The organism is Nocardia aurantiaca (genome assembly GCF_009708175.1).
Classification (GTDB): Bacteria; Actinomycetota; Actinomycetes; order Mycobacteriales; family Mycobacteriaceae; genus Nocardia; species Nocardia aurantiaca.
The window spans coordinates 1-115,343 of sequence record NZ_WMBB01000013.1 but is presented as its reverse complement, the minus strand read 5'-3'; the positions used below and the strand labels follow the sequence as shown (position 1 = coordinate 115,343).

The following is a 115,343-nucleotide window of genomic DNA, read 5'->3' as shown; positions in this document are numbered from 1 at the left end:
GGACGGCCTGCTGTTCGGGTCGGAACCGAAGGCGATTCTGGCAAATCCGCTGGCGCCCGCGGTGGTCGATGCCGACGGACTGCGCGAGCTGTTCGCCTTCACCAAGGCCCCGGGCTGGGCACTGTGGAAGGGAATGTCCGAGCTCCTGCCCGGCACGGTGATGACCGTGGACCGCAGGGGAATCCGGCAGCGCACCTATTGGCGGCTGACCGCCCGGGCGCACCACGATGACACCGAGCGGACGGTGACCCGGGTGCGCGATCTGCTCACCGACATCGTCGATCGCCAACTGGTGGCCGACGTCCCACGCTGTGTCCTGCTGTCCGGCGGACTGGATTCCAGCGCCCTCACCGGCCTGGCCGCCCGGCAACTGGCCCGCCGGGGCGAGCGATTGCGCACCTTCGCGGTGGATTTCGTGAACCAGGAGGAGAATTTCGTCCCCGACGAGATCCGCGACACCCCCGATTCCCCGTTCGTGCGCGATGTGGCTCGCTCGGTAGGTTCGGAACACCGTGATGTCGTGCTGAATCCGGCCGAGCTGTCCGATCTCTCGGTGCGCCGGGCCGTGATCGGCGCGCGCGACATCCCACTCGGCCTCGGCGATATGGACAGCTCGCTGTATCTGCTGTTCCGGGCGATCCGGGAGCGGTCGACCGTGGCGCTGTCCGGCGAATCCGCCGATGAGGTGTTCGGCGGTTACCGCTGGTTCCACGACGGGACGGCGTTGCGCGCCGAGACCTTTCCCTGGCTGGCCTTCAGCTCGACTCTCACTCTCGAATCACGCTGGGACATCGTGGATCCCGGTCTGCGCGCCCGGCTGGACCTGCCCGCGTACGTGGCCGATCAGTACGCCACAGCCATCGCCGAGGTCGATCATCTGCCGGGCGAATCCGACCTGGAGCGCCGTATGCGCACGGTCTGCCACCTGCATCTGACTCGCTTCGTCCGCCAGTTGCTGGATCGCAAGGACCGCATGTCCATGGCGGTGGGACTGGAAGTGCGCGTGCCGTTCTGCGATCACCGGCTCGTCGAGTACGTGTACAACGCGCCGTGGGAACTCAAGACCTTCGACGGCCGCGAGAAGAGCCTGCTGCGGGCGGCGGCGAAACACGTGCTGCCGCGATCGGTCGTGGACCGCGTCAAGAGCCCGTACCCGTCGACGCAGGACCCGGGGTACGCCGCCAACCTGCAGCAGCACGTGAAAGAACGCTTGGCCGACCATGATTCGCCGCTGTTCCATCTCCTCGACCGCGAGTGGCTGCTGCGGGCCGTGGAAGAGGATTCGGCCCGCATGGCCCCGCAGGTCCGCATCGGCTTGGACCGTGCCATCGACATCGGCACCTGGCTGGATCTGTATTCACCGGAATTGCAATGGAATTGAACTTGTCGTGCGGGAATCGGAAGACGGTTCGTCCTCTTGGTGAGCAGGATCCTGTTCCCGCCGTTCGGGGCTTCCCCCCGACGAACGGCACCGGATGATGTGATCAATAATGCGCCGCCGCTCGCCCCCTCTCGGTGGGCAACGGCGCTGTCGAGAGCGTCGTATCGAGGCTGCGGCGCTCCACTTCCCGCAGCAGCGTGCGCACTCGCGGGTCGCGGGCCAGCCGGGAGTCGAGCACGGTATTGATCACGCCGCGCAGCAGCGAGTACGGCACCCAGGGCAGCGGCGAAAAAGCCTGTGGCGCACGGTGTTCTATGGAGTCGGCAATGGTGCGCGCGGCGTGCTCGGCGGTGATGCGGGTATTGAGCGGCCATGGCAGCAGCGCTTCGATCCGGCGGCCGAGGTCGTCCCGGTCGAGGGTCGAATGGGTCATCTCGGTGTCGACGATCCCGAAATACGCGACGCCCGCGGACGCTCCGTGCGGTGCGAGTTCGACCCGCAATGCCCGCCCCAACTGCTCCACGGCCGCCTTGCTGACCATGTACGGCGCACCGCCCATTCCCGGAGCGAAAGCGGCACATGAGGACACGACCGCGACATGGCCCCGAGCGCTGATGATGTGGTCCAGCGCCGGGTGCACGGTATTGAAAACCCCGGTGAGGTTGATGCCGATGACCCGGTCGAAATCGGCGGGGTCCATGGTCCGCAGCGTCGCCGGCCGGGGCACCACCCCGGCGTTCGCCACCACGATGTCGAGATGCCCGAAGTAGGCCACCACCTGAGGAATCGCCTCCGCCATGGCGGCGCGGTCGGAGACGTCGGCGATCACCGGCAGCGCCCGATCGCCCAGCGAGGCGGCCAGCGCGGTGGCGGCCCTCGCGTCGACATCGACGATGGCCACCGACGCGCCCCGCCGGTACAGGATCCCGGCGAGCTCGCGGCCGATGCCCTGCCCGGCGCCGGTGATCAGGGCGACCCGACCCTTCGGGCGGAAGGGGCCGGGACCGGGGAGACAGCGCGGAGTGGACATCGGCGGCTCATTTCGTAGGGGTCGGCGTCGAATCGGCTTGTCAGCCACGCACGGACCGTACAACGCAACAAATACTATTGTAATGTTGCGGCCACAAATGGATGAGATTGTTGCATCGGATTGGGTGGCTGCTAGCGTGGATCCCGTGACGACCGCGTCGAAAACCCCGCTGACCCGCACGGATACCGATGATATCGAGACCCGCATCCTCGACGCGGCCCTCGTGCAATTCCAGAAGGTCGGGGTCAAGAAGACGACCATCGAGGATGTCGCCAAGCAGGCCGGGGTCGACCGGGTGACGGTCTACCGGCGGCTGGGCTCGCGCGACGACCTGGTTCAGGCCGTCGTCAGCCGGGAGGTCGAGGCGCTGCTGGCCGAGCTGTCGAGCATGCCCGACCGGCACGACGACCTGCCCGGGCTGGTCGCCGACATCTTCGTCACCGTCATCACCCGCTGGCGGGCACATCCGCTGGTGGAGCGGCTGCTCGCGGTCGAGCCTGACCGAATCCTGGTGAAGCTCACCGTGGAAGGCGCGACCACCTTCGCCATGTCGGTCGCGGCCACCGTCCAGGTTCTGGAGCAGGCCGCGCGGAAGGGTCTGTTCGAGCCTCCGGTCGATCTGGCGGCTCGCACCGAAGTCGCCAGCCGCGTGGTCCATTCGCTGATTCTGGTCGGCGGCGGCGCGGCTGCTCTCGAGACTCCGGACGAGCTGGCGGAATTCGCGCGCCGATATCTGGTGCCGATTCTGACGGGATAGGGCGGTAGGGCGGCCGCGCTCATCGAGGACCTGTCCGCCCGACTACAGCACCGCCTGGGTCTGGGTCACCTTGGCGACGAGTTTGCCCGCGTCGTCACGGATTTCGGTCTCCACCACGATGAAGCTGCGCCCGGCGTGCAGCGGCGTGGCGGTGGCGGTGGCGTGACCGGAACGCAGGGCGCGCACGAAGTTCGTCTTCGACTCCACGGTGGTCGTACCCTGTTTGCCCGCCGGCAGATTCAGGTAGGCGCAGACCGCGGCCGTGGCATCGGCCAGCGACATGAGCGCACCGCCGTGCATGGCGTCGCCCAGCGTGCACAGGTTCTCGCGCCATTCCAGTCGGCTGCGCACCAGCTCCGGGCCGCAGTCGAGGACCTGGACGCCGAGGCCCGCGGTGAACGGCATGGTGGAGAACAGCTGGGCGCCCGTCGGATCGGTGGCGATATCGGTGTCGGTCATGAGATCGACTCTGCCCGACGCCCGGACCGGAGTCGATTACCTCACGGGTAATCGACCGGGTTCTCGGTGCTCGTCATGCCGAACATCGGCGTGATTCTCGCGGCCGTCGACCAACACGCCGCGCATCCCGTACCCGGCGGCGATGGCCTCGACGAACGCGGTCGGGACGGAATGGGTATGGGTGATCTCGGACCTCGCGGAGCCTTCAGCGGGGGCTGTTCCGTGACCGGCTCGGGTGGTTCCAGCCGGTGCATCCGATGTGCTCGCGACGATGCCGAGCGGCGCTGACAGCTCGCCGACAGTCCGCGGACGGCCGCCGACGTTCCCCGAGCCCCAGTCGAAGACCGATCGTGAGTGAGGTAGAGGCGGTTTCCGGCCGTAACGGGCGTCCGGTGCACCACCTCAGGTGCGGTTCAGTTTCTTGCTAGCAATTGCGAAGCGCCTGTCGTCAAGGTGAGAGACTGTCTCGTAATACCTGGAAAACCTGCCGAAGGAGCGAACGTGCGTTCAACGAAGACCTGGGGTGGCGCGGTATTGGCATTGGCCGCAACCGTTCTGCTACCGGTAGCCGCGGGCGCCGCCTCCGCCGACCCGGGCATCTCGCTGAACTCCGCCGACGGCCCCCACATCGCCTCCAGCAAGGCCGCCGACGCCCGCACTTTGACCCTGCAGGTCTATTCGGCCGCCATGGACAAGAACATCGAGGTCGATGTGCAGCGCGCCGCCGACCCCTCGCAGCCCGCCCCGGTGCTCTACCTGCTCAATGGCGCGGGCGGCGGCACCGATGCCGCGACCTGGCGGAAGCAGACCGACGTGCTGAACTTTCTGTCCGACAAGAACGTCACCGTGGTGCAGCCGATCGGCGGCCGCTTCAGCTACTACACCGATTGGCGCGCGCCGGATCCCGCTCTGGGCGTGAACAAGTGGAAGACCTTCCTCACCGAGGAACTGCCGCCGCTCATCGACCGGGCGTTGAACACCAACGGCCGCAACGCCATCGCCGGGCTGTCCATGTCGGGCACCTCGGTGCTGCAGCTGCCCATCGCCGCGCCAGGCCTCTACCGGTCGGCGGCCGCCTACAGCGGCTGCGCGCAGATCAGTGATCCCCTCGGCTACAACCTGGTCAGGGCCGTGGTCGCCGTGGGCGGCGGCGACGCCACGAACATGTACGGCCCCGAAGGCGATCCCATGTGGGCCGCCAATGATCCGTACGTGCACGCCGACCAGCTGCGCGGTCTGAACCTGTTCATTTCCGCCGGCTCCGGCGTCCCGGGCGAGTGGGACACCCTCAACGGCCCGCACACATTGCCCGGCCCTGGCGGCTGGGTGAACCAGCTGACCGTCGGCGGCGCCCTCGAGGCCGCCAGCAACTACTGCACCCATAACCTGAAGGCCAAGCTCGACAGTCTCGGTATCCCGGCCACCTACGACTTCACGCCCACCGGCACCCACTCGTGGGGTTACTGGGAGGACGCGCTGAAACAGTCATGGCCCGTCCTGGCTGCCGGTCTGGACCTGCCCGCCTGACCGGTACACGACGAAACCGGCACGCGGAGAAGCGAGCCGGTTTCGTCAGGTCGATGGGTGATTACGCGGTGAGCTCGAAACTCGGGTAGCCATTGTCGCGCTCCTCGTCGCAGTAGCGGCGGTAGTTGTCGAAACCACCGATGTAGGGCATGAATACGCGCTTCTTGCCCTCGATGTTCGCGCCCATGTACCAGGAGTCGGCCTTGACGAACAGGGTGCCCTCGGCGACCTCGACCAGGTGATCGGTCCACGTGGCAGCCGCCTCCGCGCGGGCCACCGCCTTGCGAATCCCCTGGGCGCGGCAGTGTTCCACCAGCGCCAGCACCCAGTCCAGTTGCTGCTCGGAGTGCAGCACCATGTTCGCCATCACCGAGGGGGTGCCGACGCTGTTGACGCTGAACATGTTCGGGAAACCGGGGATGCCGAAGCCCAGGTAGGTGACCGGCCCGTCCGCCCACAGGTCACCGAGGCGGGCGCCGTGCGCACCGTGCAGGTCGATGCGCAGCAGCGCACCGGTCATGGCGTCGAAACCGGTCGCGTAGATCAGGGTGTCGAGTTCGATGAACCGGTCCGCGGTGCGGATGCCGGTCGGAGTGACCTCCTCGATGGCCTCGCGGCGCAGGTTCACCAGCGACACGTTCGGCCGGTTGAACATCTCGTAGTAGCCGGAGTCGGTGCAGATGCGCTTGGTGCCGATGGGGTGGTCGTAGGGGATGAGGTCGTCGGCCACGGCCGGGTCGTCCACCTTGGCGCGGATCTTGGCGACGGCGAACTCGCGCACCAGCTCATTGACGGCCAAATCGCTGTTCTGGTCGGGGAAGACCTTGTTGAACAGCACGCCGCCGCCGTTCCAGCGGTCCTCCAAGGCCCGCGCGCGCTCCTCGGCGGTCAGCTCGAGGGCCTTGGTCTGCAGGGAACGGTGCGGGGTGGCCGCCGGTGCGTAGTAGGAGTTCTCGCGGCGCTGCCGGTAGGTGGCGCGGATCTCGCTCTGCTCCGCGTCGGTCCACGGACGGTTCGGCACCGGGACGCTGAAGTTGGCCGACCGCTGGAAGACGGTGAGCGCCTCGGCTTCCCGGGCGATGATCGGCGCGACCTGGATGCCCGAGGAGCCGGTGCCGATGACGCCGACCCGCTTGCCCGCGAAACCGACGCCCTCCTCCGGCCACCGGGCGGTGAAAAGCTCCTCGCCCGCGAAGGACTCGATGCCGGGGATGTTCGGCTTGATCGGTGCGGACAGGCAGCCGGTCGCGAAAACCACGAACTGGGAGCGGAATTCGTGCCCGCTCTCGGTGCGCAGCGTCCAGACTGCGGCGTCGTCATCGAAGGTGGCGGCGGTGACGCGCTGGTTGAACCGGTAGTGGCGCCTGAGGTCGAAGCGGTCCGCCACGTGGTTGATGTAGGCGAGGATCTCCGGCTGGGCGGCGAAACGCTCGGTCCAGGCCCAGCTCTGCTGCAGGTCCTCGTCGAACGAGTAGGAGTAGTCGACGCTCTCCACATCGCAGCGCGCACCCGGATAGCGGTTCCAGAACCAGGTGCCGCCGACACCCTCGCCCGCCTCCAGGCCCAGCACGTTCAATCCGGCCTTCGCCGCCTGGTGGACGCCGTAGAGTCCGGCGAATCCGGCACCGATGATGATCACATCGAATGGGCTGCCCTGCTCGGGATGCATGCGCGACCTCTCACTATTCGTCTTGCGGTATTTCGAATAGGCATATCCTCACGGCGTATGCGGGTAGTCGGCGATGGCACGTCCCACTGACCAGGAGCCGAGCCCCGAGGGCTCGGCCCGGACGCTCGGAAGGAAGGGCCCGCGTTCCCGGAACGCGAGAGAGGGCCTGCGACCGCCGCTCGGAGTCGGGACGGGCACCAGCCCGCACCTGAGTGAATCTTCGCTATTCGTGGGAAGGTTCGCCGGTCACCATGTGGTCGGCGTGGTTCAAACCTTCGCGGACGAGCCGGGCGAGGTGGCCGTCGCGGATGCGGTAGATGATGCGGCGACCGTCGCGACGGGTGTCGACCAGGCCGGTGAATCGGAGTTTGGCCAGATGCTGGCTGACCGCTGTGCGGGAGGCGCCGCACGCCTCGGTGAGCGCGGTGACGTCGGCCTCGGCGTCGGCGAGGGTCCAGAGGATGTGCAGGCGAGTCGGATCCGCGAGCATGCGGAAGGTCGCGGTCGCCACATCCAGACGGGCCTGATCCGGATCGACGGGGTGCGTGAGGCTGGGGGTGGGGGACTGCGGTCCGGGCTCGCTCACCTGATCACCTTCCTGCCGCTGTCACCGCCTCGAGGCCCACCGGCACATGCGCGGGCCAGACGCGGGCCGCCGTGGTAGTTGCCAGTGTAGCCAGGGCGGCCAGCACGATCGCCGTGGTCGGCAGCCCCGCCAACGCGCCCAGCTTGCCCGCGACCGGGTAGGTCACCAGGAAGCACGCGTGCGACAGCGAGAACTGCGCGGTGAAAATGGCTGTGCGGGTGGCGGGTTCGGACTGGGCGCGCAGCAGGCGGGCAGACGGGGTGTTGATCATCGAGGTCCCCGCGCCGAGTAGTACCCAGGTCAGCGCCAGCACCACGGCGCCGGCGGTACGGGGGAGCAGCGGCGGCAGTGACGCGGCGATCAGGCCCAGCGGCAGCAGTACACAGCCGGTCATCATGAATCGCCGATCCGGCACCGCCGCCAGCAGCCGCGGGGCCGACAGCGCCACCGCCATGGAGCCGAAACCGAAGCAGCCCAGGGCCAGTGCCACCCCGGTGTTGGAGCCGCCCAGCTGATCCCGCACGTACACAACGGTATTCACGATCACCAGCGCGGTGGCCGCGGCCACCACCATGTTCATGGCCAGCAGCCCGCGCAGTACCGGACGGTTCATCATGATGCGCGCGCCCTCGGTGATGCGGTGCAGCAGCGGGGCGGGACGCTCGGGCGCGGCGAGCCGCGGGAGGCGGGTGGTCACCACCAGCAGCGCCGACGCCACGAAACCCGCCGCGGTGCCGACGAACAGCGAGTGATAGCTGATGACCGTCAGCAGCGCGGCCGCCAGCATCGGGCTCAGCAGCGACTCCATGTCATAGGCGAGCCGGGACAGCGACAGGCCACGGGTGTAGTCGTCCTCATCTACCAGCACCGACGGGATGAGCGACTGGAACGCCGGAGTGAAGGTCGCCGAGGCCGATTGCAGCACCGCGATCAGCACGTAGATCTGCCAGGTGTGCGTGACGAACGGCAACATGAGCGCGATCCCCGCGCGTACCGCATCCGCGGACACCAGCACCACCCGCCGGGGCAGCCGCAGGGTGAGCGCCGAGATCACCGGCGCGACGGCCACATACGCCACCATCTTGATGGCCAACGCGGTGCCCAGCACCGCGCCCGCCTGGCCCCCGGCCACCTCGTAGGCGAGCAGGCCCAGCGCGACCGTGAGCAGGCCGGTGCCGACCAGGGCGACCACCTGGGCGGTGAACAGTCTGCGGAACTGGGGATGGCGGAGCACGTCGAGCACACCGCCACTATAGGCCAATAGGTGCGCAGTTGTGCACATGATGTCCGTAAATCCACCGGTGCTCGGGACGTCGTCGAATTCGCTGGGTGATTCGTCGCTATCCTCACCTTCATGGGGAGGAACCTCGCGGCCGGTGCACTGGCCGCCGCCGCGACGCTGACACTGGCCGCGTGCGCGAACCACCCCGCCTCCGCGCCGATGGCCGGCAACCTCTCCCCGCACACCACCGATCACGCCTTCCCAGGCGTCCCGGCCCTGCCGCCGCCCGTCTCCACCCTCCAGCTCTGCGGCGACATCGCCTCCGCCGCAACACCTCCCGACTGCTATCTGTTGTCGCGGGACACCGCCGGGCTGACGTTCGAGGTGCGGCACAACGGCACCGGGACGCAGGGATCGGTCACCATCACCGTGCTCGATCCCGGTGGCGCACAGGTGCAGACGCTCACCGAGAAGTCCGTCGGCACCACCGCGCCGCGGCTGCGCGACCTCGACAACGACGGCCGCGACGAGGTGATCATCCCGATCATGCTGGCCACCGCCAACACCCGCTATGTCATCTACCGCGCCGGCGGCGACGGGCACTTCCAGCGCGCGGGCGAACTGGCGGGCATCGGCATCGACACCACCGCCACCGGATACACCGTGGTCACCGCGCGCGACAGCTACGAGCTCTGGAACATCGAATTCTGGACCTTCGACGCCGACAAGCTACAACCGGTGGTCACCGCCGAGGTCCGGCTGCTCGACGACGGGACCGGGCACGTCGGCGGCAGCGAATGCACCGTGATCGACAGCGGCGGGCTGAACCGCACCGGCCTGACCCTGGACCAGGCCACCGGCCAGTTCTGCGCCGAACCGACGGTGCTGCGGGTCAAGCGCTGACCCGCGGGCACGGCATCCTCGCGCGTACCCGGGACCGTGAACCCGTGGGTTCGCCGGGGGACTCCGGTCGGCCCCGCTGGAGCCATACCGCGTGCCGCTCAACGTGATTCATCGCATGCGATCCGATCGTTCGCATTCGCCATCGCCCGCGCGTCGATGCGATCGAATGCCTACCGCTTGTCTGTGCGACGCGGGCTGCAGCGGGCGTCGGGCGCCGGCCCGGCGGCCCGTGGTCAGATGTGCGCGCCCTTGGTGCGGTTGCAGGCGCGGCAGAGGATCTGCAGGTTGGCGGGGCTGGTGGCGCCGCCGCGGCTGATCGGGATGATGTGGTCGAACTCCAGGTAGTGGCTGTCGCCGCATTCGACGCACTTGCCGCCGTCACGCTGCCAGACCACGGCCTTGACGTCCGGTGGGATGGAACGGGTGTCGCGGCGGCCGGGAGTGAGGGTCAGGCGTTTGGCGATGCGCAGCGCGCCTTCCATGGCGGCGGCCACGTACTCGGGATCGGCCACCTCGAGGATCGCGCCCCCGCGGGCGGAGGTCGCGGACACCTCGACCAGGCCGTCGGCGGCGGTCACCGAAACCACGCGGGCCCAGGGCATTTCGGTGCCGGCGTCCGCGCCGGTGAACCGCAGCTTGCGGTTGCTGACGATAAGACGGCCCTCGGTGCGCTTGGGGCCGCGGGCCATCCGGCGGATATGCACGGCCGGGAGGTTGAGGTGGATGCGCTCATCGGTGTCCAAATGCAGGCCGGTCGTGGGCTGCTGCGGTAGCTCGCCGGAGCGGAGGCGGGTGAGCAGGCGGCCCCGGTGCAGGCGGCGGCGCAGATCCTCGATGACCGGGCCGGACAGGGACAGTTCGGCGACGGTGTCCTCGAAATCGTCCATGTCGGCCTGATCGACGACACCGTCGGCGAAGGTGAAGGCCACCAGGCGTTCCAGATGGTCGTGGGCGGCCGGACGCAGCAGGTCCCGGGCGGCGGTGCGGTCGATGCGCTGATACCGGAGCGCGGCCCACAGGGAGTCCCAGTCGTCGTGCGAGGTTCGGCCGCGCAGGGCGCGCTCGGCGCGGGGACGCCAGCCGCGCAGGTATTCGGCTGTCTCGGCGGCACATTCGCGGCACAGGGGTGCCGAGCCGAACAGCGCCGCGCCGAACAGGCGTCGGCGCGGGATGCCGCAGCGCGGACAGTGGCGTGAATCCTGAGGCGGGACAGGGCGTGTCGCGCCCGTCCAGGTGGTGCCGTCCCACCAGCGCAGCCGGGACGGGTCGCGCGGATCCGGATGCCAGTCCGCCCGTTCGGAATCCGGGGGCGGTGGGGTGCGTCGCGGCTCGGCCTCGACGACGCGCGCCGGATCGATCCGCACGCCGAACTCGCGGACCAGCCCGGCCAAGCTGACTCCGGCATCGGCCAGCGCCCGGAACTCCCAGCCGTCGTCGGCGCGAGTGAACTCGCCCAGCACCAGGGCGGGGGTCGGTTCCGGCGTGCCCACTTCGAACCACGCGACCGGGTGGTCGTGGTCGAACACCGTCAGCCGTAGACCGGCGACCTCGGCGAAACCGCCTGCCACCGAACCGATGACCACGATCCCGGCCACCTCCGGCCCGGTGCGCGGCAGCGACACCGACAGCCGCGCGGTCCCCGTCGCGGGCTCGCGGTCCAGCGTCACCGCCTGCGAGACGTGCCGGGGCGCGTCGAACCAGACGAAATCCCGGTCCGACCGGGCCCGCCCGTGGTCTCCCACCAACACGGCTTGCGCCCGCACCGCATGCTCCGACCGCCACGAAAGGACAACCGTCAGAAGCGATGTCGGAACCGTCGTACGGCCACCCAAGGTCAGTTTCATGGTGATCGAACTATGCCACGACCGTCCGACAAAACCGCATGCCCGGCCCTCACCACCCATGGGGAAAACGTGCGGCACAGTAGAGGGATGACGAACCCCAAGGGGAGCGACCGCCACAACCCCGCCTCGCGCGCCAAACCCTCCTCGTCGCGCGTCCCCACCCCCGGGGACATCCTGGCCGCCGCCCAGGCCGCCGTCGAAGCCGCCCAGACCGCCGCGCAGGCCGCCGTCGAAGTCGCCCAGACCGCCGCCGGTCAGGCCCTCGATTCGGCCCAGGTGACCGCGTCGGCCGCCTTCGACACCGCCGTCCGCCTCCCACCCGCGTCCATCCAGCTCGCGGCCCAGCTCCCCGACCTGATCAGGAGCCTCACCACCGCCGTCGAACGCCTCAACGCCACCATCGACCGCCTCGACCGCACCCTCGCCCTGGCCGAACCCGCCTTCGTCGCCTACGACCGGCTCCTGACCCGCCTCGAATCGGTCACCGCCCTCGGCGAAGAGGTCGTGAGCCGCCTCGACAAACTCCCCGGCGTCTCCCTCCTCGGCCGTATCACCGGCAGTCGCGAAACCGCGGAAGCCGAACCGCCGCAAGGCAAATCCGGCGGCTCCCACCGCAAGTAGGGGCTACCCGGCCGAGGGAATGGGATCGCGGGGTGAGGCGCCGAGGCCGGGGAGGGCGCGGAGGGCGGCGGCCGCCTTCCAGACCATTTCGCGGTATTCGTCGGCGGGGTCGGAGTCGAGGACGACCGCGCCGCCCGCGCCGACCCGCCAGCGGTTGTCGTGGCGGACGGCGGTGCGGATGACGATATTGAGCTCGGCGGTGCCGCCCAGGCCGAGAAAGCCGACGGTGCCGGAATAGATGCCGCGGGCCTCGGTTTCGAGGGAGTCGATGATTTCCAGGGTTCGGAGTTTGGGGGCGCCGGTCATGGAGCCGCCGGGGAAACAGGCTCGCAGACAGTCGATGACGTCCAAGTCGGGACGAAGGGTGCCGCGCACGGTCGAGACCAGCTGATGCAGGGTCGTATAGGTCTCGACGGCCATGAGGTTGGGAACGTGCACCGAGCCGATCTCGCAGACGCGACCCAGATCATTGCGGAGCAGGTCGACGATCATGAGGTTCTCGGCGCGGGTCTTGGGGCTGCGGGCCAGTTCGGCCGCCAGCTCGGCATCCTCGGCGGCGGTCCGGCCGCGCGGAGCGGTGCCCTTGATCGGCTTGCTCTCCACCGTGCGGGAGCGGTTTAGCTTGAGGAAGCGCTCCGGCGAGGAGCACGCCACCTCCAGATCGGCGAAACGCAGGAAGGCAGCGTAAGGGGCCGGATTGCACCGGCGCAGTGTGCGATACACGGTGAGACCGTCGGCGTCGCCGGGGAGATAGGCGCTGTCGGTGAGGCAGATTTCGTACGACTCGCCCGCGAGCAACTGCTCCTGGCAGGCCGCGACATCGGCCAGATAGCGCTCCCGGCCGCGAGTGAGGAACGGCGCGACCGTGCCCTCATCGGCACGCAGCTCGAGTGTCGGCGGATTCTCCCAGGTCGGCAGGGTGTCCACGACGGCTCGGGTGGCGGCGAGCCACTCCTGTGCGGTCGCAACGGCATCCGGCTGGGCCAGGGCCAGCAGGTGGGTGCGGCCCGCCTCGTGATCGACCACGATCAGCCGGTCGGCGAAGATCCACTGCGCGTCCGGCGTCGCGGCGGTATGTACTGCGGCGGCCCCGCAGTCGGCCTTCATCTCGTAGCCGAGATAGCCGACATAGCCGCCGGCGAAATCGAAAGGCACCTCCGGGAAGTCGATCTCGCGTCGGCGCAGCTCGGCGGACAGGTAGTCGAGCACGCCGCCCGACACGGTGCGCTGCCCGGCCGCGGACTCGATCTCGACCCGGCCGCTGCCGACCCGGTACCGCACCACCTCGGCCAGCGGACCGGAGGCGTCGCCCAGGAACGAGAAGCGGTCCAGTCCCGGCTCCACATGCTCGCTGTCGAGCCAGAAGGCATGCGGGGAACCGGCATAGAGCGCATCGAAGACGGCCTCGGCATCGACCGCCCGCTCCACGACCGCCTGCTCGACCCGGTAGCGGACCGGCTCGACGACGGCACGCGAGCCCGCCTCCTCGGCGCCGATCGGTGTGCGCGTCAGTGCCGTTCGCGCGGCCGTGCGACAAATGCCCTGTCGCTCCTGGTATTCGGCGGTCAGCTGCGCGAAGTTGCGCAGCAGCCGCTCCCCGTATTCGCCGGCGATCGACTCGGGATGGAACTGCACACCCCACTGCGGCCGGGTGCGGTGCCGCACGCCCATGATCACGCCGTCCGGCGTGGTCGCGGTGACTTCGAGGACCTCCGGCAGCGGCCGCGCCGCGCACAGCGAGTGGTACCGCACCACCGAGAAATCCTGCGGCACACCGGTGAACAGGTCCCGCTCGTCATGGGTGACACGGTCCTGGTATCCATGCCGGGCCCGTGGCGCCGCGACCACCTCACCACCCGCGGCGATCACCATGCCCTGATGCCCCAGGCACACTCCCAGCAACGGCGACTCCGACCCGGCGATCACCGCTGCGGAGATGCCGAAATCGCGCGGAATGTCCGGCCGCCCGGGTCCGGGGGAGATGACGACGTTGTCGAATCGGTCGAGCCCCAGCTCCTCGATCGACCCCACCTCGTCATTGCGCACGACCACGGGTTCGACCCCGTTCACCTTGCTGATCAGCTGATACAGGTTGTAGGTGAACGAGTCGTAATTATCGATCAAGAGCGTGCGCATTTGACCACGCACATTACGCTCTGTTCAATCTGCACTCCGCCTCGCTCCGGGCGGGGTTCGCGGGCCCGAGGTCTCGATGCTTCCCTCCTCCGCTGCTCCGAGGGCGGGAAGGAGGAGCGAGAATCGAGCGCTCCGCCTTCCCGCGCTCCGCCACGAACGCACTGCGGCGGTTACTGCTGGCGACTGCCTTCAGTTCGTGTGGACCGCTACGGCACAATGGGCGGCATGTCTGTTGCGCAGCCGGTCGAAGTGGATCGTGACGTCGTCGATTTCGCGATCGTCGGAAAGTGGATGGAAGGGCAGGGCTTGCCCGGCGGGGAGTTCGAGGAGGTGAAGCCGCTGGGCGGCGGCACCCAGAACATCATGCTGCGCTTCCGCCGCGGTGGCCGTGAGTACGTGCTGCGGCGCGGACCCAAGCACCTGCGCGCGGCCAGCAACACCGTCATCCAGCGCGAATCCCGCATTCTCGGCGCGCTCGGCGACACCGAGATCCGCGCCCCCAAGGTGATCGCGGCCTGCCCCGACGAATCCGTGCTCGGCGCGTCCTTCTACCTCATGGAGCCGATCATCGGCTTCAACCCGCAGAACGAGCTGCCCGAACTGCACGCCTCTGATCCCGAGGTGCGCCGACAGATGGGGCTGTCCGCGGTCGAGGCCATCGCCCGCCTCGGCTCGCTCGACCACGAGGCGCTCGGCCTGACCGGCTATGGCAAGCCGGAGGGCTTCCTGGAGCGCCAGGTGCCGCGCTGGCTCAAGGAACTCGACTCCTACAGCGCCAACGAGGGCTACCCCGGCCCGGAGATCCCGGGCGTCCAGCGGGTCGGCGACTGGCTCGACCGCAACCGCCCGGTCCAGCCGAGGGCCGGCATCCTGCACGGCGACTGCCACCTCGCCAACATGATGTTCTCCTTCGACGGTCCCGAAGTGGTGGCCATGGTCGACTGGGAGATGTCCACCATCGGCGACCCGCTGCTGGACCTGGGATGGCAGATCGCCACCCGCCCCGAGCCCGGCACCACCGGCGCGGCGCTGGTCGGCAAGCTGGGCGCGGTGGGCGGCCTGCCCACGCCCGAGGAGATGATCGCCCACTACGGGCAGTTCTCCGATCGCGACCTGAGCTCGGTGACCTGGTACACCGTGCTCGCGTGCTTCAAGCTCGGCATCGTGCTGGAGGGCACGCACGCGCGGGCCTTCGCGGGCAAGGCGCCCAAGCAGGTCGGCGACTTCCTGCACGCCATCACCCTCGAGCTGTTCGAGAAGGCGCACAAGCTGATGGAGTGACGGCAAACGTGTCGCCATCTTGTCGCAGGGTGACCGGATATTGGTGGCCGGAAAACTAATGCCACCGTAATTTGGTCGCCATGCCGATCGTTCCCGATACCAAAGACTGGACCTGGGTGCTCGAACGCGCCTGCGCCGACTGCGGATTCGACCCCGACGCCACCGCCTACGAGGCCGTGCCGGGGTCGCTCCGCGACAGCGCCGCCCGGATCAGCGCCGCCCTGGAACGGCCGGACGCCCGGCAGCGTCCCGATGACGCGACCTGGTCGCCGCTCGAATACGCGGCGCACGCCCGCGACGTGTGCCGCATCTTCACCCACCGGCTCGACATCGCCCGCACCGGCGGCCCCCGCCCCGGGCCGATGATCGCCGCCTATGACACCGCGGTCACCATGGGGGACAATGGCATTCCCATGTTCGCCAACTGGGATCAGGATGCCACCGCGGTCGCCGCGAACTACGCCGCCGCCGAAACCGCCACCGTGGCAGCGGAACTCGCGGCGGCCGTCGACACCGTCGCCCACGCCTTCGCGTCCGTGCCGATCGCCGAGCGCGACCGGGCCGCGCTGCGCGGCAACGGCTCCGCGTTCACCGTCGACTCCATGGCGCTGTACTTCCTGCACGACCTCGTGCACCACGCGCACGATGTCGAGCGCTGACGCCTAGACAGGCTCCTGCTGGGTCGTGCAGTGGATGCCGCCGCCGCCCGCCGCGACGGCGTCGACATCGATCTGCACCACCCGGCGGCCCGGAAACAGGCGTGCCAGTGTGGCTTCCGCGTAGGCGTCGGCCCACGGATCCCCGAACTCGGGCGCCACGACGCCGCCATTGCAGACGTAGAAATTCATGTATCCGGCCGCGAACTCGTCGTCGGTGAACTCCTTGCGCGCCTTCATCGGGCCCGGAATCACCTCCACCCGCAGGGGGCGACCCTGAGCATCGGCGGAATTCTGGAGAATGGCCAGGTGGCGGCGGGTGACGCCGTAGTCGTAGCAGTTCGGGTCGTCCTCGCGACCGGCCAGCACCACCCCCGGGCCTGCGAACCGCGCGTAGAAATCGGTGTGGCCATCGGTGACGTCGTGGTCCGCGATGCCGGGCAGCCAGATCACCTTCGAAATCCCCAGCAGCCGAGCGAGTTCCGCCTCCACGTCGGCACGCTGCCAGCCGGGATTGCGATTGTCGTTGAGTACGCAGCTCTCGGTGATGATGGCGGTGCCCGCGCCGTCGACCTCGATACCGCCGCCCTCGAGCACCAGCTCGGTGGTCAGCACCTCGGCGTCGCTGCGCTCGGCCACCAGCGCGGCCAGCCGCGCGTCCTTACGATGGTCCTGCTTGCCGCCCCAGCCGTTGAAGTTGAAATCGACCGCGGCCGAGGCGCCGTCGCCGCGCACGAACACCGGGCCGCTGTCGCGCAGCCACAGATCATCCATCTCCGCCGGCACCAGCGCCACCTGTGAACCGGCCAGGGCGCGCGCCAGATCGAACTCCTCCGGCCGCACCAGCATCGACACCGGCTCGAATTGCGCGACGGCGCGGGCGATGCGCGCCACGTCCTCGCGTATGCGGGGCAGCAGCTCGGCCGTCCACACCCGTTCGTCGGCCCCGAACGCCATCCAGGTTCGTCGATGCGGCTGTCCTTCGTCGGGCATCACCCACGGTTGCGGCGGCATGGACGTATTCCTTTCGGTCAACGACAGCGGAGCAGAGCCTCACGGAGATTGCGCGAACGGACGTCGTCGAGCACCGCCATGCCCAGGCGGTTCATCACATAGCCGAAACCCAGACCGGTTGCCGGATCGGCGAATCCGAACGAGCCGCCATAGCCGGTCGTGCCGTAGGCGCGCTTGTCGGCGCCGAACCGGAAACCGCCGCGAGACTTGCGGAAACCCAGGTGGTAGCGGCTCGGGGTGAGCAGCACCAGATCCTCGGCCGGGACATCGTCGGCGGTGTCGGGGGAGGCCAAGCGGTCCAGTAGGTTTCGATCGATCGGCAACTCACCCGTCCGACCGGCGGCCGCGCCGTACACCCGCGCCAGCGCCCGGGCGGTGCCGACACCGCCGGCGGCCGGGCTCTCCACCGCGAGGAACTCTCGCCGGGCGGCGCGGGCGGGCGCACCCACCTGCGGGCTGTTCAGGGCGCGGAAGGACAGGCCGCGCTTGCTGTAGAGCTGAATTCCGATGCGCACGGGCAGATCCCGCTCGTAGCGCAGAATATCGAGACCCTCGGTCGCCGACAGGGTGGCCACGCGATCGAGCGAAACCTCTTCCGGCAGGCCGATATAGAACTCCGCGCCCAGCGGGGCCGCGATGTCCTCGGCGAAGATGCGTCCCAGCGTGCGATGCCGCGGATCGACGCGACGCAGTAGCTCACCCTGATACAGACCGGCCGTGATCGGGTGGTAGCCGTGCCGGGTTCCCGGCCGCCACAACGGTTTCTGCTCGGCCAGCACGACGGCCATACGATCCAGATCGGCCATGTCGGTGAGCCGGAACGGCCGATCCAGGGCGGCCAGACCGGCCTGGTGGTCCAGCAGCTGCCGCACCGTAATGGATTCCTTGCCGTGCGCGGCGAACTCCGGCCAGTGCAGCGCCACCGGATCCTCGTAGTCCAGCAGGCCCCGCGACACCGCCGACGCCACCGCGAACGCGGTCATGCCCTTGGTCGAGGACCACACCGGTGCCATGGTGTCGCGCTCCCAGGCCAGCCGGCGCTTGCGATCCCGATGCCCCGCCCACAGATCCACCACCGGCCGATCGCCGTCGAACACCGCCACCGCCGCACCGATCTCGCCGTGCCGGGTGAAGTTGCGCTGGAAAGCGTCGGCGACCGGGCCGAAACCCGCGTCCACCTCGCCGTGGATCGTGACCTGCTCACTCATGATGGGTTCGATCGTAACCGGGCGTACGGTCTGTGCGGGGGCATTGCGATGCCAGTGCATAGCTGTGAGCAGTGCGAATCCGCGGTGGACGCGGCACCCTGCCGCCATTTCGGCGGTATGGCCAGGCGGCGCGGCCGTTCATACCCGAACTCCGGCGGATATCCGCATCATTGCTGCGGACCGAGCCCCGTCGTAGCTGCGACCGAGGCAGTCGCACACCCACCTCCGACGGCGAGCACACCGCACTGCGGCGCGGGAGGAATCGAGACCTCGACGCCATCGGAGCGAAGCGGAGGGCAATATCGAACACAGTAGGCTCCATGCGTGCGAGCGCTGGAGCAGATTCGACGGTGGCCGGTCCGGAACGCGGCGGCGGGGGTCGTCGTCCGTGAGAAGGGCGTGGTGGACACCGAGGGCGACACCACGAAGGTATTTCCGCTCGCCTCGGTGACCAAACCCCTTGTGGCGTACGCGGTTCTGGTCGCCGTCGAAGAGGGCGCGATCGAACTGGACCAGCCCGCGGGGCCGCCCGGATCCACCGTGCGGCATCTGCTCGCCCACACCTCCGGGATGGCCTTCGACACCACCGCGGTGCTGGCTCGGCCGGGCGCGAAGCGGATCTACTCCAGTGCCGGGTTCGAGGTGCTCGCGGACTTCGTTGCGGCGCAGACCGGTATCCCGTTCGATCAGTATCTGCGCGAGGCGGTTTTCGAACCGCTGGGCATGACCTCCTCCGCGCTGGTGGGTCCGGCCGGGCATGCGGGCCGGTCCTCGGTCGCAGATCTCCTGCGTTTCGCCGAAGAATTGCTGGAACCGACTGTTCTGAGTACTGAGCTGGTTTCCGAAGCAAGCACAGTGCAATTCCCGGGACGCAGTGGAGTACTGCCCGGCTACGGGTCGCAGCGACCCAACGACTGGGGGCTGGGATTCGAAATCCGCGACCATAAATCGCCACACTGGACGGGAGGAGCGAACTCGCCGCGGACCTTCGGGCACTTCGGGCAGTCCGGAACATTTCTCTGGGTGGACCCGGACGTCGGGATGGCGTGTCTCGCGCTGGCGGACGAGAATTTCGGTGACTGGGCCCGAGCCGCGTGGCCGCCTCTCAGCGACGCCGTGATCGCGGAGTTTGCGCGAGGCCGACACCGGCAATAAGTAACACACGCAACACCGGGCACTCCAGTAAACTCGGGCAACGCCGAGTTCGGGGCAGGGGTCGTTGGGGAAGACGTCCCTCGTCGAGCCGGAGGTGTCAGTGGTGCGCGCGTCTAGTCAGTTCGCGGAGACGACGTCTGGAGTCGTCTATATCCATTCGTCGTCGGCCGCGCTGTGTCCGCACGTCGAATGGGCTCTCACCTCGACGCTCAAAGCACCCGCGAAACTGCGCTGGACCGCGCAGCCCGCCGACCCCGGACAGCTGCGCGCCACCACCGATTGGTGCGGACCGGTCGGCACCGGCGGCCGATTAGCCAGAGCATTGCGAGATTGGCCGGTGCTGTATTTCGAAGTCACCGAGGACCCCAGCGAGGGTGTCGACGGCGAACGCTTCAGCTTCGTCCCCGGCCTCGGACTCTGGAGCGGGGTCACCGGCGCGAGCGGTGATGTCATGGTCGGCGAAATGCGGCTGCGCGCCATCGTCGCCGAGGCCCGCGCCCACGGCCGCGGCTCGGCCGCCGAGATCGCCGCCGAGATCGACCGCGCTCTCGGCACCGCCTGGGACGACATCCTCGAGCCCTACCGCCTCGGCGGCGAGGGAGCGGAGGTCACCTGGTTGCGCCGCGACGTCGGCTGATCCACCCGCTCCACCGCCACCGCGCCGCCGAACCGCGCGAGCCTTCCCCCCGAACGCCCCGAAACGGGCACAATGCCCAGGGAAGGGATAGCCGACGAGGAGGATTCGTGCGGACCACAGCGAACATCGCGGGCGCGGCCCTGATAATGGCAACGGCATTCACCCTGTCGGCCTGCAACGACACCGCCGCCACCGGCGCATCGGCCAGCTCGGCCCACCCCACCCCCGGCACACCCACCGCCGCCTTCCCGGCGGCAGGCCACGAAGCCATCCACTGCGGCACCGGGCCCTGGGGCCTCGCCGTCGTCGTGTCCACCGCCAAGGGAAACGACTTCTGCCCCACCGCCATCTCCGTCGTCACCGCCTACGCCGACGAACGCGCCGAACAATCCACCGGCGACATAGCCGTCACCATCGACACCGTCCGCTGGGTCTGCGGCGAACGCCGATCCGCCCCCGGCTCCTACCAGGAATGCTCGAGCCAAAACGAATCCGCCGACAAGATCCGCCTCCAATCCTGAATCATCCGGCCTGACCGCGGCCTGCGAAAGCGGTCGGCACCAACGAAAAGCGGGCGGTCTCCGGAGAGACCGCCCGCTATTGCGTTGCCGTGTAACCGATTACAGCGGAATGTTCTTGTTGTGCTGAGCCCGCGCCGGGGCGGCAGCCAGGGCGGCGGCAATGGTGGAGCGGGTCTTGGCGGGATCGATGACCTCGTCGACGACGCCGATGGAGATGGCCCGGCCGACACCGCCCGCAATGCGCTCATGCTCCTCGGTGAGGCGCTCGAGCAGGGCCTCGCGCTCCTCCTCCGGAGCGGCCGCGAGAGCCTTCTTGTGCAGGATGCCGACCGCGGCCTTGGCGCCCATGACGGCGACCTCGGAACCCGGCCAGGCGTACACGGCGGTAGCGCCCAGCGAGCGGGCGTTCATCGCGATGTAGGCGCCGCCGTAGATCTTGCGGGTGACCAGGGTGACGCGCGGGACGCGGGCCTCGGCGAAGGCGTGCAGCAGCTTGGCGCCGCGACGCACCACGCCCTCGAACTCCTGGGAGACGCCCGGCAGGTAGCCCGGCACATCGGTGACGACGATCAACGGGATGCCGAAGGCGTTGCACAGGCGCACGAAACGCGAAGCCTTCTCGGCGCTTTCGGAATTGAGGCAGCCGCCCAGGCGGATCGGGTTGTTGGCCAGGACGCCGACGGTGCGGCCGCCGAGCCGGCCCAGGCCGACCACCATGGAGCGGGCGTAGCCGCCCTGCAGTTCCTCGAAAGTGCTTTCGCCGTCGACGTTGTCGAGCAGCTCGTTGATGATCGGCTTGACGTCGTAGGCGCGCTTGGCCGACTCCGGCATCATGGCCTTGAGGTCCACATCGCCGTGTTCGGCGGCGGCCAGGTCGAATTCGCCCTGCTCGGCGAACATCGAGACCAGGCGCCGGGCGCGGTGCAGGGCGTCGGACTCGTCGTCGGCCACGATGTGGCAGACGCCGGACTTCTTGCCGTGGGTGATCGGGCCACCCAGGGTCGCCATGTCGACGCTCTCGCCGGTCACCGTCTTCACGATGTCCGGGCCGGTCACGAAGACGCGGCCTTCCGGCGCCATGATGACGATGTCGGTCAGCGCGGGACCGTAGGCGGCGCCGCCGGCGGCGAAGCCGAGCACCACCGAAATCTGGGGGACCTGGCCGGACGCGCGGACCATGGCCTCGAAGACCAGACCGACCGCGTGCAGCGCCTCCACACCTTCAGCGAGGCGGGCGCCGCCCGAATGCCACAGGCCCACAACGGGAACTTTCGAATCGATCGCCGTATCAATGGCGTCGACGATGTGCTTGCAACCCTCGACGCCCATGGCGCCGCCCATCACGGTGGCATCGGAGCAGTAGGCGACGGTGCGGACGCCGTCGACCTCACCAATGGCGGCGAGCACACCGGACTTGTCGCGGGGGTGGAGCGGGAGAACGGTTCCGGGATCGAAGAAGCGCTGCAACCGACCCAGCGGGTCACGGGGATCGGTCGTGGTGTCCGCATGCGCGGGAGCCATGATGGTCATCGCAAACTCTCCTCAAAGGGAAGTGCGGTCGCTGAGAGCGGCTGCGAATGTCGAAGTCCCGGCAGGGCTTCTCTCGAGAGAACCCAAGGGTGCGGGCTCTCCCTCCCAGACCCTGCCGGGACCGCTTGTCTTACTGACCGGTAAAGCTGGTCCGGATTTCCGGTTTACCGGGACGAATCCGTGTCAGTACCGGCCGAAGGCGAGCGCGACATTGTGCCCACCGAAACCGAAGGAGTTGTTGATCGCGTACTCGATGTCCTGACGGCGAGCCTCGCCGTGCACCACATCCAGGTCGATCGCCGGATCCTGGTTGTCGAGGTTCAGCGTCGGCGGGACGATGCCGTCCCGGATGCTGAGCACCGTGAGAATCGACTCGAGGGCGCCGACGGCGCCGATCGAATGCCCCAGGGCCGACTTGGGCGCGTACACCGAGGCATGCTTGACGCCTGCCTTGTGAATCGCGTTGGCCTCCGCGGTGTCACCCACGGGGGTGGCGGTCGCGTGGGCGTTGACGTGGGTGATGTCCTGGGCGGACAGACCCGCGGTCTGGATCGCGCGCTCCATGGCGCGAGCCGCACCGGTGCCCTCCGGATCGGGAGCCACCAGATGGTATCCGTCGGAGGTAATTCCCGCGCCCATGAGACGGGCGTGGATGGTGGCGCCACGCGCCTTGGCGTGCTCCTCGGTCTCGATGACCATGAGCGCGCCCGCTTCGCCGAAGACGAAGCCGTCGCGATCCTTGTCGAACGGGCGCGAGGCGCCCTTCGGATCGTCGTTGCGGGTCGACATGGCCCGCATCATGGAGAACGCGGCGATCGGAATCGAGTCGATGAATCCCTCGACGCCGCCGGTGACGATCATGTCGGCGTCACCCATGACGATCATTCGCCACGCGTTGGCGATGGCCTCCGAACCTGACGAGCACGCCGAGACCGGAGTGACCACTCCCGCGCGGGCCTTGAGCTCGAGACCGACCACGGCGGACGGACCATTCGGCATGACCATCTGAACGGCCAGCGGCGAAACCTTGCGGTAGCCACCGTTCTTCAGCTTGTCGACCGAATCGATCAGCGCATCGCCGCCGCCGAGACCGGTGCCGATGGACACGCCCAGCCGCAGCGGGTCGACCTCGGGAGAACCGGCGTTCTTCCACACCTCGCGACCGAGCACGGTCGCCAGTCGCTCGACATACGCCATGCGACGGATCTCGACCCGGTCGAGCAGCGTGTCCGGCGACACCTTCAGATGGCCGCCGATTCGAACCGGAAGGTCGTACTCCGCAATGAAGTCGTCCCCGAGCGTGTCGATGCCGCTCTCGCCATTGAGGAGGCCCTTCCACGTCGCATCGACGTCACCGGCGATCGACGTGGTCGCCGCCATGCTCGTTACGACGACGTTGGGAAAGTTCCCGTTCAAGGTGGAAGGAGTGGTCACGGTGTCGGTTCCTACTCGCCCTCGGCGCCGAACTTGGCCTTCAGCTCAGCGGCCGCGTCGGAGTTCTCGGCCTCGAGCTTCTGGATGTACGCCACCGCGTCGCCAACGGTCTTCAGGCTCGCCAGGTCCTCATCGGGGATCTTGACGCCGTACTTGTCCTCGGTCTGGACGGCGATCTCGACCATCGACAGCGAGTCGATGTCCAGGTCGTCGACGAAGGACTTCTCGATTGTCACCTCGGAGGGCTCGATACCGGTCACCTCTTCGATGATCTTGCCGAGCTCTTCGACGATCTGTTCCTGGGTCAGAGCGGCCACTGTGGTGGCTCCCTTCTTGTTTCCTGTGAGGGGTTGGGTTTCTTGTGTTTGCGACCCGATTGCTCCATCGCCGTTGATGGGAGCGGGCCGCGAGTCAAGCTAGCTTGCCGCGGTGAGTTCGGCGAGCGCGGGGAGGTCCGCGGGGGTCTTCAGCGCCAGGTTCGGGGTGCCCTTGAGCTCCCGCTTGGCGATGCCGACCAGGGTGCCCGCCGGCGGCAACTCTGCCACCGCGGAAACCCCTGCCGCACGGATCGTTTCGGTGCACAGGTCCCAGCGCACGGGGCGCGTGACCTGGGCAGCGAGCTTGTCGATCGCATCCTGGCCGGAGCTGACCGGCTGGCCGTCGAAGTTCGACAGCAGGCTCCGGGCCGGCTCACCGGGAGCGATTTTGGCGATAGCCTCCGCTACCGCGTCCTGGGCGGGTGCCATGAACGCGGTGTGGAAGGCGCCCGCGACCGGCAGTGCGCGGACGCGGGCCTTTTCGGGCGGGTTCGCGGCAAGGGCTTCGAGCGCCTCGAGCTTACCCGCTGCCACGATCTGACCCACCGCATTGCGGTTGGCCGGAATCAGGCCGAGTTCCTCGAGACGAGCGAGCACCTCCGCTTCGTCACCACCGAGCACCGCGGACATACCGGTCGGCTCGAGTGCGCAAGCTTTGGCCATTTCCGCTCCGCGGATGGCGGCCAGGGCCACCGCGTCATCGGCGGAGATGACTCCGGCGACGGCAGCGGCGGCGAATTCGCCGACCGAGTGTCCGGCGACGATGGTATCCGCGGGAAGCGATCCCTGCGGGATTTCCGCGAAAGCCAAGAGGGCAGCCGCGACGACGAGCGGCTGGGTGACAGCCGTGTCGACGATTTCATCGGCGGTCGCAGTCGTGCCCAACCGCAGCAGGTCCAGCCCCGAGGCCTTCGACCACAGCGCGACGCGGTCCGCGGCGCCGGGGAGTTCGAGCCAAGGGGTGAGCATGCCGGGTGTCTGAGAGCCCTGTCCAGGGGCGAGCAATGCGATCACGAGTCAAGAAAACACTGTGAGCACGCTCTCACGAGATGTCGGCGCGAATGAAGCTTGCTTGGCAGTTTTGTGAGGAGTCCACAAAAGGCCAAGTGGGGTGACCCGATCGCCCGATCCTCGAATCTCGTTACAGCCCATCCTTCGGGTCTGTGACGGGAGTCATATCAGTGGCAGGAGTGGGTGATTCGTTACGAGTTCGTGTCAGCCTGCCTACTGTGGCAGCGATGCGTAACACATAGGCATCGCGCGGATTCATCGGATCACGTCCCGTGATGTCGGCGATCCGCTTCAGGCGATAGCGCACAGTATTTGGATGAACGAACAGCTGGCGGGCGCAGGTCTCGACGGCTCCACCGCAATCCAGATACGCGTCCAGCGTGTCCGAAAGATCGGCGCTGGCGGCGGCCAACGGTAGCACGAGATGCTCGTTCAGGGCGTCCACGGCCGCACGGTCGCCGAGCAGGGCGCGTTCGGGCAACAGTTCGGAGGCGTGCACCGGGCGCGGCGCACCCCGCCAGCCCACCACCGCCTCCATGCCGGCCATCGCCTCCACCGCGCTGAGGTGCGCCGCGGACAGGGTTCGCATGGTCGGGCCGATCACCACCGGGCTCTCGGAGAAGGCCTCCGCGAGTAGGTCCGCGAGGAATGGGGACGGGTACATCGGGTCCCCGAGATGTCCGCTGACTACCATTACCAGCCGCGAACCCTGCACCACGGCCAGCGCGTTGCGGCCGTGCCGGGCGGCCACCGTATGTACGGAACTGACAACGGCCACCTGATCCTTGGGGGGCGTGCCCACCAGGACCGTGGCGGGCGCGGTGGCGTCCCAATTGAGAGTGGCCGCCCGCGAGAGCATTTCGGGGCCGGTGTCACCGCGCACCACAGCGTCGACGACCAGGGCCTCCAATCGGGTGTCCCACGCGCCGCGGGACTCGGCGGCCGAGGCGTACACCGACGCGGCGGCGAAACCGAGCTCCCGCCCGTAACGCAGCACCGCCTCGGTGAGCGCCACCAGCTGACGGTCGTTGCGCGCCAAGGCCGGCAGCCACTGCTCGAAGAACTCCATGGCCACCCGGACCATGTCGACGGTCTGGCGCAGCGTCAGCCGCCGCGCCAGATCGTCCGGAATCACTTGGAAGGCATCGAGACTGAACCGGATATCCGACTCCGGGTCCTGCAGCCACTCCAGGAAGTTCACCACCGCCGTCTGCACCAGCATCTGGACACCGGCCCGCTGGGCGGCATCCAGATTGGTGAAGAACGGCAACCGATCCTGCATCGAGGCCACGGCCTCGGTGGACAGGCGACCGGAGAACTGCTTGACCCGTTTCAGGAGCGTGTCCGGAAGCGGGTCGCGCGTCTGCCGATTCGGGGAGAGTGCGCCGGTCGGGAGGTAGACCTCATGAGAGGAGGTGCCCTCCTCATTGATCCGGCGCGGCCTCGGCGGTTTACGTTCCACGGTGTTTATGTTCGGTTATGCGTCGCCGCCTTCGGTACCGGGTGCCGCCTTCGGCGCGGCGTTCACGTCGTCGATGGCGTAGCGGCTCGCCGCCTCGGCCACCGTGGCGGGTGCGATCCGGCCCTGAGCAGCGAGACCCTGCAGCGCGGCGACCACGATGGACGCGGCATCCACATTGAACACGCGGCGCGCGGCCGGGCGGGTGTCGGAGAAACCGAAACCGTCGGTGCCCAGCGTGATGTACTCGCCCGGCACCCACTGGCGGATCTGGTCCGGCACCGCACGCACCCAGTCGGAGGCGGCGACGAACGGGCCTTGGGCCTCGGAGAGCACCTCGGTGATGTAGGGCAGGCCCGGATCCTGGTCGGGGTGACGGAGTTTGGCGATCTCCTTGGCCAGGGCCTCCTTGCGGAGCTCACCCCATGAGGTCACCGAGTACACATCCGCCTGCACACCCCACTCCTGCGCCAGCATCTCCTGCGCGCGCAGACCGTCGGGCATGGTGACGCCCGCGACCAGGATGTTGGCGCGCAGCTCGCCGGCGCCGGCGGGCCGGTAGAGGTAGATGCCCTTGAGCAGGCCCGCCACATCCAGATTCTCCGGCTCGGCCGGCTGCACGTAGGGCTCGTTGTAGAGGGTGATGTAGTAGAAGATGTCCTCGCCGCCGAATTCGTGGTGCACCGAATGGGATTCGGGATCGGTGCCGGGCAGCGACTCCTGGTAGCCCTGGGCCACGCCGCCGCCGTACATGCGGCGCATGCCATCGCGCACGATGTGGGCGATCTCGAAGGAGAAGGCCGGGTCGTAGGCGGCGCAGGCCGGGTTGGTCGAGGCCAGCAGAAGCGAGTGACCGTCATTGTGCTGCAGGCCCTCACCGGTCAGTGTGGTTCGCCCGGCGGTTGCCCCGAGTACGAATCCGCGCGCCATCTGGTCCGCCGCCGCCCACAGGCCATCGCCCGTGCGCTGGAAGCCGAACATCGAATAGAAGATGTAGAGCGGGATCATCGGCTCGCCGTGAGTGGCGTAGGAGGTGCCCACCGCGGTGAAGCTCGCGGTGGAACCGGCCTCGTTGATGCCCTCGTGCAGGATCTGGCCGACGCTCGACTCCTTGTAGGCAAGCATCAATTCCGCGTCGACCGAGGTGTACAACTGGCCGTTGCGGTTGTAGATCTTCAAGGAGGGGAACCACGAGTCCATACCGAAGGTGCGGGCCTCGTCGGGGATGATCGGGACGATGCGCTTGCCGATCTCCTTGTCGCGCAACAGCTCCTTCATCAGGCGCACGAACGCCATGGTGGTGGCCACCGGCTGTTTGCCCGAACCCTTGCGGACCGAACGGTAGGACTCGTCACCCGGCAGTTGCAGAGGCTTTGCCAGCGTGCGGCGCTCGGGGACGAAGCCGCCCAGTTGCCTGCGGCGATCCATCATGTACTGGATCTCCGGTGCGTCCTGGCCGGGGTGGTAGTACGGCGGCAGATAGGGGTTGGCCTCGAGCTCCGCGTCGGTGATCGGAATGCGCTGCAGGTCGCGGAACGCCTTCAGATCGTCGAGGGTCATCTTCTTCATCTGGTGCGTGGCGTTGCGGGCCTCGAAGTGCTTGCCCAGGCCGTAGCCCTTGATGGTCTTGGCGAGAATGACCGTCGGCTGGCCCTTGTGCGCCATGGCCGCCGCGTAGGCGGCGTAGATCTTGCGGTAGTCGTGGCCGCCGCGCTTGAGGTTCCAGACCTCGGAATCGGACAGGCCCTTGACGAGCTCCTTGGTGCGCGGATCGCGGCCGAAGAAGTGCTCGCGCACATAGGCGCCGTCATTGGCCTTGTAGGTCTGGTAGTCGCCGTCGGGCGTGGTGTTCATCAGGTTCACCAGGGCGCCGTCGCGGTCGGCTTGCAGCAGGGCGTCCCACTCGCGGCCCCAGACCACCTTGATGACATTCCAGCCGGCGCCGCGGAAGAACGACTCCAGCTCCTGAATGATCTTGCCGTTGCCGCGGACCGGGCCGTCGAGGCGTTGCAGGTTGCAGTTGATGACGAAGGTCAGGTTGTCCAGGCCCTCGTTGGCGGCCACCTGGATCAGGCCGCGCGACTCCGGCTCGTCCATCTCGCCGTCGCCGAGGAAGGCCCACACGTGCTGATCCTCGGTGTTCTTGATGCCGCGGTCGTGCAGGTAGTGGTTGAAGCGGGCCTGATAGATGGCGTTCATCGGGCCCAGACCCATTGACACCGTGGGGAATTCCCAGAAGTCCGGCATCAGGCGCGGGTGCGGGTAGGACGACAGGCCGCGGCCGGGCCCGCCGTGGCTGTACTCCTGGCGGAAACCGTCCATCTGGTCTGTGGTGAGGCGGCCCTCCAGGAAGGCGCGGGCGTAGATGCCGGGAGAGGCGTGGCCCTGAATGAACACCTGGTCGCCGCCGCCCGGGTGGTCCTTACCGCGGAAGAAGTGGTTGAAACCGACCTCGTAGAGCGCCGCGGAGGACGCGTAGGTCGAAATGTGGCCGCCCACACCGATTCCCGGGCGTTGGGCGCGGTGCACCATGATGGCGGCATTCCACCGGATGTAGGCGCGGAAGCGGCGCTCCACCTCCTCGTCGCCGGGGAACCACGGCTCATTCTCGGTGGGGATGGTGTTGACATAGTCGGTGGAGGTCAACGCGGGGATGGCGACATGGCGCTCACCGGCGCGTTCGAGCAGGCGCAGCATGAGGTAGCGGGCGCGGCCGGGGCCCTCGCGGGTGAGCATTTCGTCGAAGGAGTCGAGCCATTCGCTGGTCTCCTCCGGGTCGATGTCCGGCAGGTATGACGCCACCCCCTCGCGAATCACTCGAACCCGGCCTCCCGCCGGGGACTTGCGTGTCGATCCATTGGTGGAATTCGACGAAGTTGGGTGCATCAAGTCGGTCAAGACGTTTGCTCCTCGTACACATGGGGTGGGACATCTGGTGTGGCGTCAATACCCCGGGTATCCGCTGGTGGGCGGCATACCCGTAACGATTGGTCTGGGGCGCATCTCACATCCTTGTCGATGATGCGACCCAGGTCATCATGTCAGCCGGAAATCCAGTACGGTTGCGCAGGGAACCGCCGGGTTGATCGGGAGGAACCAAGTGAAGTTGCTGAACCCGCGTGGGTTCGGGTTGGTGTGCGCGTTCGCGGCCGTGGCGGCGGGGTTGGTACTGGCCGGGTGCGCGAACACGGTCGAGGGTACCGCGACCGCGAATCAGGTTCAGGTGACGTCGTATCGGGCCGAGGCGGCGTCGTCCTCAGCGGCGGCGGCCTCGTCGAAAGCGGCGGCGGCGATCGCCAAGGCGACCTCCGACAACTGCAGTCCGTTCCGCAAGACCACCGGGACCGCCGTCGACCGCTACAACGATTTCGTCGACGCGCACGACGGGAACGCGGCCGACCAGATCGCCAAGCGCGACGCGGCGGCGACGGCGCTCGAGGACGCCGCGAAGACGGTCGAGGCTCAGGTGAGTGCCTCGGGCGCGGACCTGCCGGCGGATCTGGGTCAGAAGTTCACCGACTATGTGACCGCGGCGCGGGGACTGGCGGCGGAGGTGCGCAAGATGACGACGAATTCGTCCGTGGCGCCGCTGAACGACGCGAGCCGCAAGGTCAACGATGCTCTGACCGCGGTCCGCAACGGCTGTCCGTCCTAGTCGGCGGGGCGTTTTGCCCCGGTGATCGGGCAGATCGCCAGGAGCACCCGCACGGTGTCCGATGAATCTCGACGGTCGCACATACGACATTTAGGGTGCGATTTCGGCCGATCGGCTTGCGCTGGGGGCTTTTACCATGTTCGCTTGCAACTACCTATTGTCTGGAGTTGAGGAGGACACCACCGTGGTCGCCGCGGCGGACGCGCAGAACTACGCTCAGAAGCTTGGCATTTCACACGACATGGTGGTTCAGGAACTGGGCTGGGACGAAGATACCGACGACGCGCTTCGCGCCGAGATCGAGGAAGCCACCGGTTCCGAGCTGCTCGACGAAGACACCGACGAGGTGGTCGACGTCGTCCTGCTGTGGTGGCGAGACGGCGACGGTGACCTGGTGGACGAGCTACTCAACGTGATCACCCCGCTCGCCGACGACGGCGTCGTCTGGGTGCTCACCCCCAAGACCGGTCAGCCCGGCCATGTCGACCCGAGCGAGATCGGCGAGTCGGCCACCCCGGCCGGCCTCACCGCGACCACACCCGTGTCCCTGGGCACCTGGACTGGCACCAAGCTCACCCAGCCCAAGACGCCCTCCAAGCAGCGCTGAGGCCTCCACTAAGGTTTCAGTCAACCGAGCGGCCCGGTGGATTCCCCGTGTCTCCACCAACATGTCGCTCGGTGCTGCGCCAGGACCACAGGATGGAGGGGAAAGGTTATGCCGCTCGAGATCGGCACGGTCGCACCGGACTTCACGCTGAAAGACCAGAACAACCAGGAAATCACGCTGTCGAGCTTCCGTGGTGAGAAGAACGTCCTGCTCGTCTTCTACCCCTTGGCGTTCACCGGCATCTGCCAGGGTGAACTGTGCAAGGTCCGCGACGAACTCCCCAAGTTCCAGAACGACAACGCCGAGATCCTCGCCATCTCCGTAGGCCCACCGCCCACCCACAAAATCTGGGCCGCCGAACAGGGCTACACCTTCCCGCTCCTCTCCGACTTCTGGCCCCACGGCGCCGTAGCCCAGTCCTACGGCGTCTTCAACGAGAAATCCGGCTACCCCAACCGCGGCACCTTCGTCGTCGACAAGGACGGCATCATCCGCTTCGCCGAAATGAACGGCCCCGGCGAGCCCCGTGACCAGCACGCTTGGGAAAAAGCCCTCGCCACACTAGATTCATAACCCGTGCCTCCGGACCCCCACGTCCGGCGACACCATCCAACCTCGGCGCCCGCCGGGCAGTTGGGGCGTATAGCTCAGCGGTAGAGCACTGGTTTTACACACCAGCGGTCGGGGGTTCGATCCCCTCTGCGCCCACTTCGTCAGACCCAGCGGAATGTTTTTCGAGCCGAAACGCCAGATCGGCGCGCAGGTTCTTCCTTCGCCCATGCGTTCGAGAACTGTCTATGAGTTGTCCCCAAAATGCCGGTAAGCCTGCGGTCTCTTGTCCCAGGTTCTCGCGATATCGCGACGTGCTCTTACCCAGTGGGTCAAAGTAGCGTAACGCGTACGTCGGGTGTCACTTGTTCGGCCGCTTTGGCGAAGCGGGCGTCCTGCATGGTTGCGATGGCCAGGTAGGCGGCGTCGTAGACCGAAAACATAGTGGCGCATGGCCCAAACCGCTTGCAGCAGGGCGAGATCGGTTCCGATGTATTCGATCTGCATGGCAGTGAGCGCTCCGAAGGCTGCGTCGGCGTCATTGGCGCTCAGACGGTCACCGAGGACGGCCTTGCGCAGGGTGCGCAACACCTCCAGGGGCATATGGGCGGGCGCGATCCAGTCGTCGTCGGCAACCATCGCCGCGCGGGCGGCGTCCCCTTGCGCCGCGGGGCTGACCAGTGCCATCACCATGGCATTCGGGTTGACGACGGCCACTCATCGTCCTCGTGTCCGCTCCGGATCTCCTCGGCCACGTCGTCGGCGTTCATCGCCAGGCTCCGGCGGCCGACAAACTCTCGAGGAGATGGTGGTTGCGCTCGGCTCGGAACTCTCGTTCCAGCAGCGCGCGCAGGTAGACCTGAGTCGACTGGCCTCGGGCGGCGGTTCGCCCGGCGATCGCGTCCCGCACTTCCTCGGGCACGTGTTTTCGTGCGCACCCGGTTGTCTGTCTTTATCCAGTTGCTGGGAGCAGGTCGGATAGTAGTCGGCTTCATACTCGATAGGGCCGAGGTGGCCCATCAGCCGAGAGTTGTTGAACCAGTTGGCCACTCGTGGGTGAGTAGCTGGCATGACGGCCTGGTGAGGGCGGTATGTCCGCCGACTGGTGAGGTCAACCCGCATCGGCGCGCTGTCACGTCCTCCGAGTCGGGGTCCGGCAATGGAGTAGGTTCCAACCACCGGTTTCTCAGCGGGGATCGCGGCCCGCGCCGATGGTTCGGAGGAATCCGACGATCTGGTTGGCCAGTTCTTCTCCGGCGTCTTCTTGCAGGAAGTGCCCGGCATCGCGAATGACGGGATGGTCGTGGCCGTGGGCTCCGCGCATCTCCCGCTGGAAGATGGGGGCCATCGCACCGGTGATCGGGTCGCTGTCGCTGAAGGCCACGAGCATTGGGGTCGGGCTCTCACACAACGTCGCCCATGCGGCGCGGTTCGCCGGGGCCGCGGGGTCGTCGGGACCGGTGGGCACGAGGCCCGGCAATGCGCGGGGGCCGGCGCAATAGGAGTCGTCGGGAAATGGCGCGTCGTATGCGGCTCGAACCGCCTCGTCGAGCGGGCGCCGGCACCCGGATTGCACGAATCCGCCGACGTCGATCGTCGGCTGGGTGCGGATTGCTTCGCGAAACCGCCACCAGACCTTGGGCATCGGGATGTCCCCGGTGGGCAGCCCGGTGTTGGCGACGACCAGACTCGCGAACCGGTCGGGATGTTCAGCGGCCAACCGCAATCCGATCAGCCCACCCCAATCCTGGCCCACCAGCGTCACTTCGGTGAGATCGAGGTGGTCGAACACCAGGGTCCGCACCCACTCCACGTGGCGGGCGTAGGTGTGGTCCTCGATCCGGGTGGGCTTGTCCGAGCGGCCGAAACCCACCAGATCCGGGCAGATCACCCGGTGACCTGCCGCCGCCAGTATCGGAATCATTCGACGGTACAGAAACGACCACGACGGCTCGCCGTGCAGCATCAGCACCGGGTGCGCGTCGGAAGGCCCGCCCTCGACCCACGCCATCCGCATCGTGCCCCCTTCACCGTCGGGCACCTCCGCGTATCGCGGCGCATACGGGAATTGGGGCAGACCGGCGAAACGCTCGTCGGGTGTGCGCAGGGTGTCCATGACTTCGAAGCTAGCTCTCGCTTGACTCGTGCGGCAGCCGAACGCGTGGGCACCCGAGGATGAAATGCCGTACACATCCCGGAATATGCCCCCCCAGCCCTGGATGTGAAGGGGCCGGGTGGGCCCGGAAGCGCACCGCTGACCGGGCCCACCCGTCGCTGGAAGGGATCTGACGGGCTTCTGCGGTCACTTGCCGAGGGGCGGGAGTCGCATCTGCCTGCTGCTGCCACACGCGGTGGCGGTACCGGTGCCGGTGAGGGTTCCGGGCCGATCGGTGTCAACGTGCAGGAGATGGTGCGTCCCGACGCAAGAACCGCTGTTGTGGTGTCTGACGGGCATCACCTCGCTCTCATGGGTTCCACTACGACCGGCAGGGCGCCGACCGTGGCGGGCGGACCGCGCTGGCTCGCCGGCACCGGGCGGGGTCGGCGACCGCGGCGACGGGCAGGCGGCCGCCGTCGGAGACGAACGGGCGGACGCGACCATTGCCGGGGCGTCTTGCGTCGCCGCGGCGGCCGCCAACGGCTGGCGGCGTCACACAGGATGTCGTCGATCTCGGCGAACAGTTTCTCGAGATCGGGATCCAGCGTCAGCAGATCGGCGTCGAGGTGCGAGAGCCCCTCGACACGTTCAGTCGTGCGGTGATCGGTCGAGCACGCCATCACAGGACCTCCTGCGACCTCGATCGTGTTCAGGCGTCGATGGCCTGGTGGGCGTTGCCGGGGCGGGCGATCTCGATCTTGCGGGGTTTGGCCTTCTCGGCGACCGGGATGGTCAACCGCAGCACCCCGTCGCGGTAGTCGGCCCGGATCTGATCGGTGTCGAGATTCTCGCCCAGGAACAACTGGCGGCTGAACACGCCGCGCGTGCGCTCCGCGGCGATCATCGACCGGTCCGGATCCAGTTCCGGGCGCGAGGCCCGCACGGTCACCACATTGCGTTCGACATCCAGATCGAGAGAGTCCGGGTCGACACCGGGCAGGTCGAGTTCGACGAAGAACTCGTCCCCGTCACGCCAGGCGTCCATCGGCATCACCACCGGCCGGGCGGGTGTACCGAAAACCTGCTGAGTCAATCGATCCAGGTCGCGGAAGGGATCGGTGCGCATCAGCATGGTCGCTATCTCCAGTTCACTCCATTCTCGATTGAAGGAAACTTAGATAAACTATGTCATCTGACATAGATAACATTCAGCACTCTAGAGAGGTGAGTGCAAGGTCTGTGGAGAGGTAATCGGAGGGCGAGCAGCAAGTGCGTGAGAACAGGGAGATAGACGCGCCGCCGGCGGAGGAGCGGAGCCACCTACCGCTGTCGGGGCAGGCCGTGTATGCGATCTCGGTGGCCGCCGAGCTGTCCGGCGTCGGGGTCCAGACCCTGCGCCTGTACGAGCAGCACGGGCTGATCACCCCTGCCCGCAGCGGCGGCGGCACCCGCCGCTACAGCGCCGACGACCTCGCCCGGGTCGCGCGCATCACCGCACTGGCCGGACAAGGGATCAACCTGGTCGGCATCAGACGGATCCTCGAACTCGAAGACGCCAACACCGCCCTGCGCGATGCCACCGCGGCGCTCACCGCCGAGAGCGATCGGCCTGCCGACCCGCGGTAGCGGGTCGGGACACCCCGCGCTCGCGCCTGATTCGCTGACCTGCCGAGGCCGGGATGTGGAGAGACCGACACCGTGTGTGGATCCCGAACGCTCCGGGGCGCAGCACTTTTGGTCGCTGCGACGCCGCCATGGGGTCGCGGTCGGTTCGGATCCGCGATTTCGTCGACGACGTCGAGCGCAATGCTCGATCGGCATGGTCATGAGCAGCGGCGTTCCCGACCCTCACGCGGGTCTGCGTGCGAACCCGGTCTGCGCGTAGGGCTGAAGGTCAAGGGGCCCAACGTATCTCAGCCACGCGGGCGGATCGACGCGGATTGTTCGATGGGCGCTGTCCACGCCCGCCCCTATCGGGCGGATTCGGATTCGGTTCGGGCGGTTGGTCAGCGGGTTCGTCGTCCGAGATGCAGGATCGGGAAGGGGCGGCCGTCGGCGTCGATGTCCGAACGGGCGAGGGTGACGAATCCGTGACGCTCGTAGAATCCGACGGCCTGGGGGTTCTGCTCGTTGACGTCGACGAGTAGATCGGGTGTCTCGTCGATCGCTTTGCGCAACAGGGCTGTTCCGACGCCTCGACCGTGCTGGCGGCGGTCGATGAACAGCATCTCCAGCTTGCCGTCGGCGGTGCCGGAGAATCCGACCGGAACGTCGTCGACGGTGGCTACCGTCAGTGTGACCGCGGCCAAGTACTCGTTGGCGATGCGCTCCTCGTAGAAATCGATGTCCTCGGGAGTGAGGAAGTCGTGGGTCGCTTCGACGGCGCTTCGCCAGATCCGCACCAGGGCGGGCCATTCGTCGGGGCCCTCGCACGCGCGGAGGACGGGTGCGGTGTTCTGGCCCAGGTCATCGGTATGTGCGTTGAGAGACATCGTGTTCCATTCGTTGTGCGCACTGACGTGCCCGTTACCGGCAGTGGAAGAGGACTTATTCTCCGGCGTTCCGCACGGCGGGCGGGGACGCCGTATCGATCACCGCGGCCGATGTGCGGGATCCCGGTTCTGCGGCATCACGCGACTCGAGGCCGACGTGCCGGTGGTGGATCAGGGGATCGCCGGTCTTCGCCTTGCTGATCGCGACGAGCTGTTCGTAGTCGACGGCGACGCCGCGCAGGAGGGCATGGACGGCGTCCTCGACGTCGTCGTCGGTGGTGGGAGCGTGGGCGAACAGGGCGCGATAGTGCACGAGTGAGGCCAGCAGGTCGAGGAGTAGGTCGCGGTTGGTGTCCTCCCGCAGATCTCCACGGGCGATGGCCGTGTCGAGGACTTGGGCGACCGCGGCGCGCGGTGGCCGGAACAGTGAGCCCATGAACGTCTCCCGCAGCGCCGGGGTGGCATTGCAGTCGGCGAGCAGCGATGCCAGGGAGTCGGGCGGCAAGCGTCGAAAAATGTTGAGGTGCAATTTGATCGCATCGGACAGGTCGCAGATCGTGCACCCGGTGTCGGGTGCGCGCACCTCGCCGAGACGCGTGGCGAGCGCGTCGAGCACGAGCGCGGGCAGGCTGGGCCAGCGGCGATAGACCGCGGCCCGGTTGCTGCCCGCCGAGCGAGCTATCGCGTCGACCGAGAGCCCGCGGTAGCCGACCTCCATCAGCAGGGTGAGCGCGGCCTCCCGTACGGAGTGATCGATGTTCGGATCGCGCGGTCGTCCCGCACCTGTCGTCGCGGCCAGGGGGGGGTCATGGCCGCCGGATGGACGGCGGGATCGATTGCCTTCAGCGGCGTCACGAGTCGCCGGGCATTGGTGATCGGGACAGCTCCGGCCTTCTCCGTGGCCGGGCTGGTGGTTCTCACGCTCGCCGGGCCGGTCCGATCGACTTCGTGGGCGCTCGTACTGGTCATCGCGATCGGCTTGTTGTTGCTGGGCTGGGGTGTCGGCGCGGTGTGGCCGCACCTGCTGACCGACGTCCTGCTACTGGCCGGTGACGATGATCAGGAGGTCGCGGGAGCGTCTGCGACGACCGTGCAGCTGACCGCGACCGCCTTCGGATCCGCCTGCGCTGGAACGATCACCAATCTGATGGAGTTCGCCGACTCCGCTCACACCGCCGCCGCGGCCCGGATGTTGTTTGCGCTGTCTGTCATTCCCGCGGCGGCGGCATTGATCTTTGCCAGAAGAGTCACGAGTCGGTAGGGCAGGGCGCGGGTGGTAGCGGTGTTCCCGCTGCGACCGGCGGTAGAGAGATCCAGGCACACCGCGCGGGTTTGCTCGGTTCCGGGCCGGGGTATGGCCACCGCGTCCGACGGGGTCCAGCACGCAATCGACCGCGCGTTCAGAGCCAGCTCGCCCACGTGCTCGGCAAAGACTGATACGGGCGACCGGCCTCGAGTTGAGAGCGCTGGCGCGCTCGCCGAAGAAGGCGGCGGCGGACTCCAGCAGCGACCTGATCGCCCGCTAGATCCTGGACCGTGTCCCGCGGCAGGAAAGGCGATGATGATGACCAACCAGAATTACCGAAATATCACGCGTCAGCTGTTCGCCGAGGTCGCGTCGGCGGCGGTGGCGATGGCGACTCCGGTGATGGCGGCGGTTCCGGCCGTGGCCGCGCCGACCCCGGTGTCCGGCATAGTGCAGGTCGATCGGCCTTGGGGATGGGGCGGTCATGCCGTCGCCCCGGCACCCCCGCCACCTCCGCCGGTCCCGCCCCATGGTGGCTGCAACGGTGCCAACTGCGGCGACAACGGCGGAACCTGCGGCGACGGCGGCTGCGGCGACAACGGCGGGACCGGAGGGGGTCCAGCGGTCGCCGACGTCCTCGGCATCCACTACACCGCCCTTCACCGCCACGTCGCACGAGCAGGCGGGACCTGGAACCGCTGAGGTATGGCCGAATCCGCTTTTCGGAGGGGCCGGAACTTTGTCGGACAGCGAGGTTCGGTTATCTCGAGCTGCCTGATTCCGCTCGAACCAGTCGGACTCCACTCCATTGAGTGTGCGATAGTCCATTCCGGAGTGAAGCCGAATCTGGTTGTACCGCAGTTCGATAGGCCTGAACGAGGGTCAGCCGGCTCGGGAGAGACGGCTGTCAGTAGTCCAGGGCGTGTTCTGGTTGGCAGACGTCCAAGGGGGACGGCAAGTAGCGGGCGATGGCGTCCAGGAGTGAGGTCGTGTCGTCAGTGGTGGGGGCTGCGCTGCAAAGGACGGGGACGACGTCACCGATGCGGGTGAGGCAGCGGATGCGGTGATGCAGCTCGTCCACTTCGACGTCTCGCGGGTCGCGGGAGGCATCCAGGGCTTGGGCGGTGACCGTTTCGATGAGGCTGCGATAGTGCTGCTCGGCGACTTTCCAGTGGCTGCCGAGGATTTCGGCGGCCAGCGGTCCCAGCGCCCACATCGAGGCCAGGTCGATGACGCCTTCGAAATCGGTGCCGATGCCGATAGGGAGCTGCAGCGGCACCGGGACAGCGCCGCGAATATCGGTGATCTTTCGGACGTGGCGGTCGAAGGTGGCGGCGGGGTGCTCGAGTCCGGTGATCAGGCAGAGCCGGGCGACCTGGTGGTCGTCGGCGACTCGCAGGATTGTCTCGAGGCGCGGGGCGCTGGTTGCGGCGGCATGGACGACTGCGATCACTCCGTCGGCTACGCGAATGGAGCGCTCCAAATCTGCGATGGGTGCGTGGCTCGATAGCTCGGTGACGCGAATCGTGTGCTCTACGCGGCCTGTCGTCCAACGGATCGTGGTCGTCGTGCCGGACCCGGCCTTGCCGAAGCGGCGGTGCAGTCGGTGGATCACGCGTGTTGTCTCGTCGGGATGACCGATGATCGTGACGTTGCGGATCGACTGTGGGTCAATGGCTTCGGTGCCCATCGCGTTGTGGTACTCCAGATCGACTCGAGGCGGCGGCGCATCCTCAATCTGGAGTCACGGTACCTCTGGTCGCGGATCGCTGGAGCGGAATTCGGCCCCAAAATAGAACGTGTTCCTATACCGTCGGGGCTGTGCAGAAAGAACAACGCCCCGCTGTGGCCGACTGGTTCACCGCGGATGACGGTGTGGTGCGGCTCCTGGGAAGTCGCTGCGATGTTTGCGGCACACCGTACTTCCCGAAGAACGAGCTGGCCTGCCGGAATCCTCAGTGCGCCGGTCCGAAGGACGGGTCCGAGCTCGTCGAGTATCTGTTCTCCACGCGCGGCCGGATCTGGTCGTACGCGGATGCGCGGTACAAACCGCCCGCGCCGTACGTCTCGGCTGATCCATTCGAACCGTATGTCGTCGCGGCGGTCGAGCTCGAGGTCGAGCAGATGGTGATTCTCGGGCAGGTCGTGCGCGGGTTCACGGTGGACGACCTGGCCGTCGGCATGCCTGTCGAGCTGGCCGTCGGCACGCTGTACGAGGACGACGAGGCGGAGCACACGGTGTGGATGTGGAGGCCGGTCAATGACTGACACCAACGATCGCGACATTGCCGTCCTCGGCGCGGGCATGCACCCGTGGGGCAAGTGGGGACGGAATTTCGTCGAGTACGGACTGGTCGCGGCGCGTGCGGCGCTGGCCGATGCCGGGGTGAGCCACCTCGATGTCGGCTATATCGCCGGTGCGGACACCATCCGCAACGGATACCCGGGTTTCGTCTCCGGTGCGACCTTCGCCCAGGCGCTGGGCTGGTCGGGTGCGCGGATCTCGAGCAGCTACGCCGCCTGCGCTTCCGGCGCACAGGCCATTGCCAATGCGCGCGCCCAGATCCTGGCCGGGTTGACCGACGTGGCGCTGGTGATCGGCGCGGATACCACCCCGAAGGGCTTCTTCCAGCCGGTCGGCGGTGAGCGCCGCGATGATCCGGACTGGCTGCGGTTCCATCTGCTCGGCGCCACCAACCCCATCTACTTCGCGCTCTACGCCCGCCGCCGGATGGCGCTGCACGGCGCCACGCTCGAGGATTTCGCCGCGGTCAAGGTGAAGAACGCCAGGCACGGGCTGAACAACCCGAACGCCCGGTATCGCAAGGAGGTTTCGGCCGAAGAGGTCGCCGCCTCGGCGATCGTGTCGGATCCGCTGCGGCTGCTCGACATCTGCGCGACCAGCGACGGCGGGGCAGCGCTGGTGCTGACATCCATGGATTACGCGCGTCGGCACGGTATCGCCGACCCGGTCCGGATCCGGGCGCTGTCGACGGTCACGCCGACGTTCCCGAAGACCGTCCTCGATCTGCCGGACTTCGCGACGGACTCCGCCGTGGCCGTCGAGCCCCCGCCGCGTGCGTTCCGTTCCGCCATCGCGCACGCCGCCTATGAAGAGGCCGGGCTCGGGCCCGCCGACCTGTCCTTCGCGGAGGTCTACGACCTGTCGACCGCTCTGGAATTGGACTGGTACGAGGACATCGGGCTCTGTGAAACCGGCGGCGCGGAGGAATTGCTGCGCAGCGGCGCAACCACATTGGGCGGACGGGTGCCGGTGAATCCCAGTGGTGGGCTCGCCTGTTTCGGTGAGGCGATTCCCGCGCAGGCCATCGCCCAGGTCTGCGAGCTCACGTGGCAGTTGCGCGGCCGGGCCGACGGGCGACAGGTGGAGAACGCCCGCGCGGGCATCGCGGTGAATCAAGGTCTTTTCGGTCACGGTTCGGCGATCATCGCCACCCGCTGACCCGGCTTGCTGCGAAGACCCGGGCATGGCCCGGGTCTTCGCAGCGGTCGCCGTCGCCCAGGCCAGCGGTCGACAGCGGGCGCTGGAGAAGATCGCCGTGCTCGGCGCGGCGGGCGTGCACCGGGGAGTGGGGATGGGCCTGCTGATCATCGCCGCCGCCGGCCGCGACCTCGAGGTAGTCACGGATCGATTCGTCGACGCCGCCACGTGCGCACCGTGATATCGCTCTGAAATCGCGAAATATATTCGGCCGGAACGAGATTCGGCCGTAGACGCCCCCGTTACGGCAGGACGTCGGGAATGATCTGAGGGGCTTGTTCGGCTACCCAGGAACCGGCGAAGGAGCCGGCGTAGTAGCCGATGTAGGTGCCTGCTACACCGCCGATCACGGCGCCGCCGATGGTGCCGATGGGGACGGCGAGGCCGCCGGTCATGGCGGCGAGAGGGGTCGCCAGGGCCGTGCCGGCCGAGCCGCCGAGGACGGCGCCGGTGATGCCGCCGAGGATTTGGCCTGCGGTTTGGCCGATGTAGGTGGCGTTTTCGATGGGGCTGGCGATGGGGGTCGCGGAGGCGATCGCGGCCGCCTCTCGCACCTGCTCGGGGGTGGCAGGGGCGAACGAGTCGATTGCCGGGGAAGCGGTTGCCGCGTCGGGGGAGAAGCTGAGCGGGGTTGACGGCTCGTTGACGGCGGCCGGCGGGGTCGCGGTTGTTTCGGTGAGCGAAGCCCACTGGGTGGCCGCGACCGAATCGGTGACAGCGGCGGGCTGGGCGGTGGCCGGGGCTGCGGTGGCTATGCCTACCGCTGCGGGGACGACTGCGGCTACAGGGAGGCCGAGGAGGAACCTGTGGGGCTTGCTCGGTGCGCGGTGTCGTCCTGCCATGGTCTGCCTCTCCGGGTGCTGCGGGGTGTCATCCCACAATCGGTGGTGGGTTGCGGGGCACAACGGAAATGTGACCGGGTTCGCACAACGTGTTGGCAGCTATGAGGATTCGGCAAGGTGGCGGGGTGGCTCGGGCCGGTCGGCGATTTATTCGCTAATCGGTGGAATCCGCGCGGGGTGGGCGGGATGCGTGGAGGTGGGAGACCAAATGGTCCAAAACGCTCATGTGAATTAGTTATGTTTCATATGCTCTGGCGCGCGGAGCGGGAAGAATGCACCCGCTTCGGCACTGGATAAGAGGAACAGATCTATGAAACGAACCATTCTTGTGGGTGCTGCGGCCTGCGCTCTGTTCGGAGCCAGCTTCGGAACGGCTGCGGCGGAAGGGATTCCGCTGCAGGACGTGGACATCACGCCCGGGTCGGCCGCGGATCTGGGGAACGCCGTGGGGAACGGGTCCGTGGATGTCGGCAGTGCGGCGGCGGGGCTCGGGAGCGCGTTCGGCGGCGGGTACGTGGGCGGGGTGCTCAGCGGGATCTCGTCGCAGTAGGACCGGGCAGGGCGGTCGTCGTGCGCGCGGCGGCCGTCACTGTCGGCGCGCTCGTGCCGACGCCGCATCCATGGCTGGTGCCGCACCTGCTGAACCGGTGGGGCGCGGGCAACCGGTGATCTCGACGCCGCGGATCACGCCGCTGTGCTGCGGCGGTGGGATGGGCTGGGTTCGATACGTTTCGGGTGGCGAATCCACCGCGCAACGATGAAGAGGCGCTTGCGGTTTCGCTGGAACGGTTCCTGTATCGCCGGGATCAGGTGCACGGGCCGTGGGAGCCTCGATGACCTGAAGCCGCATGCCGTCGCTCCGCTGTGGTGGTCCCGGCGGGATCGACGAAGCGGGCTCACCAGCGCGACCTGGATCTCACATGCGGGTATCCGGAGTTTGTGATACCGCGGGGCTGGATAGCATCGGTCTACGTACCGATCCAGGACACCCCCAAGGACTTGTGTTGACTACCGAACATCTTGACCGCTGGAACGCTCACGAGGCCGCGGCGGAGGCGATGATTCCGATTATCGGCAGGCTGTATCGGGACAAGGGGGTGACGATTCTGCTGCACAGCCGTTCGCTGGTGAACAAATCGGTGATCAGCATTCTGCGCACGCATCGGTTCGCGCGGCAGATCGAGGGCGAGGAGCTGTCGATCGACGAGACGCTGCCCTTCCTCGAGGTGCTGAGCGGGCTGGATCTGGGCCCGAGCAAGATCGACCTGGGCCGCCTGGTGATGGCCTACCGCACCGATGATCGCGGGCTGTCGATCGCCGAGTTCACCGCCACCGTGCTGGCCGACGTGATCGACGGCAACAAGTCCGAGCCGCAGGGCCCGCGGGATGTGGTGCTGTACGGCTTCGGCCGCATCGGCCGTCTGGTGGCCCGCCTGCTCATCGAGAAGGTCGGTTCCGGAAACGGGCTGAACCTGCGGGCGGTCGTGGTGCGCAAGGGCGGTGAAGGCGATCTGGCCAAGCGCGCGTCGCTGCTGCGGCGTGATTCGGTGCACGGGCAGTTCAACGGGACCATCAAGGTCGACACCGAGAACAGCACCATCATCGCCAACGGCAATGTGATCCGCTTCATCTACAGCGATTCCCCGGCCGCCATCGACTACACCGAGTACGGGATCAACGACGCGATCCTCATCGACAACACCGGCAAGTGGCGCGACCGCGCGGGCCTCGAGCAGCACCTGCGCCCGGGCATCGCGAAGGTCGTGCTCACCGCGCCCGGTAAGGGCGATGTGCCGAACATCGTGCACGGCGTCAACCACCGCGGGCTGGACCTGTCCGAGCAGATCTACTCGTGTGCCTCGTGCACCACCAACGCGATCGTGCCGCCGCTGAAGGCGATGGACGACGAGTTCGGAATCGTGCGCGGTCACGTGGAGACGGTGCACTCGTTCACCAATGACCAGAACCTGCTGGACAACTTCCACCGGTCCGATCGCCGCGGGCGGTCCGCGCCGTTCAACCTGGTGCTCACCGAGACCGGCGCCCAGTCCGCGGTGAAGAAGGCCATGCCGGACTTCCAGGCCAAGATCACCGGCAGCTCGATTCGCGTTCCCACGCCGGATGTCTCGGTCGCGATTTTGAATCTGCAGCTGAAGCGGGAGACCACGAAGGCCGAGGTGCTCGAGTACCTGCGGCAGGTGTCGCTGTCGGGTCCGTTGAGTCGCAACCTCGACTTCACCGCGGCGACCGATGTGGTGTCGAGTGACTTCATCGGTTCCCGGGCGGCCTCGATCGTGGATGCCAATGCCGCCATCGTGGATGGCGACACCGCGATCCTGTATCTCTGGTACGACAACGAATTCGGCTACTCGTGCCAGGTCGTGCGGACCGTGCAGTACATCTCGGGCATCGAGTACCCGACCTATCCGCGGCTGGGCGAGCGGGACCTCGCCGAGAGCATGCCCGCGCCCGTCGCGGCGGGCTAGCCGATCGATGTGACGAAGGGCCCCGGCGGTGTGACCGCCGGGGCCCTTCGCCGCCTGTCCGGATCAGTGCGGTGTGACCGGCTGCCAGCACACCACGCGCGCGGGTTGCGGCGTGATCGTCGCGCCGGCGGGGATGGGGCACTTGCTCGTATCGGTGGTGCCGTCGAAGCGTCCGCCGATCTGGACCGTGACGCCCGGCCCGTTCTTGCTGGCGCAGTCGATCGGGGTGATCTGGTTGACGTCGGCCTGCATCGAATAGCAGTCGCCCACCTTGACATTGGGGGCGAAGCACAGCGAGTGTTTGCCGTCGGTGAGCACGAAGTAGCCCGCGTCCCGGAGCTTCCCGTCGGGGCAGGTGGCGCCGTTGGTCACCGAGGCGGCCAGTTCGTAGACGGCGGCGCGGTCGTCACATGAGGTGGGGTGGATCTTGCCGATCTGGGCGCCGCGGTAGTCGCTGGACGTCACGCAGTTGCCCACGGCGAGTTCGGGATCGTGGGTGCTCGAGGTGGTGCTGTTCGAGACGGTGGCGACCAGCCCGAGGGCCAGCACCAGCACGCCCGCGATGGCGACGATGGTTCCGGTGTGCTTGGGCATTCCGGTCGAGCCGGTCCCTTCGGCCGCGGGTGTCGCCTTCGTGCGGTTTCGCAGCACGAGGCCCACGACCAGCAGCACCACGCCGGCTGCTGGAATCAGGAGGGTGCCGGCGGAGAAGCTGGAGGAGTCGGCCGAGTCCCCGGCCGCGAGGATCGCGGTCGACCCGATTTGCCCAATGATCACTGTCTTTCAATTCCTTCCGGTCCGGTGACGGACACGGGCAGGAAGGTACCCTGAGCCGGGGACCGGTCGGGCTGTTTTGAAATGAATTCGTTCCGGAAATTTGCGGTGCAGACATCGCCGGTGCGCTTGTCGCCGCGGTCTCCGCGCGGTGGGTCAGGGGTTCTCGCGGGCCGCGTCGGACAGCCAGTTGCGCAGCCAGGCGGTCGCGGTGGTTCCGTTGGCGTCGACCACGTAGTACGGGTAGGACTGGTGGATGCCCGAGGCCAGGAAGTCCTGGACCTGCCGCAGCCACTGCTCACTGGCCGGATTATCGGCCGGCGCGGACAGGATGGCGGCCCCGCCCTGCCAGAGCGCCTCGCTCATGATCGATTGCAGGGTCATCGCATAGCTCGGGATCTGGAGCGGATCCTGGGCCGTCAGCTGGGTGAGCAGACCGGCCGAACGGCCGGCCAGATCGTCATTGGGGACCGAGCAGTAGAGGTCGCCCGCGGCGCAGAAGGTGCGGACCTTGGGACTCAGCCAGCCGAAGCCGCCCGCCCGGGCCCCGCCCGCCCCGGCGCCGGGGACCTGGGGCCCGATCAGGGCGTCGGTGGGGGAGCGGCGCGGATCGGAGAGCAGACCGACGGCGGCCACACGATCGGGCGGGACCACCCCGAGCCCGGTGCCGATCTCCGCGGCCAGGTCGCCCGCGGCGTCGGCGCCCTGGCTGTATCCGATGAGCGCGAAACGTGTTGCGCCGCACCGCGCGGCCATATCGGCCACCATGGCCCGGGCGCTGTTGACGGCGTCGCGTTTGGAGCGTCCGTAAACCTCGCCGTCCCACGGGAAGGCGGTGGCCGGGTAGCTGACGTAGTCGGTGCGGACCGTGTCCGGCAGCCCGCGGGTGACCTGTGCGAGCATCCCCTGTTTCGGTTCGTCGACGGAGGTTTCCCAGGTGCCGGGCACCGCTATGACATTGAGGCTCGGGCAGTCGGCGGGCGCGGCCTGGGCGCGGGGCGCGCCGGCGGCCATGAGAATTTCGGCGGCGGCCGCTACCACGGCCGCGAGGGCGCCGCACGACACTCGGAAGGTTCGCACTGCTCGAAAGGACAAGGCCCACACCCCTTGTTCGAATCGTTCGGACGATTTCTCCACCGCAAGGTTCGTGCTCCGTGCGCAACCCCACGGGATGCCTCCGGGTAGACCACGGTGGGTGCCCGGTATGGGGCGGTGCGTCGGGGCGAACATATCAAGGAACTGGTCGGTCAGGCCGTTGCTCGACACCGAAACGCCGAGAACCGGACAGATCGGATTCGCAATCCTCGTCTCGGGCGGGAGCCGGTCCGTCGGCGCCGCGGCCGAATTCCTTTGAGCCGTATTGATTTCGATGGCGACAATTCCAAGAATTGCGGAGACCGCCTTCGCTGATATCGAAGGGCTGTCGGTGTCACCTGCTCAATTCTGGAATGCCACCCGTTCGCCGGTTCGGCATTGCCGTCAGCGGATTACCGGTGTTGTCGCACGACACGGGACCGGGAATTGTGAGAGCATTTCGGCCTGGGAGTGTCCGGGACGCGATCTCGGAGTGTGAGTCGACGATGCGGCGGACGGCCGGAAGGGAGTCGACGGCGATGACGGGCCGTACGGGAAATATCGACGCGGCATGGACGGTCGCGCTTCCCTCATTCGGCGAAATGCTGCGGCGGATGCGCGATGACAGGGGACTTTCCCGGGAACGCCTCGCATTCGCGGCCGGGGTCAGCGCGAGTTATATCGCGCAGCTGGAAAAGGGCGGCAAAGCGAAGCCGACCCGGGCCGTGGTCGATTCCCTGGTGCGCTGCTTGCGGCAGTGGAATCCATTGTCGGACAGCGATATTCGCTATATGCATGATTTGGCCGGGTTGGAGATCGAGGGATATCCGACCGTCGCGGAGTTGCGGAACTCGATCAGTGCCGACCAGCTGTCCCTGCTCACGTTGCACAGCCCGAAACTGGCCGCCCTGTATGACACCCGCGGAAATGTGCTGGCCGGGAACGAGGATTGGGCGCAGGCGTTCCCGGGACTGCGTGAGGAGGGGAATCTCTATCGGTGGATGCTGGCCGACCCGGCGGCCCGGGAGGTGATGGCCGATTGGGAAACCGATGTCCGGCAGGCGGTCGGCTGTCTCCGCGGAACCGTGGGTTCGACGACCCAGCACGCCGCGTTCGACGAATTGATGCGGGAGCTGGGCGGCTTTGCGGACTTTCGGCGATTCTGGGCCGAGGGCGGAGTGGGTTTCGCGCCGCCCGTGCGCACCATGCGGCTGCGGGATCGGGCCACGGGGGCGCTGCGGAGTTTCCGGATGCAGGTCGGCCTGCTGGATTCCGCGGCGCACCCGGGCCACATCGTCGCGACGATCGGGCTACCCGGCTGATGGCCGCAGGATCACGACCGGGATCTCGCGCTCGGTCCAGGCCTGGTAGGTGTCGAAGTCGGCGTACGCCTCGACCAGCCGCGGCCACAGGCGGGCGCGCTGCTCCGGATCGGCGGTGACCGCATGCACCGGGAATCGGTCGCGCCGGATCTGAATGTGCGTGTCCGGGGCGGCGCACAGATTGCGGTACCACTGCGGATGTTTGGACAGCCCACCCTGGGAGGCCACCACGATGGTGTCGGGTCCATCGGAGATGTACAGCAGCGGAACAGTGTAGACGGTCCCGGTCTTGCGGCCGCGGTGTTCGAGCAGCAGGGTCGGCACCGGTTTGCGGAATCCGGCTCCGATGCGCCATTTCCCGCCGATGCGGCCGCCGGTGCGTCGGTAGATCCAGACCTGGGCTCTGCCGACGTGCTTGAAGATCCTGGGCAGGACGGGATGGTCGAGCTGCGATGGCCGAGGCGGGATGGTGGTCATGGGCTTCCTTTCGCGTCCCATGACCATACATTCGTAGCCATGTGTATGGTCAAGACCGAACGGTAGCCTCGGGCGGGACAATCGCGAGCGAAGGGATGGCGATCCGGGTGCGCACCCATGGATGGTCCGGGGCGGCGCCCGCCGACGACGCGGAGGCCGTCGAACGGATCGTGGCCGCCGCGCGGCGTGCCATCGATCGCTCCGGCGACGAGTTCAGCATTGCCGAGGTGGCGCGCGATCTCGGCGTCACCAGGCAGACGGTCTATCGCTACTTCCCCAGTGTCGAAGCACTTTTGACGGCGACGGCCGTTGCGCAGACGGAACATTTCCTGAATGTGCTGGCCGAGCATCTCGGCGATATCCGCGATCCGGCGACCGCCGTGGTGGAGGGCATCGCCTATACGCTCGAACGCCTGCCGGAGGAGAAGTACCTCGGGCTGCTGTTGCGCCCGGGCCGCGCCAGTGCCTTCTCGGCGGGCGTAACTTCCGATACCGCACGGTCTTTCGGGCGTTCGCTCCTGCACCGCTTCTCGGTGGATTGGGCGGCGGCGGGAATCTCCGATCTGGACGAACTCGTCGAGCACATGCTACGGATCGTGCAGTCGTTCGTGATCGATCCGGGCCGGCCGCCGCGGCGGGGCGCCGAGATTCGCGGCTATCTCTCGAGATGGGTTGCACCCGCGCTGGTTCCGCGCGGAATCAACGGGTGCGAATGCTCCGCACACCGTCGCTGATGCGCGTGGGAGCCGACAGTGCGCGGCCACTGCGTGCACGGCATCATCGCCGCCACTGCGGCAATGCCTTCGCGGCGGACCGCGGCGCCGGAGGGGCCGAAGCCGGGTGCCGTGGCCCGGCCGAGCGGGTGCGCCGGAAGTCGTGCGAGCCGCAACGACGAGCAGAGCCGTCGACCGGACGTGCGGCATGGACTGCCCATATCCCCGCTGAGGAGTGAAGCCGGCGTGGGGTAGAAAAGGTATGGCGTCGTGGAGCGCATCCGTCGATGCCGCCGCCGAGGAGACTTCGTGCGGTCATCACATCTTCGAACGGAGAGGCTGTTTCATGGCGACCTCGGAAGCGCGCGCTCAGATCGGCGTGACCGGCCTGGCGGTCATGGGTAGCAATATCGCCCGGAACTTCGCCCGGCACGGCTACACCGTGGCCCTGCACAACCGCAGTATCGGCAAGACCGACGCCCTGCTCGAGGCGCACGGCGACGAGGGTGATTTCGTGCGCACCGAGACCGTCGAGGAGTTCGTGGCCGCGCTGGAGAAGCCGCGCCGGGTGCTCATCATGGTCAAGGCCGGTGACGCCACCGATGCCGTGATCGAGGAGTTGGCCGCGGCCATGGAGCCGGGCGACATCATCATCGACGGCGGCAACGCCCTCTACACCGACACCATCCGCCGCGAGGCGGCCATGAAGGCGCGCGGCCTGAACTTCGTGGGCGCGGGCATCTCCGGCGGCGAGGAGGGCGCGCTCAACGGGCCCGCCATCATGCCGGGCGGTCCGAAGGAGTCCTACGAGTCGCTGGGCCCCCTGCTGGAATCCATTGCGGCACAGGTCGACGGCACCCCCTGCTGCACCCACATCGGCCCCGACGGGTCCGGCCACTTCGTGAAGATGGTGCACAACGGCATCGAGTACGCCGACATGCAGCTCATCGGCGAGGCCTACCACCTGTTCCGCGACGCGCTGGGCTTCGACGCCAAGCAGATCGCGGATGTGTTCACCCAGTGGAACTCCGGTGAGCTGGAGAGCTACCTGGTGGAGATCACCGCGGAGGTGTTGAACCAGGTCGACGCCAAGACCGGCAAACCGCTGGTCGACGTCATCGTGGACGCCGCCGAGCAGAAGGGCACCGGCCGCTGGACGGTCAAGTCCGCGCTGGACCTGGGTATTCCGGTGACGGGTATCGCCGAGGCCGTCTTCGCCCGCGCCCTGTCCGGCTCCCGCGCCCAGCGCGCCGCCGCCAAGGGCCTGGCCTCCGGCGCCCTGGGCGAAAAGCCCACGGACGTCGCGCAATTCACCGAGGACATTCGCCGGGCCCTCTACGCCTCGAAGATCGTCGCCTACGCCCAGGGCTTCGACCAGATCGCCGCCGGTTCCGCCGAGTACGACTGGGACCTGCACCCCGGCGACCTGGCCACCATCTGGCGCGGCGGCTGCATCATCCGCGCCCGCTTCCTCAACCGCATCAAGGAGGCATACGAGACCGACCCGGCCCTGCCGAGTCTGATCCTCGCCCCCTACTTCCGGGAGGCCATCGAGACCGCCATCGACGGCTGGCGCCGTGTGGTCGTGACCGCCACCCAGCTCGGCATTCCGGTCCCGGCCTTCGCCTCCTCGCTGTCCTACTACGACGCCCTGCGCGCCGAGCGGCTCCCGGCCGCCCTCACCCAGGGCCAGCGCGACTTCTTCGGCGCCCACACCTACGAGCGCATCGACGCCGAGGGCAAGTACCACACGCTGTGGAGCGGCGACCGCAGCGAGGTCCCCGCGTAATTCGCGACCGGGCAAGCGGTTTCACGGCGGAGTTCGTGCCATGGCGGCACGGACTCCGCTCTTCGTCCGGGGCCGGGTCAGATCGGGACGCAGAGCAGCAGAATGATCCGATCCGGGTAGATCTCGCTGTATACCGGTCCGGCTTGGACGCTGTATTCGCGGATCTCACCGGACTGCGGATCGCGCAGGCGATGGGTGCGGACAGGCGGGATGAAGTCGACGCCGCCCTCGGACCAGGAGGCCCGGAACTCGGGGAAGCGGCCGAGATCGTTGACGAGGTCGGTGAAGACCGGTTCGTCGGGGTTGCGGCCGACCGTCCCGCGCAGCCACTGGACGTATCGGCGCGCTTCGGATTCCCAATCCACCTGAACCTTCCTGGCCAGCTCGTTGCCGAACATCCACTCGAAGACATTGCCGTCCTCGAGCAGGCCGGGCAGGGCAGCGTTCCAGGCGTCGTTGGCGTCCAGGACATTTCCGCACGGGTCCACATAGGCCGCGAGCGCCGGTGCGAACAGGACCAGGGCCTGATGCTGGTCCGGGGTGATGGCCGCGTGCAATTCCCCGGGAGCCGGAGTATCGGTCATGCGCAGTCCGGCCAGTTCCAGCAGGTGCCTGCGCTCGGAGGGCGTCAACGGGGACATCAGGTTCAGGCAGCGCAAGAGGGATTCGACGACCGCGCGGCCGGGCTTTTCCCGCTCACCCTTCTCCAAAGCGGTGATGTAGCTGGCGCTCACGCCCGCCGTGTACGCGAGGTACTCGCGCGAGAAGCCGCGTTCGTCGCGCAACCGTCGCAGCGCCTGGCCGAACGTCGGCGCCGTGATTTCCTCAGCAACCCAGTCGCGTTCCGCGTCTCCGGACACCGAAGACCTGCCTTCCCAACACCACTCGTCACCGATTCGCTCGCAGTCACCGACGAGCAACCCCGAGTACGGATGCTGCCATACCTACGCGACCCCGAGCCATCGGTCGGAATATCCCGTTTGTGTTGTTTCCAGGCATTGTGACCGCGGTGCGGCCGTGCTATCACCGTGCAACGGTCGCGCGCGGAATCCGTCGACGCCGATCAAAGAACGATCGGGAAGTCGAGATGGTCGGGACCGTGATCGCTGGACAGGATGACGATGCTGCCCTGCTCGATCTCATCGCCGTTGAAGTGAATGTTGGTGTCGACATCACCATCACCCGACGGCCGATAGGGACCTGATGACCGGTGGCGTGCGGGCGAGAGTGCGCACCCGGATCCGCGCACGAAATCCCCAGGGCTGGAGGACTTTTGCCATTCTATCGAACAGGCCATCATGCAAATCGTTCGAGCTGTGTGGTAATTCGATGGGTGAATTATGTTGTGTGCCAGTATATTTTGAATGCTACTTGTCGGTCTTGCGCACACTTCATGACCGGCTTGGGTTGCGTTCGGCTTACCACACCGCTACCGGATCGTGAACTGGGAAGGTGCTGAGGATCGCCATGGAGTCCGCCCAGAGTTCGGGTTCGGGTCTCGCTCGATGATATTGAGCGGCACTAACTTTCCATGCGTCGAAGTACGCAGTCGAAAGGTTCCGAAATGATCGCTCTGATCCTCGCCGCCGTCGGTCTCATGTCGGGCAGCGCGGTCGCCGCGGGTGCGGCGGGTAGTGCGGGCGCGTTCGCCGGGAACATCTAGGCGGACTACTGATGGAGGTCCGCGGCCATGGCGTCGCGGACCGACGTCTCCGGTTTGCCGAGGAAGGTCGGCTCGGGATGGAACAGGATGGAGTAGACGGCCTTGGTGTCGGCCAGTTGATCGCGCAGCCAGTTCTTGCGGTAGACGTCACCGTGCACCTGGGTATCGTCGCCGACCGCGGTGGCGTCGATGCCGGCCGCGCGGCACAGGGCGACCGTGCGGGGCAGGCTGAAATCCTGGGTGACCGCGACAGCGGAGGCGACGCCGAAGACATCGTGGGCGCGCACGCAGGAGTCGTAGGTGCTGAAACCGGCGTAGTCCAGGGCGATCTTGGCGGCGGGGACGCCGTGTTCGACGAGATAGGCGCGCATGGCCGTGGGCTCGTCGTAGGACGGACGACCGTTGTCGCCGGTGAGCAGGAGAGCCTTCACCTTGCCCGTCTCGAGCAGCGTTCGGCCCAATTCCAGGCGTGCGGCCAGATAGGCGGACGGCTTGCCGTCGGGCTTGACCTCCGCGCCGAACACGATCGCGACATCGGCGGGCGGGACGGTGTCGACGCCGTACAGGTACTGCCGGTTGTCCAGGCGGATCCACACATCCGATCCGATGAGCACGACCAGGGCCAGCGCCACCGCGGCCACGCCGATCTTCGCGATCCTGCGCGCGGACAACTGGGCGGCGGCCCGGGTCCGGGCGGAGCGAAAGATGCTGCGGTACCGCATGATCGTCAAGTCTGCCGGAAAGAATCGAATTGTCCGAACGAGTTTTCCGCCCTGGAACGTCGGTCAGACCGGCTGCACGCCGATCATGGGCAGCATCGTGCGGCGGGCGAACTCCCGTGCGGCAGTCTCATCGGTCAGCGGAATCAGGCCGTCCGGAGTCAGCACCAGCGACTGACCCAGGCGTGCGAACACCTCCGCGACCAGATCGGCGTCGAAGGCCGGCACATCGGCGGCGGCCTGGAGCGCGCGCAGCTTCTCGGCCAGATAGGCACGTCCGACCGCGAGAATGGGCCCGGCTCCGGTGGTCAGACGCGGCAGGATGGTGTCGGGCTCGGTGCGCAGCAGGCGGTGCAGCAGTTGATTGTTCGCCAGCTGGGTGATGAAGGCGACGAAGATCTCGACCAGTTGATCATCTCCGGATTCGCCGGTGGCCGTGGCCTGCTGGACCCGCTTGTCGATCGCGGCGATGAACAGCTGTGCCTCGCGCACACCCACCGCGGCCACCAGATCGTTCTTGGATTCGAAGCGCCGATACAGCGTCGCCGGGCTGATGCCGGCGCGACGCGCTATCTCTCCCATGCTGGTTCGCTTGATCCCGAAGTCGAGGAAGGCCGATAGCGCGCTCTCCAGTAGCTGTTCGCCTTCGGCCCGCGGCTTCTCCAGGATGCGTTGCAGGATGGTGGGCACGGACGACATCGAGTCTCCAGTCGATCGGTTGGCGACCGCGACATTGCGGCGAACGGCCAAGGCGCGCAGCGGCGCGTAGGTCGAGCCGCATTATCGCATCGCCACCGGGTTGCGGTCCGCAGCCCGCCCGAATCAATGCACGCGAGGTTCGTTCAGCGCACGTTGAGGGCGGTCATTTCGCTCTCTATCGCATTGGCCGCGAAATCGCTGCCGTTGGAACGCAGTTCGTGCACCCGGCGCTGCAGCGCCTCGATTCCCCCTGGCTGCGCGGCGATATCGGCCACGCTGATGCGCCGTCGGTGCATACCATCGTGCTCGTACGACACCGTTGAAACCTCCTGCTAGCCCCGAGCTCGCGCACCCGGCGAGCGGCGGCACAGCCCGGGCCGCCGGGAACGCTTCGCACGATGCTAACAGCGGACTTTATGGTCACTTGTTCAGTGTGGGGATTTTCACATACCCCCTTCAGTCACACCTCTTGACCCTGCCGGTGCAGCGCCGTGTTGTGCAGGTAGGCGGTCGCATTCAGGCGAATGTGATCGCGCTCGGCCTCGCTCAGCTCCCGGCGCACCTTGCCCGGAACCCCCGCCACCAGCGAGCCCGGCGGAATCTGCGCGCCCTCCGGCACCAGGGCGTTGGCCGCGATCAGGCTGCCCTCCCCGATCACCGCGCCGTTCAGCACGGTCGCGCCCATGCCGATCAGCACATCGTCGCCGACCGTGCAGCCGTGCAGGATCGCATTGTGCCCCACCGAAACCCCCTCGCCCACGGTGCAGGGGAAGCCCGGATCGGCGTGCAGCACACACCCGTCCTGAATATTGCTGCGGGCGCCGACGGTGATCTGGTCCATATCGCCGCGCAGCACCGCCGAAAACCAGACGTTCACTTCGGCTTCCAGCCGCACCCGGCCGGCCACGGTGGCATTCGGTGCGACCCACGCGCTCTCGTCGATCTGCGGCGCGTGCTCACCCAACTGAATCCTCATGGCCCGAACTTAGCGGCGGAACAGGGCCCGGTGCGCCGCGGGGGTGGTGCCGAGCAGGCGGTGGAAGTGGTGGCGGAGGTTGACGCCGGTGCCCAATCCCGCGGCGGCGGCGATGCGATCCACGGTGTCGTCGGTCGATTCCAGCAGCAGGCGGGCATGGTCCACACGCTGCTGCAGCAACCACTGCTGCGGGCTGGTGCCGGTGCGGTCGCGGAAGCGGCGGGTGAAGGTGCGACGCGACATCAGCGCGGCGCGGGCCCAGCCGTCCAGATCGAGGGGTTCGTCGAGACGCGTTCTGGCCCAGACCATAGCGTGCTCGATCGGATCCTGCTCGGCGGTCTCGGGCACGGCCACCGGAATGTACTGGGCCTGGGAGCCGCTGCGATGCGGGGCCAGCACCAGGCGGCGGGCCAACTCGGCCGCCACCCGGCTGCCGTGATCAGCCCGCACCAGGTGCAGGCAGCAGTCCAGCGCGGCGGCGGTGCCGGCGGAGGTGACGAGGTCGCCGTCATCGGACCACAGGGTGTCCGCGCGCACCCGGACCGCCGGGTAGGCGCGGGCGATCTCGGCGGCGGCGGACCAGTGCGTGGTGATCTCGCGGCCGTCGGCCAGGCCGCTGGCCGCCAACGCCCACGCGCCCAGGCACAGTCCGACAATGCGGGCGCCGCGCGCATGGGCCCGGTGCAGGGCGTCCCGAATGGACTCGGGCAGTGGGAGATCGCGCTCCCAGCTGGGGATGACGATGGTGTCGGCCGTCTCGGTCACCTCCAGGCCGTGGCCGACGACGATATCGAAACCCGCTGGGGTGGAGATGGTTCCGGGTTGCTCGGCGCACACCACCACGCGGTAGGGGCTCCCGTCCGGGCCGCCCGCGCCGACGCGGCCGAACACCAGGGTCGGCACGGACAGGTGGAACGGGCTGATTCCGTCGAAAACCAGGACGGCCACGGTGTGCGGGGCGTCGCATCCGGGGGGCATGGCCCGATTTTATCGAATAGCGGCCTTCGGGCCACTGTCGTGCGGTGGGGTTCGCCGCGAAACTCGGTGGCATGACGAACACGATCGACACCGCAGCCGCCGCGACCACCATCGAACTGCTCCACATCGGCGGTCCCACAGTGCGATTCGGCTACGGCGATCTGGTCTGGCTGACCGATCCGACATTCGACGAGCCGGGCGAATACCCGGGCGGCGTCACCCTCTACAAGCTGAGCGGACCCGCCGTGCCCGCCGCGGAGATCGGACCGGTGGACGTGGTGCTGCTCTCCCACGACCAGCACGCCGACAATCTCGACCGATCCGGGCGGGAGTTCCTCGCGGACGTCGAGACCGTGCTGTCCACGCCGGACGCCGCCGGGCGCATGGAAGGCATTCGGGGACTGGCCACCTGGGAGTCGGTGCGAATCGGCGCGGTGACCGTCACCGGAGTGCCCGCGCTGCACGGACCGGAGGGGTGCGAGCCGTTCACCGGCGTGGTGACCGGCTTCGTGCTCCAGGCCGAGGGGCTGCCGACGGTCTACGTCTCCGGGGACAATGCCTCGGTCGAGTACGTGCGTCGGATCGCGGAACGCTTCGGGCGCATCGATATCGCCATCCTCAATGTGGGCGCGGCCAATACCGACCGCTTCGGCGACCACGACCTGACCCTCAACGGCCGCACCGCGGTCCAGGCCTCGGCGGCGCTGGGTGACGCGGTGATCGTGCCGGTGCACGCCGAGGGCTGGGCGCACTTCTCCGAGCACCTCGACTACCTGACCTACCGGTTCACCGTCGGCGGTCGCGCCGACCGGTTGCGCATCCCGACGCCGGGTGCGGCGCTGGCCGTCACGGTGGCCCCCTGATCTGCCGCGCACCCGCTCGACGAGTCCGGCGGAGCGGATAGCCCGACAATTGCGGGCGACGAAATCGGGCCGTGGCGCTCATGGCGGCGCGTCCCCCGCGGGGGAACGATGGCGGTATGAGAATCGGGGTACCACGGGAGGTCAAGGAACAGGAGTACCGCGTCGCCCTCACCCCGGCCGGCGCCGGGGAACTGGTGCGGCACGGGCACGAGGTGCTGGTCGAGGCAGGAGCGGGAGTCGGGTCCGGCTTCCCCGACGACGCCTACCTCGCGGCGGGAGCGCGGACCGCGCCGCACGCGGACGAGGTGTGGGGTGCCGCGGAACTGGTGCTGAAGGTGAAAGAACCCATCGCCGAAGAGTATTCGCGAATGCGGGAGGGGCAGGTGCTGTTCACCTTCCTGCACCTGGCCGCCTCGCGGGACTGTACGGACGCGATTCTGCGCTCCGGCATCACCGCCATCGCCTACGAGACCGTGCGGGCCCCGGACGGGTCGCTGCCGCTGCTCGCGCCCATGAGCGAGGTGGCGGGCAAGCTCGGCAGCCAGGTCGGGGCCTACCATCTGATGTCCCCCCAGGGCGGGTCGGGCGTGCTGCTCGGTGGGGTGCCGGGGGTGCGGCCCGCGGATGTGGTGGTGCTCGGCGGCGGGGTGGCGGGCAGTAATGCGGCGGTTGTCGCGGTCGGCATGGGGGCGCGAGTCGCCGTGCTGGACACCAATATCGCGCGCCTGCGGGAGCTCGACGCGCGGTTCGGCGGGCGAGTCATCACCATCGGCTCCAATGCGGCCGAGGTCGAGAAGGCCGTGCTGGCAGCGGATCTGGTGATCGGCGCGGTGCTGGTGCCCGGGGCTCGGGCCCCGAAGCTGGTGCCCGACACCCTGGTCGCTCGCATGCGGCCGGGCTCTGTGCTGGTCGATATCGCCATCGACCAGGGCGGGTGCTTCCAGAGCTCGCACCCGACCACCCATACGAAACCCACGTTCCCAGTGGCGGATTCACTGTTCTACTGCGTGGCGAACATGCCGGGCGCGGTACCACACACCTCCACCGTCGCCCTCACCAATGTCACGCTGCCCTACGCCCGCGCCATCGCCGACCTGGGCTGGCGGTCCGCCTGCACCGCCGATCCCGGTCTGGCACAGGGCCTCAACGCGGACGCCGGACAGCTGTATTCACCGGAAGTGGCCGCCGCGCACGGCCTGCGGCCGGTGACACGCGTCGCCTCCTGAGCTGATCCGCACGCCATGACGGGCCTGCGACCGAGGGAATCGGTGGCAGGCCCGTGGCACCGGATCAGGCGTCGGCGCCCAGCGACCAGTCGGGCTCGGCGCCGTCGGCGGGCAGTCCCCGCAACTTGTCGGGATTGCGGACCACGTCGATCTTGGTGATGCGGCCCTCGTCGATGGTGAACGAGAAGACGCCGGTGTGCTTGCCGTCGAACACCACCAGGCCCGGGCGGCCGTTGACCAGCACCGAACGGCCCCACGCGCCACCGACCTCGGACGCTCTCCCCAGGAAGCCGAGCAGAGTGGCGGCGACCTTGTCCGCACCACGCATGGGGTGCAGGAACGCCTGCACCTTGCCGCCGCCGTCGGAGGTGAAGGTGACCTCGGAGTCCAGCAGACCGAGCAGGGCGCTCAGGTCGCCGGACCGCCAGGCCACCGCGAAGGCGGAGACCACCTTCTCATGCTCGTCGGGGCTGGCGGGGAAGCGCGGGGTGCCGTTCTCCACGTGTTTGCGGGCACGCGAGGCCAATTGGCGCACCGCGGCCGGGGTGCGGCCGACCACCTCGGCGACCTCGGGGCCGGACATGCCGAAGACGTCCTGGAGGACGAAGGCGGTGCGCTCGGCGGGGGAGAGGGATTCCAGCACCACCAGCAGGGCGGTGGTGACGCGCTCGTCCTGGGAGACGCGGTCGGCCGGATCGTCCCAGGTGGTGATCTCCGGCTCCGGAAGCCATTCGCCCACATAGTGTTCGCGGCGAGCGCGCGCCGAACCCAGGTGGTCGAGGGCCAGTCGGCCGGTGACGGTGGTCAGCCAGGCGCGCAGGTTCTCGATGTCCGCGCCCTCCGGGCTGGTCTCGTAATAGCGCACCAGGCGCAGCCACGCCTCCTGCACCACATCGTCGGCATCGCTGAGGCTGCCGAGCGTGCTGTACGCGACCCGCCGCAAATAGCCGCGATGCTCCTCGAACTGCCGCGCCAGCGCGGCCTGATCGGGCCCGTTCCGCCGTTCGTCACCGCTCATCGCACCTCACCCTTCACTCACGCCCACCCGGTGGGGCGGACCGTCCACAGCACCGACGAAACAGGTCGGCGGACTGTGACATTCCCATGAGAAAACCCGCCGAAGAAGACTGTCCGATTCGTGAAGCTGAGCTATCGGATCAACGCCGCGGGTAGGCCGCGATCGCGGCGGCGCAGGCCGCGGCCAGCTGAACCGCCTCCGAGAGCCGCACCGCGCGGCGAAGATCGCGCACCCGGGGGACCGGGCCGTCACCGAGCGTGGGGCGCAACTCGGTGCCATGGCGGTATTGGGTGCGACCGCCGAGGGTCACGCCCAGCGCACCCGCCATGGTCGCCTCCGCCACACCGGCATTCGGGCTCGGGTGCTTCCCGGCATCGCGCCGCCAGGCCCGCCACGCATCAGCGGGCCGACCGCCGACCACCGGTGCGAGGACCGTCGTGATGAGGCCGCTGACCCGTGCGGGCACGAGATTCGCGACATCGTCGGTGCGAGCCGCGGCCCAGCCGAAGCGGCTATAGCGATCGTTGCGGTAACCGACCATCGCGTCGAGGGTGTTGATCGCCCGATACGCCAGCAGTCCGGGGACACCCGCGACGGCGCCCCAGAACAGCGGCGCCACAGTCGCATCGGAGGTGTTCTCCGCGATCGACTCCAGCGCGGCCCGGGCCAGGCCGTCGGCGTCCAGCACCTCGGGATCGCGCCCGCACAGCGATGGAAGCAGTGCCCGCGCCCCGTCGATATCCCCGGATTCGAGCCGATCCGCCATCTCACGCCCGGTCCTGGCCAAGGTCGTCCCGCCCAGCACGGTCCAGGTCGCGGCCGCGGTCACCACTACCTCGCCGATTGCTCGCGCCATCCTGCGCTCGGCCCGATTCTTCGTGCGCGACGCCGGTGCGGTCCGGCCCGCCACCAGGCGCCGCAGTCCGATCCCCAGCCCTGCGGCCGTGCCGACCAGCACGACCTCGTGAACCACCCCGGCCGCGCGGCTGTCGCGATAGGTGAGGTCCTCCACCTTCGTCGCGGCCGCACCGAATCCGGCCACCGGATGCCCGCGCCGCGGATCGCCCAGCGTCCGGTCCAGGCCGAACCCGAGCAGCAGCCCGGCCGCGGTAGCCATCCCCATTCGCACCCGGGCGAGGGTAGCCGAGGCTCCGCCACGCTCCGGCCGCGGCCGCTGCGCCAGCCACCACGCCGGGGCTCGGCCCGGGACATCACTCGCGCGCCCTGAACCCGGGCCGCGGGGGTGACGTCAGCGGCGGGTGCCGCCATAGCGGTCGGCGAGGCGGGCCTCGTTCGTCGTGGGTTTCGGCTTCGGGGCCGGGTCGTGGGGTTTCGCCGCTGTTGCGGGAGCGGGCGATTCGGAGGTGACCTCACCGGTCGAGCGGGCGGTGCCGGTCGACCGATCGGCCGCCGGTTGGGCGGCGGCTTCGGCCTTTTCGCGGCGGCGGGCGCGGACTTCGGCCCAGATGAAGTAACCCAGGCCCAGTGGCGCCATCACGCCGAAGGCCAGCCATTGCAGGCCGTAGGACAGGTACGGGCCCGCATCGAGCTGGGGCAGCGGGTCGGGGGTGAACGCGCCGGGCTGGCCGGATTCGAGCTGGAGATAGCCGCCCGGACCGTCGGTGGGGATAGGGGTCAGCGGGATGCCGAGGACCGCGGCCTCCTGCTGGGTGTCGGTCGTATAGACCTGGCGGTAGCCGTCTTCCGTGGTCGGCGGCTTCTTCTCGATCACGCCCTCGGAGGCGCGGATGCGGGCCGACAGGTGCTGGGTGCCGGTGGGCGGGGCCGCGATGGCCGGTGGATGGGTGCCGCCCTCCGCCGCCGCGATCTGGCCGCGATCCACCAGCAGGGTGCGGCCGTCGTCGAGCCGGAAGGCGGCCAGAACGGTGTAGGCGGGCTGGCCGTCGAGGTGGCGCAGTCGCACCAGCACGGTCGAATCCGGGACGTAGGCGCCGTGGGCGGTGACGCGCCGCCACTCGGTGTCCTTGCCGTTGCCCGAGAGCATGGCGGCGATGTCGACCGGATCGGCGTGCACCGAATTCGCGATCCGGTCATTGCGTTCGGAGGTGCGTGTGTTCTTGCCCAGCTGCCACGGGGCCAGCACGCTGAAGCACAGGTAGGCGAACCCGGCGACCACCACGGCGAGAATCAGCCAGCTGGGGCGAAGCAGGAAGGCGAACCGCCGCGGCAGCGAGGTCTTCGAACTCATGCGACCTCACCCACCTGCTCGCGCACCCAGTCCAGCAGGCCCGGCACGGCGGCCTCGATCTGCTCGCGCACCACCGCGAAGTCGGACTGATCGCCGTAGTACGGATCCGGCACCGAGCGGCCGTCGGCGCGCGGATCGAAGCTCCGCAACAACCGCCGCCGATCCGATGGCACCCCCATCCGGGCCAGCGTCCGCTCATGCCCGGTGTCGAGCGCCACCAGCAGATCGGCGTCCCGATGATCGGGCCCGATCATCGCGGCCCGATGCCCGGTCGGATACCCGTATGCCCGCAACTCGCGGTTCGTCCGGTGGTCGGCCTCATCGCCCACATGCCAGCCGCCGGTCCCGGCGCTGCTCACCCGCACACGATCCGCCAGCCCCGCGCGCTCCAGGTGCGCGGCGAAGATCTTCTCGGCCATCGGGGACCGGCAGATATTGCCGGTGCAGATGAAGGTCACATGCAGCTCGCCCACAACAGCCATTCTGTCCGGTGGGTGTCGCACCCGGCCACGTAGGGTGGACGGCTGTGCCGGACGACACCCAGTTCCAGGATTTCGACCATGCCAGGCTGCGGCACCACGGGGACGTGGACGCCCGGCCGGGGATGGTCGACTTCGCGGTGAACGTCCAGGGGAGTGCGCCGCCGGAGTGGTTGCGGGAGCGGCTGGCCGCGCGGCTGGGGCAGCTCGGTCGGTATCCGGGGGAGGACGACGAGCGGGCGGCGCGGGCGGCGGTCGCGGCCCGGCACGGGCGGGCGCTCGAGGACGTGCTGTTGCTGGCCGGCGTGGCGGAAGGCTTCGCCATGCTGCCGCGGCTGGGGTCCAGGCTCGCCGCGGTGATCCACCCCTCGTTCACCGAACCGGAACTGGCGTTGCGGCAGGCGGGGGTGCCGGTCGCCCGGGTCATGCTCGCGCCGCCCTACACCCTCGACGGCGCCGCGGTGCCGGAGAACGCGGATCTGGTGGTGGTGGGCAATCCCACCAATCCGACCTCGGTGCTGCATCCGGCGGACGGCATTCGGGCGCTGCGGCGGCCCGGGCGGATCGTGGTGGTGGACGAGGCGTTCGCCGACGCGGTGCCGGGGGAGGCGGAATCCCTTGCCGGAGAGAGCTGTCCGGATGTGCTCGTGTTCCGCAGCCTCACCAAGACCTGGGCGCTGGCCGGACTGCGCTGCGGTTATGTACTCGGCGCGCCGGAGGTGCTGGCCCGGTTGAACCACGGCCGGCCGCACTGGCCGCTCGGCACCCTGCAACTGGAAGCCATTGCGGCGGTGAGCGAACCGGCCGCCGTGGCCGAGGCACAGCGCAAGGCCGAGACCATCGCCGCCGATCGGGCCGCCATGATCCCGCGGCTGCGGGCGATCGGCATCGAGGTGCGCGAGCCCGCGCGAGGGCCGTTCCTGCTGATTCGGGTGCCGGATGCGGAACTGTTGCGAAAGAAGCTCGCGGACAAGGGAATAGCGGTGCGCCGCGGTGATACGTTCCCCGGGCTGGACCCGGGTTTCCTGCGGGTGGCGGTGCGACCCGCCGCCGAGGTGGATCGGCTGGTCGCGGCGATTCGCGACGTGGGCTTGTGACCAGGAAGACAACGACGAGAGTCGGGAGGTTCGGTTGTGGTGACGACGGTGCGGCTGGCGGATCTCATGGCGGCGTTGGATGCGGCGTATCCGCCCCGGCTGGCCGAATCCTGGGATTCGGTGGGGCTGGTGGCCGGTGACCCGGACGAGCGGGTGTCGCGGGTGCTGTTCGCCGTCGACGCCACCGCCGCCGTCGTGGACGAGGCCATCGAGTGGGGTGCGCAGGCCCTGGTCGTGCACCACCCGCTGCTGCTGCGCGGCGTGGACACGATCGCGGCCAGCACGCCGAAAGGTGCGCTGCTGCACCGGCTCATCCGCTCCGGCTGCGCGCTGTTCACCGCGCACACCAATGCCGACTCCGCCGACCCCGGCGTCTCGGATGCGCTGGCGCACACGATCGGACTGACGGTGACCGGGCCGCTGGACCCGAAACCGCTGACCGCACTGGACAAGTGGGTGGTGGCGGTGCCGGTCACCCACCGCGACGAAGTGCTCGACGCCCTCTTCGCGGCGGGCGCCGGTGTGATCGGCAACTACTCCGACGCCGCCTGGACCGTCGCGGGTACCGGACAGTTCCGGCCTCTCGAGGGGGCGAACCCGGCCCTGGGCGCGGTCGGCGAACTGCACGAGGTCACCGAGGACCGCCTCGAGGTGGTGGCGCCGCCCTCCCGTCGCGCCGCACTGCTGGCCGCGCTTCGCGCGGCCCACCCCTACGAGGAGCCCGTCTACCACGTCACCGAACGTGCGGAGTTGCCCTCCAGCATGGGCATCGGCCGCGTCGGCGAGCTGACCACTCCGGAAACGTTGCGGGACTTCACCGCTCGTGTGCGCGCCGCCCTGCCCGCCACCACCTGGGGCGTGCGCGCCGCGGGCGACCCCGACCGCGTCATCGGCACGGTCGCGGTGTGCGGCGGCGCGGGAGATTCGTTCCTGGGCAAGGTCTCTCGCCTCGGCGTCGACGCCTACGTGACCTCGGATCTGCGCCACCATCCGGCCGACGAGCACCTGCGCGCCGGCGGCCCGGCCCTGATCGACGCCGCCCACTGGGCCACCGAGTTCCCCTGGTGCGCGCAGGCGGAGGGTGTGGTGCGCGCCGCGCTGCCCAGCCTCGAGACCCGTGTCTCGACGCTGCGCACCGACCCGTGGACCATCGGCGCGGCCGGCTGCTGATCAGCCACTTTCTGGTTCGCGGCCGGACGAGGAGAGGCGGAGCGCTCGATTCCGGCCTCCGCTCCGCCCCCCCCGCGCTCGGAGCGCAGGAACGAACGGCTCCATGGACCTGCGCCTTGTGGGAGGGAAGAATCGAGACCTCGGGGCCGCGAACCCGCCCGGAGCGAAGCGTCGGGCAAATTGAACACGGTACGGTGGGAGTCTTACTGTCCATAGCGTCCAGGAGACCTTCGCGTTGAATGCAGAACCATCGATCCAGGCCAAGCTGCTCGACCTCGCTGCCGTCGACGCCGAGCTGACGCGGATCGAGCATCGCCGCAAGGTGCTGCCCGAGCAGCAGGAAGTGGCGCGGCTGGAGGCCGAGCGCACGACCCGCAAGGATGCGGCGGTGAAGGTCGAGATCCTCATCGATGACCTGGACCGCGACATTCGCAAGCTGGAGGGCGAGATCGAGGCCGTCCGCAAGCGTGAGGAGCGCGACCGCGGCATGCTCACCGCGGGGTCGGTCGGGGCCAAGCAGCTCTCCGAACTCCAGCATGAGCTGGGCAGCCTGGAACGCCGTCGCAAGGTTCTGGAAGATGACCTTCTCGAGGTGATGGAGCGCCGCGAGGCGGCCGCCGCCGACCACGACCACGCGGGCGCCAACCTGGACAAGGCCGAGGCGGACCTGGTCGACGCCGAGCGCCGCCGCGACGACGCCCTGGCCGATCTGACCGTGGCCCAGCAGCGCTGTGACTCCGACCGCGCCGCCCTCGTCAACGCCTTCCCCGCCGATCTGCTGGCCGCCTACGACAAGCAGCGCACCGGCTACGGCGTCGGCGCCGCTCTGCTGCAGGCCCGCCGGTGCGGCGCCTGCCGTATCGAACTCGACCGGGGCGAGATCTCCCGCATCACCCAGACGGCTCCCGACGTGGTCGTCCGCTGCCCCGAATGTGGTGCGATCCTGGTGCGCACCAAGCAGTCCGGGCTCTGATTCGGTGGCCGCGCGCACGTGGGGCGCGCGGCACCCCACGTGTCCGCCCGGGCGCGGACCGCGGGGCCGCTCGACGACCGCGACGCCGCGACCCCGGTACGGCTCGAGGCGAGAGATGATCTACGCGGAGAGCGGACCGGAGGGCCGAGGCGGCGGCATACACGGTAATGCGGTTCGCTGTCCGACGCAGCGAGCCTGGGCGCGGTCGGAGGCGGACTTTCAGGCCGGCACGAAAGGTGAACAGCGTTGGTGGACATGGTGATCGTCGAGGCTGACGGAGGGGCGCGCGGAAATCCGGGGCCCGCCGGTTACGGCGCGGTGGTGTGGGACGCCGACCACGTGCGCGTGCTGGCCGAGCGTAAGGAGTTTCTCGGTGTCTCCACCAACAATGTCGCCGAATATCGCGGGCTGATCGCGGGTTTGGAGGCGGCGGCCGAGCTCGGTGCGCGTGAGGTAATCGTGCGTTTGGACTCCAAGCTGGTCGTGGAGCAGATGTCCGGGCGGTGGAAGGTCAAGCACGAGTCGATGATTCCGCTCGCCGATCGGGCGCGGCGGCTGGTGGCCGGGTTCGACCGGGTGAGCTTCGCCTGGATTCCGCGCAAGGACAATTCGCGCGCGGACCGGCTGGCCAACGAGGCCATGGATGACGGGGACACCGTCGCCGAGGTACGCACCGCACTCGCGAGCGAGCGCACTGCCGCGGATGCGGACCCGCGGCCCGGCAGCGTCGCCGCGGATACCGCGGTCGAATCTCGTTCGGCCGTAGGAGCAATCGGTGCGGCACTTGCGGGTGGCGTGGTCGATTCCGCTGCGGTCGGCGTCGCTCGGGCGGCGACGGTCGGGCCCGGGTGGACCGGAGCGGTCGGGCGGCCGACCCGGCTGCTGCTGCTACGCCACGGGCAGACGGAATTGTCGGTGCATCGGCGATATTCGGGACGGGGCAATCCGCCGCTCACCGAATTGGGCTGGCGGCAGGCGGCCGACGCGGCGGCCATGCTCGCGGCCAAGGGCGGGATCGAGGCCATCGTGTCCTCGCCGCTCGGGCGGGCGCGGGATACCGCCGAGGCGGCGGGACGGGCGCTCGGACTGCCGGTGCGTGTGCTGGACGGATTGACCGAGACCGATTTCGGCGCGTGGGAAGGGATGACCTTCCAGGAGGCCCGTGAGCATTATCCGGAGCTGCACGGCCGCTGGCTGGGGGATCCGTCGGTTCCGGCGCCCGGCGGCGAGAGCTTCGACCAGGTGCGGGAGCGGGTCGAGGCGGTGCGGCGGGATCTGGTGGCGCTGTATCCGGGCGCGAATGTGCTTGTGGTCAGCCATGTCACGCCGATCAAGACGCTGCTGCAGTTGGCGCTCGGGGTGGGGCCCTCGCTGCTGTACCGGCTGCACCTGGATCTGGGGTCGCTGTCCATCGCCGAGTTCTATCCGGACGGCGGTTCCTCGGTGCGCCTGGTCAACGACACCTCCTATCTCTGAGAACCCGTGCACCCCAGCGGGTTCGGGTTCAGGGACGCAGCGTGGCCATGAGGAATTCGGTCTGGTCGTAGACGGCCTTCTCGAACCAGTCGTCGAAATAGATCTCGAAATGCCCGATGGGGTAGCGCTTCACGGTGGCGTGCTTGGTGCGTTCCGCGGCCTTGAGGGTCGGGCCCGCGGGTGCCACCGAGTCGTTGTCGCAGATCGCATACAGCACCGGCGCTTTGATGTCCTTGACGTGTCGGGTGGGATTGTCGAACAGCGTCGACAGGCCGATGCGGGCGGCCACCTTCGGCCGGTACCGTGCGCTCTCCTCGGCCAGGCGGCCGAACCCGGCGGGCACGTCGGCGGCGCTCATCAAGGCCGCGGAATGCTTCTTGCCGGCCAGCCGGACATTGATCGGACGGCGAATGATCGGTCCCACCACCTGATCCGTGACCGCCAGCGTGCCGGTCTTGATCAGGCTGATCGGCCCCTTCGCCATGGCCGAGGACCAGCCGCTGGTGAACGGGCACTGCGCCACCACGGCCGCGACGTAGTGATCGTCGGGTGCGACGGCCAGCACGTGCCCGCCGCCGAAAGAACTGCCCCACAGCGCGATTCGGGTGGCGTCGATGCCCCGGATGGTGCGCGCGAAGGCGATGGCCGCATGCCAGTCCTCGCGCTGCCGGGCGATATTGATCACCTGCCGAGGCTCACCCCCGCTGGCCCCGAAATGCCGATAGTCGAAGGCCAGCACCGCGATTCCCGCCGATGCGAAACGCCGGGCATACCGGTCCAATCCCATTTCCCGGTCCGCCCCCAGCCCGTGACCCATGACCACCAGCGGGCGCGGCTTGGGCGGTCCATCCGGGAGATACAGCCACCCTGCGCACTGGTCGCCACCCGAAGGGAACCCCACCTCGACACGCTCCATGACGCCCTACCGTACCCTGGTGTTCGCGGACGAGTCGGTCGGGCGGCCGCGGCTGAGGGAACGGGCACGCTTGGTGCCGCCGCCCTTCGCCGAGGAAAGTCCGGACTCCGGAGAGCAGGGCGGTTGCTAACGGCAACCCGGGGCAACCCGCGGGACAGTGCCACAGAAAACAGACCGCCGGTGGGCCGCACTTCGCGAGAAGTGCACCGCCGGTAAGGGTGAAACGGTGCGGTAAGAGCGCACCAGCGCGCCGGGTGACCGGCGTGGCTCGGTAAACCCCGCCCGGAGCAAGGTCGAAGGCCGCACTCGCGAGAGTGCGACTGCGCAGGCGTTCGAGGGCTGCTCGCCCGAGCCTGCGGGTGGACCGCTCGAGGCACCCGGCAACGGTGTGTCCAGATGGATGGTCGCCACCCGGTGGGTAACCACCGGGGACAGGATCCGGCTTACAGACCGACTCGTTCGCGCTATTTTGCCCTCCGCTGTATCTTCTGCCCTCCGCTTCGCTCCGGGCGGGTTCGCGGCCCTGAGGTCTCGATTCTTCCCTCCTCCGCTCCTCCGCTTCGCTCCCCCGCTCCGTCAGTCCAGAATCGAGACGGCCGCGAACCTTTGGGGGATGTAGTTGGGGGGAGGCGAACCTTTGGGGGATGTAGTTGGGGGGAGGCGAGCCTTTGGGGGATGCCGTTGGGGGAACGCGAACCTTGTGGGTGGGTCCGGTCGTGGGGATTGGCGTCGCGGGGGTGTTCTTCCGGTGCGATGATGGAGGCACACCATCGGGTTTCTGGTGGCGCGGAGATCGTTTCGCGGAGCGAAGATATGGACGTCCTGTATCTGTTGATGGGGTGGCTCGCGGCCATCGTCGTTATTGCGGGGATCGGGCTGGCGGCGGGGGTGCGCGTGGTCACCCAGTACGAAAGAGGCGTGGTTTTCCGGCTGGGGCGGGTGCGCGCGGTGCGGGACCCCGGGATGCGGCTGCTGATTCCGGGCGTGGACAAGATGCAGAAGATCTCCATGCAGGTGGTCACCATGCCGGTGCCCGCGCAGGAGGGCATCACGCGGGACAATGTGACCGTCCGGGTGGACGCGGTCGTCTACTTCCGCGTCATCGACCCCATGCGCGCCCTCGTCGAGGTCCAGGACTATCTGTTCGCGGTCGCACAGGTGGCGCAGACCTCGTTGCGCTCGATCATCGGCAAGAGCGATCTGGATGATCTGCTGTCGAATCGGGAGCAGCTCAACAAGGGCCTGGAACTGATGATCGACAGCCCTGCCGTGAACTGGGGCGTGCACATCGATCGCGTCGAGATCAAGGACGTGGCGCTGCCGGATGCGTTGAAACGCTCCATGTCTCGCCAGGCCGAGGCCGAACGCGAGCGCCGCGCCCGCATCATCTCGGCCGAGGGCGAGCTACAGGCCTCGCAGAAGCTCGCCGCGGCGGCGGCGAACATGGCCCATGCCCCGGCGGCCCTGCAACTGCGCTTCCTGGAGACCGTGGTTCAGGTTGCGGCGGAAAAGAATTCGACCCTGGTGCTGCCGTTCCCGGTGGAACTGCTGCGATTCCTGGAACGCAGCGGGCGGCCACCCGCTCAGGCGGGGCAACCGGAGCAGGACAAGGAGCCGGAGCGGTCGGGCGACGAACAACCGGGCCTTACTCCCGCCGCGGTCGGCGAGTTGATGGCGGCACTCGCCCAACCCGGTATCCGGGAGGCCCTGGCGGCGCTGGAACAGCCCGGTGCGCCGTCGGCGCCGCCCAATGCCTGGGAAAAGTCGCCCGATACGTAGGAAAACACGAACGCGGCCGGGAGCCCGGCGGCGGTGAGGAGTCGGCGTAGCGCGGGCACCGGGTCCGCGCACGCGCGGCGGCAAGAGGATGAGGAAGAAATCATGGCGGGTGTGATTCAGCCGGCGGCCATCGTGGTGCTGTTCGGGATCGCGTACGGATTCAAGTTGTTCAGCGCCAAGTTCCCTGACGGACTGCGCGGTAAGTAAACCTGGAAACGCCAGGTCGGAGAATTCTCCGCGGGTGGGCGGCGTGACCGGCGCCGCTCGCCCATTCGTGTGCGCAGACCAATGGGTTGGATGAGAATTGCGGCGCGCCGCACGGCGTGTAGCGGCGCGGCTCGGCGTGTCGAGTGGGTTATCCGCTCTGAACTGGCACCGAACGTGATGGACGTCATAAAGTGTTGCGCGTTGGAAAGTTCCGTTGCGGTCCGCAACGGGGCGAAGGGCTCAATGATCGTCGAAAGCAGGTCTCGTCTACATGCGAATTGCTCGCAAACTGGCAGTGGGGGCGCTTCTCGCCGCTGCCGCTTCCGTTGTGCTGGGTGCCGGTTCCGCCTCCGCGGTCGCCGTGACCCCGCTGCCGGGTGGGGTACAGGTGGATCTCACCCCGGCGGACACGCAGTGGGTGGCGCAGACCCACATCGGGCAGGCGATCGCGGGCCTGCCGCACCCCTCGGCTGCTTCCTTCGGGGAGGCCCTGGACTCGGCGGCGGCACTGTCGTCCCAGTACCCGGGCGGTCGCGTGGTGTTCACCGTGTACGGTCCGTTCAACGAGCTGAACGGCACCATGCTGGCCCTGCAGTAGGGACAGCCCCCGCAGTGGAACTGCATCAGCGGATCGTGTCGGCGCCGGTGGACTTCGGCGCCGTCCGAACCGAATTCGGACTGGCTTCGGACTACCCGTCCGAGGCCGTCTCGGAGGCCCGCGACGCGGTCGACGCGTTCGCGGGTGCCCGAGCCGATCGGCGGGAGATTCCGCTGGTCACCATCGATCCGCCGGGCTCCATGGATCTGGACCAGGCGCTGTGCCTGGAACGCACCCGGAATGGCGGATTCCTCCTCCACTACGCCATCGCCGATGTGGCCGCGGTGGTCGCCCCCGGCGGGCCGCTGGCCCGCGAATCCCTGGCCCGCGGCCAGACCTTCTACTTCCCCGACGGCACCGTCCCGCTGCACCCGAGAGTGCTGTCCGAGGACCGCGCCAGCCTGCTGCCCGAGGTGGACCGCCCCGCCGCGCTGTGGACCATCGAATGCGACGCGCACGCCGAGGCCGTGCGCTACTCGGTGGCCCGCGCCCTGGTCCGCTCCCGCGCCCGCCTCGACTATCAGAGCGTGCAGGCCGACGCCGACGCCGGCCGCCTGCACCCGTCCATCGCGGCGCTCCCCGATTTCGGGCGCCTGCGCATCGAGGCCGGAATCCGGCGCGGCGCGATCACCCTGCGGCTGCCCGCGCAGACCGTCATCCGTGACGGCGAGCAAACCGGGATCGACCACTGGCAACTGGCCGTCGAACCGCGTACCGCCGCCGACGATTGGAACGAGCAGGTCTCCCTGCTGACCGGCATGTGCGCGGCCCGAATCATGCTCGATGCCAATAACCCGAACGGCTCCGGCCACGTGGGTGTGCTGCGCACCATGCCGGCCCCCGCCGCGAGTGCCATCGAGTCCATGCGCCGCACCGCCGCCGTGGTCGGGGTGCCCTGGTCGCGGGACGAGTCCGCGGGCCGCATGCTGGCCACCCTGGACTGCAATACGCCCGCCGGCCTGGTGCTCATGTCCGAGGCCACCGGCCTGCTGCGCGGCGCGTCCTACACGATCCTCAACGGCCAGGCCCCGGAAACCTTGCGGCACAGCGCGATCGGCGCACCCTATGCGCACGTGACCGCCCCGCTGCGCCGCCTCGCCGACCGCTACGTGACTGAGATCTGCCTGGCGCGCTGCGCGAGAACCGAAGTCCCGCACTGGGTCCGCGATGACCTGACCGCGGTAGCCGACACCATGCGCCGCAGCGACGCCCTCGCCGGCAAGGTGGAACGCGCCTGCGTCGAACTCACCGAGGCCACCGTGCTGTCCCCGCGCCTCGGCACCGACTTCGCCGCCGTGGTTCTGCGCGCGACCAACGGCACCCGCCCCGCCGAGATCTTCATCGCCGACCCGCCCGTCCTCGCCAAGTGCACCGGCGCACTGCCGGAGGGCGGAACAGTGCAGGTCCGGCTCGCCGAGGCGGACCCCGCCACCCGTACGGTCATGTTCAGCTACCCCGCCGGACCAGCCTGTTCGATGCCGTACTCGAAGCCATGACCGTCGAACCGTTTCTATGAGCTCGATCCGGCCACGGGTGTATGCGCGCTCACCGGAATTCATCATGATCGGCTTCGTTTGACCGTGCCGTTCGAGATCGATATCGATCTCACCGAGATCGACCGTCTCTGAGTGTAATTCGCGGCTGGTCCAGCGGGCGGTCGCGGAGGAATTCGATGGCGTCCGGGTATTCCTCGAGGGCCTTGGCCGCCGCTGCTTCCTCCGCGTCGCAGAGGAGTTGATAGCCGGACTCGTCGGCGTCGGTGGCGTGGGTGCGCAGTGTTTTCAGGGCCTCGATGGCGTCGCGGTGATCGCCGAGCACGCCCTGTAGGCGTTTGGCCTGCTTGCCGAGTTCCTCGGCGGGCTTGCCGAGTACGGCGGTCGCGGCTTCGGCCGAATAGCGCAATCGCTTGGCGGCCTTTCGAATATCGTGCAGGTGCTGTATGCGGTCGTCGCCGGACAGACCGGGCTCCGTGCGCACGAGACGGCGCAGGTCCCGGAATTCGTGCCGCAGCACCTTGGTGAAGACCGGTTCGGCGGGATCGTCGGCGTGTGAGGCACGTAGCGGTGGGTCGGTGAGCAATCTGTGCAAGCGGTCGACGAGGGTGCGGTAGCGGTGGCTGTCCAAGGAGTCGACCACCGCCCGATGGGCCCCGGCGTAGTAACCGCGCTCCTCCGCGACCAGTCGCTGACCGAAATCGTCTTGGGGAACCCGCTTCTCGCCCAGCGGAACGGTTTTCTCGTCGGACGGCGCCCCGTTGTCGCCGAGGAGGGCGGCGTACCGCTCAGCTCGCACTTCGGCGTCGCGCGCCACCCCGAGTAGCCCTGCCAGCCAGCGCAATTCGTCGGTGATCTCGCGGACCGGCTTACGCCGCAGTATCCGGCGGTAGGACCGGAGGACGCTGCGCAGTCGCCGGGTGGCCACCCGCATCTTGTGCACCGAGTCCGGAAGGTCTTGGCGCACATCGGGTTCGGCGGTACACAGTCGGTCCACATCGGCGGCTGCTGCGTCGATCAATGCGGAACCGGCTGTGGTGCTCATCTACGTCCTGTACTTGTCCGTGGCCTCCACCAGATGGTGGGTGATGCCGGGTTCGAGAGCGGCGTGACCGGCGTCGGGCACCAGGTGCAGTGCCGAAGCGGGCCAGGCCCGGTGTAGATCCCAGGCGCTGGTCGCCGGGCACACCACGTCGTGGCGGCCCTGCACTATGACGCCGGGAATGTGGGCGATGCGCTCGATATCGCGCAGCAGCTGGCCTTCGTCGAGGAAGCCGTGATTGACGAAGTAGTGGTTCTCGATGCGGGCGAAGGCCAGTGCGAACCGCGGATCGGCGGTTTCGGCGACCCGATCCGGTTGGGGCAGCAGGGAACTCGTGGAACCCTCCCAGGTGGACCACGCGACGGCCGCGTCGGTGGCGAGGGCGGCATCGGGGGAGTGCAGCAGGCGGTGGTAGACCTCGACCAGATCCCGCCCCCGTTCGGCTTCCGGCACCGGCGCCAGGAACTTCTCCCACTCGTCGGGGTACACGTACCCCGCGGAGCCATTGTAGTACCAATCGATTTCCTTGCGCCGCAACAGGAATATCCCGCGCAGCACCAGCTCGGTGACCCGGTCCGGATGCGCCTGCGCGTAGCTCAGCGCCAGCGTCGAACCCCACGAGCCGCCGAACACCAGCCACTGCTGGACGCCGAGATGCGTTCGCAGCCTTTCGATATCGGCCACCAGATGCCAGGTGGTGTTGTGCTCGAGGCCGGCCCCGTCCGCGATGTGCGGCGTGGACCGCCCGCACCCCCGCTGATCGAACAGCACGATCCGGTAGGCCCGCGGATCGAAGAACTGCCGGTGATACGGCGACGTCCCGCCGCCCGGACCGCCGTGCAGGAAGACCGCGGGCTTGCCGTCCGGATTGCCGCTCACCTCGTAGTAGAGCGTCTGGCCGTCGCCGACGTCCAGCATGCCCTGCTCGTAGGGCTCGATCGGCGGGTACAGGGTGCGCATCAGCCCGCCACCAGACCCGCGGCCAGATTCGGGATCTCCAGTGCGGAGATCGCCTGATCGCGCACATCCGAGCAACTCTTGGCGGTGACCCGGTCGACCACGCCCCGGTCGTTCGGCAGGAACAGTCCGTTCTGCGCCGCCCACTGGATCACGGTCGCGTTCAGCGAGATCTTGCCCAGCGTCGGCCCCTGCACCCGCCAATCCGACAGCTGCGGACGCAGCATGTCGCACAGCTGCTTGGCGGCATCGTCGGAGACGTTCAGTGGCGTGGTGCCATTCACCGAGGTGGTCGGTCCGCCCGTGGTGGTCGGTTTGCCCGCCGTCGAGGTCAGCGATGAGGACGAGCCCTGCGGCTGCGTCGATCCAGGCGAAGAGTTGCCGCCACAGGCCGCGGTCAACGCGACGGCACCCATCGCGGCGATCAGCAGCGGCGTACGACGAACCCGGCGACTCGTTCCGCGATCCATGGCTTCCCTTCGGTCGTTCCAGCTCATTGGCTTCCGAGTCTGCCATCAAAAGTTCGCTGTGGACCGAGAAGCAGGGGGCAGGGGCCTCAGCCCCCGGGTTCCATAGCCGAAATGCATGAAGTGCCTCCGTGGTGTGGCGCGGAGGCACTTCAGCTATCCGGGAAGCCGGATCCGGCTCAGTAGCTGTGCTCCGGGCCCGGGAACACACCCCGCCGCACCTCGTCCGCGTAAGTGGCTGCGGCGGTGCGCAATTGACCACCCACATCGGCGAACTGCTTGACGAACTTGGCGGTCTTGCCACCGGTGTAGCCGACCATGTCCTGCCAGACCAGCACCTGCGCATCGCATTCCGCGCCGGCGCCGATGCCGATGGTCGGAATGGTCAGCTTGCGGGTGACCTGCCCGGCCAGCTCGGCGGGCACCATCTCCATGACGACCGAGAAGGCCCCGGCCTCCTGTACCGCGATGGCGTCGGCGATGAGCTGCTCGGCCCCGTCGCCGCGGCCCTGCACCCGGAAACCGCCCAGGGTGTTCACGCTCTGCGGGGTGAAGCCGATGTGCGCCATCACCGGAATGCCGGCGGCGGTCAGCGTGTGGACGGTGTCGGCCACCCGCTCACCGCCCTCCAGCTTCACCGCGTGCGCGCCGCCCTCCTTCATGAAGCGCACGGCCGTGGCCAGTGCCTGCCCGGGGGAGGACTCGTAGCTGCCGAACGGCAGGTCCGCCACGACCAGGGCGTGCGGCGCACCGCGCACCACGCCGCGCACCAACGGGATCAGTTCGTCGACGGTGATCGCGACCGTGGTGTCGTAGCCGTACACCACGTTGGCGGCCGAATCGCCGACCAACAGCACCGGAATCCCGGCCTCTTCGAAGAGGCGGGCAGTCGAGTAGTCGTAGGCGGTCAGCATCGACCACCTCTCACCGGCCTGCTTCATCTGCTGAAGATGCTGCACTCGCGTCTTCCGCCGACGCTCCGCCTCCCCGCGCTTGGGAGTTTTCGGTGCCGCAGACCCGTAAACAGGGGTTTCCGCATCGGATACGGACATCATCGTCCCTTTCGTCGTTTCCTCGAGGCCCATGACCGGGTCCCCGGGTTGTTCTGACGATCCTCAGTCTGCCATTGCGCCCGTCCCCGCCCGAGATGGAATTCCTCACATCCGTGAGGCCGGTCCGGGAGCAAGCACCCAGGCCATCGAAGAAATGCCTACCGGGGGAGATGACTGGCCGAGCCCGCCCTCGAAAGGGCGGGCTCGGCACTGAAAGTGCGGGCGCTAACCGACCGGGCCCTTGGCCAATTGAACCTGGGCCGACCGGGACTGGCCGGCCTCGTCGGTCCACTTCAGGGTGACGGTGTCGCCCGGGTGGTGCTGGTCCATGGTCGAGGTGAGGTCGTTGGCGGAGATGATGGCGTGGTCGTCGAGGCCGGTGATGACGTCGCGGGCCGCCAGGCCGAGTTGATCGGCGGGCCCGCCCTGGACGACGCCGCGGATCTGCGCGCCGCCGCTGACCGAGCTGACCGAGACGCCGATGAAGGCGGTGTCGCCGATGTGCACGCGCTCCGAGGCCCGGCCCGCCTGGATCTGCTTGGCCACCGACAGCGCCTGGTTGATCGGGATGGCGAAGCCCTGCCCGCCGCTGATGCTGAAGCGGAAGCCCTTGGAGGCGGCGGTGTCCATGCCGATGACCTGTCCGGCCGCGTCCACCAGCGGCCCGCCTGAATCGCCCGGCTCGATGGTGGCGGCCACCTGGATGAGACCGGTCAGCTGCTCGGAACTGCCGGTGGAGTCGTCGCTGGCGGTGATGGCCCGATTCAGCGCCGTCACCTTGCCCGCGGCCGCGGTGGGTGTGCCGCGTCCACCCGCATTGCCGACGCCGACCACCGCGTCGCCGACCGCCACCTTGTCCGAATCGCCGAGCGGTGCGGTCTGCAGTCCGGACGCACCGCTCAGTTTGATGACGGCCATGTCCTCGCTCCGGTCGAAGCCCAGCACGGTGGCGTCATAGGTATGCCCGTTGCCCAGATCGGTGACCGAGATCTTGGTCGCGCCCTCGACCACGTGATTGTTGGTGAGCACGACGCCGTCGGAGCTGAGCACGATGCCGGTGCCCGCGCCCTCGCCGTTCTGCAACCCGAGCTCGGTGTTCACGTCCACGATGCCGGGCACCACGTTCCGCACCGCGGAGTCGAGATCTGCTGGGGGCGTGGTGAAATCGATCGGCTGGCTCTGGGTCACCCCGCCCGGCGGCTGCCCGAGCGGATTGCCCGGGAGCGTCGACGGCCCGCAGGCCACCAGTCCCAGGGCCGCGGCCGAGGCCACCGCCGCGGCGGCAGCGGCCCGGATGGTGCGTGAGCGCGATGAGCCGGAACCGGACGCGGTGGACCGATTCGGTGAATGTGGTTGCACGGTCATGACATCCCTCATAGGTAGAACCCCCGATTCCCTCCCATTAAGCATGCCGTGCCTGAGAGCGGCCTGGGGACTTGCCGTGTGAAGGCCCACGTACCCCCGGTGAGGCCGGCTCCGAACCTCTACCGTTGCCGAATCCGTGCCATGCGTGACCTTTCGCACAGCGGCGGAGGTGATGTAAACGGAGACAAGACGCGGACGGGCGGAGCCGATATGCGACAACCGACGGCCTCGAAGGTGTTTTCGGCGGGATGGCACGATCGTGGGATGGCGTTGATGCGAACCGGCCGGATCGTGCTTATGGCGACGGCGTTGGCGATGACCGCGGCTGCGTGCACCAACGTGGTGGACGGCAAGCCCACCGCGACCGCACCGGTAGGGATGGATTCCTTTTACAACCAGACCCTGACCTGGGGCAGCTGTGCCGACTACAGCGAAGACGAGATGCCGAAGAACGCGGAGTGCGCGCGGGTGACGGTGCCGGTCGACTATGCCAACCCCGGCGGCGCCACCGCCAAGATCGCGATCTCGCGAGTCCGGGCCAATGGCAACAAGATCGGCTCGCTGCTGTTCAACCCCGGCGGTCCCGGTGTGACCGGCTTGAACATGGTCACTTTGGGCGACAGCACCACGCTCGCCGACCGCTTTGACCGGATCGGCTTCGACCCGCGCGGCGTCGGCGCCTCGCAGCCCGCCATCAAGTGCATGACCGCGGCCGAGGACGACGCCCAGCGCGCCGAGCCCAACAAGGACAACTCGCCCGCCGGTATCGCCGCCGCGGAGGCCGAGAACAAGGACCTCGCCGACAAATGCGCCCAGCGCACCGGCAAGGACTTCCTGGCCCACGTCGGCACCCGGGAAGTCGTGCAGGATATGGACGTGATCCGCGCGGTGCTCGGTGATTCGAAGCTGACCTATGTGGGCTACTCGTATGGCACCCGCCTCGGCTACGCCTACGCCGAGAAGTTCCCCGACCACGTGCGCGCCCTGGTGCTCGACGGTGCGCTGGACCCGGAGCAGGATCCGGTCAAGGAATCGGTGGCGCAGGCGGCCAGCTTCCAGAAGGCCTTCGACGCCTACGCCGTCGACTGCGCGGCCAAGGAGAAGACCAACTGCCCGCTCGGCGATGATCCGCGGCAGGCCACCAAGAAGTTCCGCGCGCTGGTGGATCCGCTGTGGGGCAAGCCGGTTCCCACCCAGGACCCGCGCGGCCTGCACTACGGCGACGCCATCACCGGCGTGCAGCAGACCCTGTACTCGAACCGCCTGTGGCCGGCGCTCACCAAGGGCCTGCGCGAACTGGCCCAGGGCAGCGGGGACACCTTGCTCGCCCTCGCCGACATGTACGACGGCCGCCACGAAGACGGCAGCTACGACAACAGTTCCGACGCCTTCAATGCCATTCGCTGCGTGGACGATCCGGCTATTACCGACCGGTCTGTCGCCGCCAAGCAGGACGCCGACTACCGCCGCGTCGCCCCCTTCCTCGACGACGGCCACGGCAGCGACGCCGCGCCCCTCGAACTGTGCGCCATCTGGCCGGTGCCCAGTACCAGCACCCCGCACAAACTTTCGATCCAGGGCCTGCCCAAAACCGTGGTGATCTCCACGACCGAGGATCCGGCCACGCCGTACCAGGCCGGAGTCGATCTGGCGCAGCAGCTCGGCGCGTCCCTCATCACCTACAAGGGCGCCCGACACACCGTGTCGCTGTCCGGCGTTCAGTGTGTCGACGACCCGGTGATTTCGTATCTCGTTGATCTGAAGGAGCCCGCGGCGGGCCTCACGTGTTGAGTCGGCGCGACTCGCCGCGCCTGCTGACGTTCATGTAACACGGATTTAACTCCGGGACCCTACGCTCGCGGTCATGGACCGTCAGAAGGAATTCGTGCTCCGGACGCTCGAAGAACGGGATATCCGATTCGTGCGACTGTGGTTCACCGATGTCCTGGGTTATCTCAAGTCCGTCGCGATCGCGCCCGCCGAGCTGGAGGGCGCTTTCGAGGAAGGCATCGGATTCGACGGTTCGGCCATCGAGGGGTTTGCCCGGGTCTCCGAGGCGGACATGGTGGCCAAGCCGGATCCGTCCACCTTCCAGGTGCTGCCGTGGTCCACCTCCAAGGGGCACCAGCACTCCGCGCGCATGTTCTGCGATATCGCCATGCCGGATGGTTCGCCGTCCTGGGCCGACCCTCGGCACGTGCTGCGCCGCCAGCTGAACAAGGCCGGTGACCTGGGCTTCAGCTGCTACGTACATCCGGAGATCGAGTTCTTCCTGCTGAAGCCGGGCCCGCATGACGGTTCCAGCCCGGTCCCGGCCGACAACGGCGGCTTCTTCGACCAGGCCGTGCACGACGAAGCCCCGAACTTCCGCCGCCACGCCATCGACTCGCTGGAATCCATGGGCATCTCCGTGGAATTCAGCCACCATGAGGGCGCGCCGGGCCAGCAGGAGATCGATCTGCGCTACGCGGACGCGCTGTCCATGGCCGACAACGTCATGACCTTCCGCTACCTGATCAAGGAAGTGGCCATCGACGAAGGCGTGCGGGCCAGCTTCATGCCCAAGCCGTTCGCCGACCACCCGGGTTCGGCCATGCACACCCACATGTCGCTGTTCGAGGGCGAGCAGAACGCCTTCGCCGATCCGGACGACCCGGACAACCTGTCGGAGACGGCGCGCGCGTTCATCGCGGGCATTCTCGAGCACGCGCACGAGATCTCCGCGGTCACCAACCAGTGGGTGAACTCCTACAAGCGCCTGATCCACGGTGGCGAGGCCCCGACGGCCGCCTCCTGGGGCCGATCGAATCGGTCTGCGCTGGTGCGGGTTCCGATGTACACCCCGAACAAGTCGGCCTCGCGCCGTGTCGAGATCCGCAGCCCTGACAGCGCCTGCAACCCCTACCTGGCCTTCGCGGTGCTGCTGGCCGCGGGCCTGCGCGGCATCGAGAAGGGCTACACGCTGCCGCCGGAGGCCGAGGACGACGTGTGGTCGCTGACCTCCGCCGAGCGGCGCGCCATGGGCTTCCGTGAGCTGCCGGCCTCGCTGGACGAGGCGCTCAAGGCCATGGAGAAGTCCGAACTGGTCGCCGAGACCCTCGGCGAGCACGTCTTCGACTTCTTCCTGCGCAACAAGCGCCGCGAGTGGGCGGGCTACCGCGCGCAGGTGACGCCCTACGAGCTCAAGGAATATCTGGGGCTGTGATAAAGGAATATCTGGGGCTGTGATAAAGGAATATCTGGGGCTGTGATAAAGGAATATCTGGGGCTGTGATAATTGCCCTCCTGCCCTCCGCTTCGCTCCGGGCGGGTTCGCGGCCCTGTTACCTCGGCCTTCCCTCCTCCGCTCCTCCGCTTCGCTCCCCCGCTCCGTCAGTCCAGGCCGAGGCGGGCCGCGAACTTGGCAGGTTTGCTCTGCGCTTCGTGAGTCCGGGCTGAGGCGGGTCGCGAAGATGGTGGCTTGCCCTTCGATTCGTGGGTCCGGGTTGGGGTGGGCTGCGAAGATGGGAGTTTCAGCCTCCGACCCTGCATGCGCAGGTCTGTGGAGCTGTTCGCTCCCGGCTCCGAGGCGGGAGGTCTATCAAGCCGCGGTTCGGGCCGAGGCGGGCCGGCGGACGCGGCGGCTTCACACGCGCCGCGCCGAGGTGGTGGGCCATACGCACCCGCGTCACTCCATGCTTCAGCATGAGATTCACGTAGGCGTGCGACGCCACCCGAGTGCGGGTGGGTGCGTTCGGGAGTCGGAGCGGCTGCGAGGGGGCAACGATGTCTCGTTCGGGAGGGTTGGGCGGCATGTCGGTTCGACGCGCCATGTAATTTGATTGCATGGTTCGGCCACCGACTGCTCGTTCCGCTGTGCCCGGTGTCGGACGGCTCGGTCTGCTCGAGCCGTCGGCGTCCGACTCTCTGCGAGAGTTGGCGTGGGACAACGTGGACAGCGTTCCGCTGCTGTGGGCGCTGTCGCGTTCCCCCGACGCCGATCTGGCGCTGTTGACGCTCATCCGGCTGCGCGAGCAGCTCGGGAGCGATTGGGCCGCTTTGGATTCCGAATTGCGCCGGGACACCGCGTTGCGTGGGCGGCTGTTCGCGCTCATCGGCTCGTCGAGCGCCTTCGCCGACCATCTGGTCGCTGATCCGCCCTCGTGGCGGCTGTTGCAGCGGTCGAGGCTGCCCCAGCGCGAGGAACTGCTGACCGAGCTGCTGGACGCGGTGCACGCCATCCCGGAGACGGGGCCGAACGCCGGGCCCATGATGCACCGCGCGGGCGTCGCGGGACCGGAAGCGATCGCCTTGCTGCGCAAGCGGTATCGCGATCAGCTCATGCTGCTGGCCGCCATCGATCTGGCCGCCACCGTGGAGAACGAACCGGTCCTGCCATACCAGGAGGTGGGGCAGCATCTCACCGATCTGGCCGACGCGGCGCTCACCGCGGCGCTGTCGGTGGCGATCGCCCGGGTGTGCACCGATCGGGAGGTGCCGGTCCGGCTGGCCGTCATCGCCATGGGCAAATGCGGTGCGCGGGAACTGAATTACGTCTCCGACGTGGACGTCATCTTCGTCGCCGAACCGGCCGACACCACCGCCACCCGGCTGGCCGCCGAGATGATGAGTGTGGGCAGCGCGGCCTTCTTCGAGATCGACGCGGCGCTGCGGCCGGAGGGCAAGGCGGGGGCGCTGGTGCGCACCCTGGACTCGCATATCGCCTACTACAAGCGCTGGGCGCGCACCTGGGAGTTCCAGGCACTGCTCAAGATGCGGCCCGCCACCGGCGATCTCGAACTCGGCGGCGAGTACCGCGGCGCGCTGATGCCCATGGTGTGGGCGGCCTCCGAGCGCCCGGACTTCGTGACGGACGTGCAGGCCATGCGGCGGCGCGTCGAGGACCTGGTGCCCGCGGACCTGCGCGAACGCGAGCTGAAACTGGGGCACGGCAGTCTGCGCGATGTCGAATTCGCCGTCCAGCTACTGCAATTGGTGCACGGCAAGGCCGACGAGCTGCTGCATGTCCAGGGCACCGTCGAGGCGCTGACCGCGCTGGCGACGGGCGGCTATGTGGGCCGCGACGACGCCGCCAACCTCACGGCCTCCTATGAATTCCTGCGGCTGCTCGAACACCGTTTGCAGCTGCAGAGACTCAAGCGCACCCACACGCTGCCCGCCCCCGAGGACGAGGAGGGCATGCGCTGGCTGGCGCGCGCCGCGCACATGCGGCCGGATGGGCGGCAGGACGCGGTCGGGGTGCTGACCAGCGAGATCAAACGCAATGCCGTGCGGGTGCGGCGGCTGCACGCCAAGCTGTTCTACCGGCCGCTGCTGGAATCGGTCGCGCGGCTGGACGCCGACAGTCTGCGGCTCAGCCCGGAGGCGGCGGTGCGGCAGCTGGCCGCGCTGGGCTATGTGGCGCCGGAGAACGCGCTCGGGCATCTGAAAGCGCTGACCGGCGAGGTCGGGCGCAAGGGGCGGATCCAGGCGCTGCTGCTGCCGACGCTGCTCGAATGGCTCGGCGAGACACCGAATCCCGACGCGGGGCTGCTCGCCTACCGGCGCGTGTCGGAGGGGCTGGACAACGAGATCTGGTTCCTGCGCGAACTGCGCGACGAGGGAGCCATCGCGCAGCGGTTGATGATCGTGCTCGGATCCTCGGCGTACCTGCCGGATCTGCTGATCAACGCGCCCGAGACCATCCGCATGTACGCGGACGGGCCGGACGGGCCGCTGCTGTTGGCCACCAAACCAGCCGACGTGGCGCGTGGAATCCTTTCCGGGGCACGGCGTTACGACGATCCGAAGCGGGCGGTGGCGACGGCGCGCTCGCTGCGCCGCCATGAGCTTGCCCGCGTGGCCTCGGCGGACGTGCTGGGCATGCTGGATGTTCCGCAGGTGTGCGAGGCGCTGTCCTCGGTCTGGATCGCCACCCTCGAGGCGGCGCTCCAGGCCGTGATCCGGGCGAGCGAGGCCGATCTCGGCAAGCCCGCGCCCGCCGACCTGGCGGTCATCGGCATGGGCCGGCTCGGCGGCATGGAACTCGGCTACGGCTCCGACGCCGACGTGCTGTTCGTGTGCGATCCGCGCCCCGGCGAGGACGAGACCGTCGCGGTCAAATGGGCCATCGGCGTCGCCGAACAGGTGCAGCGCCTGCTGGGCGCACCGAGCACCGACCCGCCGCTGCAGGTGGACGCCGGTCTGCGCCCCGAGGGCCGCAATGGCGCGCTCGTCCGCACCCTCGCCGCCTACGCCGCCTACTACGGCCAGTGGGCCCAGCCGTGGGAGGTGCAGGCGCTGCTGCGCGCCCACCAGGTCGCGGGTGACCGCGAACTCGGAATCCGCTTCCTGCGCACCATCGATCCCATCCGCTACCCCGAGGGCGGGATGTCCCCGGAGGGCGTGCGCGAGATCCGCCGCATCAAGGCCCGCGTCGACTCCGAACGCCTCCCGCGCGGCGCCAACCCCGCCACCCACACCAAACTGGGTCGCGGCGGCCTCGCCGATGTCGAATGGACGGTCCAGCTCCTCCAGCTCCTCCACGCCCACGAGGTGCCCGAACTCCACAACACCTCCACCCTCGAATCCCTCGACGCCATCGAACGCGCAGAACTCATCGACGCCACCGACGCCGCCCTCCTGCGCGATGCCTGGCTCACCGCCACCAAGGCCCGCAACGCCCTGGTCCTCGTGCGCGGCAAATCCGCCGACCAACTCCCCGGCCCCGGCACCCTGCTGTCCGCCATAGCCCGGGTATACGGCTGGCCCACCGACGACGGCAGTGAATTCCTCGACCACTACATGCGCGTCACCCGCCGCGCGAAGACAGTCGTGGAACGAGTCTTCGGCGGCGAATAGCACACGCCGAACGGGGCGAGATCTCTTCTCGCCCCGGAGGTCCCGATACCGGGACCGGCCGAGCTCGGTCGGCCGATGTCCACAGGTCCATGGATGCCGTGGAGAGCGTGCCGGGCGGCCGGACCGGGCGCTGGACCCACGTCACCGGAGAGCTCCTGTCTCGTTCGGGCGCCAAGCGTGGAGCCGCCGGGTACGAATCCTGGTCTGTTCGAGCCGCCGGACGGTGAGCGACCCGGCCGACGTCGTCTGCGTGGCGGCAAGGACATCGCCGATCAGCCGAGGTCGTCGGGCGGCACCATGAGATCGTTTCGGGCTGCGGGGAATTCGGCTCCGAGGGTGGCTGGGAGATGGGGGAGCGGGGTGCCGAGGAGTTCGTCCTCGCGGTTGCGGATCAGCCAAGGTGGGGTGCGGTGGGCGGAATCGGGGTCGGCGGCGGCGCGGGCGCCCGGGGCGAACATTCCCGCGGGGGCTCCGGCGCCGAGGGGTCCGGCGCCGTCGGGGGATTCGAGTCGTTTCGGCTGGGTGGAGAGTTCGGGGTCGGGCGGGCCGGGGAAGCTGCGGCCGGGGTCGGGGGCGGCGGGGGCCGGGCGGGGTGAGAACGGGGTCGTCGGGCGAATGGGCGGGACGAAGGGGCGGCCGGGGGGTGTTGTGGTGGCGGGCCCGGTTTCGATGTCGGTGGGCTGTGGGGTTTCCGAGCGCTGCCGGTCCCAGGACGGGCGGTTCAGGTCGGCCGGGTTTCGGACATCGGTTCGGGCAGCTGTTCCTGGAATGGCTTGCGCAGCGGCCGGATTGGTGGCCGCTGCGGGATCGTGGACGCCGCCAGGCGCGGCCTGGGTATCGGAGGCCGACGGGGTTCGAAGTGGCGAGGTGTCCGGCGCGGGTGGATTCCCTCCGGAATCGGCTGCGCCGCTGCGGTTCTCGGCTGTGGCATCGGTATTGCCGGGAGTCATGACCTCGAAGAAGGCGGGGATTCCCGCTCCCGCGGGCGGGTAGATCGGGACGTAGTTGGCGTCGAGGGCTGCCAGTGCGAGCTGGTATTGCTCGTTCGCGGCCTTGGCGGCGCCGTGGGTCACCGGTGGCGGCACCGTGTTCCGGACGGCTTCGGCGCCGTAGGCGGCGGCGATCACTCGGTGGCCGGTGCTGTGAGCGATCTCCGCCACGTCGGTCGCGTCGCGGACGAATTGGCGGGCGGCTGCCTCGGCGGCGTCGGCGATATGGCCCGACATGCCAGCGGAGAGGGCGTTCTGCACGGTGGCGTGCAGGGCGCTCAGGGCCCCGAACATGCTGTTCGCGATGCTGATCCAGATCTGGGCCGCGCTGTGCATCGCGCCGGGGTCCATCGCCTGAACCCGGTCATGGATCTGCTGGTGCGAGAATCGCGCGAAATGCTCCAACTGCCGGATGTAATCCGGGTCGATCCCCCGCACGGCAATCCGCGACTGCTCATGCTCGGCTCCCGATTGGCTCAGTCGCGCCCTGCGCCGCAAGGCTTCCGGTTCCATCGGCGTCCTCCCATCGCCCGGTCTCTCTGCACGCTTGGACGCCGGACGCGAGCCGTGGGTTCCACGCCCGCGCGTCGGGAGTGATTCGGTCGCACTCGCGCCGCTGACTTCCGTTGCCGTCAGCCGATATACCGGTGCCGGCCCACGGTCCAGCCCAGGAAGCGCCGGGCGGGTTCCGTTCGGTTCGAAGCCCTACGGCGCGAACCGGCCCCGACCACCATGTGGCGCAGATCTGCCACCGCCGGATCCCGGCGCGGGCCTTTCGCGCCTCAGGGCTTGCGGGCTTGCAGGGTGTAGGTGAGGGGGAGGCGTTCGGGATGGTCGATGAGTCGCCATTCGTGGTCTTCGCCACACACCATGCGGCCGGGGAGTGGTTCCCACGGGACGCTGTCGTGTTCGAGAAGTTGGGTGAGGGTGAGGTCGGCCTGCAGGAGGGCTTCGACGATTTCGCCCAGGCCGTGATTCCACTCGTTGGTGGTGGTGTTCGTAATGGCGGAATCGGTTTCCGCGTACGTGGATTCGCCGGTGAAGACGATCGGGTCGGCGGTTTCGAAGTACGGGTAGCCGATGGTGAGGGCATCGGTGCGGGTCTCGTCGATCGACCAGAGGACGGGATGGCCCTCGCGGAGGAACAGGCGGCCGCCCGGCCGCAGCAGGGCGGCCACGGTCTCGGCCCAGCGGCGGATGTCCGGCAACCAGCACAGCGCCCCGATCCCGGTGTAGACGAGATCGAATCGCGCCGCGCCCAGCGCGGATACGGCGTCGTAGAGATCGGCCTCGACGAAATCGATGGGGGTGGAGGTGGATTCAGCGAGCTTGCGCGCCTCGGTGAGGGAGGCGGGGGAGAAGTCGAGGCCGGTCATGGTCGCGCCGAGTCGGGCCAGTGAGAGCGTGTCGGTGCCGATGTGGCATTGCAAATGCACCGCGTCCAGGCCGCGGATGTCGCCGAGGCGCGGCTGGTCGAAGCGGACGACATGGCTCAGGTGGGACGGGTCGGTCCGGAAACTGTCCAGGGCGTAGTCGCCGGAACCGGCGTGCAGGGGCGCGCGATCGTCCCAGTTGGCCCGGTTGAGGCGGCGGTAGTCGCTCATGATCCTCGACTGTGCCACGGATTCGGGGGCGGCCTCAGCTGATTTTCCGGGTTGCGTGTCGCGGGCGGCGCGCGGTGCTTCGTTCGCGCTGTCGTTGCGAACGCGAACGGCGCCAGCGGATTCGTGCGCCTGGAACCTTCCGGACCGGCGTCCTCGCCATCGGGGTCGCCGGTCCGGCGACCTACGGGTGAGCGCCGCTACGCGTTCGGCAGGCGCGCCTCGAGCCAGCTCACCAGGTCGGTGAGCACCTTGTCCTGCTCGGGCTCGTTGTAGATCTCGTGGTAGAGGCCGTCATAGCGGATGACCGTCTTGTCCTCGGACGCGGCGTTCTTTTCCAGCAGGTCGCTGCCGGTCGGCGAGGCCAGGCCGTCGGAGGTCCCGTGCTGTACCAGCAATGGTGTGGTCAGGCGGTCCAGATGCGACTTCACGAATTCGCCCGCGCGCAGCATCTCACCCGCGGTGCGGGCCGGGACGCCGCCGTGATGCACCAGCGGATCCTCGTCGTAGGCGCACACCACCTCGGGATCACGGCTCACCAGCTTCGAATCCAGCTTCACCACCGGCAGATTCGGCAGATACTTCGACACCAGCGGCGCGGCCAGGCGCTGCACGGCGTTGCCCGCCTCGATGTCGATGGCCGGACCCGACAGCACGATGCCGGTCACCTCCGGCTGATCCCGGGTAGCCAGATAGGCGGTGGTGAGACCACCCATGCTGTGGCCGATGAGGAAGCTCGGCAGGCCCGGGTGGCGGCCGGTGGCGGTGGCGAGCATGGTGCGCACATTGTCGGCGGCGGCGTCCAGCGAGCCGACATTCGCTCGCGCGCCCTCCGACTTCCCGTGCCCGGTGTGGTCCAGGGCGTAGACGGCGAACCCGGATTCGGTCAACCGCTCGGCGACATGCGCGTACCGGCCCGAGTGCTCGGCGTAACCGTGCACGATCACGGCCACGGCGCGGGGTTCGCCGTCGGGCAGCCACGCCTGCCAGAACACGCGACCTCCCGCGCCTTGGAAATCACCGTTCTCAGTGCGGGTCATGGCCGCTCCCTTCGGATCGAGGTCGTCACGTTGCCGGAGGGTACGCCCGCGCACACCGGTGTGCGCCCGAAATGTCGCTGATCGGCGGAGTCATTCTCGCGTAGTCGCCGCAGTGCGGGACCGGACGGGCGGATCGGCGTGGTGGGACGGTTACCGCGGTCAGGGGCGGGCGAGACGGTCGAGCAGGAGGCGGTTGAATCGGATCAATCGGGCGAAGTCGGCGCGGGAGATGCGTTCATCGGTGCCGTGGATGCGTTCCAGGTCGGCGGCGTTCAGGATGATCGGGGCGAAATTGCAGCGGGTGTCGGCCAGATCATCGTAGTAGCGGGAGTCGGTCGCACCGGGCACGACGCCGACCGTGACGGCGATGCCCGGCACCAGCTCGCGAGCGATGGCGGCCACGAGATCGAAGTCCGGTCCCGCGGACGGATCGATCGACGGCTCCGAGGTGATGCCGTCCAGTTCGATGGACATGCCCTTGTCCCGCACCACCTTCCGGCAGTGGGTCAGCACGTCTGCCACCGAATCACCCGGCAGGATACGGAAATTCACGAAGGCCTCGGCTCGCTGCGGCAGCACATTGGGTTTCACCCCGCCGCTGATCATGGTCGGCGCGGTGGTGGTCCGCACCAGCGCCTCGGTCTGCGGCCGGGCCGCCAGCACCCGCGCGGCGACCGGTCCCGCCACGTTCAGCAGCCCGAGCAGGGTCCGGCGCGGCTCGGACATGAATTCCCGCACCCGCGTGAGCATGTCGACGGCCACCGGGGTCAGTCGCAGCGGGAACGGATGATCCTGAATCCGCGCCACCGCCCGCGCCAGCCGCCCCACCGCCGTCTGCCGTCCCGGCATGGACGAATGCCCGCCCACCTCCGTCACCGCCAGCCGGACGGTGGCGAACCCCTTCTCGCCCACCATGATCGTGGCGACCGGCACATCGATCCCGTCCGCCACCCCCGTGGTGATCACCCCGCCCTCGTCCACCAGCAGCCGCGCCCGCACCCCGGCTGACCGCAGCCGCGCCGCCATGCGCCCGGCGCCCGCGGCCCCGAAAATCTCTTCGTCATGCCCGAACGCGAGATACACGGTCTCGCAGGGCCGTACACCCTCACGCAGGGCCTGCTCGACCGCCTCCAGGATGGCCAGCACCCGGCTCTTGTCATCGATCGCCCCACGGCCCCAGATGAATTCGTCATCCACCACCCCGGCGAACGGTGGATGCGTCCATCCCTCCGGGTCGTCCACCGGCACGACATCCATGTGCGCCAGCAGAATCGCCGCCACCGCCTCGCCGCGCGTCCCGCTCCGATCGCCTGCCACCGGACGCGCTTCATCCGTCGACCGCGTCGCCGAGCTCGAGCCGTCGGCCGCCGCGACAGCACCCGGCCGGACGTCGGCGATGTCCCGCTCCCGTTCCGTGCCGGGAGCGTTCGCCGACGGGCCCGCGGCGGCCGTGCGAGCCACCGGCGTCGGGGATGCGAGGCCGGATCCCGATTCGAGACTCGTTCGACCGGAGGTCCCGGCAGCGGCCGACCCGCTGCCCGCCCAGCGGTACAGGCGGCTGTGGCCGAAGGTTTCCCAGGTGAGGTGGGTGTGGACCAGGGGGAACGAGTGTTCGAGATGGATGGTGAGGCGGTCGAACTCGGTGAGGTCGATGCGGTCGAGGTCCTCGTGGGAGATGGTTCGGCAACGCAGCGCCGCGGCCAGCCGCTCGGCGGTGGCATCGTCGACGATAAGGGTGTCGGTCGGCGCGGTGCTGGTCATGGGCCTATCCAGCGGACCTGGGAGGGAAGTTCACGGTCACAGTGGCATTGTTCACCACATCGGGGGAGAGGGAGACGGACTTCTCGTTTCGCCACTTGGGGATGGCCTCGCTCAGGTCGCCGGGGAGGTCCGGAGTGCGGACCGCGGCGAGCAGCGGCAGGTGTATCTGGGCCGAGGCGACGGTGACCGGCGCGAAGGCCGGCGGGTGCGCCCAGACGTCGTCGACCACGTCGGTGACGCGAATGCCGATGCGGTGGCCCGCGGGGATGGGCCAGTCCTGGGCCAGCAGGCGCACCTGGGCGGTCGGGGCGACCGGAGCGATACCGCGGGTGATGACGGTCGCCCGATCGTCGGGGGCGATGTCGTAGACCTCGACGGTGACGGAGGCCGCGGCCGGCCCGTCCAGATCGAGAGTGGCGGTCGGCGCGCCGGAGAGGTGCTGGTCCTGGTCGAGGGGCTGGGAGACGGTCCAGATCTCGCGGTCCGCACCGGGAATCAGGCCGCGGTCGGTATAGCGCCCGGTGCGCAGGCCGATGTCGAGGGCCCGGCTGTCGGCGGGCGGCCACGCGGTCTCCGACCGCCACTTCCCGTCGAACTGGCCGACGGTGATGCGCGGGCCGGGCACGGTCACATCCTTGCCCGCCACCTGCTTGTCGAAGAATGCCAGCAGTTCCGAGGCGAATTGCGGCGCACCGCATTTCTCGATGCAGTCGCGATGACCCCACTGCCCGAACCACGCCTTGTGCTCACCCGGGCCGAGCTCGTTCCACAGCTGGAAGACGCGGTCCGCGCGGGTGTTGTAGTCGACGAACCCCTGGCCGAGGAACAGCGGAATGGTGTTGCCGCGCAACTTCTCCACCAGATCCCGGTCCCGCCAGAACGCGGAGGTGGCGTCGTGGTTGGTGGTTTCGGCGATGTAGTGCTGATAGCAGGCGGGATCGATACTCGAGGTGTTCGCCTTGTACTCGGCCGAATCGGTGGGATACGCGGGTGTGGACGCGATGAGCAGGTGCTCGAACCCCGCGAAATCGCCCGGCCGGAAACCGTTCTCACTGATCGGCTTGAGTGAGAACTTCCAGGCCGTGCCCTGCATGTACAGGTAGGCGTAGGGATCCACGACCGGCTCGAAGGACGCCACCGCCGCCAGCCCCGCGGGCTTCTCGGCCAGACCCATGAGCCCGGTCCAGCCCTCGTAGGATGTGCCGATCAGCCCCACCCGCCCGGTCGACCACGGCTGTGCCGCAGCCCATTCCACCGCGGACTTCACATCGGACCGCTCACCCGGCCCGCCGAAGTCCGGGCAGCCATTGGAGCCGCCGAAGCCGCGCAGGTCCACGATCACGTAGGTGTATCCGGCCTGCAGGAACAGGGAGACGGGCAGATCCTCGGTGGACGGCCCGCCCTTGATCCGCGGTTCGCTCAACCGCATCAGATGCGCCCGGTACGGGCTCACGGTCATGATCACCGGCGTCCGCACGTCATCGGCGACTCCCGCCGGCCGCAGCACATCCGCGTGCAGCCGCGTTCCGTCCGGCGCGGTGATGAACTCCTCGTGCCATTGATACTGCGGATCGGCCGCCGCCCGCCCCGGTACCGCCACAGTCCCCACCACCAGCAGCACGCCGATCAAGGCGCGCCACAACACCATCCGCATGATCACATAGTGACCTTGGCGGTTGCGTCCGCCGTGAACCAGCCCCAGGAACCGGGGTGCACGGTCCGATTTCCGTCGCCACACCGCGTCGGGTTTGACCCTCCCGCGACGGGAGACCGCATGCTCGAACCGACCTCGACGTACGGAGAAGACGTGAAACTGGACCTCGCCACAACCGACAAGCACTACTACGACGCTCCGGCCGACCCGGTCCTGCGCACCTTCGAGACCTGCAACTACGCGACGGTCAGCGGCGTCGGCGCACCTCTCGGCGACGCCTACACCGAGGCCGTCTCCACCCTCTACCGAGCCGCCTACGGCGCGAAGAAGATCGCCAAGGCCGGCGGGAACGACTTCGTGGTGCCGAAGCTCGAGGGCCTGTGGTGGGTCGAATCGGACCGCCCCGCACTCGAGGTGCCGCGTGACGAATGGCACTGGACCATGATGATCCGCATGCCCGAATCGGTGACCGCGGACATGGTGTCCGGAGCCGCCTTCGAACAGCTCACCGAGGGCGAGTCCATCCAGGTCATGCACCGCGGCCCGTACGCCACCGAGCCGGAGACCCTGGCCCGCATGGAAGCCTTCATGACCGAGCACGGCTTGGTCATGAACGGCCGCCATCATGAGATCTACCTCTCCGATCCACGCAAGACCCGAGACGCCGCCATGCGGACGGTGCTGCGTCATCCGGTGCGGCGCGGCTGATCACACCGGCCGCAGGTCGATCATCTTGCGGAGGCGGGCGCGGTCGCGCTCGAGGCGGCGGGCCTCGTAGGCGATGGGGAAGTAGCGGACTCGTTCGGGGAGGCGGGGGACGGTGCGGCCGATGAGCCAGCCCAGGACACGCAGGGCGCGTTCGTCTTTGGCGGTCCACTCCAGGCCCAGCCTGTCGCGGATGACGCCGGGGGTGGTGCCCACGGTGCAGAAGTACTGAAGTCGGCCGACGGGGTTGGTCACCGCGCGCCAGATCGGGTGCAGGGGAGCGGGGATCTGCTCGGGCGGGGCGATCCTACGGATCGTCCGCAGATAGTCATAGGCGACATTAGTTGCGACGAGGTGGTTTTCGACCTGATCCCGGAACCAGGGCTCCCACTCGGCGTAGGTCGCGGGAATCTCCTTGGGCGCCACCGAGAAATTGCGCATGAGCTGCACGGTTTCCTGGTAGTAGGACTCCTTGTCGGCGTCGGTGAGCTTATCGCGGGAGAAGTACTTGTTGCCTTCGGTGAAGGCGAAGACGCCGGTGTGCAGGACCCACGCCCAGGGTGCGGAGGCCAGGGCCTGGTGTTTGACGCCCTGGGCGTCGGTGGTGTTCAGACCGGCGTGCAGTTTCCGCAGGCGGTCGGCTTCGGCGAGGGCCTCGTCGCCGCCGTAGATCCACATCATGACCGAAGCGATGCTGCGCATGGCGCGGCCCATGGGGTCGGTGCGGAAGGTCGAGTGCTCGTCGACCACGGCGGAGATGGTCGGCTCCATGGTCTGCAGCAGGAAGGCCGAGCCTGCGGTGAGGGAGAAGGTGAGCAGGCCGACGTCGTCCCACATGCGGCTGCCGGGTGCGAAGGGGCGGCGTGCGGGGCGGGCGCCTGAAGTCTCCTGGTCGAGCGTGACCGCGGCGGTCATGGTGATCTCCTTTGATCACACCTGCCCGAGCACCACACTCGGACAGGATGAGAGAGTTGCTAAAGAATCTTCTCATCATGTCGCGAGGGCGGCAACCGTCACCGACGCGGAGGCGAAAGCCGGATGGCGGGGACCGGCCGTGCAACCCGGTCCACGACCCCGGCGTTTTCCGCCGGCAGCCGGGTGAGGCTGCCCGAGAATGGATTTCGGTCCTTCCTTCGGTGGAACAGCTCGGCCACCCCGATGTGGTTGGTGTGAGAAATGTTTCAAGCCGCGGCGGGGACCGACGCCGTGACGTCTCCCTCCGGCTTTCCCCGCACAGCCCGGCGGATCGGAATCATCAGGGCCATGGCGGCGGCGAGGAGAGAAACTCCGCTGCCGATCAGGAACGCTGCCTGGAAGCCCTTCTCGGTCGGTATGGAGTGACCGCCCAGCGAGACGCTCATCTGGGCCAGGACCGCGCCGATCACCGCGGAGGACATCGCGGTGCCGATGGAGCGCATCAGTGTGTTGAAGCCGTTGGCCGCCGCGGTTTCCGACCGGGGTACCGCGCCCATGATCAGCGCGGGCAAGGCGCCGTAGGCGAAGGCGACGCCGGAACTGTAGAGGATGTTCACCGCCAGAAGACCCCAGATCGAGCCCATGAACGGCAGTGCCAGCCCATAGCCGATGGCCATGATGAGAGCGCCGGTGACCAGCGTGGTCTTCGGCCCGCGCAATGCGGAGAGCTTCGCGCCGACCGGTGAGATCAGCATCATCATGATGCCTGCCGGGGCCATCCACAATCCCATCGCCATCATCGACTGACCCAGTCCGTAACCGAGGGATTTCGGGAGCTGCATCAGCTGGGGGATGCTCAGCTGCACGGAGTACATGCCGACGCCGACCGCGATGGTGGTGATGTTGGTGATCAACACCTGCGGCCGCGCGGTGACTCGCAGATCGACCAGCGGTTCGGTCGCGCGCAGCTCCCACCAGCCCCACGTCAGCAGCAGTAGCACGGCGGCGGCGAAGAACCCCAGGGTGCTGCCACTCGTCCAACCCCACGAAGCGCCCTTGGAGACGGGAAGCAACAGTGACACCAGCCCCGCGCTGAGCAGCAGCGCACCGGGCATGTCGAAGCGACCGGACGGGCCTTCGGACCCGCCCTCGGGGACGAAAAGGACGAGGAGGGCGGCGGCTATCACCACCAGAACTGCTGCGGCCCAGAACAATACGCGCCAATTGCTGTACTCGGTGACCGCCGCGGCCAGCGGCAGGCCCAGCGCGCCGCCGATGCCCAGCGATGAACTGATGAGCGCGATGGAGGAGCCGAGCCGTTCGGGCGGCATGACGTCACGAAGCAGTGCGATGGCCAGCGGAACAATGCCGACGCCCAGGCCCTGCAGGCCGCGGCCGATGATCATCGGAATCAGCGAAGTGGCCGTGGCGGCGACCGCGGAACCGATGATGAGCGGCACCGTCGAGGCGATCATCATGCGCCGCTTTCCGTACATGTCGCCCAGCCGGCCCGCGACCGGCGTGGCCACGGCCCCGACGAGCAGGGTGATGGTGACAACCCAGCTCGAGTTCGAGGGGGAGGTGTTCAAGATGGTCGGCAACTGGCCCAGTAGCGGGACGACGAGTGTCTGCATCAATGAGGCGGTGATGCCGGTATAGGCCAGTACGGCCAGGATGCGGCCGGTCTGTGAGGTGGAATCAGCTGGGGTCACGGATGTCTCCTCCGAGCGGGAACGCGCTAATGTGTATCGCGCACATGATGAGCATTATGCACATAGAGTGCGTGATGCACACTGTGTAGGGTTTGACTCCGGAAGCGAGGTGGATCGAGAGTCGAAGCGGATCGGCGGAAGGAGCGGTATGAACAAGCCAACCGACCAGATCGAGTTCGAAGCCATGCTCTTCGGGCGGTACAGCCTGATATCTCGCAAAGGCAGCGAGACTCGTCTCGATCGCAGCGCCTACACCGTGCTGCGACGGTTAGCGGTGGAAGGTCCGATGTCGATCGGGCAGCTCAGCGATGCGCTGGGTTTGGATGTGTCCACATTGAACCGGCAAACCGCAGCCATGATGCGGGCGGACCTGGTGCAGCGAATCCCGGATCCCGATGGTGGCATCGCCCGCAAATTCCGCGTCACCGCGGAAGGGGAGGCACAGCTGCAGCGCGCGCGTGACGAAGGCATCCGGCATCTCGATGCGATCCTGGCGGATTGGTCCGACGAGGACGTCAGCGCCCTGGCGGCCTGGCTCGAGCGATTCAACACAGATATCGAGCGTTATCACGGTCGTCCGTGGCCACGTCCGGTCCCGGAGAGCGGAACGGCGACCGCCGCCGGCCCATAGGGAGGCGAGAGCCGAATGGCGGGGACCGTCCGGTCATGCCATCCGGCGTTCACTACCCGCGACGGCCGGATCAAGCCGCTCGGGGGATCATCCGAATGGCGGGGACCGGTCGGTCAGCGGGTTTCGACGGAGCCGAGGGTGGGCTTGATGTCGAGGATCGGGGTGCCGTCGATGGCCTCCAGGCCGGAGACGCCGAGGACCTCCGGGGTGACGGAGGTGATGGTGACCTCATGGAGACCGATGGGGTTGGGGCGGTCGGGGGAGCGGGTGGCGAAGACACCGGTGGGCGGGCGGGTCCGGTCGCCGCGGGGGTAGACCGAGAGCACATCCCGGCTGCCCGCGTGCAGCCAGGTGAGTAGCACCACCCGCATACCCGCGTGGAGATCGGCTGCGGCGGGGGCGAACTCGGGGGACAGGACTATCTCGGCCGGCGGGGCGCCCTCGTCGGCTTGACGCGGTGCACCGGTGCGAGCGGTCAGCGGCGAGCGGACCCGGCCCACCGGCCGCACTTCGAAATGGTCGGGGCTGCTGGAGAATTCCGAGGACAAGACCGTCTGTTCCTTCCACCGTGGCGATGCGGCGGCCACCACCGACGTCGCGGATGGCCTCGCGCCCGGTGGCGCCCGCCTCGGGCAGGGCGGCGAGGGTCTTCTCGATGTCGTCGACGTGGGCGTAGGCGATGGGTCCCGCGCCCTTGCCGCGCGGGTCGAGGCCGACGTCCTGGCCATTGACGTTATAGCCGAACGGAGTGGACGGCGTCCATGATCGGTTCCTGGCCGAGGGCGAAGAGAGTCCGCGACCGCCGGCAGCATGCCGTCGAAGACTTCCTCGCCGCCTGCCGCGGCGGGGACTTCGGCTCTGCTGGAACTGCTCGACCCCGACGTCGTGGTGTGCCACCCATAGGGGGGCCGCCCCGGAAGCCCATGGCGCACCGGCGGTCCCAGCACTTCGCCGGCCGCACCGAGGCCCGCCCTCGTCGACGGTCTCGTCGGCCTGGTCTGCGCGACCGCCGGAACTCCTTGCGTGGTCTTCGATTTCACCGTCTTCGACGTCATTGTCATCGAATGCCGGCCGCCTCCGATTCGCTGGGCGAACTGCGCCTCGAGAATTCTGGGCTGAGTCGCCCGCCGCTCAAACGCTCCGGCCGCCGAGGAATCGTAAATCCGCGTATACAGGACGCTTGTGTGTGCGGCCGGGCCATGCGATGTGCTGGACCGGTGAATCGGAGCGGATCGAAGCGGGATGACGAACCGCCTCACCATGATTCGCCGAGACGCTGATTTCGTGCGTGCCCACCTCTTGATCCGATTCGCATCTTTGCGAACTCATATCGACTTTTGCATGTACCTCAAATCGATTCCGAACAGTCCGTAGTGCCGTGTTCGTCCATGAAACGATGTCGATTGCCGATCGATTGCCTGCAATGGACTATTCGCGAGAGGTTGACGGTCATAGCGATGCTCACTTGGCAGAATGTGGCGTCACGGCGGCTACGGTACGTAGTTGCCCGACAGCTGACCACCGTGCCCGAAAATGATCGGCGAAGGCTGGAACGCACACCCCTCGCAAGTACTCGCCCCCGCCCCGACTCCCCGGCGGCGGTAAGCCGTTCACGCGGAAACCGTGGCGGTCCTTCAGTCGATGCCGCCGCGGTTTCCGCTGATCGGACTGGGCGCCAAAGTATTTCGGTGAACACCTTGTTTGGACGGCGTATCATCGGCCCCGATGGGCACCCGAAGTCAGCGCGAGAAAGTTGTGACAACCGACTGGGACGTGTTCGTGCACGGCCTGGCCGGCTGCCTCGCGAAACTGCCCTCGCGCGCCACGGTGATCCTCCTCGCCACCGGTAATCGCTACGTTCAGTTCCAGCAGTTCGACATCACGCTCTCCGCCGAACTGACCGGCGATTACTATCTCGCCGAACCGATTTCGGATTCCGCCGCGCAGTTACTACGCGACCTCGGCTGGACCCCGCCCGCACTCCAGCGCGAGATCGAGAACTGGCGCCGCACCCTGCGCTGGCCCATCACCCGCAGCGGCTTCGAAGAGTTGGCCCGCTCCGCCGCCCGCGGCCTACACGAGGCCCTCGGCGTCCCCACCCCCGACGATCTTCGCGTCAGCGGCTGGACCGAAACCACCGCCCTCGACCTCTCCGCCCTGGCTCCGGTGACCCCCCGCTCACTTCCCAACCCGGCTCGATCAGATCAGTAGCGGCACAGTGCCTCCCACCCGACGCCCATGAGGACGATCCCGCCGCCGTCGCGACCGAGCTGACCGGATTCTTGGGTCCACGCTAGCCCGACAGGAGGTCCGGGCCGACGCGGTCACACGATCGTCGTCGGCTACGGCACCCCTCGCACAGCGCGTCTATCGCCACTCTGATCTTGGACAGCGCCCTGATCAGGCGCGAACTGCGCTCGGCATGCCTCGCCGGCGACGGGCCGCCGACCTGTCGGTGGCGGCCCCACCCGTGCTCCAGCGCGGCATCATGCCTGTTGGGGGGTCTGGACAGCACGGCCCGTCTCGCGAGCGCCGCCGCGATGTCCGCACTGTCGGCGGCGGTTTGTCAGTGCGCGCCTTCCCCGCTCAGGACTGCCGGATCGCCGCGACGTCGAACTCCAGCGTCACCTTGGAGCCGACCATGCCCGGGGCCGCCCTCCAGTGCACCCCCCAGTCCTTGCGGTTGATGGTGGCGCTGCCGGTGAAGCCGACCCGGAGGGCGCCCTGCGGGTCGTTCTTCGCGCCGGTCAGTTCGAAGTCCACGGTGACCGGCCTGGTGACGCCGCGGACGGTCAGATCACCGGTGATCTTGACATTGTTCTGATCGAACCGCTCCGCCCCGGTCAGCGTGAAGGTGATCGTCGGGTGGTCGTCCACGCCCAGGAACTTTCGGCCCAGCAGATCGTCGCGCTGTTGGTTGCGAGTGTCGATGGTCTTGGCCTGGATCGTGAGCTGTGCGCTCGACTTCGACGGTTCGTCGCCGTCCAGGTGCGCGCTGCCCTCGAACTCCCCGAAGTTCCCGCGCACCTTGGTGCCCATCGTGTGCCGGGCGATGAACCCGATCCGCGTGCGGGCGGTATCGAGGACATAGTCGCCGGTCAGCTCGCTGAAATCGATCGTGGTTGACATGGTCGGTCACTCCTGGAGAGGTATGGGGTTGTCGGGACCTTCGATTGGGTCTCGAGTGAACGACGACGTGGCCCCCCGAAATGTGAGGCGACACCCATGCCCGAGCCGGGAGTGCGGGCTGCTGTTGCGGCGGGAGGGCCCGGTCGTGGACCAGCGACAGGTTTCCATACCAAACATTGCCCGACGCGGCACTTCGCCGTCGAGTCCGACAACCGAATTGTTCACCGACGCTGTGCCAACGCCGAGACCACCCTGGACACCTATGGGCATCTATGGCCTGACACCGACGAATCCACCCGGATCGTCATCGCCGGAGTCATCAACGAGCGGACCGCATCACCACCGAGCGCATCCCGCACCCAGTCTTAGGAGCTGCCGGCGTTGAGCAGCCGATCCAACTGGCTGCAGCCCGCGGGCGGGGGTACCGGTTTGGCCGGTGTGGATCCGGCGGGGGCGGGCTGGACGTCCAGCGTGAGCGTCTGCGTGGTCTTGCCGTCATTGGCTGTGATGACGTGGCGGCCGGCCGTCGACAGGATCCAGTTCACACTCGCGACCGGGGCGAGCGGGATCTCCGGATTGCCGTACGCGCGACTGCCCCCGATGCACTGGCTGTTGTCGTAGAAGCTCACGAAATTCGTCACGGTGGAATTGATGATCGTGACGCTGATGCCGTAATTGGTTCCGACATAATAGGTTTGATCAACTTGGCCGTTGAATGGCTGAAGCTATTGGGAGACATGAACTTAGGCGACAGCACGCAAGAGAAAGAAGCGGCGGTGGACATCCGAAGGATGTCCACCGCCGCTTCTTTCTGCCGACTGCGTACCGAACCCGAGAATCAACCGCGTTCGTGCAGGTCAGGTTTACACGTCGAAGTACAGCTCGAACTCGTACGGGTGCGGGCGCAGGTTGACCGGGGCGATCTCCTGCTCGCGCTTGATGTTGATCCAGGTCTCGATCAGGTCCTCGGTGAACACGCCGCCCTCGGTGAGGTAGTCGTGGTCCTGCTCGAGGCGGTCGATGACCGATGCCAGCGAGGTGGGGGCCTGCGGGATGTTCTTGGCCTCCTCCGGCGGGAGCTCGTAGAGGTCCTTGTCGACCGGGGCCATCGGCTCCAGCTTGCGCTTGATGCCGTCCAGGCCGGCCATCAGCATGGCGGCGAAGGCCAGGTACGGGTTACCCGAGGAGTCGGGGGCGCGGAACTCGATGCGCTTGGCCTTCGGGTTGTTGCCCGTGACCGGGATACGCACCGCGGCGGAGCGGTTGCGCTGCGAGTACACCAGGTTGATGGGGGCCTCGTAGCCCGGCACCAGACGGTGGTAGGAGTTCACGGTTGGGTTGGTGAACGCCAGCAGCGAGGGCGCGTGGTGCAGGATGCCGCCGATGTAGTGGCGAGCCAGGTCCGACAGACCGCCGTAGCCGGCCTCGTCGTGGAACAGCGGCTTGCCGTCCTTCCACAGCGACTGGTGCACGTGCATGCCCGAGCCGTTGTCACCGAAGAGCGGCTTCGGCATGAAGGTGACGGTCTTGCCCTCGGCCCACGCGGTGTTCTTGATGATGTACTTGAACAGCTGCAGGTCGTCCGCGGCCGACAGCAGGGTGTCGAAGCGGTAGTTGATCTCGGCCTGACCGGCGGTGCCGACCTCGTGGTGGCCGCGCTCCAGCTCGAAGCCGGCGTTCTGCAGGTTGGTCGACATCTTGTCGCGCAGGTCGACGTAGTGGTCGTACGGCGCGACCGGGAAGTAACCACCCTTGTTGCGAACCTTGTAGCCGCGGTTCGGGGTGCCGTCGAGGTTGTACTCGGCGCCGGTGTTCCAGGAACCGGAGATCGAGTCGATCTCGTAGAACGCACCGTTCATCGCCGAGTCGTAGCGGATCGAGTCGAAGACGTAGAACTCCGCCTCGGGACCGAAGTACGCGGTGTCGGCGATACCGGTCGACCGCAGGTACTCCTCCGCCTTGCGCGCGATGTTGCGCGGGTCGCGGGAGTACGCCTCACGGGTGAACGGGTCGTGGACGAAGCAGTTGATGTTGACCGTCTTGGCGGCACGGAAGGGATCGATCCGAGCGGTGCCGAAGTCGGGGAGCAGCAGCATGTCCGACTCGTCGATCGACTGGAAGCCGCGAACGGAGGAACCGTCGAACGCCAGGCCCTCTTCGGCGAGATCAGCGGTGAACGCCTTCGCCGGGATCGAGAAGTGCTGCTGCACACCGGGGAGGTCGGTGAAACGAATATCGACGTATTCGACCTCCTCCTCCTTGATGTACTTGATGACCTCGTCGGCCGTGCTGAACGCCACTTAGTACTCCTTACGGATCGGTTCCCAGCCAGTGGTGACTGCATGGGTTCGTCGCGACCACACGGTAGGGATGCGGTGTTTCCCTGCAATCAAGGCTGTGTTTCGCCAGTGTTACACGCACAGCTGGCCGGGGGTTCGGCGGTGCCCCCGGGTTCGCGAAGACGCCGCAGCGGTCGCCGAGCAATGCTCGACCAGCAGGGACATCCTGCCACCGAGCTGCCGGAAGTGGCTGTTAAGACGCTGAGAAGTTAGGAGTCTCACCGGCTACGACCGGGTCAGCGTGACAATCCTCACCGTCGGGCATTCACTTGGCAATCTTGGATGCTGAACGGTTGCGCGCCGGTTCGGACACGGGCGAACAGGCAGAACGCGGGCCCCTCTGGTCCCGTCCTCATGCCCGGACCCGGCAGGGGTGCGAAATCGGCTCGTCGGGGGCGCATAAGCTGAGTCCATGGCACGTATCACCGGCTCCTGGCTGTCCGGACCGAACGCCGAATCCGGAGATAACCCGCCCGGTGATTACCAGGGCAAGGAACTCGGCCTGCCGCGATCCGGCCCCGGCGCGCTCGCGCCCTTCACCCGCCGCGTCCTGGCGCTGCTCGTCGACTGGTTCATCGCCATGGGTCTGGCCGCGATCATCGTGCGGCCGAACGCCGAGCACATCATCTCGAAGATGACGATTCCCAAGGGGCAGCAGCCGCCGTCGCATTTCGAGGTGATCACGCAGGCGCTGTCGACGCCGACGCTGCTGGTCTGGTTCGTGCTCGGGATCGCCGCGGTCACGCTGTTCGGCTTCACGCCCGGCCAGTACTTCTTGAAGCTGCGGGTCAGTCGCGTCGATGCTGACGCACCGGTTGGTTTCATTCGGGCCCTGGCCCGTCAGCTCATCCTGGTGTTCGTCATCCCCGCCCTGTTCACCGACAGCGACGGCCGAGGCATGCACGACCGCGCCACCGGCACCGCCCTCGTCTACAGCCGCTAGACGGCCGACCCGCGACGCGCCCGGCCGAACTTCCGACTGGGCGTTCGCTCTTTCCCGGACGAGTTCGCCTGGACGCCCGGTGACAGCGTCGCGGATTTTCCGCGCAGCCCGATTCGAAAGGGTGAGGCCGTATGAAGCGGCGATGTTCATCCTCGTTACCTGCGATGCTGTTGGTGAAGCGTGCGACTGAACGTTGCTCACTGTTCACCACAGGTTGCTTTCGATCGGTATGGTGACGGCGATTTGCCGCGGCACAGTCCCCCTGTTGGCCTCAGGCGAATAGCTGTTGTTGTGCTGATGGAGGATCGATGGTCGAGGACTACCGGGCGGCCGCGCGAAGATTCAGCCGGCGGTCCCTGTTCGCGACCACCGGCCTGCTCGGCCTGGCCGCAGCGGGCGCGGCGGTCAGCGCCGGCGTCAACGCCGCGGTCGGGGCCGACGAGGTGCACGACACCGCGCACGACACCCGGCAGACCGTGCTCGGCATCAACCCGGTCATCCGTACCGAGCGCGTCTACTCGGCCGCCCGCCGCCGTGACGTCGATCTCGTCACCATCCTGCCGCCCGGTGTCCCGACCGAGAACCTGCCCGTCTCGCTGCTGCTGCACGGTCTGCACGGCACCGCCCGCACCGCGGCTGTCGGCAATATCGCCGACATTCTGGCCGCCGGGGTCGCCAACCGCCTTTTCCCGTCCTTCGGTTTCGTCGCCCTCGACGGCGGCGACAACTACTGGCACGACCACGGGACCGGCGACGATCCGATGTCCATGCTGCTCAACGAGGTTCCCGGCTGGCTGGCCCAGCGCCGCCTGGGCGGACCGGACGGTATGCCCTTCGCCTGCACCGGCACCTCCATGGGCGGCTTCGGCGCGCTGGTCTACTCCCGCCTCCGGTTCGAGCAGGGCCGCCCGCTGAACGCGGTTGCCACCATGTCGCCGGGCCTGCTCACCTCGTGGACCGAAATGGCCAAACGGAACGCATTCATCGATGCCGACCAGTGGGCGGCGCTCGACCCGCTGCGCAATCTCGGCAAGGCCGGTCCGGCCCCGGTCGGCCTGTGGTGCGGCGACCGCGACCGGTTCATCGACGGCTGCCGCCGCTACATCGCGACCGCCCACCCGGAGATCGGCCTGGTGACCCCGGGCGCGCACACCGAGGAGTATTGGAGCACCGTCACTCCGGACGTCGTGCGCTTCCTCTCTCGCCACGTCGGCTGAGAACTGTTCTGTCGCCGAGGGCGGTACCTCCTCGCCTGCATCCGAACCGCGCCGGCCGGTGATCCCGGCCCGCCCGGTCGGCTCACGCACGCAGCAATCGCCCCCGCCTGTCTCCGGACGTCACCCGCTACGCCTGCGAACCCACCCGCCACGAATGACGTTGCGGCATCTGCGGTTCCATCGAATCCCTGGCCCGCGCCCTCGTCCACCACGGCTGCCCCGGCACGGTCACCCCTGCTCCCAAGTGCGTCCGTCATGCATCAGCTGACGTCCACCCTCATCGACCTCCTGATGCCGATAAGTACCCTCCGGTTCCCGCCGCGGCTCCGGTCCGATCTCCCTCGCCGACTCGCGCCGCACCGTCTCCGCGCGGGATGGAAACGACGAGGCCCGCGTCCTGGGGACGCGGGCCTCGGATGTTCGGGGATGGATCAGCGGCGGCGGATCGAGCGCTGGACGCCGCGCATCTTGGCGCCGGTGGGCAGCGGGCCCTTGGGGAGGGCCGGGCCGCCGCGGGTGGCCAGCGCGGAGAGGCGGCCCTCGATGAGGTCCATGCGCTTGGCGTCGATATTGCGGGGGAGCTTGGTCAGGTAGCGCTGGAGTTCCTTCAGCGGCACCTGGTCCGGCTCGTTGCCGACGACGATGTCGTAGATCGGGGTGTCGCCGACCAGACGGGAGACCTTCTTCTTCTCCTGGGCGAGCAGCGACTTCACGCGCTGCGGCGAGCCCTCGGCGACCAGGATGACGCCCGGCAGGCCGACCACGCGGTGCACGGCGTCGAGCTGGGTGGTGGCGGCGACGCCGGGGGAGACGCGCCACTTGCCCTGCAGGTTGTCCAGGACCCAGGCGGCGGCGCCGGCCTGGCCCTCGGCCTTGGCGTACACATTCTTCTGGACTCGGCGGCCGAAGAGGATGAACGCGGCCAGCGCGCCCAGCAGCAGACCGATCGGCAGCAGGAACCACTGCAGGCCGAAGATGAGGCCGATCACCAGGAACAGCACGGTCACGCCGACGAAGGCGCCGATCATGAGCGGCAGCAGCAGCTTGTCTTCCTTGCGCTGCATCTGGAATGCCTGCCAGAGTTGCTGGCGGCGCTCCTTCGACGCCTGTTTGCGCGCCGCCTTCGCCGCGGCCTTCGCTTCCTTCGACGGATTACCGCCCTTGCCTGCTGCCATGCGGTCCAGCTTAATGGCCGGGAACGCCCGGTTCGCGACGGGATCACCACGGTCGCTTCCGGAGCTGCGCTGTTCGTGTTGTTCAGCGGCATCGATGGCAGCCGAACCGGTCGACTGCGCCACCCGCACCGAACCGATTGCCCGGAGTGGTGCAGCCGGTCCGCGAGATCAGTTCGCGCTCTTGGCCTTGTCCCGGATCGAGTCGGCCAGCTGGGCGGGCATGGCCTCGTGCCGGGCGTAGGCGCGAGTGAACGTGGCCGCGCCGTGGGCCAGTGACCGCAGGTCCACGGCGTACCGGCCGAGCTCCAGCTCCGGAACCTCGGCGCGAATCTCGGTGCGCCCCAGCCCCGCCGGTTCGGTGCCGAGCACCCGGCCACGGCGGCTGGACAGGTCGACGAGCACCGGCCCCACGTAGTCGTCGGAAACCACTACGCGCACTTCGGATATCGGCTCCAGCAGGTTGATGCGCGCGGCGCCGGCCGCCTCGCGCAGGGCCAGCGCTCCGGCCATCTGGAACGCCGCGTCCGAGGAGTCGACCGAGTGCGCCTTCCCGTCGAAGAGCGTCACCCGCACATCCACCAGCGGATACCCGGCCGCCACACCCCGTAGCGCTTGGGCGCGCACGCCCTTCTCCACCGACGGAATGAACTGCCGCGGAACGACTCCGCCCACCACCTTGTCCACGAACTCGATCCCGGACCCCTCCGGCAGCGGCGCCACCTCGATCTCGCAGATGGCGTACTGCCCGTGCCCGCCGGACTGCTTCACATGCCGCCCCCGCCCAGACGCCTGCCCGGCGAAGGTCTCGCGCAAGGCCACCCGGTGGTCGACGACGTCCACCTGCACCCCGAACCGGGACCGCAGCCGCTCCAGCGCCACATCGCGGTGCGCCTCGCCCAGGCACCACAGCACCAGTTGATGGGTGTCGGCATTCTGTTCCAGCCGCACCGTCGGATCCTCGGCCACCAGCCGCGACAGCCCCTGGGACAGCTTGTCCTCATCGGCCTTGCTGTGCGCCTCGATGGCCACCGGCAGCAGCGGATCGGGCATGGACCATGGTTCGATGATGAGCGGACAATTCTTGGCGGACAAGGTATCCCCGGTCTCGGCATGCGACAGTTTGCTCACGCACACGATGTCCCCGGCAATGGCCTGCGGCAGCGGCCGCTGCTGTTTCCCGAACGGCGCGGACACCCCGCCGACGCGTTCGTCGGCGTCATGATCGCCGGTGTCGCCCGCACCGTGCCCGCACACGTGCACGGTGTCGTCGGCGTGCAGGGTGCCGGAGAACACCCGCACCAGCGACAACCGTCCCACATAGGGGTCGGAGGCGGTGCGGATCACCTCGGCGGCCAGTGGCGCGGCGGGATCGCAGGCGAGCGCGGAGGGTTTGCCGCCGGATCCGGTCGCCGATACGGGATGTTCCGCGGGCGTGGGGAATCCGCGCGTGATGAGATCCAGGATCTCCACCGTGCCCAGTCCCTGCCGCGCGCCCTCCGGCGGCGGTGCGGCGATCAGCACCGGATGGAAACTCCCGCGCGCCACCGCTTTCTCGAGATCGGCGACCAGCGTGGCGAGGTCGATCTCCTCGCCGCCGATGTAGCGGTCCATGAGGGTCTCGTCCTCGCTCTCGGCGATGATGCCCTCGATCAGCCGATTGCGCGCCTCCTCCAGCTGCTCCCGCTGTTCCTCGGAGGCGGGCGTGTCCACGTGTTCGCCGGTCGAGTAGTCGTAGACGTGCTGGGTGAGCAGCTCGATCAGCCCCGTCACCGGCCGATGCCCGTCGGCCGCCTTGGGCCCGTACACCGGAAGATGCAGCGGCAGTATGCTTTCCGACCGTCCGCCGCCCAGAATCTCCCGGCAGGTCTCGGTCATGTCGTCAAAATCCGCCCGCGCGGTATCCAGATGGGTGAGCACGATGGCGCGCGGCATGCCGACGCTCGCGCACTCATCCCACAGTGCCAGCGTCGGGCCGCTCACGCCCTCCACGCCCGCGGCGGCCGAGAGTATGAAAAGGGCCGCGTCCGCTGCCCGCAGACCGGCCCTGAGTTCCCCGACGAAATCCGCGTAGCCGGGGGTGTCCAGGAGGTTGACCTTGACGTGGTTCCAGCCCATCGGCACCACCGACAATTGGACGGACCGGTGTTGTCGCTGCTCGATATCGTCGTAATCCGAGACCGAGGTGCCGTCCTCCACCCGGCCGGCCCTGGGCACCGCACCCGCCGCCACGGCGAGCGCCTCCACCAGCGTGGTCTTGCCGGACCCGCTGTGTCCCACCAGCACCACATTCCGTATGTCGTCCGGCCTCTCGGCCACGACCACCCTGCCGTTGACACCTTGCGACGTCGTCGTTCGCTCGACCATGGCTCGCTCCCGGGGTCGATCAATGCGGTCCTTCGAGCTTCCCACCAGCGCCGTGCGCACGTCCACGAATCGACCGAACCGATTTGTATGGCGCGCCGATACCGGGCGTTCACCTGAGTCAACTCGCCGACAAGCTGATCAGCACGGTGTGCATTCGACCGGTCACGAAAGTGATGGCGGGGAGGATGGAGCGCCGGTTCGGACGACGCCCCATCCGAATGGGATCATCTGAGCCCAGCATCCGCCGGACCAAGATGGTGATCACCCCGGCAACTGCGGCCGTCGCGCTTACAACAACCCAGTTGACCGGGGAACCACTTTTGCGATGTTTCGCCTTGCGACGATGTTTCGCCATCCCACCCACCTCCTTCCTGGGCGCGGCTTGGACCTTGCTCGATCCGTTGAATCGAGCCACCGCCCCTCGGAAGGAGGTGGGGTCACACTATGTGACGCCGTAAGCGAAAACGCCTGAAACGCAATCAATTTGCGCGCGCAAGCGGCGCGGCGAGATTTGGCTTGTCATGCATAGGCTGCACTGGATATAGCAGCCATCAAATATGACAAAGGCAAATACGACAAAGGCCCGGATATTTTATCCGGGTCTTTGTCGTATTTGCCTGTTACACCGCAGTCAGCGGGTGAATCCTTCTATGCCCCTGCCGAACCGAAGCGGGCCAGTACGCTGGTGGCCTCCTGCGCCGCGGACCCCTCCTGGGCCAGGTGCCGCATCTCCGGCGAGATCTCACGGCCGTGGTGGCGCATGGCCTGGGCGTAGAGCCGCCCGGCCCGGTAGGAGGAGCGGACCAGGGGGCCCGCCATGACACCGGCGAATCCCATCGCCTCGGCCGCCTTGGAGTGCTCCACGAACTCCTCGGGCTTCACCCACCGGTCGACCGGGTGGTGGCGCGGGGAGGGCCGCAGGTACTGCGTGATGGTGATGATGTCGCAGCCCGCCTCGTGCAGGTCGCGCAGGGCCTGGGTGACTTCCTCCGGCGTCTCGCCCATGCCCAGGATGAGATTGGACTTGGTGACCAGACCGGCCTCGCGCGCGGCGGTGAGGACCGCCAGCGAGCGCTCGTAGCGGAAGGCGGGACGAATGCGCTTGAAGATGCGCGGCACTGTCTCCAGATTGTGCGCGAGCACCTCGGGACGCGAGTCGAAGACCTCGGCCAGCTGCTCGGGAACCGCGTTGAAGTCCGGGATCAGCAACTCGACACCGGTGTGCGGGTTGAGCTGTTTGATGGCGCGCACGGTCTCGGCGTACAGCCACGCGCCGCCATCGGAGAGATCGTCGCGCGCGACGCCGGTGACGGTGGAGTAGCGCAGCCCCATGGCCTGCACGCTCTCGGCGACGCGCCGCGGCTCGTCACGGTCGAGCGCGGCGGGCTTGCCGGTGTCGATCTGGCAGAAGTCGCAGCGGCGGGTGCACTGCTCGCCGCCGATGAGGAAGGTGGCCTCGCGATCTTCCCAGCATTCGAAGATGTTGGGACACCCGGCTTCCTCGCAGACCGTGTGCAGCCCTTCGCGTTTCACCAGGCCCTTGAGTTCGGTGTACTCGGGGCCCATGGTCGCGCGGGTGCGGATCCAGGAGGGCTTGCGCTCGATCGGGGTCTCGGCGTTGCGGGCCTCGATGCGGAGCAGCTTGCGGCCGGCCGCCGGACCGCTGGCCCCGGAGGCGGAAGCTTGCGTAACCACGGAGGGGCCCGGGGAGGCAGCGGATGGCTCGGCTGCGGCCGGGTTACTTGGTGTCGGGGTATCGACGGAGGTCACTGTGTTCACCCTACGCTCATGATCATTCGGCCTTGGCGGGCACGTCGCCGGGCGCCGCGGGGACTGGTTCGCGGCATTCGGCGGCGGCTTCGACGCAGCGGGAGATGGTGTGGTCGGCCACTTTCAGCTCGCCGTCGAGGGCGCGCGCGATGGCGTCGGCCACCAGCGGCCGCACGTCGTCGACGGTCACGTCGCGGTCCAGCTCGCGGCTCAGGGTGGTGACCCCGGCGTCGCGAATGCCGCACGGCACAATCGCATTGAAGCCGTCCAGGCCGGCATCGCAGTTCAGCGAGATCCCGTGCAGGGTGACCCCGCGCTGGACGCGCACCCCGATGGCCGCGACCTTGCGTTCGGGCAGGAACTCCGTCTCCGGCACCCACACCCCCGAACGGCCTTCCACCCGACCGGCTTCCAGGCCCAGCCGCGCGCAGACGGCGATGAGGGCTTCCTCGAGCCGGCGCACGTAGGCCACCACGTCGACGGGTTCGGCCAGCCGCACGATCGGGTAGCCGACCAGTTGCCCCGGACCGTGCCAGGTGATCTTCCCGCCGCGGTCCACCTCGATGACCGGGCTGCCGTCCATGGGCAGGTCCTGCGGTTCGGTGCGGCGTCCCGCGGTGTAGACGAAGGGGTGTTCCAGCAGCAACAGCCGGTCCTGCCCGATGCCGTCGGCGCGTTCGGCGGCGATCGACCGCTGCAGCTGCCAGGCTTCCTGATAATCGATGAGGCCCAGATCCTCGACGACGAGGGGTGTGTCGTCGAAGCGAGCCGACACCGCGCGGGGTAACGGTGCGGTGGCCGTAGTGCTCTCGCTCACGATGGCGACGTTACCCCTTCGTCGACGGCGCGTTGCATCAGCGTCAGGTCCATCCAGCGCCCGAATTTGTGCCCGACTTCGGCCATCTGCCCGACGACCGCGAAGCCGAATTTCTCGTGCAGGGCGATCGACGTGCGGTTACTCGACTCGATCGCGGCGATCATGGTGTGCACGCCGCCCTGGCTCGCCCGTGCCAGCAGCTCCCGCATCAGCGCCGTGGCGACGCCGCGGCGCTGGAATTCCTCCGACACGTACACCGAATTCTCGACCGCGAACCGGTAGCCGGACTTCGGCCGGAACTGCCCGTAGCTGGCGTACCCCGCCACCTGGCCGTCGATCTCGGCCACCAGCACGGGATGGCCCGCGCCGGTCCGCGCCGCGAACCAGGCCTTGCGCTCGTCCAGGTCGGCGAGCTCGGTATCCCAGATGGCCGTGGTCTCGGCGATGGCGTTGTTGTGGATCGCCAGGATCTCGGGGAGATCGCTCTCGCGCGCATCTCGCACCAGCGGGTCGGACGTTTGATCGGTCACGTCCACACGGTATCGGCGGGGTCGCTGTGACGCGCGCCGCGCCCACCGGGAACCGGTCGGCGTCAGTCGGATCCGCCCAGGGTGGCGGTCAGCGCCGCGCCGATGGTCGGGTGCTGGAAGGGGTATCCGGCTGCCTCGAGGGCGGTGGGAATCGCCCTGGGGCCGTGCAGGATCGCCTCTTCCGCGAACTCGCCGATGGCCAGCCGCAGTGCGAACGCGGGCACCATCAGCGGCGTCGGCCGGTGCATGACGCGGCCCAGCGCACGGGTGAACTCGGCGTTGGTGACGGGCGCGGGACCGACCATATTGACCGGGCCGGAGAGGTTTTCGTGCGTGAGCGCGTAACTGATCGCACCCACCTCATCGTCGAGTGAGATCCACGGGACGTACTGGCGGCCGCTGCCCAGGCGCCCGCCGAGGCCGAGAAAGTACAGGGGGTACAGCATTCCGAGCATGCCGCCGTGCCGGGCCAGCACCACCGCCGAGCGCAGCAGCACCGTGCGCACGCCGGCGTCGGCGGCCTGCGCGGTGGCGGCTTCCCAGTCGACACACAGTTGTGCGAGGAAACCCGTTCCGGCGGGGGAACTCTCGGTGACGACGCGGTCGCCGTTGTCGCCGCCGTAGTAGTGCACGCCGCTGGCATTGATCAGCGTCGGCACTCCCGCGGCGGCGACAACGGCGGCCAGCACGTCGGTGGGGACGATGCGGCTGTCGCGCAGCTCCTGCTTGTAGCTGCCGTTCCAGCGCCGCCGCCCGACGCTCGCGCCGCAGAGATTCACCACGGCGTCGGCGCCGCGCAGCGCGCGCTCGTCCAGATGGGAACGGACGGGGTCCCAGGTGAATTCGTCGCGAGCGTGCACGGGACGGCGCACGAGGCGCGTGACCTCGTGCCCGTCGCGGCGCAGAGCCGCGACGAGCGCCGTCCCGATCAGCCCGGACGAGCCGGCGACCACGACCTTCATCCGATCAGTCCCACAGACCGCATCCGATGAACCCTACAGGCCGAGGTCACCCTCGAACGCCGCCTCTTCCAGCCGGTGCTTGATCGTGGTCACGAAGCGGCCGGCGTCGGCGCCGTCGATGAGGCGGTGATCGTAGGTGAGCGGCAGGTAGGCCATCGAGCGGATACCGATGAACTCGTTGCCGTCGTCGCTGATCACCATGGGGCGCTTGACGATTGCGCCGGTGCCCAGCATGGCGGCCTGCGGCGGCAGCAGGATCGGGGTGTCGAACAGCGCGCCGTTCGAGCCGATGTTGGTGATGGTGAAGGTGCCGTTGGCGAGCTCGTCGGGCTTCAGGCCGCCGGTGCGGGCGCGGTTGGCGATATCGGCGATGGCGCGCGCCAGCCCGGCCAGCGACAGGTCGTTGGCATTGTGGATGACCGGCGAGAGCAGGCCGTGCTCGGTGTCGACCGCGATGCCCAGGTTGACCACCGAGTGGTAGGTGATCTCCTTGGTCTCGGAGTTGTAGGAGGCGTTGATGTTCGGGTGCACGGCCAGGGCCTCGATGACGGCCTTGGCGTAGAACGGCAGGAACGTGATGTTGACGCCCTCGCGCTGCTTGAACGCGGCCTTGGCGCGGTTGCGCAGGGCGGCGATCTTGGTCATGTCGACCTCGTGCACCTGGGTGAGCTGCGCGGTGGTCTGCAGCGACTCCACGGTCTTGGCCGCCGTGATCTGCCGGATGCGGGTGGCCTTCTGGACCGTGCCGGGCAGGTGCGACAGCGACGGCCGCGGCGCGGGGGCAGCGGCCGGGGCGGCCGGAGCGGCCGGAGCGGCAGCGGCGGGCGCGGCGCCAGCGGCGGGAACCGCGGCCTTCTTGGCCTCCGCGGCGGCGAGCACATCCTGCTTGCGGATGCGGCCGCCGACACCGGATCCGGTGACGGTGGCGAGGTCGACGTCGTTCTCCGCGGCCAGCTTTCGCACCAGCGGGGTGACGTAGGGGCCGCCGTTGGTGGAGGGCTCCTCGGCCGGGGTGGCCGCGGCCGGGACCGGCGCGGGCTTCGGGGCCGGAGCGGGAGCCGGAGCAGCGGCAGCCGGGGCAGGAGCAGGTGCGGGAGCCGCCGGGGCCGGAGCGGGCGCGGCAGCCGGCGCAGGTGCGGGAGCCGGAGCCGGGGCAGGTGCGGCGGCGGGGACCCCGCTACCGATGACGCCCAGCTGGCCGCCGACGGCGACCACGTCGTCCTCCTGGGCGGAGATCTCCAGCAGCGTGCCGGCGACCGGCGACGGGATCTCTGTGTCGACCTTGTCGGTGGAGACCTCGAGCAGCGGCTCGTCCACCGCGACCTGGTCGCCCACCTGCTTCAGCCAGCGGGTGACGGTGCCCTCGGTGACGGACTCACCGAGCTCGGGCATCTTGACCGGGGTGCCGGAGGCGGCAGCGGCCGAAGCGGGCGCGGCGGCGGCCGGGGCCGGGGCGGCGGCAACCGGCTGCGGGGCCGGAGCGGGGGTCGGCGCGGGCGCCGGGGCCGGGGCCGGGGCGGCGGCGGGAGCGGGGGCGGCGGCCGGGGCCGGAGCGGAACCGGCCTCACCGATCACGCCGAGCTCGCCACCGACCTCGACCACGTCGTCCTCCTGGGCGACGATCTTCACGAGAACGCCTGCGGCCGGGGACGGGATCTCGGTGTCGACCTTGTCGGTGGAGACTTCGAGCAGCGGCTCGTCGACCTCGACCGTGTCTCCTTCCTGCTTCAGCCACCTGGTCACAGTGCCCTCGGTGACGCTCTCACCAAGAGCCGGCATCTGGACGGAGAAGGTCATGTCCGTTGACTCCTCTGACTGCTCGTCGGGTTAAACAGTTCGTCTCTCAGCGGGCGTGGCACCGCGGGTCGCGGTGTCGGCCCGACGGCCACCGAACATTCTGTGGCACCGGAGATCCGTGTTGGTTCTTGTTCCAGCCACCCATCCTTGCACTCGCCCGGGTGCGGCGTGTCACAGGGCGGCGGTTGCGCCGACCTCTCCGCGTCGCAATCCCCTGCGTGAGCATGAGATGTCCTTGGCGTGAGCCCGGTTTGGCGGGAATGGCATGAGACGTATCACGTTTGCGCTCGACACGGGTGTCCGGGGTGCCGGTGGCCGGGAATCCCGCCCGCGCCGATGGGGTAGCGGTCGGCTAGCTGGACACGACGCCGCCCGACGGAACATCCTGTCCGGCTGTCGAACCGACGCGCTGTCCGATGCGGGGTTCCTCCGGCGGAATGCCGTGTATGCCTGTCTCGCCCGGTCGGCGAAAGCCCGGCTACCGGCGGCGGCGTCGCCCAGATGGCTGTCGATCACCAGATGTCGGGAGGCTACGCCCTGCGGTACGGCAAGGTCGTTGCGCGTCAATCGTGATCGACGTATCGACAACGCCCGCCTCGCAGGCAGCGAGGCGGGCGTGGTTCGCGAATGTGGCCGGCGGCCTATTCGGCGGCGATGTCCTCGAGGGTGGCGATGAGGGTGCGGACCGGTACGCCGGTGCCGCCCTTGCCGATGTAGCCGAACGACCCGCCGGTGTTGTAGGCGGGTCCGGCGACATCCAGGTGGGCCCACTGCACGCTGTCGGAGACGAATTCCTTGAGGAACAGCCCGGCCGAGAGCATGCCGCCCCAGCGGTGCGGCGCGACGTTCTGCAGGTCGGCGATCTTGGAGTTCAGGTCGGCGCGCAGTTCCGCGGGAAGCGGCATGGCCCAGGCGTTTTCGCCCACGGCCTGGGAGATCCGGGCGACCCGGTCGCGGAAGACGTCGGTGCCCATGACGCCCGGGGTCCGGGTGCCGAGGGCGACCATCTGCGCACCGGTGAGGGTGGCGACGTCGATCAGGTAGTCGGGTTCGTCCTCGCCCGCGCGCACCATGGCGTCGGCCAGGATGAGCCGGCCCTCGGCATCGGTATTGATGACCTCGACGGTGGTGCCGCCGTACTGGGTGAGCACGTCACCGGGCCGCTGCGCCGTGGCCGACGGCATGTTCTCGGCCATGGGCACGGTGGCGATCACGGTGAGCGGCAGGCTCAGTCGCGCCGCCAGCAGCGTGGTGGCGATGACCGCCGCCGCGCCGCCCATGTCGGAGGTCATGTTCTCCATGTTCGCCGCGGGCTTGATGGAGATGCCGCCGGTGTCGAAGGTGATGCCCTTGCCGATGAGCGCCACCTTGGGGTCACCGCCCGCGTAGGTGATGCGGATCAGCCGCGGCGGTCGCGAGGAGCCCTTGCCGACGCCGAGAATGCCGCCGTAGCCCTGCGATTCGAGTGCCTTCTCGTCGAGGATCTCCACCTGCAGCCCGGCGGCCTTGGCCAATTCCGCTGCGCGATTGGCGAATTCGGCCGGGAACAGGTCGCTGGGCGGGGTGTTCACGAAATCCCGGGCGGTGGCGACGGCTTCGGCGATCGCCTGCGCCCGGAAGAGTTCCTCCTCACCGAATCCCGGTTCGGGAACCAGGAATTCGACCCGCTTGACCGGCTGATCCTCGGCCTTGGGCGCGGTCTTGGCCGATTTGAACGCGGTGAACTGGTACGCGCCCAGATAGAACCCTTCGGCCGCCGCCCCCAGATCCAGCCCCGACAGGGTGGTGACCGCCGTCGCGACCCCGGCCAGCGCCCGCCCGGCCGCACCGGCCGACTTGCGCACCTGCTCGGCGTCGATATCGTCCGCCGCCCCGAGCCCGACCGCCAGCACGAAATCCACGCCCAGCCCCGCGGGCGCCGGTACCCGCGTGGTCTCCTCGCTCTTGCCCTTGGCCCCGACGGCCCGCAGCGCGCTCAGCAGTGCGGCCCGGGTCTCGCCGTCGAGCACATCCTCGAACGCGTCGGCGGGCGCGATCACCGGCCCGTCCTCCGTCGAGGTGAGCCCGATGACGAGCACATCGGCCTCCCCGATGCCCCCGACGCGTACGAGTTCCGGTCCGAGCGAACGATCTGCAACAGCTGTCATAACCGCCCACGTTACTGCGCCCGCCCGTCCACAGCTGATTGGGCACGCGACGGCTCCGCGTTTCCGCCGACGGTCCTGTACGCCCGGTTCGCCCGGTTCCCCGACGTGTCCCGGACCGCCGCTGAATACCCTGGAACGGACACCGCCGTCGGGCATGATGTCGCGGTGTCCCCACCCTCCGGTATCCGCCTCGAATCGCACGGGCGCGCAGGAGGTTTCCAGTGGCGAAGGCGAAGTTCCAGCGGACCGAGCCGCCCGTCAACGTCGGCACCATCGGCCATATCGACCATGGCAGAACCGCCCTCACCGCCGCGATCGCCAAGGTCCTGCGCAACGAATATCCGGATCTGAATCCCTTCACGCCGTTGGAGGCCATCGACCAGGCCCCCGAGGAGCGGCAGCGCGGCATCACCATCTCCATCGCCCACGTGGAATACCGAACGGAGAACCGTCATTACGCGCACGTCGACTGTCCCGGCCACGCCGACTACATCAAGAACATGATCACCGGCGCGGCCCGGATGGACGGCGCGATCCTGGTGGTCGCCGCCACCGATGGGCCCATGCCGCAGACCAAGGAGCACGTGATTCTGGCGCGTGAGGTCGGCGTGCCGAAAAGGGTTGTGGCACTGAACAAGTGCGACATGGTGGAGGACGGGGAGATCCTCGAACCGGTGGAACTCGAGGTTCGCGACCTGCTCAGCGAATACGAATTCGACGGCGACAACACCCCGATCGTCCGGTCACGCCGCACACTCGGTTCGAGGGCCAGGCGTACATCCTGTCCAAGGAGGGCGGCCGCACGGTCGGCGCGGGCCAGATCACCACGATCATCGAATAGCGGGTCAGCCCATCTCTTCCAGCGCCTTGCCCTTCGTCTCCGGGACCCACTCGAGCACGAAGGGAATCGAGAGGAGCGCGAAGGCGGTGTAGATGACGTAGGTGCCCGACAGGTTCCAGTCGGCCAGGCTGGGGAAGCTGGCGGTGATGACCCAGTTGGCGATCCACTGCGCGGACGCGGCCACACCGAGGGCGGCGGCGCGCAGCTTGTTGGGGAACATCTCGCCGAGCAGCACCCACACCACGACGCCCCACGACATGGCGAAGAAGAGCACGAAGCAGTGCGCCGAGACCAGCGCCACGATGCCCTGGGCATGCGGCAGGCTCACGCTGTCCCCGGAACCGGTCTTGGAGGAGAACGCCCACCCCTCCAGCGCGAGCGAGATGGCCATGCCCGTGGATCCGATGAGCGCCAATGGTTTCCGCCCGATCCGGTCGACCAGCACCATGGCGATCACGGTGCCGACGATATTGATGATCGAGGTGGTGAACGAGTAGAGGAACGAACTGGACGGGTCGATGCCCACCGACTGCCACAGCGTCGCCGAGTAGTAGAAGACGACGTTGATGCCGACCAGCTGCTGGAACACCGAGAGCCCGACGCCGACCCACACCACCGGCAGAAACCCGAACTTCCCGCCGAGCAGATCCCGGAAGCTCGACCGGTGCTCGCTGTGCATGGCCTGCTCGATCTCGGCCACCCGGGCATCGAGATCACCCTTGGTCCCCTCGACCTCTGCCAGCACCTCCTTGGCCTTGGCGATCTTCCCGACGGAGATCAGATACCGCGGCGACTCCGGAATCGTGAAGGAGAACAGCCCGTACAGCGCCGCGGGCACCACCATCACGCCGAGCATCCACTGCCAGGCCTCGAGTCCGCCGATATGCCCGCGCTGCGCCCCGCCCGCCATCTTCAGGATCGCGAAGTTCACCAATTGTGACGTGGCGATGCCGATCACGATGGCCGCCTGCTGGAACGACGCCAGCCGTCCGCGATACGCCGGCGGCGACACCTCGGCGATATATGCGGGCCCGATCACCGATGCCATCCCGATGCCGATGCCACCGATCACGCGCCACATCGCCAGATCCCACAGCGCGAACGGCAGCGCCGACCCGATCGCGCTACAGGTGAACAGCGTCGCGGCGATCCGCATGCACCAGATGCGGCCGATCCGGTCCGCGATCCGTCCCGCGATCGCCGCGCCCACCGCGCATCCGATCAGCGCGATGGCCACCACCTGCGCCAGGGTCGCCGACCCGATGTCGTACCGACCCCGGATAGCCTCGACCGCGCCATTGATGACCGAGCTGTCGTATCCGAACAGAAACCCACCCATGGCCGCAGCGGCCGTGATGAATACGACGTAGACGAGGTCTTCCGCCCTCTCCACCCGATCGCCGGGCGTTCGCGCTTCCACCGATGAACTCACGCAGACTCCTTCGTCGCGACCCGAAGCCTCGTGAGCCCGAGCCGAACACCCTGGGTAAGACCGAGATGACGCACAGAACCCCGTCAGACGGCGCACTCCGACAATCGTTGCTGTCGTATTGCTTGTCAACGACCGTGCAGCGCTGGATGAAATCGACCAGCGGCTATGCGGTTCGCTATCCCGATGCCGGAGCGATCGGTGGTGGAACTGTCTTTTCCCGCGATACCCGAAGCCGGCCCGGCTGATTCACCCGCGCCGCATCTTCGACAGCGAGGCGTCGAGTGAATGCCGGTAACCGCCGTGCCGTCTCCACGTACCCGCGCCGCGCCGCTACCTTCTTCACCGCGCGGGCCACTCCGCCCGGCTTCTCCTGACCGCGAACCCGTGCCCACTACGCCTAGTCCACCGTGCTCCCTCCACTCGACATCCGTTCCGGAGGTATTCGCCGCCGCGACGGATCGGTGCCGTTGCGTACATATGCCGGAAAAGCGCAGGTAGACAGCCGATTTGACTTCTGTTCGTAGCAACACGTAACTTATTCCAGGTCAGAGCGACACGGACACCGACCCGGAGCCCCGAGGGCCTGGGAAACGAGGTTGGACGAGGAGCGCCTGATGATCACACTG

The 115,343-nt window shown here is 68.2% G+C and carries 103 protein-coding genes, 1 tRNA gene, 1 other RNA gene and 2 pseudogenes (1 of these 107 running past the window's edge); 44 read left to right on the top strand and 63 right to left on the bottom strand.

What is annotated here, in order from left to right; genetic code table 11:
- Nucleotides 1-1,381 carry the 3' portion of an asparagine synthase (glutamine-hydrolyzing) gene (gene asnB, locus GLP40_RS25970; RefSeq protein WP_154790624.1) on the top strand. 464 nt of this gene lie to the left of the window's left edge, so the window shows 1,381 of its 1,845 coding nt (coding positions 465-1,845); its start codon lies off the left edge, out of view; it ends in the stop codon at nt 1,379-1,381.
- A 103-nt stretch (nt 1,382-1,484) separates the two neighbouring features.
- Here asnB and GLP40_RS25965 read toward each other — a convergent pair whose 3' ends face one another.
- On the bottom strand, nt 1,485-2,411 hold the full coding sequence (locus GLP40_RS25965) for a short-chain dehydrogenase/reductase (RefSeq protein ID WP_154790623.1): 927 nt from the start codon (nt 2,409-2,411) through the stop codon (nt 1,485-1,487).
- 145 nt (nt 2,412-2,556) lie between these two features.
- On the opposite strand from GLP40_RS25965, the gene GLP40_RS25960 reads away from it, so the two are divergent.
- Nucleotides 2,557-3,168, top strand: a complete 612-nt coding sequence (locus GLP40_RS25960) for a TetR/AcrR family transcriptional regulator (RefSeq protein WP_328290660.1) — start codon at nt 2,557-2,559, stop codon at nt 3,166-3,168.
- 42 nt (nt 3,169-3,210) lie between these two features.
- On the opposite strand, the gene GLP40_RS25955 is transcribed toward GLP40_RS25960, so the two are convergent.
- Nucleotides 3,211-3,627, bottom strand: coding sequence for a PaaI family thioesterase (locus GLP40_RS25955; protein WP_230329935.1), 417 nt, complete (start codon nt 3,625-3,627; stop codon nt 3,211-3,213).
- A gap of 501 nt (nt 3,628-4,128) precedes the next feature.
- On the opposite strand from GLP40_RS25955, the gene GLP40_RS25950 reads away from it, so the two are divergent.
- Nucleotides 4,129-5,154: an alpha/beta hydrolase gene (locus GLP40_RS25950; protein WP_328290659.1), complete on the top strand. Its 1,026-nt coding sequence runs from the start codon at nt 4,129-4,131 to the stop codon at nt 5,152-5,154.
- A 61-nt stretch (nt 5,155-5,215) separates the two neighbouring features.
- Here GLP40_RS25950 and GLP40_RS25945 read toward each other — a convergent pair whose 3' ends face one another.
- The 3 genes from GLP40_RS25945 to GLP40_RS25935 form a co-directional block, all read right to left on the bottom strand.
- A complete protein-coding gene (locus tag GLP40_RS25945; RefSeq protein ID WP_154790621.1) occupies nt 5,216-6,823 on the bottom strand; it encodes a flavin-containing monooxygenase in 1,608 nt (535 codons plus the stop codon).
- Between the two features lie 223 nt (nt 6,824-7,046).
- Complete coding sequence (locus GLP40_RS25940; RefSeq protein ID WP_328290658.1) at nt 7,047-7,409, bottom strand: ArsR/SmtB family transcription factor; 363 nt, start codon at nt 7,407-7,409, stop codon at nt 7,047-7,049.
- A gap of 4 nt (nt 7,410-7,413) precedes the next feature.
- Nucleotides 7,414-8,652, bottom strand: a complete 1,239-nt coding sequence (locus GLP40_RS25935) for an MFS transporter (RefSeq protein WP_328290657.1) — start codon at nt 8,650-8,652, stop codon at nt 7,414-7,416.
- 111 nt (nt 8,653-8,763) lie between these two features.
- Between GLP40_RS25935 and GLP40_RS25930 the strand changes: the two genes are divergently transcribed.
- On the top strand, nt 8,764-9,534 hold the full coding sequence (locus GLP40_RS25930; RefSeq protein WP_154790619.1) for a hypothetical protein: 771 nt from the start codon (nt 8,764-8,766) through the stop codon (nt 9,532-9,534).
- Nucleotides 9,535-9,767: 233 nt separating this feature from the next.
- Here the strand turns inward: GLP40_RS25930 and GLP40_RS25925 are convergent, their stop codons facing one another.
- Entirely contained in the window at nt 9,768-11,378 is a 1,611-nt protein-coding gene (locus GLP40_RS25925; protein ID WP_154790618.1) for an HNH endonuclease, read from the bottom strand.
- Between the two features lie 87 nt (nt 11,379-11,465).
- Between GLP40_RS25925 and GLP40_RS25920 the strand changes: the two genes are divergently transcribed.
- A complete protein-coding gene (locus tag GLP40_RS25920) occupies nt 11,466-11,999 on the top strand; it encodes a hypothetical protein (protein ID WP_154790617.1) in 534 nt (177 codons plus the stop codon).
- A 3-nt stretch (nt 12,000-12,002) separates the two neighbouring features.
- Here GLP40_RS25920 and pabB read toward each other — a convergent pair whose 3' ends face one another.
- Nucleotides 12,003-14,135 (bottom strand): aminodeoxychorismate synthase, encoded by a 2,133-nt coding sequence (gene pabB / locus GLP40_RS25915; RefSeq protein ID WP_154790616.1) that lies wholly within the window; start codon nt 14,133-14,135, stop codon nt 12,003-12,005.
- 225 nt (nt 14,136-14,360) lie between these two features.
- Between pabB and GLP40_RS25910 the strand changes: the two genes are divergently transcribed.
- Nucleotides 14,361-15,416, top strand: coding sequence for a phosphotransferase family protein (locus GLP40_RS25910; protein ID WP_407671666.1), 1,056 nt, complete (start codon nt 14,361-14,363; stop codon nt 15,414-15,416).
- Nucleotides 15,417-15,496: 80 nt separating this feature from the next.
- The gene (locus GLP40_RS25905; RefSeq protein ID WP_154790614.1) at nt 15,497-16,075 is read left to right on the top strand and encodes a DinB family protein; all 579 of its coding nucleotides are present in this window, start codon (nt 15,497-15,499) and stop codon (nt 16,073-16,075) included.
- A gap of 3 nt (nt 16,076-16,078) precedes the next feature.
- Here GLP40_RS25905 and GLP40_RS25900 read toward each other — a convergent pair.
- Nucleotides 16,079-17,071, bottom strand: a pseudogene (locus GLP40_RS25900) (agmatine deiminase family protein); the annotation flags it as partial.
- A gap of 32 nt (nt 17,072-17,103) precedes the next feature.
- Nucleotides 17,104-18,294 (bottom strand): serine hydrolase domain-containing protein, encoded by a 1,191-nt coding sequence (locus GLP40_RS25895; protein WP_154790613.1) that lies wholly within the window; start codon nt 18,292-18,294, stop codon nt 17,104-17,106.
- Nucleotides 18,295-18,618: 324 nt separating this feature from the next.
- Between GLP40_RS25895 and GLP40_RS25890 the strand changes: the two genes are divergently transcribed.
- The 3 genes from GLP40_RS25890 (at nt 18,619) to GLP40_RS25880 (ending at nt 20,607) form a co-directional block, all read left to right on the top strand.
- Nucleotides 18,619-19,449, top strand: a complete 831-nt coding sequence (locus GLP40_RS25890) for a serine hydrolase domain-containing protein (RefSeq protein ID WP_328290656.1) — start codon at nt 18,619-18,621, stop codon at nt 19,447-19,449.
- Nucleotides 19,450-19,552: 103 nt separating this feature from the next.
- A complete protein-coding gene (locus tag GLP40_RS25885; RefSeq protein WP_328290655.1) occupies nt 19,553-20,086 on the top strand; it encodes a DUF3145 domain-containing protein in 534 nt (177 codons plus the stop codon).
- A 107-nt stretch (nt 20,087-20,193) separates the two neighbouring features.
- Nucleotides 20,194-20,607, top strand: a complete 414-nt coding sequence (locus tag GLP40_RS25880; protein WP_154790611.1) for a hypothetical protein — start codon at nt 20,194-20,196, stop codon at nt 20,605-20,607.
- A gap of 99 nt (nt 20,608-20,706) precedes the next feature.
- On the opposite strand, the gene GLP40_RS25875 is transcribed toward GLP40_RS25880, so the two are convergent.
- The 6 genes from GLP40_RS25875 to aceE all read right to left on the bottom strand — a co-directional run bounded on the left by GLP40_RS25875 (nt 20,707) and on the right by aceE (nt 29,244).
- Nucleotides 20,707-22,137 (bottom strand): acyl-CoA carboxylase subunit beta, encoded by a 1,431-nt coding sequence (locus GLP40_RS25875; protein WP_154790610.1) that lies wholly within the window; start codon nt 22,135-22,137, stop codon nt 20,707-20,709.
- A 183-nt stretch (nt 22,138-22,320) separates the two neighbouring features.
- Nucleotides 22,321-23,571, bottom strand: a complete 1,251-nt coding sequence (locus GLP40_RS25870) for a KasA/KasB family beta-ketoacyl-ACP synthase (RefSeq protein WP_328290654.1) — start codon at nt 23,569-23,571, stop codon at nt 22,321-22,323.
- An 11-nt stretch (nt 23,572-23,582) separates the two neighbouring features.
- The gene (gene acpM, locus GLP40_RS25865) at nt 23,583-23,888 is read right to left on the bottom strand and encodes a meromycolate extension acyl carrier protein AcpM (protein ID WP_033086997.1); all 306 of its coding nucleotides are present in this window, start codon (nt 23,886-23,888) and stop codon (nt 23,583-23,585) included.
- A 99-nt stretch (nt 23,889-23,987) separates the two neighbouring features.
- Nucleotides 23,988-24,902 carry an ACP S-malonyltransferase gene (locus GLP40_RS25860; protein WP_328290653.1) on the bottom strand — a complete coding sequence of 305 codons (915 nt, stop codon included), beginning with the start codon at nt 24,900-24,902 and terminating at the stop codon, nt 23,988-23,990.
- A 127-nt stretch (nt 24,903-25,029) separates the two neighbouring features.
- Nucleotides 25,030-26,331, bottom strand: coding sequence for a PucR family transcriptional regulator (locus GLP40_RS25855; protein ID WP_407671669.1), 1,302 nt, complete (start codon nt 26,329-26,331; stop codon nt 25,030-25,032).
- A gap of 45 nt (nt 26,332-26,376) precedes the next feature.
- The gene (gene aceE / locus GLP40_RS25850) at nt 26,377-29,244 is read right to left on the bottom strand and encodes a pyruvate dehydrogenase (acetyl-transferring), homodimeric type (protein ID WP_154790705.1); all 2,868 of its coding nucleotides are present in this window, start codon (nt 29,242-29,244) and stop codon (nt 26,377-26,379) included.
- Nucleotides 29,245-29,458: 214 nt separating this feature from the next.
- Between aceE and GLP40_RS25845 the strand changes: the two genes are divergently transcribed.
- The 4 genes from GLP40_RS25845 to GLP40_RS25830 all read left to right on the top strand — a co-directional run bounded on the left by GLP40_RS25845 (nt 29,459) and on the right by GLP40_RS25830 (nt 31,328).
- Entirely contained in the window at nt 29,459-30,013 is a 555-nt protein-coding gene (locus GLP40_RS25845; RefSeq protein WP_328290651.1) for a hypothetical protein, read from the top strand.
- A gap of 184 nt (nt 30,014-30,197) precedes the next feature.
- Nucleotides 30,198-30,620: a DUF3052 domain-containing protein gene (locus GLP40_RS25840; protein ID WP_328290680.1), complete on the top strand. Its 423-nt coding sequence runs from the start codon at nt 30,198-30,200 to the stop codon at nt 30,618-30,620.
- Nucleotides 30,621-30,728: 108 nt separating this feature from the next.
- Complete coding sequence (locus GLP40_RS25835; RefSeq protein ID WP_154790608.1) at nt 30,729-31,193, top strand: peroxiredoxin; 465 nt, start codon at nt 30,729-30,731, stop codon at nt 31,191-31,193.
- Between the two features lie 63 nt (nt 31,194-31,256).
- A tRNA-Val gene (locus tag GLP40_RS25830) sits at nt 31,257-31,328 on the top strand.
- A gap of 87 nt (nt 31,329-31,415) precedes the next feature.
- Here GLP40_RS25830 and GLP40_RS25825 read toward each other — a convergent pair.
- From GLP40_RS25825 to GLP40_RS25810, 4 genes are all read right to left on the bottom strand, one after another.
- Complete coding sequence (locus GLP40_RS25825; protein ID WP_154790607.1) at nt 31,416-31,886, bottom strand: PIN domain-containing protein; 471 nt, start codon at nt 31,884-31,886, stop codon at nt 31,416-31,418.
- 49 nt (nt 31,887-31,935) lie between these two features.
- On the bottom strand, nt 31,936-32,091 hold the full coding sequence (locus tag GLP40_RS25820; RefSeq protein WP_196054788.1) for a hypothetical protein: 156 nt from the start codon (nt 32,089-32,091) through the stop codon (nt 31,936-31,938).
- A gap of 264 nt (nt 32,092-32,355) precedes the next feature.
- The gene (locus GLP40_RS25815; RefSeq protein ID WP_154790606.1) at nt 32,356-33,285 is read right to left on the bottom strand and encodes a haloalkane dehalogenase; all 930 of its coding nucleotides are present in this window, start codon (nt 33,283-33,285) and stop codon (nt 32,356-32,358) included.
- Nucleotides 33,286-33,976: 691 nt separating this feature from the next.
- Nucleotides 33,977-34,414 (bottom strand): Hsp20/alpha crystallin family protein, encoded by a 438-nt coding sequence (locus GLP40_RS25810; RefSeq protein WP_154790605.1) that lies wholly within the window; start codon nt 34,412-34,414, stop codon nt 33,977-33,979.
- Between the two features lie 122 nt (nt 34,415-34,536).
- Here GLP40_RS25810 and GLP40_RS25805 point away from each other — a divergent pair, with 122 nt between their 5' ends.
- Nucleotides 34,537-34,893 carry a MerR family transcriptional regulator gene (locus GLP40_RS25805; RefSeq protein ID WP_407671665.1) on the top strand — a complete coding sequence of 119 codons (357 nt, stop codon included), beginning with the start codon at nt 34,537-34,539 and terminating at the stop codon, nt 34,891-34,893.
- A 380-nt stretch (nt 34,894-35,273) separates the two neighbouring features.
- Here the strand turns inward: GLP40_RS25805 and GLP40_RS25800 are convergent, their stop codons facing one another.
- Together GLP40_RS25800 and GLP40_RS25795 are read right to left on the bottom strand one after the other, a co-directional pair.
- Entirely contained in the window at nt 35,274-35,759 is a 486-nt protein-coding gene (locus tag GLP40_RS25800; protein WP_154790604.1) for an acetyltransferase, read from the bottom strand.
- A 55-nt stretch (nt 35,760-35,814) separates the two neighbouring features.
- Nucleotides 35,815-36,516: a TetR/AcrR family transcriptional regulator gene (locus GLP40_RS25795; RefSeq protein ID WP_328290679.1), complete on the bottom strand. Its 702-nt coding sequence runs from the start codon at nt 36,514-36,516 to the stop codon at nt 35,815-35,817.
- A 51-nt stretch (nt 36,517-36,567) separates the two neighbouring features.
- Between GLP40_RS25795 and GLP40_RS25790 the strand changes: the two genes are divergently transcribed.
- Both GLP40_RS25790 and GLP40_RS25785 read left to right on the top strand, forming a co-directional pair.
- Nucleotides 36,568-37,020, top strand: coding sequence for a hypothetical protein (locus GLP40_RS25790; RefSeq protein ID WP_154790602.1), 453 nt, complete (start codon nt 36,568-36,570; stop codon nt 37,018-37,020).
- Between the two features lie 303 nt (nt 37,021-37,323).
- The gene (locus tag GLP40_RS25785) at nt 37,324-37,707 is read left to right on the top strand and encodes a hypothetical protein (RefSeq protein ID WP_154790601.1); all 384 of its coding nucleotides are present in this window, start codon (nt 37,324-37,326) and stop codon (nt 37,705-37,707) included.
- Nucleotides 37,708-37,912: 205 nt separating this feature from the next.
- Here GLP40_RS25785 and GLP40_RS25780 read toward each other — a convergent pair whose 3' ends face one another.
- Nucleotides 37,913-38,695: a GTP-binding protein gene (locus tag GLP40_RS25780; protein ID WP_154790600.1), complete on the bottom strand. Its 783-nt coding sequence runs from the start codon at nt 38,693-38,695 to the stop codon at nt 37,913-37,915.
- 131 nt (nt 38,696-38,826) lie between these two features.
- On the opposite strand from GLP40_RS25780, the gene GLP40_RS25775 reads away from it, so the two are divergent.
- Genes GLP40_RS25775 through GLP40_RS25765 form a run of 3 tightly spaced genes read left to right on the top strand, consistent with a single transcriptional unit; the run spans nt 38,827 to nt 40,688 of the window.
- Entirely contained in the window at nt 38,827-39,273 is a 447-nt protein-coding gene (locus GLP40_RS25775; RefSeq protein WP_328290650.1) for a Zn-ribbon domain-containing OB-fold protein, read from the top strand.
- Nucleotides 39,266-40,468: a lipid-transfer protein gene (locus GLP40_RS25770; protein WP_154790599.1), complete on the top strand. Its 1,203-nt coding sequence runs from the start codon at nt 39,266-39,268 to the stop codon at nt 40,466-40,468. Before GLP40_RS25775 ends, GLP40_RS25770 begins: the two co-directional genes overlap by 8 nt.
- Before the next feature lie 25 nt (nt 40,469-40,493).
- Nucleotides 40,494-40,688 (top strand): hypothetical protein, encoded by a 195-nt coding sequence (locus tag GLP40_RS25765; RefSeq protein ID WP_154790598.1) that lies wholly within the window; start codon nt 40,494-40,496, stop codon nt 40,686-40,688.
- A gap of 61 nt (nt 40,689-40,749) precedes the next feature.
- Here GLP40_RS25765 and GLP40_RS25760 read toward each other — a convergent pair whose 3' ends face one another.
- A complete protein-coding gene (locus GLP40_RS25760) occupies nt 40,750-41,349 on the bottom strand; it encodes a hypothetical protein (RefSeq protein ID WP_154790597.1) in 600 nt (199 codons plus the stop codon).
- 310 nt (nt 41,350-41,659) lie between these two features.
- Between GLP40_RS25760 and GLP40_RS25755 the strand changes: the two genes are divergently transcribed.
- Entirely contained in the window at nt 41,660-41,899 is a 240-nt protein-coding gene (locus GLP40_RS25755) for a hypothetical protein (protein ID WP_154790596.1), read from the top strand.
- Nucleotides 41,900-42,353: 454 nt separating this feature from the next.
- Nucleotides 42,354-43,835 carry a glyceraldehyde-3-phosphate dehydrogenase gene (locus GLP40_RS25750; RefSeq protein WP_154790595.1) on the top strand — a complete coding sequence of 494 codons (1,482 nt, stop codon included), beginning with the start codon at nt 42,354-42,356 and terminating at the stop codon, nt 43,833-43,835.
- Nucleotides 43,836-43,898: 63 nt separating this feature from the next.
- On the opposite strand, the gene GLP40_RS25745 is transcribed toward GLP40_RS25750, so the two are convergent.
- Both GLP40_RS25745 and GLP40_RS25740 read right to left on the bottom strand, forming a co-directional pair.
- The gene (locus tag GLP40_RS25745) at nt 43,899-44,612 is read right to left on the bottom strand and encodes a hypothetical protein (RefSeq protein WP_154790594.1); all 714 of its coding nucleotides are present in this window, start codon (nt 44,610-44,612) and stop codon (nt 43,899-43,901) included.
- Between the two features lie 153 nt (nt 44,613-44,765).
- Nucleotides 44,766-45,689, bottom strand: a complete 924-nt coding sequence (locus tag GLP40_RS25740; RefSeq protein WP_328290649.1) for a cutinase family protein — start codon at nt 45,687-45,689, stop codon at nt 44,766-44,768.
- Nucleotides 45,690-46,222: 533 nt separating this feature from the next.
- Between GLP40_RS25740 and GLP40_RS25735 the strand changes: the two genes are divergently transcribed.
- The gene (locus GLP40_RS25735; protein WP_196054786.1) at nt 46,223-47,005 is read left to right on the top strand and encodes a helix-turn-helix domain-containing protein; all 783 of its coding nucleotides are present in this window, start codon (nt 46,223-46,225) and stop codon (nt 47,003-47,005) included.
- Here the strand turns inward: GLP40_RS25735 and GLP40_RS25730 are convergent.
- On the bottom strand, nt 46,994-47,482 hold the full coding sequence (locus GLP40_RS25730; RefSeq protein ID WP_154790592.1) for a nitroreductase family deazaflavin-dependent oxidoreductase: 489 nt from the start codon (nt 47,480-47,482) through the stop codon (nt 46,994-46,996). The two genes, GLP40_RS25735 and GLP40_RS25730, sit on opposite strands and share 12 nt — an antisense overlap.
- Before the next feature lie 107 nt (nt 47,483-47,589).
- On the opposite strand from GLP40_RS25730, the gene GLP40_RS25725 reads away from it, so the two are divergent.
- Together GLP40_RS25725 and gndA are read left to right on the top strand one after the other, a co-directional pair.
- A complete protein-coding gene (locus GLP40_RS25725; RefSeq protein ID WP_328290648.1) occupies nt 47,590-48,216 on the top strand; it encodes a TetR/AcrR family transcriptional regulator in 627 nt (208 codons plus the stop codon).
- Nucleotides 48,217-48,541: 325 nt separating this feature from the next.
- Nucleotides 48,542-49,984 carry an NADP-dependent phosphogluconate dehydrogenase gene (gene gndA, locus GLP40_RS25720; protein ID WP_196054785.1) on the top strand — a complete coding sequence of 481 codons (1,443 nt, stop codon included), beginning with the start codon at nt 48,542-48,544 and terminating at the stop codon, nt 49,982-49,984.
- Nucleotides 49,985-50,061: 77 nt separating this feature from the next.
- Here the strand turns inward: gndA and GLP40_RS25715 are convergent, their stop codons facing one another.
- From GLP40_RS25715 to GLP40_RS25690, 6 genes are all read right to left on the bottom strand, one after another.
- The gene (locus tag GLP40_RS25715) at nt 50,062-50,844 is read right to left on the bottom strand and encodes a helix-turn-helix transcriptional regulator (RefSeq protein WP_196054784.1); all 783 of its coding nucleotides are present in this window, start codon (nt 50,842-50,844) and stop codon (nt 50,062-50,064) included.
- An 808-nt stretch (nt 50,845-51,652) separates the two neighbouring features.
- Nucleotides 51,653-52,369 carry a SanA/YdcF family protein gene (locus GLP40_RS25710; protein WP_154790589.1) on the bottom strand — a complete coding sequence of 239 codons (717 nt, stop codon included), beginning with the start codon at nt 52,367-52,369 and terminating at the stop codon, nt 51,653-51,655.
- A gap of 63 nt (nt 52,370-52,432) precedes the next feature.
- Entirely contained in the window at nt 52,433-53,065 is a 633-nt protein-coding gene (locus GLP40_RS25705) for a TetR/AcrR family transcriptional regulator (protein ID WP_154790588.1), read from the bottom strand.
- A gap of 143 nt (nt 53,066-53,208) precedes the next feature.
- Nucleotides 53,209-53,382 carry a hypothetical protein gene (locus GLP40_RS25700; RefSeq protein WP_154790587.1) on the bottom strand — a complete coding sequence of 58 codons (174 nt, stop codon included), beginning with the start codon at nt 53,380-53,382 and terminating at the stop codon, nt 53,209-53,211.
- 143 nt (nt 53,383-53,525) lie between these two features.
- Nucleotides 53,526-54,041, bottom strand: a complete 516-nt coding sequence (locus GLP40_RS25695; RefSeq protein WP_154790586.1) for a gamma carbonic anhydrase family protein — start codon at nt 54,039-54,041, stop codon at nt 53,526-53,528.
- A 9-nt stretch (nt 54,042-54,050) separates the two neighbouring features.
- Nucleotides 54,051-55,019 (bottom strand): GlxA family transcriptional regulator, encoded by a 969-nt coding sequence (locus GLP40_RS25690; protein WP_154790585.1) that lies wholly within the window; start codon nt 55,017-55,019, stop codon nt 54,051-54,053.
- A 71-nt stretch (nt 55,020-55,090) separates the two neighbouring features.
- Between GLP40_RS25690 and GLP40_RS25685 the strand changes: the two genes are divergently transcribed.
- Together GLP40_RS25685 and ald are read left to right on the top strand one after the other, a co-directional pair.
- On the top strand, nt 55,091-55,882 hold the full coding sequence (locus tag GLP40_RS25685) for an MBL fold metallo-hydrolase (RefSeq protein ID WP_154790584.1): 792 nt from the start codon (nt 55,091-55,093) through the stop codon (nt 55,880-55,882).
- A gap of 116 nt (nt 55,883-55,998) precedes the next feature.
- On the top strand, nt 55,999-57,108 hold the full coding sequence (gene ald, locus GLP40_RS25680) for an alanine dehydrogenase (protein ID WP_154790583.1): 1,110 nt from the start codon (nt 55,999-56,001) through the stop codon (nt 57,106-57,108).
- 64 nt (nt 57,109-57,172) lie between these two features.
- Here ald and sigJ read toward each other — a convergent pair whose 3' ends face one another.
- The 4 genes from sigJ to GLP40_RS25660 form a co-directional block, all read right to left on the bottom strand.
- Nucleotides 57,173-58,126, bottom strand: coding sequence for an RNA polymerase sigma factor SigJ (gene sigJ, locus GLP40_RS25675; RefSeq protein ID WP_154790582.1), 954 nt, complete (start codon nt 58,124-58,126; stop codon nt 57,173-57,175).
- A 139-nt stretch (nt 58,127-58,265) separates the two neighbouring features.
- Nucleotides 58,266-59,249, bottom strand: coding sequence for a cobalamin biosynthesis protein (locus tag GLP40_RS25670; RefSeq protein ID WP_230329945.1), 984 nt, complete (start codon nt 59,247-59,249; stop codon nt 58,266-58,268).
- Between the two features lie 126 nt (nt 59,250-59,375).
- Complete coding sequence (locus GLP40_RS25665) at nt 59,376-60,335, bottom strand: SURF1 family cytochrome oxidase biogenesis protein (protein ID WP_154790581.1); 960 nt, start codon at nt 60,333-60,335, stop codon at nt 59,376-59,378.
- The gene (locus GLP40_RS25660; protein ID WP_154790580.1) at nt 60,332-60,817 is read right to left on the bottom strand and encodes a low molecular weight protein-tyrosine-phosphatase; all 486 of its coding nucleotides are present in this window, start codon (nt 60,815-60,817) and stop codon (nt 60,332-60,334) included. The genes GLP40_RS25665 and GLP40_RS25660 overlap by 4 nt, the downstream gene beginning before the upstream one ends.
- 44 nt (nt 60,818-60,861) lie before the next feature.
- On the opposite strand from GLP40_RS25660, the gene cobC reads away from it, so the two are divergent.
- The 4 genes from cobC to GLP40_RS25640 all read left to right on the top strand — a co-directional run bounded on the left by cobC (nt 60,862) and on the right by GLP40_RS25640 (nt 65,530).
- Entirely contained in the window at nt 60,862-61,911 is a 1,050-nt protein-coding gene (gene cobC / locus GLP40_RS25655) for an Rv2231c family pyridoxal phosphate-dependent protein CobC (RefSeq protein ID WP_328290647.1), read from the top strand.
- Between the two features lie 39 nt (nt 61,912-61,950).
- A complete protein-coding gene (locus tag GLP40_RS25650; protein ID WP_328290646.1) occupies nt 61,951-63,081 on the top strand; it encodes a Nif3-like dinuclear metal center hexameric protein in 1,131 nt (376 codons plus the stop codon).
- A 235-nt stretch (nt 63,082-63,316) separates the two neighbouring features.
- On the top strand, nt 63,317-64,054 hold the full coding sequence (locus GLP40_RS25645; RefSeq protein WP_154790579.1) for a zinc ribbon domain-containing protein: 738 nt from the start codon (nt 63,317-63,319) through the stop codon (nt 64,052-64,054).
- A 249-nt stretch (nt 64,055-64,303) separates the two neighbouring features.
- Nucleotides 64,304-65,530 (top strand): bifunctional RNase H/acid phosphatase, encoded by a 1,227-nt coding sequence (locus tag GLP40_RS25640; RefSeq protein ID WP_328290678.1) that lies wholly within the window; start codon nt 64,304-64,306, stop codon nt 65,528-65,530.
- Between the two features lie 28 nt (nt 65,531-65,558).
- Here the strand turns inward: GLP40_RS25640 and GLP40_RS25635 are convergent, their stop codons facing one another.
- Entirely contained in the window at nt 65,559-66,446 is an 888-nt protein-coding gene (locus tag GLP40_RS25635) for an alpha/beta hydrolase (protein ID WP_154790578.1), read from the bottom strand.
- Between the two features lie 30 nt (nt 66,447-66,476).
- On the opposite strand from GLP40_RS25635, the gene rnpB reads away from it, so the two are divergent.
- The 4 genes from rnpB (at nt 66,477) to GLP40_RS25615 (ending at nt 70,526) form a co-directional block, all read left to right on the top strand.
- Nucleotides 66,477-66,908: RNase P RNA component class A (gene rnpB / locus GLP40_RS25630), an RNA gene on the top strand.
- A gap of 372 nt (nt 66,909-67,280) precedes the next feature.
- Nucleotides 67,281-68,225, top strand: a complete 945-nt coding sequence (locus tag GLP40_RS25625) for an SPFH domain-containing protein (RefSeq protein WP_407671667.1) — start codon at nt 67,281-67,283, stop codon at nt 68,223-68,225.
- A 478-nt stretch (nt 68,226-68,703) separates the two neighbouring features.
- Nucleotides 68,704-69,030: a hypothetical protein gene (locus GLP40_RS25620; protein ID WP_154790576.1), complete on the top strand. Its 327-nt coding sequence runs from the start codon at nt 68,704-68,706 to the stop codon at nt 69,028-69,030.
- Nucleotides 69,031-69,044: 14 nt separating this feature from the next.
- Nucleotides 69,045-70,526, top strand: coding sequence for an RNB domain-containing ribonuclease (locus GLP40_RS25615; protein ID WP_328290645.1), 1,482 nt, complete (start codon nt 69,045-69,047; stop codon nt 70,524-70,526).
- Between the two features lie 109 nt (nt 70,527-70,635).
- On the opposite strand, the gene GLP40_RS25610 is transcribed toward GLP40_RS25615, so the two are convergent.
- From GLP40_RS25610 to GLP40_RS25590, 5 genes are all read right to left on the bottom strand, one after another.
- The gene (locus GLP40_RS25610; protein ID WP_154790575.1) at nt 70,636-71,568 is read right to left on the bottom strand and encodes a CHAD domain-containing protein; all 933 of its coding nucleotides are present in this window, start codon (nt 71,566-71,568) and stop codon (nt 70,636-70,638) included.
- Nucleotides 71,569-72,525, bottom strand: coding sequence for a prolyl aminopeptidase (gene pip / locus GLP40_RS25605; RefSeq protein WP_154790574.1), 957 nt, complete (start codon nt 72,523-72,525; stop codon nt 71,569-71,571). It abuts the gene before it with no gap.
- Nucleotides 72,525-72,992 carry a hypothetical protein gene (locus GLP40_RS25600; protein ID WP_230329934.1) on the bottom strand — a complete coding sequence of 156 codons (468 nt, stop codon included), beginning with the start codon at nt 72,990-72,992 and terminating at the stop codon, nt 72,525-72,527. The genes pip and GLP40_RS25600 overlap by 1 nt, the downstream gene beginning before the upstream one ends.
- Nucleotides 72,993-73,168: 176 nt before the next feature.
- On the bottom strand, nt 73,169-74,041 hold the full coding sequence (gene panB, locus GLP40_RS25595; RefSeq protein WP_154790573.1) for a 3-methyl-2-oxobutanoate hydroxymethyltransferase: 873 nt from the start codon (nt 74,039-74,041) through the stop codon (nt 73,169-73,171).
- 225 nt (nt 74,042-74,266) lie between these two features.
- A complete protein-coding gene (locus tag GLP40_RS25590) occupies nt 74,267-75,406 on the bottom strand; it encodes a S1C family serine protease (protein ID WP_230329933.1) in 1,140 nt (379 codons plus the stop codon).
- Between the two features lie 264 nt (nt 75,407-75,670).
- On the opposite strand from GLP40_RS25590, the gene GLP40_RS25585 reads away from it, so the two are divergent.
- From GLP40_RS25585 to GLP40_RS25575, 3 genes are all read left to right on the top strand, one after another.
- A complete protein-coding gene (locus GLP40_RS25585) occupies nt 75,671-77,197 on the top strand; it encodes an alpha/beta hydrolase (RefSeq protein WP_154790571.1) in 1,527 nt (508 codons plus the stop codon).
- A gap of 73 nt (nt 77,198-77,270) precedes the next feature.
- Nucleotides 77,271-78,611, top strand: a complete 1,341-nt coding sequence (glnA, locus tag GLP40_RS25580; RefSeq protein WP_040856254.1) for a type I glutamate--ammonia ligase — start codon at nt 77,271-77,273, stop codon at nt 78,609-78,611.
- A gap of 620 nt (nt 78,612-79,231) precedes the next feature.
- Nucleotides 79,232-82,246 carry a bifunctional [glutamine synthetase] adenylyltransferase/[glutamine synthetase]-adenylyl-L-tyrosine phosphorylase gene (locus tag GLP40_RS25575; RefSeq protein ID WP_154790570.1) on the top strand — a complete coding sequence of 1,005 codons (3,015 nt, stop codon included), beginning with the start codon at nt 79,232-79,234 and terminating at the stop codon, nt 82,244-82,246.
- A gap of 272 nt (nt 82,247-82,518) precedes the next feature.
- On the opposite strand, the gene GLP40_RS34580 is transcribed toward GLP40_RS25575, so the two are convergent.
- The 5 genes from GLP40_RS34580 to GLP40_RS25550 form a co-directional block, all read right to left on the bottom strand.
- Nucleotides 82,519-83,748, bottom strand: a complete 1,230-nt coding sequence (locus tag GLP40_RS34580) for a hypothetical protein (RefSeq protein ID WP_154790569.1) — start codon at nt 83,746-83,748, stop codon at nt 82,519-82,521.
- A 269-nt stretch (nt 83,749-84,017) separates the two neighbouring features.
- A complete protein-coding gene (locus GLP40_RS25565; protein WP_328290677.1) occupies nt 84,018-84,842 on the bottom strand; it encodes a class I SAM-dependent methyltransferase in 825 nt (274 codons plus the stop codon).
- 194 nt (nt 84,843-85,036) lie between these two features.
- Nucleotides 85,037-85,876 (bottom strand): alpha/beta hydrolase, encoded by an 840-nt coding sequence (locus tag GLP40_RS25560; RefSeq protein WP_154790567.1) that lies wholly within the window; start codon nt 85,874-85,876, stop codon nt 85,037-85,039.
- Between the two features lie 159 nt (nt 85,877-86,035).
- Nucleotides 86,036-87,637, bottom strand: a complete 1,602-nt coding sequence (locus GLP40_RS25555; RefSeq protein ID WP_230329932.1) for a M20/M25/M40 family metallo-hydrolase — start codon at nt 87,635-87,637, stop codon at nt 86,036-86,038.
- Nucleotides 87,638-87,641: 4 nt separating this feature from the next.
- Nucleotides 87,642-89,291: a CocE/NonD family hydrolase gene (locus GLP40_RS25550; protein WP_154790566.1), complete on the bottom strand. Its 1,650-nt coding sequence runs from the start codon at nt 89,289-89,291 to the stop codon at nt 87,642-87,644.
- 120 nt (nt 89,292-89,411) lie between these two features.
- On the opposite strand from GLP40_RS25550, the gene GLP40_RS25545 reads away from it, so the two are divergent.
- Entirely contained in the window at nt 89,412-89,999 is a 588-nt protein-coding gene (locus GLP40_RS25545) for a GyrI-like domain-containing protein (RefSeq protein WP_154790565.1), read from the top strand.
- Here the strand turns inward: GLP40_RS25545 and GLP40_RS25540 are convergent, their stop codons facing one another.
- Both GLP40_RS25540 and GLP40_RS25535 read right to left on the bottom strand, forming a co-directional pair.
- Nucleotides 90,000-90,911 carry an oxygenase MpaB family protein gene (locus tag GLP40_RS25540; protein ID WP_154790564.1) on the bottom strand — a complete coding sequence of 304 codons (912 nt, stop codon included), beginning with the start codon at nt 90,909-90,911 and terminating at the stop codon, nt 90,000-90,002. It lies immediately after the preceding gene.
- 266 nt (nt 90,912-91,177) lie between these two features.
- Nucleotides 91,178-92,623, bottom strand: a complete 1,446-nt coding sequence (locus tag GLP40_RS25535) for an MFS transporter (protein WP_328290644.1) — start codon at nt 92,621-92,623, stop codon at nt 91,178-91,180.
- A 148-nt stretch (nt 92,624-92,771) separates the two neighbouring features.
- Here GLP40_RS25535 and GLP40_RS25530 point away from each other — a divergent pair, with 148 nt between their 5' ends.
- Complete coding sequence (locus GLP40_RS25530; protein ID WP_154790563.1) at nt 92,772-93,254, top strand: MarR family winged helix-turn-helix transcriptional regulator; 483 nt, start codon at nt 92,772-92,774, stop codon at nt 93,252-93,254.
- 113 nt (nt 93,255-93,367) lie between these two features.
- Here the strand turns inward: GLP40_RS25530 and tsaA are convergent, their stop codons facing one another.
- The gene (gene tsaA / locus GLP40_RS25525; protein WP_230329931.1) at nt 93,368-93,802 is read right to left on the bottom strand and encodes a tRNA (N6-threonylcarbamoyladenosine(37)-N6)-methyltransferase TrmO; all 435 of its coding nucleotides are present in this window, start codon (nt 93,800-93,802) and stop codon (nt 93,368-93,370) included.
- A gap of 1,177 nt (nt 93,803-94,979) precedes the next feature.
- On the opposite strand from tsaA, the gene GLP40_RS25520 reads away from it, so the two are divergent.
- Entirely contained in the window at nt 94,980-95,465 is a 486-nt protein-coding gene (locus GLP40_RS25520) for a TY-Chap domain-containing protein (RefSeq protein WP_154790561.1), read from the top strand.
- Nucleotides 95,466-95,840: 375 nt separating this feature from the next.
- On the opposite strand, the gene GLP40_RS25515 is transcribed toward GLP40_RS25520, so the two are convergent.
- The 3 genes from GLP40_RS25515 to glnA (GLP40_RS25505) all read right to left on the bottom strand — a co-directional run bounded on the left by GLP40_RS25515 (nt 95,841) and on the right by glnA (GLP40_RS25505) (nt 98,683).
- On the bottom strand, nt 95,841-96,383 hold the full coding sequence (locus tag GLP40_RS25515; protein ID WP_154790560.1) for a YceI family protein: 543 nt from the start codon (nt 96,381-96,383) through the stop codon (nt 95,841-95,843).
- A gap of 365 nt (nt 96,384-96,748) precedes the next feature.
- Nucleotides 96,749-97,024 carry a hypothetical protein gene (locus GLP40_RS25510; RefSeq protein WP_154790559.1) on the bottom strand — a complete coding sequence of 92 codons (276 nt, stop codon included), beginning with the start codon at nt 97,022-97,024 and terminating at the stop codon, nt 96,749-96,751.
- 222 nt (nt 97,025-97,246) lie between these two features.
- Nucleotides 97,247-98,683 (bottom strand): type I glutamate--ammonia ligase, encoded by a 1,437-nt coding sequence (gene glnA / locus GLP40_RS25505; protein WP_328290643.1) that lies wholly within the window; start codon nt 98,681-98,683, stop codon nt 97,247-97,249.
- A gap of 451 nt (nt 98,684-99,134) precedes the next feature.
- Between glnA (GLP40_RS25505) and GLP40_RS25500 the strand changes: the two genes are divergently transcribed.
- Both GLP40_RS25500 and GLP40_RS25495 read left to right on the top strand, forming a co-directional pair.
- A complete protein-coding gene (locus GLP40_RS25500) occupies nt 99,135-99,665 on the top strand; it encodes an RDD family protein (protein ID WP_154790558.1) in 531 nt (176 codons plus the stop codon).
- A 308-nt stretch (nt 99,666-99,973) separates the two neighbouring features.
- On the top strand, nt 99,974-100,882 hold the full coding sequence (locus GLP40_RS25495; RefSeq protein WP_154790557.1) for an alpha/beta hydrolase: 909 nt from the start codon (nt 99,974-99,976) through the stop codon (nt 100,880-100,882).
- A gap of 431 nt (nt 100,883-101,313) precedes the next feature.
- Here GLP40_RS25495 and GLP40_RS25490 read toward each other — a convergent pair whose 3' ends face one another.
- From GLP40_RS25490 to GLP40_RS25450, 9 genes are all read right to left on the bottom strand, one after another.
- Entirely contained in the window at nt 101,314-102,057 is a 744-nt protein-coding gene (locus GLP40_RS25490; RefSeq protein WP_154790556.1) for a DUF4191 domain-containing protein, read from the bottom strand.
- Between the two features lie 168 nt (nt 102,058-102,225).
- Nucleotides 102,226-104,421: an elongation factor G-like protein EF-G2 gene (locus GLP40_RS25485; protein ID WP_154790555.1), complete on the bottom strand. Its 2,196-nt coding sequence runs from the start codon at nt 104,419-104,421 to the stop codon at nt 102,226-102,228.
- A 118-nt stretch (nt 104,422-104,539) separates the two neighbouring features.
- Nucleotides 104,540-104,776: a hypothetical protein gene (locus GLP40_RS25480; protein ID WP_154790554.1), complete on the bottom strand. Its 237-nt coding sequence runs from the start codon at nt 104,774-104,776 to the stop codon at nt 104,540-104,542.
- Between the two features lie 293 nt (nt 104,777-105,069).
- Nucleotides 105,070-106,116, bottom strand: coding sequence for a lipoyl synthase (gene lipA / locus GLP40_RS25475; RefSeq protein ID WP_328290642.1), 1,047 nt, complete (start codon nt 106,114-106,116; stop codon nt 105,070-105,072).
- 97 nt (nt 106,117-106,213) lie between these two features.
- Nucleotides 106,214-106,966, bottom strand: a complete 753-nt coding sequence (gene lipB / locus GLP40_RS25470; RefSeq protein WP_328290676.1) for a lipoyl(octanoyl) transferase LipB — start codon at nt 106,964-106,966, stop codon at nt 106,214-106,216.
- 38 nt (nt 106,967-107,004) lie between these two features.
- Complete coding sequence (locus GLP40_RS25465) at nt 107,005-107,538, bottom strand: GNAT family N-acetyltransferase (protein ID WP_328290641.1); 534 nt, start codon at nt 107,536-107,538, stop codon at nt 107,005-107,007.
- A 62-nt stretch (nt 107,539-107,600) separates the two neighbouring features.
- Nucleotides 107,601-108,500, bottom strand: coding sequence for a TIGR01777 family oxidoreductase (locus tag GLP40_RS25460; RefSeq protein WP_154790552.1), 900 nt, complete (start codon nt 108,498-108,500; stop codon nt 107,601-107,603).
- A 33-nt stretch (nt 108,501-108,533) separates the two neighbouring features.
- Nucleotides 108,534-110,297 carry a 2-oxoglutarate dehydrogenase, E2 component, dihydrolipoamide succinyltransferase gene (sucB, locus tag GLP40_RS25455; RefSeq protein ID WP_154790551.1) on the bottom strand — a complete coding sequence of 588 codons (1,764 nt, stop codon included), beginning with the start codon at nt 110,295-110,297 and terminating at the stop codon, nt 108,534-108,536.
- Nucleotides 110,298-110,938: 641 nt separating this feature from the next.
- Nucleotides 110,939-112,444, bottom strand: coding sequence for a leucyl aminopeptidase (locus tag GLP40_RS25450; protein ID WP_154790550.1), 1,506 nt, complete (start codon nt 112,442-112,444; stop codon nt 110,939-110,941).
- A gap of 221 nt (nt 112,445-112,665) precedes the next feature.
- On the opposite strand from GLP40_RS25450, the pseudogene GLP40_RS25445 reads away from it, so the two are divergent.
- Nucleotides 112,666-113,187: pseudogene (locus GLP40_RS25445) on the top strand (GTP-binding protein); the annotation flags it as partial.
- 102 nt (nt 113,188-113,289) lie between these two features.
- Here the strand turns inward: GLP40_RS25445 and GLP40_RS25440 are convergent.
- Nucleotides 113,290-114,717, bottom strand: coding sequence for a sugar porter family MFS transporter (locus tag GLP40_RS25440; RefSeq protein WP_328290640.1), 1,428 nt, complete (start codon nt 114,715-114,717; stop codon nt 113,290-113,292).
- Nucleotides 114,718-115,343 lie beyond the last annotated feature (626 nt).

Coding starts and splice junctions, on each gene's coding strand:
- GLP40_RS25905 (WP_154790614.1), top strand. CDS start 15,497: ATGCCGATCGTTCCCGATACCAAAGACTGGACCTGGGTGCTCGAACGC.
- GLP40_RS25705 (WP_154790588.1), bottom strand. CDS start 53,065: ATGTCGTCCGTGCCCACCATCCTGCAACGCATCCTGGAGAAGCCGCGG.
- GLP40_RS25920 (WP_154790617.1), top strand. CDS start 11,466: ATGACGAACCCCAAGGGGAGCGACCGCCACAACCCCGCCTCGCGCGCC.
- GLP40_RS25780 (WP_154790600.1), bottom strand. CDS start 38,695: ATGGGCACCGAAGCCATTGACCCACAGTCGATCCGCAACGTCACGATC.
- GLP40_RS25520 (WP_154790561.1), top strand. CDS start 94,980: ATGGGCACCCGAAGTCAGCGCGAGAAAGTTGTGACAACCGACTGGGAC.
- GLP40_RS25450 (WP_154790550.1), bottom strand. CDS start 112,444: ATGACAGCTGTTGCAGATCGTTCGCTCGGACCGGAACTCGTACGCGTC.
- GLP40_RS25945 (WP_154790621.1), bottom strand. CDS start 6,823: ATGCATCCCGAGCAGGGCAGCCCATTCGATGTGATCATCATCGGTGCC.
- GLP40_RS25500 (WP_154790558.1), top strand. CDS start 99,135: ATGGCACGTATCACCGGCTCCTGGCTGTCCGGACCGAACGCCGAATCC.
- GLP40_RS25815 (WP_154790606.1), bottom strand. CDS start 33,285: ATGGACACCCTGCGCACACCCGACGAGCGTTTCGCCGGTCTGCCCCAA.
- GLP40_RS25610 (WP_154790575.1), bottom strand. CDS start 71,568: ATGAGCACCACAGCCGGTTCCGCATTGATCGACGCAGCAGCCGCCGAT.
- glnA (WP_040856254.1), top strand. CDS start 77,271: ATGGACCGTCAGAAGGAATTCGTGCTCCGGACGCTCGAAGAACGGGAT.
- GLP40_RS25560 (WP_154790567.1), bottom strand. CDS start 85,876: ATGACCCGCACTGAGAACGGTGATTTCCAAGGCGCGGGAGGTCGCGTG.
- GLP40_RS25530 (WP_154790563.1), top strand. CDS start 92,772: ATGAACAAGCCAACCGACCAGATCGAGTTCGAAGCCATGCTCTTCGGG.
- GLP40_RS25710 (WP_154790589.1), bottom strand. CDS start 52,369: ATGCGGTACCGCAGCATCTTTCGCTCCGCCCGGACCCGGGCCGCCGCC.
- GLP40_RS25690 (WP_154790585.1), bottom strand. CDS start 55,019: ATGCCCCCCGGATGCGACGCCCCGCACACCGTGGCCGTCCTGGTTTTC.
- GLP40_RS25770 (WP_154790599.1), top strand. CDS start 39,266: ATGACTGACACCAACGATCGCGACATTGCCGTCCTCGGCGCGGGCATG.
- GLP40_RS25955 (WP_230329935.1), bottom strand. CDS start 3,627: ATGACCGACACCGATATCGCCACCGATCCGACGGGCGCCCAGCTGTTC.
- sucB (WP_154790551.1), bottom strand. CDS start 110,297: ATGACCTTCTCCGTCCAGATGCCGGCTCTTGGTGAGAGCGTCACCGAG.
- pabB (WP_154790616.1), bottom strand. CDS start 14,135: ATGCGCACGCTCTTGATCGATAATTACGACTCGTTCACCTACAACCTG.
- GLP40_RS25575 (WP_154790570.1), top strand. CDS start 79,232: ATGGTTCGGCCACCGACTGCTCGTTCCGCTGTGCCCGGTGTCGGACGG.
- GLP40_RS25620 (WP_154790576.1), top strand. CDS start 68,704: ATGCGAATTGCTCGCAAACTGGCAGTGGGGGCGCTTCTCGCCGCTGCC.
- GLP40_RS25895 (WP_154790613.1), bottom strand. CDS start 18,294: ATGAGTGAGCAGGTCACGATCCACGGCGAGGTGGACGCGGGTTTCGGC.
- GLP40_RS25875 (WP_154790610.1), bottom strand. CDS start 22,137: ATGACCATCATGGCTCCCGCGCATGCGGACACCACGACCGATCCCCGT.
- GLP40_RS25545 (WP_154790565.1), top strand. CDS start 89,412: ATGCTCGAACCGACCTCGACGTACGGAGAAGACGTGAAACTGGACCTC.
- GLP40_RS25760 (WP_154790597.1), bottom strand. CDS start 41,349: ATGGCAGGACGACACCGCGCACCGAGCAAGCCCCACAGGTTCCTCCTC.
- GLP40_RS25555 (WP_230329932.1), bottom strand. CDS start 87,637: ATGACCAGCACCGCGCCGACCGACACCCTTATCGTCGACGATGCCACC.
- GLP40_RS25585 (WP_154790571.1), top strand. CDS start 75,671: ATGGCGTTGATGCGAACCGGCCGGATCGTGCTTATGGCGACGGCGTTG.
- GLP40_RS25735 (WP_196054786.1), top strand. CDS start 46,223: ATGACGGGCCGTACGGGAAATATCGACGCGGCATGGACGGTCGCGCTT.
- GLP40_RS25485 (WP_154790555.1), bottom strand. CDS start 104,421: ATGGTCGAGCGAACGACGACGTCGCAAGGTGTCAACGGCAGGGTGGTC.
- GLP40_RS25625 (WP_407671667.1), top strand. CDS start 67,281: ATGGGGTGGCTCGCGGCCATCGTCGTTATTGCGGGGATCGGGCTGGCG.
- GLP40_RS25755 (WP_154790596.1), top strand. CDS start 41,660: ATGAAACGAACCATTCTTGTGGGTGCTGCGGCCTGCGCTCTGTTCGGA.
- GLP40_RS25590 (WP_230329933.1), bottom strand. CDS start 75,406: ATGACCGTGCAACCACATTCACCGAATCGGTCCACCGCGTCCGGTTCC.
- GLP40_RS25930 (WP_154790619.1), top strand. CDS start 8,764: ATGGGGAGGAACCTCGCGGCCGGTGCACTGGCCGCCGCCGCGACGCTG.
- GLP40_RS25790 (WP_154790602.1), top strand. CDS start 36,568: ATGGCCGCCGGATGGACGGCGGGATCGATTGCCTTCAGCGGCGTCACG.
- GLP40_RS25695 (WP_154790586.1), bottom strand. CDS start 54,041: ATGAGGATTCAGTTGGGTGAGCACGCGCCGCAGATCGACGAGAGCGCG.
- GLP40_RS25925 (WP_154790618.1), bottom strand. CDS start 11,378: ATGAAACTGACCTTGGGTGGCCGTACGACGGTTCCGACATCGCTTCTG.
- GLP40_RS25765 (WP_154790598.1), top strand. CDS start 40,494: ATGGCCCGGGTCTTCGCAGCGGTCGCCGTCGCCCAGGCCAGCGGTCGA.
- GLP40_RS25480 (WP_154790554.1), bottom strand. CDS start 104,776: ATGGCGAAACATCGTCGCAAGGCGAAACATCGCAAAAGTGGTTCCCCG.
- GLP40_RS25685 (WP_154790584.1), top strand. CDS start 55,091: ATGACGAACACGATCGACACCGCAGCCGCCGCGACCACCATCGAACTG.
- GLP40_RS25665 (WP_154790581.1), bottom strand. CDS start 60,335: ATGAGTTCGAAGACCTCGCTGCCGCGGCGGTTCGCCTTCCTGCTTCGC.
- GLP40_RS25540 (WP_154790564.1), bottom strand. CDS start 90,911: ATGACCGCCGCGGTCACGCTCGACCAGGAGACTTCAGGCGCCCGCCCC.
- ald (WP_154790583.1), top strand. CDS start 55,999: ATGAGAATCGGGGTACCACGGGAGGTCAAGGAACAGGAGTACCGCGTC.
- GLP40_RS25490 (WP_154790556.1), bottom strand. CDS start 102,057: ATGGCAGCAGGCAAGGGCGGTAATCCGTCGAAGGAAGCGAAGGCCGCG.
- GLP40_RS25515 (WP_154790560.1), bottom strand. CDS start 96,383: ATGTCAACCACGATCGATTTCAGCGAGCTGACCGGCGACTATGTCCTC.
- GLP40_RS25660 (WP_154790580.1), bottom strand. CDS start 60,817: ATGGCTGTTGTGGGCGAGCTGCATGTGACCTTCATCTGCACCGGCAAT.
- sigJ (WP_154790582.1), bottom strand. CDS start 58,126: ATGAGCGGTGACGAACGGCGGAACGGGCCCGATCAGGCCGCGCTGGCG.
- GLP40_RS25670 (WP_230329945.1), bottom strand. CDS start 59,249: ATGGGGATGGCTACCGCGGCCGGGCTGCTGCTCGGGTTCGGCCTGGAC.
- panB (WP_154790573.1), bottom strand. CDS start 74,041: ATGTCCGTATCCGATGCGGAAACCCCTGTTTACGGGTCTGCGGCACCG.
- GLP40_RS25460 (WP_154790552.1), bottom strand. CDS start 108,500: ATGAAGGTCGTGGTCGCCGGCTCGTCCGGGCTGATCGGGACGGCGCTC.
- GLP40_RS25835 (WP_154790608.1), top strand. CDS start 30,729: ATGCCGCTCGAGATCGGCACGGTCGCACCGGACTTCACGCTGAAAGAC.
- GLP40_RS34580 (WP_154790569.1), bottom strand. CDS start 83,748: ATGGAACCGGAAGCCTTGCGGCGCAGGGCGCGACTGAGCCAATCGGGA.
- GLP40_RS25800 (WP_154790604.1), bottom strand. CDS start 35,759: ATGTCTCTCAACGCACATACCGATGACCTGGGCCAGAACACCGCACCC.
- aceE (WP_154790705.1), bottom strand. CDS start 29,244: ATGCACCCAACTTCGTCGAATTCCACCAATGGATCGACACGCAAGTCC.
- GLP40_RS25635 (WP_154790578.1), bottom strand. CDS start 66,446: ATGGAGCGTGTCGAGGTGGGGTTCCCTTCGGGTGGCGACCAGTGCGCA.
- GLP40_RS25730 (WP_154790592.1), bottom strand. CDS start 47,482: ATGACCACCATCCCGCCTCGGCCATCGCAGCTCGACCATCCCGTCCTG.
- GLP40_RS25600 (WP_230329934.1), bottom strand. CDS start 72,992: ATGGATCGCGGAACGAGTCGCCGGGTTCGTCGTACGCCGCTGCTGATC.
- gndA (WP_196054785.1), top strand. CDS start 48,542: ATGGCGACCTCGGAAGCGCGCGCTCAGATCGGCGTGACCGGCCTGGCG.
- GLP40_RS25785 (WP_154790601.1), top strand. CDS start 37,324: ATGACCAACCAGAATTACCGAAATATCACGCGTCAGCTGTTCGCCGAG.
- pip (WP_154790574.1), bottom strand. CDS start 72,525: ATGCGCACCCTGTACCCGCCGATCGAGCCCTACGAGCAGGGCATGCTG.
- GLP40_RS25910 (WP_407671666.1), top strand. CDS start 14,361: ATGTCTGTTGCGCAGCCGGTCGAAGTGGATCGTGACGTCGTCGATTTC.
- GLP40_RS25550 (WP_154790566.1), bottom strand. CDS start 89,291: ATGCGGATGGTGTTGTGGCGCGCCTTGATCGGCGTGCTGCTGGTGGTG.
- GLP40_RS25965 (WP_154790623.1), bottom strand. CDS start 2,411: ATGTCCACTCCGCGCTGTCTCCCCGGTCCCGGCCCCTTCCGCCCGAAG.
- GLP40_RS25495 (WP_154790557.1), top strand. CDS start 99,974: ATGGTCGAGGACTACCGGGCGGCCGCGCGAAGATTCAGCCGGCGGTCC.